The 115,343-nt window shown below is 43.5% G+C and carries 96 protein-coding genes and 1 pseudogene (2 of these 97 cut by a window edge); 64 read left to right on the top strand and 33 right to left on the bottom strand.

Going from position 1 to position 115,343, the window contains the following annotated elements:
- On the top strand, positions 1–379 hold the end of the coding sequence (locus ACFOHL_RS14065; protein WP_376920868.1) for an alpha/beta hydrolase. Its footprint begins 1,082 nt before the window's first position; 379 of the gene's 1,461 nt are visible here — the last part of the coding sequence; its start codon lies beyond the left edge, outside the window; the stop codon is at positions 377–379.
- A gap of 87 nt (positions 380–466) precedes the next feature.
- Here the strand turns inward: ACFOHL_RS14065 and ACFOHL_RS14060 are convergent, their stop codons facing one another.
- Complete coding sequence (locus ACFOHL_RS14060; RefSeq protein WP_376920867.1) at positions 467–883, bottom strand: hypothetical protein; 417 nt, start codon at positions 881–883, stop codon at positions 467–469.
- Positions 884–1,039: 156 nt separating this feature from the next.
- On the opposite strand from ACFOHL_RS14060, the gene ACFOHL_RS14055 reads away from it, so the two are divergent.
- Entirely contained in the window at positions 1,040–1,519 is a 480-nt protein-coding gene (locus ACFOHL_RS14055) for a C-type lectin domain-containing protein (protein WP_376920866.1), read from the top strand.
- 6 nt (positions 1,520–1,525) lie between these two features.
- Here the strand turns inward: ACFOHL_RS14055 and ACFOHL_RS14050 are convergent, their stop codons facing one another.
- Entirely contained in the window at positions 1,526–2,758 is a 1,233-nt protein-coding gene (locus ACFOHL_RS14050) for a substrate-binding domain-containing protein (RefSeq protein ID WP_376920865.1), read from the bottom strand.
- Positions 2,759–3,092: 334 nt separating this feature from the next.
- Between ACFOHL_RS14050 and ACFOHL_RS14045 the strand changes: the two genes are divergently transcribed.
- From ACFOHL_RS14045 to ACFOHL_RS14035, 3 genes are read left to right on the top strand one after another with little or no spacing between them, the layout of a single operon-like run.
- Positions 3,093–4,100 (top strand): Bug family tripartite tricarboxylate transporter substrate binding protein, encoded by a 1,008-nt coding sequence (locus ACFOHL_RS14045; RefSeq protein WP_376920864.1) that lies wholly within the window; start codon positions 3,093–3,095, stop codon positions 4,098–4,100.
- 28 nt (positions 4,101–4,128) lie between these two features.
- The gene (locus tag ACFOHL_RS14040; RefSeq protein ID WP_376920863.1) at positions 4,129–4,923 is read left to right on the top strand and encodes a hypothetical protein; all 795 of its coding nucleotides are present in this window, start codon (positions 4,129–4,131) and stop codon (positions 4,921–4,923) included.
- A 2-nt stretch (positions 4,924–4,925) separates the two neighbouring features.
- Positions 4,926–6,440 carry a tripartite tricarboxylate transporter permease gene (locus ACFOHL_RS14035; protein WP_376920862.1) on the top strand — a complete coding sequence of 505 codons (1,515 nt, stop codon included), beginning with the start codon at positions 4,926–4,928 and terminating at the stop codon, positions 6,438–6,440.
- A 196-nt stretch (positions 6,441–6,636) separates the two neighbouring features.
- On the opposite strand, the gene ACFOHL_RS14030 is transcribed toward ACFOHL_RS14035, so the two are convergent.
- Entirely contained in the window at positions 6,637–9,999 is a 3,363-nt protein-coding gene (locus ACFOHL_RS14030) for a TonB-dependent receptor (RefSeq protein WP_376920861.1), read from the bottom strand.
- Between the two features lie 433 nt (positions 10,000–10,432).
- On the opposite strand from ACFOHL_RS14030, the gene ACFOHL_RS14025 reads away from it, so the two are divergent.
- The 9 genes from ACFOHL_RS14025 (at position 10,433) to ACFOHL_RS13985 (ending at position 19,734) form a co-directional block, all read left to right on the top strand.
- Entirely contained in the window at positions 10,433–11,500 is a 1,068-nt protein-coding gene (locus ACFOHL_RS14025; protein WP_376920860.1) for an alkaline phosphatase D family protein, read from the top strand.
- On the top strand, positions 11,497–12,564 hold the full coding sequence (locus ACFOHL_RS14020) for an endonuclease/exonuclease/phosphatase family protein (protein WP_376920859.1): 1,068 nt from the start codon (positions 11,497–11,499) through the stop codon (positions 12,562–12,564). The genes ACFOHL_RS14025 and ACFOHL_RS14020 overlap by 4 nt, the downstream gene beginning before the upstream one ends.
- Positions 12,565–12,660: 96 nt before the next feature.
- Positions 12,661–13,113, top strand: coding sequence for an Lrp/AsnC family transcriptional regulator (locus ACFOHL_RS14015; protein WP_376920858.1), 453 nt, complete (start codon positions 12,661–12,663; stop codon positions 13,111–13,113).
- Positions 13,114–13,278: 165 nt separating this feature from the next.
- Positions 13,279–14,223 (top strand): citrulline utilization hydrolase CtlX, encoded by a 945-nt coding sequence (gene ctlX, locus ACFOHL_RS14010; protein WP_376920857.1) that lies wholly within the window; start codon positions 13,279–13,281, stop codon positions 14,221–14,223.
- A 40-nt stretch (positions 14,224–14,263) separates the two neighbouring features.
- The gene (locus tag ACFOHL_RS14005) at positions 14,264–15,289 is read left to right on the top strand and encodes an arginine N-succinyltransferase (protein WP_376920856.1); all 1,026 of its coding nucleotides are present in this window, start codon (positions 14,264–14,266) and stop codon (positions 15,287–15,289) included.
- A 90-nt stretch (positions 15,290–15,379) separates the two neighbouring features.
- Entirely contained in the window at positions 15,380–16,375 is a 996-nt protein-coding gene (locus tag ACFOHL_RS14000) for an XdhC family protein (RefSeq protein WP_376920855.1), read from the top strand.
- Positions 16,372–16,974, top strand: a complete 603-nt coding sequence (locus tag ACFOHL_RS13995; RefSeq protein WP_376920854.1) for a nucleotidyltransferase family protein — start codon at positions 16,372–16,374, stop codon at positions 16,972–16,974. Before ACFOHL_RS14000 ends, ACFOHL_RS13995 begins: the two co-directional genes overlap by 4 nt.
- Positions 16,967–17,488: a (2Fe-2S)-binding protein gene (locus tag ACFOHL_RS13990; RefSeq protein WP_376920853.1), complete on the top strand. Its 522-nt coding sequence runs from the start codon at positions 16,967–16,969 to the stop codon at positions 17,486–17,488. Before ACFOHL_RS13995 ends, ACFOHL_RS13990 begins: the two co-directional genes overlap by 8 nt.
- Positions 17,485–19,734 (top strand): xanthine dehydrogenase family protein molybdopterin-binding subunit, encoded by a 2,250-nt coding sequence (locus ACFOHL_RS13985; protein WP_376920852.1) that lies wholly within the window; start codon positions 17,485–17,487, stop codon positions 19,732–19,734. The genes ACFOHL_RS13990 and ACFOHL_RS13985 overlap by 4 nt, the downstream gene beginning before the upstream one ends.
- A gap of 103 nt (positions 19,735–19,837) precedes the next feature.
- Here ACFOHL_RS13985 and ACFOHL_RS13980 read toward each other — a convergent pair whose 3' ends face one another.
- The gene (locus tag ACFOHL_RS13980) at positions 19,838–21,025 is read right to left on the bottom strand and encodes a trypsin-like serine protease (protein ID WP_376920851.1); all 1,188 of its coding nucleotides are present in this window, start codon (positions 21,023–21,025) and stop codon (positions 19,838–19,840) included.
- A gap of 205 nt (positions 21,026–21,230) precedes the next feature.
- Positions 21,231–21,587, bottom strand: a complete 357-nt coding sequence (locus ACFOHL_RS13975; protein ID WP_376920850.1) for a hypothetical protein — start codon at positions 21,585–21,587, stop codon at positions 21,231–21,233.
- Positions 21,588–21,694: 107 nt separating this feature from the next.
- On the opposite strand from ACFOHL_RS13975, the gene ACFOHL_RS13970 reads away from it, so the two are divergent.
- The 8 genes from ACFOHL_RS13970 (at position 21,695) to ACFOHL_RS13935 (ending at position 32,743) form a co-directional block, all read left to right on the top strand.
- Positions 21,695–23,002, top strand: a complete 1,308-nt coding sequence (locus ACFOHL_RS13970; RefSeq protein WP_376920849.1) for a glycoside hydrolase family protein — start codon at positions 21,695–21,697, stop codon at positions 23,000–23,002.
- A 166-nt stretch (positions 23,003–23,168) separates the two neighbouring features.
- Positions 23,169–24,287: an efflux RND transporter periplasmic adaptor subunit gene (locus tag ACFOHL_RS13965; RefSeq protein ID WP_376920848.1), complete on the top strand. Its 1,119-nt coding sequence runs from the start codon at positions 23,169–23,171 to the stop codon at positions 24,285–24,287.
- 10 nt (positions 24,288–24,297) lie between these two features.
- Positions 24,298–27,486, top strand: a complete 3,189-nt coding sequence (locus ACFOHL_RS13960) for an efflux RND transporter permease subunit (protein ID WP_376920847.1) — start codon at positions 24,298–24,300, stop codon at positions 27,484–27,486.
- 121 nt (positions 27,487–27,607) lie between these two features.
- Complete coding sequence (locus ACFOHL_RS13955) at positions 27,608–29,827, top strand: YHYH protein (protein WP_376920846.1); 2,220 nt, start codon at positions 27,608–27,610, stop codon at positions 29,825–29,827.
- Positions 29,828–30,048: 221 nt separating this feature from the next.
- On the top strand, positions 30,049–30,621 hold the full coding sequence (locus ACFOHL_RS13950; RefSeq protein ID WP_376920845.1) for a DUF7010 family protein: 573 nt from the start codon (positions 30,049–30,051) through the stop codon (positions 30,619–30,621).
- Between the two features lie 85 nt (positions 30,622–30,706).
- Positions 30,707–31,855: a sensor histidine kinase gene (locus tag ACFOHL_RS13945; protein WP_376920844.1), complete on the top strand. Its 1,149-nt coding sequence runs from the start codon at positions 30,707–30,709 to the stop codon at positions 31,853–31,855.
- Complete coding sequence (locus ACFOHL_RS13940) at positions 31,852–32,454, top strand: response regulator transcription factor (RefSeq protein WP_376920843.1); 603 nt, start codon at positions 31,852–31,854, stop codon at positions 32,452–32,454. The genes ACFOHL_RS13945 and ACFOHL_RS13940 overlap by 4 nt, the downstream gene beginning before the upstream one ends.
- On the top strand, positions 32,429–32,743 hold the full coding sequence (locus ACFOHL_RS13935) for a hypothetical protein (RefSeq protein WP_376920842.1): 315 nt from the start codon (positions 32,429–32,431) through the stop codon (positions 32,741–32,743). Before ACFOHL_RS13940 ends, ACFOHL_RS13935 begins: the two co-directional genes overlap by 26 nt.
- Before the next feature lie 315 nt (positions 32,744–33,058).
- Here the strand turns inward: ACFOHL_RS13935 and glmS are convergent, their stop codons facing one another.
- The 5 genes from glmS to ACFOHL_RS13910 form a co-directional block, all read right to left on the bottom strand.
- Entirely contained in the window at positions 33,059–34,888 is a 1,830-nt protein-coding gene (gene glmS, locus ACFOHL_RS13930; RefSeq protein ID WP_376920841.1) for a glutamine--fructose-6-phosphate transaminase (isomerizing), read from the bottom strand.
- 10 nt (positions 34,889–34,898) lie between these two features.
- Positions 34,899–36,272 (bottom strand): bifunctional UDP-N-acetylglucosamine diphosphorylase/glucosamine-1-phosphate N-acetyltransferase GlmU, encoded by a 1,374-nt coding sequence (gene glmU, locus ACFOHL_RS13925; RefSeq protein WP_376920840.1) that lies wholly within the window; start codon positions 36,270–36,272, stop codon positions 34,899–34,901.
- Between the two features lie 121 nt (positions 36,273–36,393).
- Entirely contained in the window at positions 36,394–37,293 is a 900-nt protein-coding gene (locus ACFOHL_RS13920; protein ID WP_376920839.1) for a DMT family transporter, read from the bottom strand.
- A 45-nt stretch (positions 37,294–37,338) separates the two neighbouring features.
- A complete protein-coding gene (locus tag ACFOHL_RS13915) occupies positions 37,339–37,836 on the bottom strand; it encodes a methylated-DNA--[protein]-cysteine S-methyltransferase (protein WP_376920838.1) in 498 nt (165 codons plus the stop codon).
- Complete coding sequence (locus ACFOHL_RS13910; RefSeq protein WP_376920837.1) at positions 37,833–39,230, bottom strand: DNA-3-methyladenine glycosylase 2 family protein; 1,398 nt, start codon at positions 39,228–39,230, stop codon at positions 37,833–37,835. Before ACFOHL_RS13910 ends, ACFOHL_RS13915 begins: the two co-directional genes overlap by 4 nt.
- Before the next feature lie 116 nt (positions 39,231–39,346).
- Between ACFOHL_RS13910 and ACFOHL_RS13905 the strand changes: the two genes are divergently transcribed.
- Both ACFOHL_RS13905 and ACFOHL_RS13900 read left to right on the top strand, forming a co-directional pair.
- Positions 39,347–40,450, top strand: coding sequence for a serine hydrolase domain-containing protein (locus ACFOHL_RS13905; protein ID WP_376920836.1), 1,104 nt, complete (start codon positions 39,347–39,349; stop codon positions 40,448–40,450).
- Between the two features lie 68 nt (positions 40,451–40,518).
- Positions 40,519–41,700: a GGDEF domain-containing protein gene (locus ACFOHL_RS13900; protein WP_376920835.1), complete on the top strand. Its 1,182-nt coding sequence runs from the start codon at positions 40,519–40,521 to the stop codon at positions 41,698–41,700.
- A gap of 39 nt (positions 41,701–41,739) precedes the next feature.
- Here ACFOHL_RS13900 and speA read toward each other — a convergent pair whose 3' ends face one another.
- Positions 41,740–43,680 carry a biosynthetic arginine decarboxylase gene (gene speA / locus ACFOHL_RS13895; protein WP_376920834.1) on the bottom strand — a complete coding sequence of 647 codons (1,941 nt, stop codon included), beginning with the start codon at positions 43,678–43,680 and terminating at the stop codon, positions 41,740–41,742.
- A 243-nt stretch (positions 43,681–43,923) separates the two neighbouring features.
- Here speA and ACFOHL_RS13890 point away from each other — a divergent pair, with 243 nt between their 5' ends.
- Positions 43,924–44,940, top strand: a complete 1,017-nt coding sequence (locus tag ACFOHL_RS13890) for a GGDEF domain-containing response regulator (protein WP_376920833.1) — start codon at positions 43,924–43,926, stop codon at positions 44,938–44,940.
- Here ACFOHL_RS13890 and ACFOHL_RS13885 read toward each other — a convergent pair.
- Positions 44,937–45,926 carry a LacI family DNA-binding transcriptional regulator gene (locus ACFOHL_RS13885; RefSeq protein WP_376920832.1) on the bottom strand — a complete coding sequence of 330 codons (990 nt, stop codon included), beginning with the start codon at positions 45,924–45,926 and terminating at the stop codon, positions 44,937–44,939. The two genes, ACFOHL_RS13890 and ACFOHL_RS13885, sit on opposite strands and share 4 nt — an antisense overlap.
- A gap of 237 nt (positions 45,927–46,163) precedes the next feature.
- On the opposite strand from ACFOHL_RS13885, the gene ACFOHL_RS13880 reads away from it, so the two are divergent.
- From ACFOHL_RS13880 to ACFOHL_RS13865, 4 genes are read left to right on the top strand one after another with little or no spacing between them, the layout of a single operon-like run.
- Entirely contained in the window at positions 46,164–47,507 is a 1,344-nt protein-coding gene (locus ACFOHL_RS13880; RefSeq protein ID WP_376920831.1) for an MFS transporter, read from the top strand.
- Positions 47,476–49,875, top strand: a complete 2,400-nt coding sequence (locus tag ACFOHL_RS13875; RefSeq protein ID WP_376920830.1) for a GH36-type glycosyl hydrolase domain-containing protein — start codon at positions 47,476–47,478, stop codon at positions 49,873–49,875. The genes ACFOHL_RS13880 and ACFOHL_RS13875 overlap by 32 nt, the downstream gene beginning before the upstream one ends.
- A 26-nt stretch (positions 49,876–49,901) precedes the next feature.
- Complete coding sequence (locus tag ACFOHL_RS13870) at positions 49,902–50,432, top strand: gluconokinase (RefSeq protein ID WP_376920829.1); 531 nt, start codon at positions 49,902–49,904, stop codon at positions 50,430–50,432.
- A 60-nt stretch (positions 50,433–50,492) separates the two neighbouring features.
- Entirely contained in the window at positions 50,493–50,687 is a 195-nt protein-coding gene (locus ACFOHL_RS13865; protein WP_376920828.1) for a YqaE/Pmp3 family membrane protein, read from the top strand.
- Here the strand turns inward: ACFOHL_RS13865 and ACFOHL_RS13860 are convergent.
- The gene (locus tag ACFOHL_RS13860; RefSeq protein ID WP_376920827.1) at positions 50,684–51,748 is read right to left on the bottom strand and encodes an exosortase/archaeosortase family protein; all 1,065 of its coding nucleotides are present in this window, start codon (positions 51,746–51,748) and stop codon (positions 50,684–50,686) included. The genes ACFOHL_RS13865 and ACFOHL_RS13860 overlap by 4 nt on opposite strands.
- A gap of 106 nt (positions 51,749–51,854) precedes the next feature.
- Here ACFOHL_RS13860 and ACFOHL_RS13855 point away from each other — a divergent pair, with 106 nt between their 5' ends.
- From ACFOHL_RS13855 to ACFOHL_RS13845, 3 genes are all read left to right on the top strand, one after another.
- Positions 51,855–52,583 (top strand): hypothetical protein, encoded by a 729-nt coding sequence (locus ACFOHL_RS13855; protein WP_376920826.1) that lies wholly within the window; start codon positions 51,855–51,857, stop codon positions 52,581–52,583.
- A 167-nt stretch (positions 52,584–52,750) separates the two neighbouring features.
- Complete coding sequence (locus ACFOHL_RS13850; protein ID WP_376920825.1) at positions 52,751–53,380, top strand: gluconate 2-dehydrogenase subunit 3 family protein; 630 nt, start codon at positions 52,751–52,753, stop codon at positions 53,378–53,380.
- 14 nt (positions 53,381–53,394) lie between these two features.
- The gene (locus ACFOHL_RS13845; protein ID WP_376920824.1) at positions 53,395–55,128 is read left to right on the top strand and encodes a GMC oxidoreductase; all 1,734 of its coding nucleotides are present in this window, start codon (positions 53,395–53,397) and stop codon (positions 55,126–55,128) included.
- A gap of 160 nt (positions 55,129–55,288) precedes the next feature.
- On the opposite strand, the gene ACFOHL_RS13840 is transcribed toward ACFOHL_RS13845, so the two are convergent.
- From ACFOHL_RS13840 to ACFOHL_RS13830, 3 genes are all read right to left on the bottom strand, one after another.
- Entirely contained in the window at positions 55,289–56,155 is an 867-nt protein-coding gene (locus ACFOHL_RS13840) for a hypothetical protein (protein ID WP_376920823.1), read from the bottom strand.
- 129 nt (positions 56,156–56,284) lie between these two features.
- Positions 56,285–57,226 (bottom strand): MipA/OmpV family protein, encoded by a 942-nt coding sequence (locus tag ACFOHL_RS13835; RefSeq protein ID WP_376920822.1) that lies wholly within the window; start codon positions 57,224–57,226, stop codon positions 56,285–56,287.
- A gap of 93 nt (positions 57,227–57,319) precedes the next feature.
- Positions 57,320–59,446 (bottom strand): S9 family peptidase, encoded by a 2,127-nt coding sequence (locus ACFOHL_RS13830; RefSeq protein ID WP_376920821.1) that lies wholly within the window; start codon positions 59,444–59,446, stop codon positions 57,320–57,322.
- 127 nt (positions 59,447–59,573) lie between these two features.
- On the opposite strand from ACFOHL_RS13830, the gene ACFOHL_RS13825 reads away from it, so the two are divergent.
- On the top strand, positions 59,574–59,828 hold the full coding sequence (locus ACFOHL_RS13825; protein ID WP_376920820.1) for a type II toxin-antitoxin system Phd/YefM family antitoxin: 255 nt from the start codon (positions 59,574–59,576) through the stop codon (positions 59,826–59,828).
- Positions 59,825–60,079 (top strand): Txe/YoeB family addiction module toxin, encoded by a 255-nt coding sequence (locus tag ACFOHL_RS13820; protein ID WP_376920819.1) that lies wholly within the window; start codon positions 59,825–59,827, stop codon positions 60,077–60,079. The genes ACFOHL_RS13825 and ACFOHL_RS13820 overlap by 4 nt, the downstream gene beginning before the upstream one ends.
- Before the next feature lie 110 nt (positions 60,080–60,189).
- On the opposite strand, the gene ACFOHL_RS13815 is transcribed toward ACFOHL_RS13820, so the two are convergent.
- The 10 genes from ACFOHL_RS13815 to ACFOHL_RS13770 all read right to left on the bottom strand — a co-directional run bounded on the left by ACFOHL_RS13815 (position 60,190) and on the right by ACFOHL_RS13770 (position 72,328).
- Positions 60,190–60,489, bottom strand: a complete 300-nt coding sequence (locus ACFOHL_RS13815) for a hypothetical protein (protein WP_376920818.1) — start codon at positions 60,487–60,489, stop codon at positions 60,190–60,192.
- Positions 60,479–60,934 (bottom strand): hypothetical protein, encoded by a 456-nt coding sequence (locus ACFOHL_RS13810; RefSeq protein ID WP_376920817.1) that lies wholly within the window; start codon positions 60,932–60,934, stop codon positions 60,479–60,481. Before ACFOHL_RS13810 ends, ACFOHL_RS13815 begins: the two co-directional genes overlap by 11 nt.
- Before the next feature lie 248 nt (positions 60,935–61,182).
- Entirely contained in the window at positions 61,183–62,535 is a 1,353-nt protein-coding gene (locus tag ACFOHL_RS13805) for a DUF1552 domain-containing protein (RefSeq protein ID WP_376920816.1), read from the bottom strand.
- Positions 62,536–62,571: 36 nt separating this feature from the next.
- On the bottom strand, positions 62,572–65,931 hold the full coding sequence (locus ACFOHL_RS13800) for a DUF1592 domain-containing protein (RefSeq protein WP_376920815.1): 3,360 nt from the start codon (positions 65,929–65,931) through the stop codon (positions 62,572–62,574).
- A 230-nt stretch (positions 65,932–66,161) separates the two neighbouring features.
- On the bottom strand, positions 66,162–67,427 hold the full coding sequence (locus tag ACFOHL_RS13795; protein ID WP_376920814.1) for a DUF3526 domain-containing protein: 1,266 nt from the start codon (positions 67,425–67,427) through the stop codon (positions 66,162–66,164).
- Entirely contained in the window at positions 67,424–68,866 is a 1,443-nt protein-coding gene (locus tag ACFOHL_RS13790; protein WP_376920813.1) for a DUF3526 domain-containing protein, read from the bottom strand. The genes ACFOHL_RS13795 and ACFOHL_RS13790 overlap by 4 nt, the downstream gene beginning before the upstream one ends.
- Positions 68,867–68,868: 2 nt before the next feature.
- A complete protein-coding gene (locus tag ACFOHL_RS13785) occupies positions 68,869–69,606 on the bottom strand; it encodes an ABC transporter ATP-binding protein (protein ID WP_376920812.1) in 738 nt (245 codons plus the stop codon).
- A 123-nt stretch (positions 69,607–69,729) separates the two neighbouring features.
- Positions 69,730–70,092 (bottom strand): type II toxin-antitoxin system VapC family toxin, encoded by a 363-nt coding sequence (locus tag ACFOHL_RS13780; protein WP_376920811.1) that lies wholly within the window; start codon positions 70,090–70,092, stop codon positions 69,730–69,732.
- 3 nt (positions 70,093–70,095) lie between these two features.
- Entirely contained in the window at positions 70,096–70,287 is a 192-nt protein-coding gene (locus tag ACFOHL_RS13775) for a type II toxin-antitoxin system VapB family antitoxin (RefSeq protein ID WP_376920810.1), read from the bottom strand.
- A gap of 538 nt (positions 70,288–70,825) precedes the next feature.
- Positions 70,826–72,328 (bottom strand): hypothetical protein, encoded by a 1,503-nt coding sequence (locus ACFOHL_RS13770; RefSeq protein WP_376920809.1) that lies wholly within the window; start codon positions 72,326–72,328, stop codon positions 70,826–70,828.
- A 100-nt stretch (positions 72,329–72,428) separates the two neighbouring features.
- On the opposite strand from ACFOHL_RS13770, the gene ACFOHL_RS13765 reads away from it, so the two are divergent.
- The 9 genes from ACFOHL_RS13765 (at position 72,429) to ACFOHL_RS13725 (ending at position 84,521) form a co-directional block, all read left to right on the top strand.
- Positions 72,429–72,611 carry a helix-turn-helix transcriptional regulator gene (locus ACFOHL_RS13765; protein ID WP_376920808.1) on the top strand — a complete coding sequence of 61 codons (183 nt, stop codon included), beginning with the start codon at positions 72,429–72,431 and terminating at the stop codon, positions 72,609–72,611.
- 181 nt (positions 72,612–72,792) lie between these two features.
- Positions 72,793–73,083, top strand: a complete 291-nt coding sequence (locus ACFOHL_RS13760) for a hypothetical protein (RefSeq protein WP_376920807.1) — start codon at positions 72,793–72,795, stop codon at positions 73,081–73,083.
- Positions 73,080–74,765: a type IV secretion system DNA-binding domain-containing protein gene (locus ACFOHL_RS13755; RefSeq protein WP_376920806.1), complete on the top strand. Its 1,686-nt coding sequence runs from the start codon at positions 73,080–73,082 to the stop codon at positions 74,763–74,765. The genes ACFOHL_RS13760 and ACFOHL_RS13755 overlap by 4 nt, the downstream gene beginning before the upstream one ends.
- Positions 74,762–77,326, top strand: a complete 2,565-nt coding sequence (gene mobF / locus ACFOHL_RS13750) for a MobF family relaxase (protein WP_376920805.1) — start codon at positions 74,762–74,764, stop codon at positions 77,324–77,326. Before ACFOHL_RS13755 ends, mobF begins: the two co-directional genes overlap by 4 nt.
- A gap of 78 nt (positions 77,327–77,404) precedes the next feature.
- Entirely contained in the window at positions 77,405–77,581 is a 177-nt protein-coding gene (mads1, locus tag ACFOHL_RS13745) for a methylation-associated defense system helix-turn-helix domain-containing protein MAD1 (protein WP_376920804.1), read from the top strand.
- A 46-nt stretch (positions 77,582–77,627) separates the two neighbouring features.
- Positions 77,628–79,463, top strand: coding sequence for a site-specific DNA-methyltransferase (locus ACFOHL_RS13740; RefSeq protein WP_376920803.1), 1,836 nt, complete (start codon positions 77,628–77,630; stop codon positions 79,461–79,463).
- Between the two features lies 1 nt (position 79,464).
- The gene (locus ACFOHL_RS13735; RefSeq protein WP_376920802.1) at positions 79,465–82,116 is read left to right on the top strand and encodes a DEAD/DEAH box helicase; all 2,652 of its coding nucleotides are present in this window, start codon (positions 79,465–79,467) and stop codon (positions 82,114–82,116) included.
- Positions 82,117–82,142: 26 nt separating this feature from the next.
- Positions 82,143–83,510 carry a hypothetical protein gene (locus ACFOHL_RS13730; RefSeq protein ID WP_376920801.1) on the top strand — a complete coding sequence of 456 codons (1,368 nt, stop codon included), beginning with the start codon at positions 82,143–82,145 and terminating at the stop codon, positions 83,508–83,510.
- A gap of 15 nt (positions 83,511–83,525) precedes the next feature.
- A complete protein-coding gene (locus ACFOHL_RS13725) occupies positions 83,526–84,521 on the top strand; it encodes a hypothetical protein (RefSeq protein ID WP_376920800.1) in 996 nt (331 codons plus the stop codon).
- Between the two features lie 60 nt (positions 84,522–84,581).
- On the opposite strand, the gene ACFOHL_RS13720 is transcribed toward ACFOHL_RS13725, so the two are convergent.
- From ACFOHL_RS13720 to ACFOHL_RS13700, 5 genes are all read right to left on the bottom strand, one after another.
- Positions 84,582–85,043, bottom strand: a complete 462-nt coding sequence (locus ACFOHL_RS13720; protein ID WP_376920799.1) for a hypothetical protein — start codon at positions 85,041–85,043, stop codon at positions 84,582–84,584.
- An 88-nt stretch (positions 85,044–85,131) separates the two neighbouring features.
- On the bottom strand, positions 85,132–86,331 hold the full coding sequence (locus ACFOHL_RS13715; protein WP_376920798.1) for a tyrosine-type recombinase/integrase: 1,200 nt from the start codon (positions 86,329–86,331) through the stop codon (positions 85,132–85,134).
- A gap of 205 nt (positions 86,332–86,536) precedes the next feature.
- Positions 86,537–88,180, bottom strand: a complete 1,644-nt coding sequence (gene groL / locus ACFOHL_RS13710; RefSeq protein WP_376920797.1) for a chaperonin GroEL — start codon at positions 88,178–88,180, stop codon at positions 86,537–86,539.
- A gap of 58 nt (positions 88,181–88,238) precedes the next feature.
- Positions 88,239–88,529: a co-chaperone GroES gene (locus ACFOHL_RS13705; protein ID WP_376920796.1), complete on the bottom strand. Its 291-nt coding sequence runs from the start codon at positions 88,527–88,529 to the stop codon at positions 88,239–88,241.
- A gap of 221 nt (positions 88,530–88,750) precedes the next feature.
- On the bottom strand, positions 88,751–89,293 hold the full coding sequence (locus ACFOHL_RS13700; protein WP_376920795.1) for an FxsA family protein: 543 nt from the start codon (positions 89,291–89,293) through the stop codon (positions 88,751–88,753).
- A gap of 549 nt (positions 89,294–89,842) precedes the next feature.
- On the opposite strand from ACFOHL_RS13700, the gene ACFOHL_RS13695 reads away from it, so the two are divergent.
- From ACFOHL_RS13695 to ACFOHL_RS13640, 11 genes and pseudogenes are all read left to right on the top strand, one after another.
- Positions 89,843–91,699: a protein-disulfide reductase DsbD gene (locus ACFOHL_RS13695; RefSeq protein WP_376920794.1), complete on the top strand. Its 1,857-nt coding sequence runs from the start codon at positions 89,843–89,845 to the stop codon at positions 91,697–91,699.
- 925 nt (positions 91,700–92,624) lie between these two features.
- Positions 92,625–92,918, top strand: a pseudogene (locus ACFOHL_RS13690) (methyl-accepting chemotaxis protein); the annotation flags it as partial.
- A 311-nt stretch (positions 92,919–93,229) separates the two neighbouring features.
- On the top strand, positions 93,230–93,511 hold the full coding sequence (locus ACFOHL_RS13685; RefSeq protein WP_376920793.1) for an STAS domain-containing protein: 282 nt from the start codon (positions 93,230–93,232) through the stop codon (positions 93,509–93,511).
- Positions 93,512–93,565: 54 nt separating this feature from the next.
- Positions 93,566–95,230, top strand: coding sequence for a SpoIIE family protein phosphatase (locus ACFOHL_RS13680; protein ID WP_376920792.1), 1,665 nt, complete (start codon positions 93,566–93,568; stop codon positions 95,228–95,230).
- A 3-nt stretch (positions 95,231–95,233) separates the two neighbouring features.
- Positions 95,234–95,599 carry a response regulator gene (locus tag ACFOHL_RS13675; RefSeq protein ID WP_376920791.1) on the top strand — a complete coding sequence of 122 codons (366 nt, stop codon included), beginning with the start codon at positions 95,234–95,236 and terminating at the stop codon, positions 95,597–95,599.
- Between the two features lie 14 nt (positions 95,600–95,613).
- Entirely contained in the window at positions 95,614–97,674 is a 2,061-nt protein-coding gene (locus ACFOHL_RS13670; protein WP_376920790.1) for a chemotaxis protein CheA, read from the top strand.
- 7 nt (positions 97,675–97,681) lie between these two features.
- A complete protein-coding gene (locus ACFOHL_RS13665; protein WP_376920934.1) occupies positions 97,682–98,173 on the top strand; it encodes a chemotaxis protein CheW in 492 nt (163 codons plus the stop codon).
- 1 nt (position 98,174) lies between these two features.
- On the top strand, positions 98,175–101,282 hold the full coding sequence (locus tag ACFOHL_RS17565; protein WP_449189032.1) for a methyl-accepting chemotaxis protein: 3,108 nt from the start codon (positions 98,175–98,177) through the stop codon (positions 101,280–101,282).
- A gap of 3 nt (positions 101,283–101,285) precedes the next feature.
- Entirely contained in the window at positions 101,286–102,110 is an 825-nt protein-coding gene (locus ACFOHL_RS13650) for a CheR family methyltransferase (protein WP_376920789.1), read from the top strand.
- 3 nt (positions 102,111–102,113) lie between these two features.
- Complete coding sequence (cheD, locus tag ACFOHL_RS13645) at positions 102,114–102,719, top strand: chemoreceptor glutamine deamidase CheD (protein WP_376920788.1); 606 nt, start codon at positions 102,114–102,116, stop codon at positions 102,717–102,719.
- 14 nt (positions 102,720–102,733) lie between these two features.
- On the top strand, positions 102,734–103,783 hold the full coding sequence (locus tag ACFOHL_RS13640) for a protein-glutamate methylesterase/protein-glutamine glutaminase (RefSeq protein ID WP_376920787.1): 1,050 nt from the start codon (positions 102,734–102,736) through the stop codon (positions 103,781–103,783).
- Between the two features lie 87 nt (positions 103,784–103,870).
- On the opposite strand, the gene ACFOHL_RS13635 is transcribed toward ACFOHL_RS13640, so the two are convergent.
- Positions 103,871–105,484, bottom strand: a complete 1,614-nt coding sequence (locus ACFOHL_RS13635) for a diguanylate cyclase (protein ID WP_376920786.1) — start codon at positions 105,482–105,484, stop codon at positions 103,871–103,873.
- A gap of 279 nt (positions 105,485–105,763) precedes the next feature.
- On the opposite strand from ACFOHL_RS13635, the gene ACFOHL_RS13630 reads away from it, so the two are divergent.
- From ACFOHL_RS13630 to ACFOHL_RS13610, 5 genes are all read left to right on the top strand, one after another.
- Positions 105,764–106,618 (top strand): hypothetical protein, encoded by an 855-nt coding sequence (locus ACFOHL_RS13630; RefSeq protein WP_376920785.1) that lies wholly within the window; start codon positions 105,764–105,766, stop codon positions 106,616–106,618.
- Between the two features lie 186 nt (positions 106,619–106,804).
- Positions 106,805–107,239, top strand: coding sequence for a type II 3-dehydroquinate dehydratase (gene aroQ / locus ACFOHL_RS13625; RefSeq protein ID WP_376920784.1), 435 nt, complete (start codon positions 106,805–106,807; stop codon positions 107,237–107,239).
- A gap of 72 nt (positions 107,240–107,311) precedes the next feature.
- Complete coding sequence (gene accB / locus ACFOHL_RS13620; protein WP_376920783.1) at positions 107,312–107,770, top strand: acetyl-CoA carboxylase biotin carboxyl carrier protein; 459 nt, start codon at positions 107,312–107,314, stop codon at positions 107,768–107,770.
- A gap of 11 nt (positions 107,771–107,781) precedes the next feature.
- Complete coding sequence (gene accC, locus ACFOHL_RS13615) at positions 107,782–109,128, top strand: acetyl-CoA carboxylase biotin carboxylase subunit (RefSeq protein ID WP_376920782.1); 1,347 nt, start codon at positions 107,782–107,784, stop codon at positions 109,126–109,128.
- A gap of 208 nt (positions 109,129–109,336) precedes the next feature.
- Positions 109,337–110,476 carry a sensor histidine kinase gene (locus tag ACFOHL_RS13610; protein ID WP_376920781.1) on the top strand — a complete coding sequence of 380 codons (1,140 nt, stop codon included), beginning with the start codon at positions 109,337–109,339 and terminating at the stop codon, positions 110,474–110,476.
- A 234-nt stretch (positions 110,477–110,710) separates the two neighbouring features.
- On the opposite strand, the gene ACFOHL_RS13605 is transcribed toward ACFOHL_RS13610, so the two are convergent.
- Positions 110,711–111,145, bottom strand: coding sequence for a MerR family transcriptional regulator (locus tag ACFOHL_RS13605; protein ID WP_376920780.1), 435 nt, complete (start codon positions 111,143–111,145; stop codon positions 110,711–110,713).
- 111 nt (positions 111,146–111,256) lie between these two features.
- Here ACFOHL_RS13605 and ACFOHL_RS13600 point away from each other — a divergent pair, with 111 nt between their 5' ends.
- The 5 genes from ACFOHL_RS13600 to purH all read left to right on the top strand — a co-directional run.
- Positions 111,257–111,433, top strand: coding sequence for a DUF6435 family protein (locus ACFOHL_RS13600; RefSeq protein ID WP_376920779.1), 177 nt, complete (start codon positions 111,257–111,259; stop codon positions 111,431–111,433).
- A gap of 117 nt (positions 111,434–111,550) precedes the next feature.
- Positions 111,551–112,429, top strand: coding sequence for a 50S ribosomal protein L11 methyltransferase (gene prmA / locus ACFOHL_RS13595; protein WP_376920778.1), 879 nt, complete (start codon positions 111,551–111,553; stop codon positions 112,427–112,429).
- A gap of 138 nt (positions 112,430–112,567) precedes the next feature.
- Complete coding sequence (gene dusB / locus ACFOHL_RS13590) at positions 112,568–113,560, top strand: tRNA dihydrouridine synthase DusB (protein WP_376920777.1); 993 nt, start codon at positions 112,568–112,570, stop codon at positions 113,558–113,560.
- A 33-nt stretch (positions 113,561–113,593) separates the two neighbouring features.
- Positions 113,594–113,887 (top strand): DNA-binding transcriptional regulator Fis, encoded by a 294-nt coding sequence (gene fis, locus ACFOHL_RS13585; RefSeq protein WP_284217825.1) that lies wholly within the window; start codon positions 113,594–113,596, stop codon positions 113,885–113,887.
- A 192-nt stretch (positions 113,888–114,079) separates the two neighbouring features.
- Positions 114,080–115,343 carry the 5' portion of a bifunctional phosphoribosylaminoimidazolecarboxamide formyltransferase/IMP cyclohydrolase gene (purH, locus tag ACFOHL_RS13580; protein WP_376920776.1) on the top strand. Its footprint extends 329 nt past the window's final position, so only the first 1,264 of its 1,593 coding nucleotides appear in the window; it begins with the start codon at positions 114,080–114,082; its stop codon lies beyond the right edge, outside the window.

Genomic DNA, 115,343 nt, shown 5'->3' with positions numbered 1-115,343 from the left:
CGGTATTACCGAAAAGCGTATGAATTTGGTGGACAAACAAGCCGAAACTTCCTTGCTTGGATATATGCTTAATTTCCCGATGCCTCACCTCAATAAATCAGTGAAAGGCCTGGATTTGGGAGATGATTTCAGACAAGCACCGGTAAGCGACGTGCCGACACTGCTGTTGTCTGGCACCTTAGATGGCAGAACGTATTTGCCGTCTCAAAAAGCTGCCGTGAGAGGTTTATCAAACGTAACTCATGTAGTCATTGAAAATGGCGGGCACAATGTGTTTATGCTGTCGCCTGACATCACCGAAGCGATTAAAGCGTTTCTGGGTGACAAGCCACTGCAGAAAACACACATTCACTTTGCGTTACCACCCTTTGTAAAATGATCAAAAAGGCAAGCGCAAGATCTTGGATTAATCATAATACGGCTTAATATAAAGGTGAGGAATACAAAGGCTGAAAGTTGTCTGAATTCATTTGTCCTTCTTGGACAATGCCTGCATGTCATTGGTTAGTGCAATAATCGAACGACCAGTAAGCCGCGATTCAAGAAATAAATAAACCACACCAACAAAAAGCAAGAGTAAAGACAGCAAATTTACACCAAGAGTAATTGATTGCAAATAAGCAAACTTGTGTAACACGAAGACCTGTAACATTGCTGCACACAACAATGCCAATAGCGCTAAATTTAATAGACGTAAGCCAGCGCACAAAAAATTAGATCGATCTCTGAACAAGCGATAGCTTTCTAATAATTCAAGCTCAGGCGGGGTGCTTCTAACCAATTCAGTGAGCGCCGCTCGCACATTACCTAAGCGCATAGTAGTAGAGAGAATTAACAATGCAATGCCAGGCGTCATGATCGAGGCAAAAAATTCTGGTGCCATGTGATATCGTACCCTCTTAGCAGGTTTGAATTTTACATATCGCTAAACTAGACTGTTTTTGCTCCAAATCCAATAGGAAAAACCTTAGTGATGCAAAAGTACAATAAAAATAAAGGTGATAGGCTTAGTGCAAGATATTCGGCTAGGACTTGCCGAATGATAGTCACGAGTCTAGCCATATCGTTAATGCTATTCGTACCGGTACAGGCCGATACAAAAAAATATATACTGAGCTGGACAACCAAGCTACCCTACACCGCTGTGCCAGAATACTGTGCTGATCACGATGCTGTGCCGGTTATTATTGAGAGCGCGGAAGAAAACGAAATAATCCGCAAACTCGCGTTCTCTAAACCAAGAGCAAAGCTACGTGATATCGATCAGTTTTGGATAGGTTTAACAGACCAAAAACAAGAAGGGGTTTTCGTTTGGTCTGCGAGTCAACTTACCTTGCTAGAGCACGACTACACTAACTGGGGAAAAACAACCCTTGGCTCTCAACCCAATAATGTTATGAAAAATGGGGAAGACGAGGACTGCGTGGTATTGCGAAATGACGTCAAGAAGGCTAATGGCCCTTGGTATGATATTGGCTGTACAAAAAGGCTAGCGTTTCCCATCTGTGAGCTGCCATAAAAAGCGTTAGTTTTCGGTCGCGTGGATATGGTCAAAAATTTCAGCTTTGGCGGCTAGGCCAAACTGCCCTTTTTTCGCGCTGTCTTGCCATTGATAAAAAACTCTATCTTGCCATTTTGGCTGCTTTAAAAACCGACCAATTTCTTTTACATTGTCGCGATTAAGAGGAGAGAGCTGGGTGTGGATCATCGTGCCCAATATTGGCTCAAAATCATAGCCGGCAAGTAAGCTCAGGTAGAGTTGTATAGCCCACCCCGCTTCCATAAAATGACCGCCTAAGGATACTTGCATTTTCCCTTGCTCTATATACGCTATTGTGGGTGGTGACCAATCTATTGCTCCAATCGCTAGTCGTTCGTAATAACTGGGTTGCTCCATATCTAAACCATCGAGAATACCGTAGGCCATCACATCACTGGACGCCCAAAAGATGTCGATGTCGTCGTGGCGGTTAAGAATTGTAGGCATTAAGTCCGCCGTTATTTTGCGTTTCCAATCACCATTTACCACGTTAAGTAAATTCGCCTTTGCGTCTTTATTCACGGCTCGTACCAAACCCTCGTGGCGCTGCTTAGTTACTGCCGCATATTCGAATCCCCTCACCGCAAAGATATTGTATCGGCAGTCTTTATCATTGCAGGATTTCTTACGTCTAGCCTCTGCCAACAAATACTTTGTCAATTCATACCCCGCCTGCACATCATTGGGAGAAATATGCGCAAGCCAGTGCTTATACTTTTCTCTAGGCTTGCCAAGTTCTTCCAAAAGGCTATCGGGAATTTGATAGTTAAAGGTTAGCAAATCGATTTGACGATCTTCGATTGCTCGGATGAAATCATGCTCAGCTCGTAGCCAAAGTGGGGCAACAATAAGGTTGGGCTTTGTATCGTATTTATCAACAATGTTCGTACTGTACTCAACGATATCGAACCGCGTTCTTACCGAACGAGGGACGTAATACAGGTCTAATTTTGCCTTGAATGCCTTAGATACAGCTTTTGAATAGTCAACGACACTGTCGTAAAACGGAAAACCTTTGTCGGCATGTATGAACATTACAATCTGCAGTTTTTTAGAGCGTTCAGCATTCAAGTCAGTGTTGATAACAACGTTTGCAACACTGGCTGCGGGGGCGCAGAGAATGGTCACAATCACCAGCATGTTCAAACTAGCAATAAGTCGATGCCAAACGGCATGCAGATTTTTTGAGCGCATTTTGGGGCGCTTTAACAATGCCATAAAAGCAAACTTGTTTTTTTGCGTGATCGCACTCACAGAGAATATAGCCATAGAATTTGAAAAACTGACACTCTTAGATTCATCTTTGCACTGATTTACTTACGAATACAAGCAGCACCAGACTAAAGTATAGTTTTGATAGCACAGAGCTGCGAATGTGTTTGAAAATATCGAAATAAGTAAAGCAAAAAAAGTAAGCTATGCGCCCAAGCATAAATGTTAAATTATTCCGATTGCTTGTAAAATTTTTGTAACTTTTATGATAGAGGCTGTCCTCGCAGTTATTTCGCGGTAAAAGATCCTGCCTGTATTTAAGAACAAAGGAAGGCCTTAAATGAAGACATTCGCCTGCTTTTCACTTGCTGTATTGTTAACATTCATTGTATCGATCAACAGCTACGCAAATAGACCTTATCCCGTACGCCCAATCACCAACACGGTTGTTTGGTCTGCAGGGGGTGGCACAGATTCAATAAACCGCATGCTTATGGCAGAAATGTCCAAGGATTTGGGCGTAAGAATTAATGTTGTCAACAAAACAGGGGGGGTCGCGGGTTCTATTGGGATGAATGCCACTTTACGAAAACGCGCAGATGGTTATAACCTAGTTGGCATTAGTAGCTCAAACGTCGTCGCTTCGGTCAACGGTGGATGGAAACAAAAATTTGATGTTTGGACGCCATACATTATGGGTAGTTCACCTGATGTTGTATCAGTGCCTATAGACTCACCCTACAATAGTCTTCAAGAATTAATCGATGCCAGCAAAACAAAGAGCTTAAAAGCAGCAGCAGGGGGGACTGGCGGCATTCATCATATTTACTTATTAGAACTTGAAAAAGCCGCAGGTGTATCTTTCAAGTTCATCCCGTACCCTGGCTCAGCACCGTCTCAAACCGCCGCGATTACAAAGGAAGTAGATTTGGTTATTACCTCTATGGCAGAGCAAGCAGCCTTGCTACGAGGCAAAAAGTTACGTCCCTTAGCCATGTTACACCCTAAAGACTATGAGTTAGAGGATGTGGGTACAATAGTGTCAGCATTTAAAACCTTTCCGGCCTTATCCGAGCGTTTACCCCTAAGCCAAGCCCTAGGCTTTGCCATAAATAGTAAGGCGCCACAAAATGTCAAAGACAAGTTAGGGGAAGCGTTTAAAAAAGCCCTAGCCTCTGAAAAAGTGCAGCAGTGGGCCAAGCAAAATCACTATGAGCTTTCTGGCTTATATGGAGAAGCAGCAGAAGAGGAGTTTGCGCGCTTGGAGTCGATTTTTACTTGGGCTTTAGATGACTTAGGCGCAAACAAGATATCTCCCGCAAGCTTTGGTATTCCCAAACCTGAATAATAAATAGTAACCATTGACTCAAACGCAGATGAAGTATAAATCTACAAGCGATCCTGAACAATTTAAGCAGCGCCAATACGACTTTAAGTTTGTTGTCGTTCTCTTTGTCGTCTTACTGATATTGGTAAAACTGACCTTGTCATTTCCTATGACTGGCAGTTATGGCGGTGTTGAAAACCAATGGTATGTGTCTCCCGCATTATTCCCATTGATTCTGTTAACTGCTCTTTTCTTATGCTGTATCGCCTTATTAACAAACGCACTAAAATACCACGGATATCAACACTTTTTTGAGCCCTCCACTTGGTTTGGTAATAGACTGGAAGCAGGGGTCATCGATCGTTGGTTAATCATCTGCCTGCTAATTTCCTATGTTTATATCCTTATTCCCTCAGCAGACTTTTACTTAGCCACTTGCGTATTTGTCCTCACCTTAACGAGTACGTTTTACTTGAAATTACACTCAAGCCGAATAGTCGTCAGTGGCATTAATTTATTGCTGACTCTTGCCCTCATTGTGACCAAATTGGTTACTTCAGAGCAGACAGATCTGTCACTATTTGATATCAACACCGATGAAACACTTATTCGGTATTGCGATACAAGCACAGCAATAGCTTTGCTCGTATTAGTCGTTTGGCAGTGTGTTAACTATAAAAAAACAGGTAGTAAGTTATTGGTGTTTAGCCTAATTGCAGGATTAATCGTGCCATTGTTACTAGTGATTGCGTTTAGCTTTTTACTGTATGTACCCATGCCCGTTGAATATGGCAGTGTCAGCAGTTTTTTGAGTTGGCTAGTGTATGAAAAATTGGCGTGGTAGTAATGATTGAACAGTTTTCCCATTTTTTTAGTGCAATCATTGGCTTAGTGAGTACACCAAGCAATCTTGTTGTATTGTTCGTAGCGAGTTTTCTCGGCATCATTTTTGGTGCTATGCCGGGACTGACTGCAACTTTAGGTGTCGCTCTACTAACCGCTTTGACCTACAACTTGGGCGCAGACACTGCTTTGCTTGCTTTGCTGGGTTTATATGTTGGCGCCATTTACGGGGGCTCTTATCCAGCGATTTTGATCAACATCCCTGGGACTCCGGCGGCAGCAGCTACTGCTATGGATGGCTATCCACTTACCCAAAAGGGACAAGCGGGCAGAGCACTAGGACTCACGACCACGGCGTCGTTTATTGGTACCATCATCGGCTTACTTTTTCTCGTCACGCTATCACCTCTTATTGCGAGCCTAGCACTACAATTTACCTCTTGGGAGTTTTTCTTGCTTGCCTTGCTGGGCATAGTACTCAGCGGAAGTTTGACTTCACCCGATCTTGTTATTAAAGGTTGGATAGCGGGTCTATTAGGGTTACTACTCGCCACCGTAGGCCGTGACGCCCTGCAGTTTTACCCTCGCTATACCTTTGACATTCCGGAACTCGACAGTGGTTTAGAAATTGTTCCAGTACTCATTGGTGCCTTCGGTATACCGCAAGTCATTCGAGCCTTAACCGACAGAAACCAATCTCGGCCTCCTATCTTTGTTGGCAGTATCATGCCCGAACTTAAGGCAATCACGCGCAATATAAAGCACATATTTCGTTCTGCGAGTATAGGCGTTGGTGTGGGCGCTGTGCCAGGTGTAGGTGAAGACATTGCTGGCTGGGTGTCTTACAGTACTGCTAAGAAAACCAGTACGCCAGCCCAACAAGCAGAATTTGGCAAAGGTTCTGAAACAGCAATTGTGTCTTCCGAAACCGCAAACAATGCTTGTGTAGGGGGGGCACTCATTCCCTTATTGACACTAGGTATTCCTGGAAGCCCACCCGCCGCAATGTTACTAGGTGCACTGCTTTTGCACGGTATCACTCCTGGCCCAAGTATCGAAATTGATCATCCTAACTTTTTACTCGAAGTCACTGCTATTATGGTTCTCGCATCTTTTGCGATGTGGGCAAACGGTCTGTTACTCGCCAAACAAGTACTCAAAGTACTGCAGCTACCGACTGCGCTATTTATCCCCGTTGTTGCAGTGTTGTGTATTCTGGGTGCTTACGCGCTAAATTTAAATATATTCAGCCTCTACCTAATGATCCCTATCGGTATCATTGCTTTTATTCTTGGGGAAATGAAAGTCCCGATTTCACCCATGGTTATTGGATTAGTGCTGGGTGGGATGGCTGACGAAAGCCTTAGACGTGCATTGCTACTCAGCGAAGGTAGCTTTTTACCGATGTTTGAGCGTCCCGTTGCACTATTACTCGTTATCGTTATGACGGTGTTTGTTTTGATGCAATTTTCATGGTTTAAACGCCTGTTACCCTTTGGCAACAAGAGTAAAGATTGATAAGGATTGTGGTAGCGAGTCTGTGATGTCTGATACTGTGGGGGAGAGGGAAGTGCTGCAATGATAAAGACGCCATGAACCCATCCATGGGGGCTCCAAAAAGGCATCCATGCCTTTGAGGCTTTATCATTGCAGCACTTCCCTCTCCCCCACAGTATCAGACATCACAGACTCTTAAATACAGCCCCACTAACGATTAAAAAATGTATCGAATGCCTACATTCGCACGCCAGACCGAACCTGATGACAAACGTTCTTCTTGAACCAGAGGCGTAGAGCCGTCGTCAATATCGGTAATTACATATTGATTGGTTTCTGGATCGATAAGCGCGTCAAACAAGTTTTCTCTGATTGAATAGCGGCGAATATCACCCCAATCATCGTTCAACAAATTCAAGAAGTTTCTCACTCCTCCATCGATAATAAGTTTACCTTCTAATGGAGTGGGAATTTCAAGTTGAAAATTCACATCCAGAATATAACTATCTTCTGATCGTATCGAGTTGCGCGGTAATAAACCACCTTGGTACTTTTGCAAGCCAAATGCGCTAATGATTTCGGCAAGCTCTTCATAGCTAGTGTCATTTTCAAAGCGGACTAAGGGATCATTCGGCCCTGTTGGTAAATAGGGAATCAAGCGTCCTTGCGCTCTATCTGATAAACCGGGTTGTATAGTCTGATAGCCAAACGTTGAACGATTGACATCGTCATAGACAAAACTCGTAGCGCGCCCAGAACGATAGTTACCCACGGCACTAATGCGAAGCTTGAGGTCATTTGCAAAGGTTTTATCCCAATTAAATGAATGCACAAAATTGTGCGGGATCGCCTGAATAGAAAACGCGGGAGTCGGGTTTAAAATATCGTCATATGCGCCTGTTTCAAATACATCATCTAAGTCATCCGTATCGTTGGCGGGAGACACATCAATAGAATCAATATATGCATAGCCAACGGTCATACCAAACTCGCCGTACTGACCCCAGTTCCAACGTTTTGCAATGTCGATAGACGCGGCCGTCGATCGCCCAACAGAGGTATTGGTTACTTGAATATCTTGCGGCGCAAATCGGCCATCTGAACGATTTGTCGGTCTGGTTTGGCGAGTATCACTTGGTGTTTCTTCGACGCCATACCGAGGTATGTTGGTTCCCGGCAATGTGCCAATTTGTTGCAATCGCAAGTCTTGGAACTGAAGCGCATCGACAATATCAGAGTGTATGACTTCTACTGTAGCACGCCACCCATCGCCCAGACCCGGCACACTAAAATACTGATCAAGCGCAAGCTGATAACGCATATTTTTTGGAATTTCAAAGTTTGGATCTAGCAAGGATACACTGCTGTCCAATCCTTCTCTTAAGCGTGACTGTTCTTCGCCCAAGCCCTGAATTATTTCATCAGGTAAGGTTGTGAAGTTGTTTATGGCACCAAGTTCAGCGAGCGCGTCGCCATCCAAGCCAGAACTGAAAAGCGAGATTCCAGTGCGCGTATAACTTTCTGAGACCCAAGCCAATGGTGTACCACCTGCAAACATGCCTGCCCCGCCACGAATGGTCGTGTTTTCAGATACCTCATAATTAAAGCCAAACCGCGGCAAAAGAACGTCGAGACCATCAAGTGTCGATTGATTGGTAAAGCCGTAACGAGCCTGAAAAAACGGATTTAAATCTGGTTTGTCGTCGCTGACAAACGTTTCATACCGCAGGCCAATCAAGAGAGATAAGTCATCTCGAATATCCCATTCATTCTGCAAATACACACTGTGCTGCTCCAGTGAGAAATCTGCCGCGGCATCTAATGGATTCCCGCTCACCGCCCCTTGCACATCAATACTTTCAACTAAGCCATTGGCAAAAAGATCGATCACAGAGATGCTATCATCTTCGGGTGTATCAGGATCATCGTCGATGCCACTAAACTGAAATACACCATTACCAGAGGGTACATTCAAGTCAAAAATATCGCGGTTGTCATACTCATAGCCAAAAGAAATAGTATGCCTATCTAACTCGTACTCGCCCCTGATTTTCATTTGAAAGCGCTTTGACTCATAGCGTACATTTTGATCAAAATCATCAAGACCTAAGGATAAATCTGCACCACCTTCGCCAATATTGTTGATAGTGATTTGCCCTACATCCCCTGCACCTGCAAACAACGGCGTTAAGCCCCTTGCTTCTTCGCGGTAACTGATTCGCAGCTGTGTAGAGAGTTTGTCAGACCAATATGAAAAAACTTCACCTGACAAAGAAATAGGAATATCTGCTTCTCGTTCAACAAAGCTTGACGGACTGTCCAACCCCGGTGGATTAGTTGAGGTGATATTTTCAGAGGTAACGCGGGTCCAACTCAAGGATGCTCGGTGGTCATCATTGATATTCCAATCCAATTTAACAAAGTACTTGATTTCACCATCCTCTAGATCGCGAATGTCTTCAAAGTTACCGGGATCAAATCCATATCGATTGATGGAGATATCTCTTATTTGATTGTAAATATCGAGCGTAATGTCTTCATTAGGGTTTTCACAAGCGATCCCCGCTGGGCATGAGCCTAAGTCTTCTGACTCTGTAAATTCTTCGTAAGAGGCAAAGAAAAACAGTTTATCTTGAACAAGTGGGCCACTAAAGTTGATACCAAAAGTGTCCTCGGGCGCACGCCTGTCTATTTCTTGCGTAAAGTTAACTGAGCCATCAGCACGAAGGACGTCCTCTGTACGGTCACCTGACAAACCGCCTCCAGACCGTTTGTAGAATGCGCTGCCTCTAAACTCGTTGATCCCAGATTTGGTGGATATATTTATTTGTCCGCCCTGGAAGCCGCTGTTTTGCACATCAAAGGGCGCGGACTCAACCGAAATACTTTCGATGGCGTCAAGCGAAATAGGTGAACGTCTAGTCGACAAACTAGTAAAGTTGTCACCAAAACTGTCAACCTGACTCAAGCCATCAACCACTATATTATTGAAGCGCGTATTGAAGCCTAAAATTGACGCGCCTTGATCCCCGTCGGGCTGTCCCAAGTCAACAAAAGCTTTGGGATCTAAGCGAATGACATCTTGTAGTTTACGTTCAACACTCAAGGTTCTGGCAATAGTATCTGAGCCAAATGTGGCTGTCGAACCGAAGCGCTGTGACGCCAAACGCTCACCCGTCACACTGATTTTTTCAATATTTGAAAGAACTACATTCACATTTGCTGGATCACTAGGCGTAATATAAATCCCTGTGACTTCATGGTTAGCAATCTCTGCACCACTAAATCTTACTGTGTACGGACCACCGACTCTCAAACCGGTTAAACGAAACCTTCCTGCGTCATTAGTCAATCCACTAGATTTTGTGCCTGACTGCGTATGAATAACTTCAACGTTCACGCCAACCGCCGGTTGACCATTTGACATTTCGGCCGAGCCGCCAATCCTAGCAAAAGTCTGCTGCGCCGATACACTGGGTACTACCATAAGCGAACTCAGTACCGCACATGAAAGCCCCAAAAATGTCGTGTTTAGACCATTCGTCAACGTGAAGCGAGTTTGCCACTTTTTTATCTTCATTTTACTCACCAAATAGTTTTTAATAGAGGCTAACAGGTCATTGCAAACAAAAATAAAAGTATTACCGCCTCATCTATGAGCGAACAGATAGATTTCCTTACCACTAAAGTTTTATTTTTGGCAATTTCTCCCATTTAATTTGCATATATAAATACATTTATTTATATATGATAATAATTTTCGTCTTGTACAGCCGCAACGAAAGTGCGGGAGATTATTGGATTAAAATGAAGACTCAATGACGCTTTCATGACATTTTTGTTTATTATTTGATCGCTTTATTTTACCGTGTTGTCTCCGTTAGGTTTCAACATGAGCTTATTTAGCCGGTTCTAGTACAATAAATAATTTGTACTTTCCTGACCTTTTGTAAGAACTTTGTCACAATTTTGGTGTATGTTAAACGATGTTAACCGCAAATAAGAAGATAGTTATGCTAAGAGCAACAATCATAGTTTTTCTCGCATTTTTTTTAAATAAACCAATATGGGCAGCTGAAAACTTACAAAAGATAGTGTTTGGTTCTTGCGCAAAAGAAAGGATGGAGCAGCCTGTTTGGCAAGCGATTACGCAGGAAACCCCTGACTTATTTTTATTCATTGGTGACAACCAATATTCAGATATGCAAAACAAAAATGGCGAATTAGTAATGGCGCCCGTTACTGATATAGCTAGACTCGTCGAAGCGTATGAGATGTTGGGCAAACAACCTGGTTATCAACAATTGGTGAAAACAACACCTATCATGGCAACATGGGATGACCATGACTATGGCGCAAATGACGCAGGTAAAAATTATCCTCTAAAAGAAGCTAGCCAGCAGGCATTTTTGGATTTTTTCAAGTTCCCTAAAGATCATCCTATTCGCAAGCAGGCTGGGATCTACCATAGCAAGATATTTGGTCAAGCCGACCAACGTGTGCAAATAATCATGCTCGATACCCGATATCATCGAGATGATCTTAGTCCTTCTGCAAAAACGGGTGTCCGATATCAAGCACATACAGAAAAAGGGCTCACGATTTTGGGACAAGCACAATGGGAATGGTTGGAGCAGGAACTGCGCAAACATGCTGATATTCGTATAATAGTTTCGAGTATTCAGTTGGTTGCGTATGAACATGGTTGGGAAAGTTGGGGCTTATTTCCTCAAGAAAGACAAAAAATGTATTCACTCATCGAAAAAACGAAAGCCAAAGGCGTACTATTTTTAAGCGGTGACAGACACTTGACCGAAATTTCGCAAGACAATGGACAACTGGGAAATACAGTGCCTTATCGTATATGGGACTTCACCTCAAGTGGCATGACTGATCGGGAACGAGCGGTTAACGAGACAAACAGCTTTAGAGTCGGGCCGGTATACAGAGGCACTAATTTTGGTGTTGTTGAAATTGACTGGTCTGAAGACAAAGCGACAACACAAATACACCTTACTAGCAAAAAGCAATCAGGCGAAATCATCACTAAGCAAACCTTATTTTTGGGAGAATTACAATGATTGCCAAACTTCACTCTCAAACAAGTTTGCATCGATTTTTGTCTTCATTTGCATTAACGCTCGTCAGTGTGCTTGCGCTCGCCGCTTGCTCTGCAAAGACCGAAAATGCACATGTACAGGATGATCTTTCAGCTGAAAGCATCAATGCGGCCACTACACCCATATATCGCCAGTCTTTGGTGACACCTGCAAATTACATCTATCCAAAGCAAAATACATTTAAGGTTTTGTCATGGAATGTAGAACATTTTCTGGACGAATATGACGATCCATATATTGAAAACGATAGAGAAAATAACCCGTCTTCATCGATGCAAGGCAAACGAGAAAACCTAGCTATCGCATTAAAAGAAGAGAACGCTGACATTGTCGTTCTGCAAGAATTTGAAAGCGCCAAATTGCTGAGAGATATCGCCAATAATGAACTCACTGGTATGGGATATCAATTTTTTGCCGATGCTCCCTCTCATTCATGGTATATGAATGTTGTTATTATGAGCAAGTTTCCATTGGGCGTCATGTATAGCTACGGCAATGCCAATACACCTGTCCTAAACTATCTAAATGCTAAGGGCGAGAAAGAAACCCAAAGAAACCTTAACACAAGAGCTTGGTCGATTGATGTGTTTCCCTCTGAAAACTATTCATTTGTACTCACTGCCCTGCATTTAAAAGCTGGACGAGGTGAAAGAAACATTGGTATGCGTTTAGGGCAAATACACTTTTTAAAAACTCAATTTGAGCGCTTTCTTTTGGAAGACCCGCAACGCAATATCTTGGTAGTCGGTGATTTTAACTCATTACCTGACAGCGCCGAATTAGAAGCCTTACTCAACGGCAAAACAAAAGGAAATCGCTTTGTTGATGTGCTGGAGCCCTCGGTATTCACCCATACAGCCATAGATCCACGTCGCCGTCTTGACTATGCGATTTTTAACGAAAACATGGCCTCGGAATGGGTGCCAGACTCGGTGCAAACTAAGTATTATTTTTCACCCGAAAAACAAGATGCCACAGCCGATCATTTGCCAATCATTGCTGAGTTTTATTTGCAGGACAAATAAAACTCAGCAAAAACTTTCACGAAGATGACTTGTTGCATAGTTTATCAATGCTGTTTATGCTGCGAATAATTTCTAAGTACGGTTTTTGTATCAAACATGCCGAAAAAAAGTAATGCGTCATCTCGCACTATACTCGACAATACCGATAGAGAACTAATCGCTTTGCTCAAGCGTGATGCTCGCGCCCCCGTATCAGTGTTAGCAGAGGTACTTCAAGTCTCGCGTGCAACTGTACAAAATAGGATCAATAAACTAATTGATTCAGGCGCTTTGTTGGGCTTCACTATTAGAGTGAAAGAAGAGCTTTCGCCAAACACTATTCGGGCAATCATGCTGGTAGAAGTCGCCGGTAAATCAACATCTCAAGTCATACAGCGTCTTCGCCGTATTCCCGAATTAGATAAAATACATACCACAAACGGAAATTGGGATTTGGTAATCGAATTAAGCGCCACCGATCTACAAGCTTTTGATCGCGTATTGCGGGATGTGCGAGAAACGGATGCCATCTTAAATAGCGAAACGAGTATTTTACTAAGCAGTGTGTAAACTTATTCAACGCCGATCATTGTCACCCAAATTGACATAATGTCACTCACGCTTCGCATTCTGCTCAGTCACTGACAATTTTGTAAGCAGCTTGCACATAGCGTCTAAATAACAAAATTCTTATTCTATGCGCCTCTTTTTAACGGCAAATAGGTAAGAGTCAGTATGAGCGAGTCAGTCTTAAATGCTCAAGCACCGTCTTCTGTCATTATGGTTAGACCGCATCGTTTTAGCCCGAATACACAGACTTCCGCAGACAATAGCTTTCAACGTTTACCCAAAGCAAGTGAACGCAAAAATTTGGCAGTCGACGCTTACCGAGAATCCTCCTTAGCGGAAAAAGCACTCCGTGCTCACGGTATTCAGGTTCATATGTTTGAGGACACGACTACAGAAACGCCCGACTCCGTGTTTCCAAACAACTGGTTTTCAACACATCACAATGGGCAAGTAGCCATTTATCCAATGTATGCTGAAAATCGCCGAAAAGAAAGGCGTACAGACATTATCGACCTTCTCAAACAGCAGTACCACGTATGCCAAATCGTTGACTACTCGGCTTGCGAAAATGATGGTTTGTTTTTAGAAGGCACTGGTGCAATGGTGATTGACCATATCACCCAAACAGTCTTTGTTATTGAGTCTAAGCGAGCCAATAAAGCCCTTGTCGATATGTTTTGCAATCAGTTTAATTACCAATCAGTGATGTTTGAAGCGCTCGATCAACGAGGAAAACCGATCTATCACACCAATGTATTTATGGGTATCGCGACAGAGTTTGCTGTTTTGGCACCTGACATGATTGTAGACAGATACCAGCGAGATAGCGTGATTGAACGCTTGAGTGCTTCGGGTCGCAAAATAGTCGCCCTCTCACCTCAACAAGTGAATGCCTTTGCTGGAAACTGTATCGAACTCAATGGAACAAAGGGGCGCTTACTCGCATTGTCGCAAACAGCTTTCGAAACACTCACGCCTAGTCAAGTATCGACTATCGAAGAAAGTGCCACGCTACTACCTATTGATGTGTCAACGTTAGAACTAGCCGGCGGCTCCATTCGATGCATGATTGCAGGTATCCATTTAAGACCCAGAGCCATTCACAACTAGCCCGTGACTTTTGCTTACGAACCGTATAGGACAAATTAATATGATTATTGTAAGACCTGTTAAACAAAAAGACTTAGATGCCCTTATGGATTTAGCACGCGCAGCCTACCCCGGTATGACAACACTGCCACCAGATGAGAGCAAACTAGCAAAAAAGATTGAGCATTCTTTGCAAAGCGTCGCATGCAAAACCGAGGAAGCCGGCAACCAAACCTATTTGTTAGTCATGGAAGATACTTCAACCAACACGCTAGTGGGTACAGCGGGCATCATCGCTAAGCTAGGAGAAGACGATCAATTCTACTCCTACAAATTAAACAAAATTACGCAACACAATAGACAAACCAATAAGAAGATTTCAGTCGAAACCTTGCACTTAACCAATCATTTTGAGGGTTTTTCTGAAGTTGCCACCCTATACCTTGCTGATAAATATAGAAAAAATGGCAACGGAAAGTTGTTGGCACGTAGCCGTTATTTGTTTATGGCTGAATTCCGCGAACGCTTCCCTAAACAGGTCATGGCGGATCTGAGAGGTTATTTTGATGAAAATGGACGTTCTCCATTTTGGGAAGCATTGGGGCGACACTTTTTTGATATGGACTATACCGAAGCCGACCTGCATGGCGCTCTCAATGGCAACCAATTTATCGCGGATCTCATGCCTAAACACCCCATCTATGTGAACTTGCTAACAGAAGAAGCAAGAGCCGTCATTGGTCGCCCAAATGATCAGGGTAAAGCAGCCTTAGCAATGCTAGAAAAAGAAGGGTTTCGCTGGAATGGCCAAATCGACATATTTGATGGAGCGCCTAGTGTAGATACATATATCGATGACTTAGCCAGCGTGCAGAATAGCCAAACAGCGAAACTATCAGGTGAGTTAAACAATGCGACAGAACAAAGTTACATTATCTGCACAGGTGATGTTCAAAACTTTAGGGTATGCATATCGCCACTATCAGCGAATGATGCAAACAATGCTAGTGAGGTGTCATTACCTCAGGAAACCATCGACGCTTTGGCATTAAACCCCGGCCAAAAGATCCGCTACGTAGCACTGTAAGCTCATCAGTCGCCTCGCCTCGAGCAATTGACTCTTGCTAAGCCTAAGCGATAAGCTTAGTGCCTTGGCTCAGGGTGAAGTAAACAATTCATGTCGAATAGACTCGAAAAGCTCTTGTTAGAGTGGCAACAAAATAAGGACGATCTACATTGGGTGCTGGCAACCATCATCCAAACAGAAGGATCATCATATAGAAAGAGCGGTGCGATGATGATGATCAATAGCCTAGGCCGTTATATTGGCATGCTAAGTGGCGGCTGCTTAGAATCAGATATCATGCGTCAATCACGACGGTGTTGGGATACCGGTGAAAACCGCATTGTCGAATATGACATGCGCGAGGAAGAAGACTTGGCATGGAAGCTTGGGATTGGTTGTGGTGGCATGGTAAAAATACTTCTTCAACCGGTGTCACTCGCCAATGACTACTTAATGCTTCCGGAATTGCTCAAGCTTATTTCACAACAAAAAACCTGTATTTATCGACAACACTTAGACAGCCAAATTCCCGCGAATAAAATTGTCGAACAGACAAACGATAAAGTGCATGACATCGCTAAAACAGCATCACCGCGCTATATCGATCATATTATCAGCCCCCCTCCACATTTATTAGTTATGGGGGCGGGTTTAGATGTCATCCCATTAATTTCATTTGCAAACATACTTGGTTGGCGTATCACGCTTAGTGATCCTCGTCAGCATTATGGTCGAGAACATGGTTTTAAGACCGTCAGTAGTCGAATGCACGACACATACTCATCAGAGCACTACAAACTGATCCTAAGCAATGTTGATGCAATTATAATAATGCATCACAGTTTAAAGCTCGATGCACAAGCGCTAAAACTTGCGCAAACAAGCTCAGCAAAATATGTCGGCTTATTAGGCCCACAACATAGGACTGATCGCGTGCTACAACAAGTTGACATGACAACTAAAGATTTGTCTCTACCCTTGGCAAACCCAGCTGGAATAAGGCTTGGAGGGGAGTTGCCTGAGTCTATCGCACTGTCTATCATTAGCCAAATCCATAAAGTACTCGAAGGGGCTGATGGAAAAGACATCAGTTTCTATCAACAATGAAATTGCACGTCATTATACTTGCAGCCGGACGAGCCAGTCGATTCGGTAGCCCTAAACAGCTAGCAAGTATTGGCAATAAAAGCCTCATAAACCACTGTATCGATGCTTATCTGGCGATTCAACCGCAAACACTCACCGTGGTAACCGGTTGCAATAGTGACGAGATAACACACCAATTACCCCCACAAGCCAGAGCCTTGTACTGCCCGTCATGGGAAGAAGGCATGGGAACGAGCCTCTCGTTTGCGATTAATAATTTGCCAAAACCCCCTGGCCATGTATTAATTGGTTTAGGCGATCAAATTGCTATCACGCAAGACGACTTGTCTGGGTTGATAAATTTGTCAATGCAGCACCCAGAACATATTATTTCTGCTAGATACAAGGGAACACTGGGTGTGCCTGCTCTATTTCCTGAAAAATGCATAGAACAACTCAGTGAATTATCAGGCGACACAGGGGCAAAACACCTAATAAATAGCAATCAATATCCAGTAATAGGGCTAAGCATGCCGAATGGAGCTTTTGATATCGATAGTCAAGATGACTTAGCAAACTGGCACCGTCGGTGTACACAGGAGACGACAGTAGATGATTAAGTTTGAGTTAAACAATAAACCAGTAGAAATAGACGCCCAAGGTGATATGCCATTGTTGTGGGCACTCAGAGACTTATTGAACATGACCGGCACCAAATTTGGCTGCGGCATAGCTCAATGTGGTGCCTGTACCGTCCACATGGATGGGCAACCCATTCGCTCATGTGTTATGCCATTGTCAGCCATCGCCGGAAAAAAAATCACCACTATAGAAGGGCTATCTGCTGCCGCAGATCACCCTATACAAAAAGCGTGGTATGAACACGGTGTGCCTCAATGCGGCTATTGCCAATCAGGACAGATGATGAGCGCAGCGGCCTTACTGGCTAACAACACAAATCCTACTGACGAAGATATTGACGTAGCCATGCAAGGCAATATTTGTCGATGCGGCACATACCCAAGAATTAAAGCTGCCATAAAAACCGCCGCAAAACAGTACTCACATCAGTCTGATTCGGCTACATCAGAACCAGATTGGTCACTCGTAAAAAATGTGGGAGAAAAGGCATGAGTCAAGCAACAGTAAAAGTATCCAGACGCGCATTTCTTAAGTATTCAGGTATAACTACTGCGGGTTTAATTTTAGGTGCAGCGGTGCCGGTTTCCGCTCGTATTATGGCGGGTGCAAACCCTGCCACTACGGAACATGAGCTTAATCTATTTGTCAGTATAAGTCCGGACAATACCGTCCATATCATTTGTCATCGCAGCGAGATGGGACAAGGCATCCGAACCGGTATTCCGCAAATAGTGGCCGACGAATTGGGAGCCGACTGGAAGCAAGTTAAGGTTGTACAGGGTTTAGCCAACAAAGCATATGGCAGCCAAAACACCGATGGCTCTCGATCTATTCGAAACTTTTTCACCACCATGCGAGAAATGGGTGCGACGGCGCGTATGATGCTCGAACAGGCCGCAGCAGACGTATGGACTGTCGACACCAAGCAAGTCTATACAAAAGAAAACTACGTATATTTAAAAGGACAAGATAAAAAACTAAGTTTTGGAGAACTAGCCGAGCTCGCGGCTAAAGTCACGCCACCAGCTAAAGACACTCTCGTATTCAAATCTCGCAAAGATTTTACACTTATCGGTAAATCAGTCCCCAATGTCGATCTGCCGGATGTACTAGCAGGTAGTACTGTTTTTGGTCAAGATATCAAACTCGATGGTATGTTGTACGCCAGCATAGAGCGTTCACCTGTGGTAGGTGCAAAAGTTAAGCAATTTAACAAAACTGCGGCCTTGAACACTCCCGGCGTCAAACAGGTGGTGACAATGCCTGAGCAGCCTCTGCCGGTGGTGTTTCATCCCCTAAATGGGGTAGCCGTATTAGCTGACAACACTTGGTCAGCATTGCAAGGCAGAAAACAGCTAAATATTGAATGGGAGCTGGGAGACAACCAGTCTCACAACTCGGTTAAGTACCTCAAATCTTTAGTAGATAAAAATCAAAACAAGGGTAACGTTATTCGTCAAACCGGCGATGCTTATGCGAAGCTTGCTGATGCATCTACAACCATAAAGGCAGATTACACTATGCCCTATTTGGTGCATGCGCCGATGGAACCTCCAGCGGCAACTGCGGTGGTCTCAGAAGGTCAGTGTGAAATCTGGGCATGTACACAAACACCACAAAGTACGCAAGCCAATGTGGCGAACGCACTAGGCATTGAACCTGACAAGGTTAAAGTAAACGTGACCCTGCTTGGGGGCGCTTTTGGGAGAAAATCAAAACCTGACTTTTCTGTCGAAGCCGCCTTATTGGCGAAAGAATCGGGTAAGCCTGTCAAAGTAGTATGGAGCAGAGAAGACGACATCCAAAATGGCTATTACCATGCTATCAGTGCGCAACACTTTGAAGCCGGCCTCGACAAGGACGGTTCGGTGATGGCGTGGACGCAACGCACGGCTTTCCCAAGTATCGGTTGGACTTTTGACCACAAGGTCGATGCGCCGGCTGGTTTTGAGACCGACTTGGGTTTTGCCGACATGCCGCTCGACATACCACATTTAAGCTGTGAAACCCACAAAGCCACGGCGCATGTGCGTATTGGTTGGGTTCGTTCCGTGAGTAATATTCAACATGGTTTTGCATTAGGCTCCTTTGTTGACGAACTCGCGCATGCGACAAGTACACCTACTCATAAAATGTGGCATCAATTGCTTGGCAAAGACAGACTCATCGACACCGCCGAACAAGGCTACAAGTACGGTAACTATGGCAGCGCTTTAGAGGAGTACCCGATTGATACAAAAAGAATCAAAGCAGTACTTGATTTAGTGGTTGAGAAAGCTGGTGCAAACGACTCACTTCCGGCAGGTCAAGGGTGGGGGATCAGTGTGCACCGCAGTTTTGTCAGTTATGTCGCAGTAGCCACCAAAGTGTCCGTAAAGGATGGTCAAGTTAAGGTACTGGAAATGCATACGGCAATAGATGCAGGTACAGTCGTGAACCCCGACAGAGTGCACGCGCAAATGGAAGGCTCGATGATTTTCGGTCTGTCGCTCGCGCTTATGGGTGATATCAGTGTGAAAGATGGCGCAGTACAGCAATCCAACTTCCACAATCATCCCATGTTGCGAATAAATCAGTGCCCAGTTATCAAAACCTATATAGTACCCTCAACCGCGCCCGCTGGAGGAGTGGGAGAACCGGGAGTACCACCAGTAGCGGCTTCTCTGGCGAACGCCATATTCAAAGCCAGCAACAAAAGAATTCGCGATCTACCCGTATCAAAACATTTTAAAGTGTAGTTGACACATAAAAATAAAGGCGCCTATCGGGCGCCTTTATGACAGCTAATCATTAAATATTATTGTCTAAAAGAATGTCTTAAGTAGGCAACGACAACACGTGCTAAATAGACTTCCTTCGAAATAACCACAAACCACTGAGTAAAAACATGGCACTAGCTGGCGCTGACACAGGTGCTATAAAACTGTCAATCCAAGGTAGGTAAGATCTGTAAAGGTTACCCCCAAAAGTAGATCCAAATGACGAATCTGTTATCGGGCCGAAAGTGTTGTTAGCAATCAGTACCCAACGGTCGGCCAGCAAATCAAATACGAACGATGGACCACCTGAATCACCACCCCCGATAGCACCTTCAAACAGTTGCGTAAAATCTTGACCAAAAAACCTGCCACACCCAAGACCAAATGAATCACAGAAATTGTCTTGCAATATGCCAGTTTCATCAACCCCGTCAAAATCAGCACGCCATACTTCAGCTTCGTTTCCGTAGAAAAAAGAGCATCCTTCTGGCGCAGCAAACGCAGCACGCTCAGGAGTTGTGCCATCATCACAATCGAATATCTCAGGAATATTAAACCCGAAACGCTTTACAAAGAAGTTTGGAGGAACAGCAGTGCCATCTATACCGTTACCACCAGTTCCATGACCGACCATGGTAAAAAATGTACCACCATCATCTAATCGAAGTATGCTGTCATCCCCTAATGGCTCAGCACCTCGATAAAAGTCATAAATCTCTGCTTCTTCAGGAATATCTGCGGATAACTCAATAACTGCAACGTCGTCGTTGAGGCATTGAGTTCCAAAGCCTGAATTGTCATTTGCTCCACAAATTCCAAATCCTTCATAATCGGGGTGTATGGTGACACTAGAGGCATTGATTAAACTGTCATTGATATCACCAGTTAGCCAGTCACCGCCATCAGTAAACAGCACCCTGACATCATTCAGGGGATCATTGAGGTCGATAACAACGCCATTACCACTTGGATCAACACAATGTGCCGCTGTCACAATTTGCCGCTTTCCAATCGCAGAGCCTGTACAAATAAAGCCTTCCCGTTGACCATCCCCATCACTATCGTAACGGATATTAATGCTGACAACCCCCGTAAAATCACCAGGCGCTACTGGAGGAGCTTGGTCACCAGAATTCCCTCCCGCCAATATTGTTGGTTGCTGAATACTTGAATCACTGATAAGCAAACTAGCATGTGTGCCTGTGATTGCACTTGCGCACAGCACTATCCCTACTGCAGTTCTAACTGTTTTATTTATTATATTTTTCATGAGAATTATCTTATTGGTTTTTATTATGATTTTGGATATTCATCTACAATGGTGTAGTCAGTGTCTTCGCACATTTTTGTATTTCATCAAGAATGTCTGTTTTATACTCAAACACAATACCGCCCAAAACTTGCAGACATTAGAAAAATAATATAAATATCATGCAATTACTAGTTATTATTTATACTTTAATACCTGAATGACTTCATCTTTGTTGTAGGGGCAATTTTGCCAATATTTTTGATTTAGAGGCTTTTTGGTACCAGTCATTTAAAACAAGCTCCACGCTGTCAAAGGTATCTTCGCCAAAACTCACTTGGCTCAAGATATCCATTTGCTCCAACAAAGGGGAAAAATCAAGTGCAGCAGAAGTAAATCGAAATGTAGTGATGTGCGCTGTACTCAAGGCATAGCGAGCTTCTATGCTGGATTTCAGTGCAGATTTTGCAAAGGCCAAGCGTATATGCTCTCGCATTCTATCCAATGAGTCGTCTTCGGGATGTCCGCAAACCAGCAAGCCTGATGGAGCCGCAGCTATAGACTCAAAACGAATCGTAAACACACAAGAAAAATTCGTAATTACAAAGCGATAATTTGTTGTTAATAATTCGTTAATACAACTTCGTAAAGTAGCAGTACTTTGTGACGATTTTCCCTTTTAGGCCTAATATGCAAAAAAACACAACATCTCACACTCCTTCATTTAGGCTTAACTATTTGGTTTTGCTGTCTTTGTGCAGCATATGCTTTACCTCTTTTGCAGAGCAAACCGATACGAAACAAAGGTATCAATTGAACGAGCATGGTGATTTGATAAGAACCCCCGAACAAATCGCCACCCGCAAAGCAAATATGGCGGCAGCAAAGCTCTTGCCGGTAGCGCCTGTCGCCTTTCCGTCTGACAAACAGTTGATTGATTTTTTCTTACCCATCCCCCGACAAAGCAAGAATCAGCCTGGACGCTTATGGGGAAGTGATGCAGTACAGATGCGAGATCCTGCCAATGGCCTAGAGTCAAGCGCGCCAGATTATTGTTATTGGGACGGGCAAATAGTCAAAGCCGATGATGGTAAGTACCACATGTACGCTAGCCGATGGGATCAATCCTATCCGCATGGAAAAGGATGGAAAGTAGGCTCTAAAGCTATCCATGCAGTATCCGACAAAGCAATCGGACCATACAAAGACACCGGCTTGGCTTGGCCGTATTGGCAAGATGGCAAAGGCCACAATGTTATTGGACTGCGCTTAAAAGATGGTCGCTATGCCATTGTCAGTTCTGAAATAACGCCGGGAAACGTATTTGTTTCTGACAAACCGGACGGACCTTGGGACTACTTAGGTGAAATCCAAACTGCAGCGACCAAGTTAAACGACACTGAAGCAGCAACAGGTCTAGCGCGTTACCCTTGGAATGGTTTTATGTCCAACGTGATGATTAGAATTAGGCACGATGGCCGCTACATGATCACGCCTCGTTCGACGGCACCCTTGATCAGTGAATCAGGTGTCCTTGGGCCTTACACTATTGCTGGTACTCGCGCTTATGCAGAGATTGAAGGCTTTCCGCAACATTTTGTTGAAGATCCAACGCTCTGGTATTCTGGCGGGATGTACCACATGGTGGTTAATCACCACCCAACCAATCGCTCTTATCACCTTACTTCAGAAAATGGTATCGATGGCTGGAAAAACCGAGGTATCGCCTTTACTAAAGATCAAGACATATTTAAATACGATGATGGCACAGTGGTGAAATGGCGAGTTATTCAACGCCCCACCGCTTATCTCGAAAACGGTACTGTCAGCCACTTCCTGTTTTCAGTTATTGATGTAGGCAAAGGCCAAGACAGAGGCAACGATAAACATTGCAGTAAAATCGTCGTTGTGCCCTTTGATGGCAAGGCGTTTGACAAATACATGCAGTCTTTAATTGAGAAAGAAAAACAGCAAAACACCAAATCCACACTTGATTAAAATTCGTAAGTTACTATATAAAGATATATAGGGCACACACATATTTCTACTGTAGGGCAATAGAACACAGCGAATACAATCTTGCCGCTGATGTTACATATCCTCTGCATCTTACTTTGTTCCCATCTACCTCACTCAATTGCTAAAAAGGAGTACTCACGTGCTTATGCGTCAAATCGTTCGACTATCTGTTGTCAGTGTTTTTTTATTTTCCTTAGTAGGATGTGACAAACAAGAGACTAGCACGCCTCAAGCTCCTCCTGCACCGCCCGTTGATGTAAGCAAACCTATTACGCGTGTGATTACCGAGTGGGATGAGTATACAGGTAGATTTGGTGCGGTTGAAGAAGTCGAAGTCAGAGCAAGAGTAAGTGGTTACTTAGATAAAGTAAATTTCAAAGACGGCCAGCTTGTAAACAAAGGTGATGTCCTGTTTATCATTGACCAGCGGCCTTTTGAAATTGCCTTGCAGGCTGCAGATTCACGCTTTGAGTTAGCCGAAAAGGAACTAGAACGAGGCCGTGACCTACGCAAAAAAAACTCGATCTCACAAGAAGAATTAGATAACCGTGTAAGCCGATTTGAACTGGCACAAGCTGAGCTAGACAGAGCTAAACTGGATTTAGAGTTCACACAAATTAAAGCGCCAATCAGTGGTTTGGCAAGTCGTGATTTAGTAAACGTCGGCAACTTGGTGAACGGTACCGCTAGTAACGCGACTTTACTTACGACTATTGTTTCTGTTGACCCTATTCATTTTTATTTTGACGCAGGGCAACGCGAATATTTGCGCTATGTAAGGTTAAATCAAAGTAAACAACGCGAATCATCTCGCACCAGTCCCACACCGGTAGCAGTAAAACTCCAAGACGAAAACGATTATGTACACGAAGGTGTGATGGACTTTGTAGACAATCGAGTAGACACTAGCACAGGTACCATTCAAGGGCGGGCGATACTAGACAATGCTGAAGGATATTTACTTCCAGGGCTATTTGGACGCCTACGCGTGCAAGCACGAACAGATGTTGAAGCGACATTGATTCCTGACGATGTCATTGGCACCAATCAATCTTTAAAATATGTCATGGTTTTGGATGGTGACAACCGCGTCAACCCCAAACCCATCACGCTCGGAAAGCTCTACAACAAAAACCTTCGCATAGTACAAGGTTTATCACCTAACGATGTGATTGTGGTGAATGGTTTGTTACGCGCCAGACCTGGCATGATTGTGACACCGAACGAAGTAGATATTGCTGCTCAGTATCCGCATAACGAGTAGCGAGGTAAGCATGAATTTTTCTCACTTTTTTATCGATCGACCCAAGTTTGCTACCGTCTTATCGCTGATTACTCTAATTATTGGCTCTATCGCCTATTTCACCTTACCCGTGCAACAATACCCAGAAATTGCACCACCAACCGTGCAAGTCACAGCCGTTTACCCAGGTGCCAATGCTGAGATCGCCGCTAAAACCGTCGCCACGCCATTAGAGCAAGAAATAAATGGCGTCGAAAATATGTTGTATATATCATCGCAATCGACAAACGATGGCAGAGTGACTGTCACTGTCACCTTCAAATTAGGCACAGACTTGGATACCGCACAAGTACTTGTGCAAAACCGCGTCGCGGTTGCCCAGCCTCGTCTTCCTGAAGCCGTAAGAAGACTGGGCGTCACCACTAAGAAAAACTCGCCTGACATGATGTTGGTCATTAACTTATTTTCACCAAACGACACCTATGATCAGACTTTCATCGCCAATTACGCAACCTTGCAGATAAAAGACGAACTCTCCCGTATTGATGGTGTGGGTGATGTTCTGTTGTTTGGTGCAAGTCAATATTCGATGCGGATATGGTTAGATCCCAACCTTATTGCTTCGCTTGATATGACCGCGCAAGAAGTACTCACTGCACTAAGAGGACAAAATGTCCAAGTCGCCAGTGGTGTGCTCAATCAAGCACCTGTACCCAGTGGGCAAACCGCATTTGAAATTAATGTACAAACCCAAGGACGCCTCACAGAACCCGAGCAATTTGAGGATATCGTTATTAAAAATGAGGGCGGTCGCATCGTAAGGCTCCGTGATGTCGGACGGGTAGAATTAGGCGCAGAGTCATACGTCACACAAGGTTACTTGGGTAAAAGCAAAGCGGTAGCGTTACCTGTGTTCCAACGTCCAGGCTCAAATGCACTTGAAACCGCAGACCAAATACTACAAACAATGGAAAAACTAGCTCAAGACTTTCCTGAAGACTTGGAATGGACAAGCGTTTACAATCCAACCGAGTTTATCAGTCAGTCTATCGATGCGGTTGAGGTCACAATATACGAAGCCGTTGCCTTAGTGGTACTTGTTATTATTTTATTCCTACAAAACTGGCGGGCTGCACTCATTCCCATTGTCGCGATCCCCGTGTCTCTCATCGGCACATTCATGGTAATGAGTGCACTAGGTTTCTCACTAAATAACTTGAGCCTCTTTGGCTTGGTACTGGCTATTGGAATAGTAGTAGATGATGCGATTGTAGTTGTCGAAAACATGGAGCGTTTGATGTCGAAAGGCATGTCAGCACTACAAGCCGCTAGAGAAACAATGACGGAAGTCGGCGGTGCCCTTGTTGCAATGGGGCTAGTACTGGTAGCCGTATTTTTGCCCTCAGCATTTATGGGCGGCATTACCGGACAGTTTTTCAAGCAATTTGGCGTGACGATAGCCGTGGCGACAATGATCTCGGTAGCCGTATCCTTGATACTCAGTCCCGCAATGTCAGCTATTTTGTTCAAAGGCCATGCTCGAAAACACAGTAGCGAGAAAAGCCGCAACCCTATTACTATTTTCTTTGCCGGATTTAACAAAGTAATGGATGCTACATCTGCTGGATTTGGGCGCCTAATTTGTCGTTTAGTTCGGATGGTCAGCCTAGCCGTGGTGGTGTATTTGGGTTTGATGGTGCTTACTGTTAATCAATTTGTAAAAGTCCCCACTGGGTTTATTCCCGCTCAAGACCAAGGCTACTTTATAGTCGCGTTTCAGCTACCTCCTGGCGCTTCGTTGACGCGCACAGATAAGGTCACGCAAGATATTATTGATGCCGTCATACCGATTGAAGGTGTCAAAAATGCGGTCGGTTTTACCGGATTTTCAGGCGCCACATTCACTAACGCAACAAATGCAGGTGTCGTGTTCACACCATTAGACAGTTTTGCCGATAGGCAAGCCGCTGGCGTCGAATACGAAGCCTTGTTCCAACAACTACAGGGAGCCGTTTCGCAAATAAAAGAAGCCTTTATTGTTGTCATCAAACCACCGTCTGTACGTGGTATCGGCAACGGGGGCGGTTTTAAAATGATGCTTCAAGATAAAGCTGGGATAGGTTTGCCAGCACTCGAAGGCGCGATGTGGCAATTAGCCGCGGCCGCCAATCAAGCGCCAGAAACGACGCAGGTTTTCAGCTTTTTCGAAACCAGTACACCGAGCTTATTTGCTGACATTGATCGTGAACGCGTAGAGCGTTTAGGTGTCTCCGTATCGGATGTATTTAGTGCCTTAGAAATATATTTGGGCTCAGCATTTGTGAACGACTTCAATTATTTGGGTAGAACATTTAGGGTGACAGTGCAAGCTGATGCCCCCTACCGAATGACGCCAGAAGATATCGGTCGCATACGCGTAAGAAACAAAAATGGCGATATGGTGCCACTTAGCTCTGTGGCGACCTTTGAATATCAGTCAGGCCCGACACGCGTACCACGCTACAATTTGTTTCAATCTGCTGACCTAATTGGAGAAGCTGCACCGGGATATAGCTCCGGTGAAGCCCTTGGCGCAATGGAGCGTTTAGCCGAACAAATCCTCCCTGTGGGTGTCGATTACGAATGGACTGAACTTGCCTATCAACAAAAAGAAGCAGGAAACACCGGTATTATTGCCTTTGGTTTAGCTGTTATGTTTGTGTTCTTACTGCTTGTTGCGCAATATGAAAGTTGGACCCTTCCCTTGTCCGTTATCTTAATCGTACCCATGTGCTTGTTGTCAGCGATTACTGGGATCATGATTGCGGGTTTAGATAACAATATTCTCACTCAAGTTGGCTTAGTTGTGCTCGTCGGCTTAGCAAGCAAAAACGCCATACTCATAGTTGAATTTGCCAAGCAAAAAGAAGATGAAGGTATGAACATTTTCAAAGCAGCATCAGAAGCCGCCATGTTACGTTTGCGACCCATTCTTATGACGTCTTTTGCGTTTATACTTGGTGTTGTACCTCTTGTGTTGGCAACGGGAGCGGGTGCGGAAATGCGCCAATCACTCGGGGTAGCTGTATTTAGTGGCATGTTGGGTGTACTCATATTTGGTCTTATATTTACCCCTATTTTTTACGTGCTTTGCCGCCGTATGTCATTGCTGTTTGCTTCAAAAGAAGCGAGAGAAAAAGCGTTAGGCAGGCAAACACAAACTGCGGCAAGCGAGCACTAACAACTACTATATGTAAAGGGACAGCCCTGAATGTCAGGGCTTTGTAAATAAAGCGTAAAGCCGCAAAAATCAACTTTTTAATAGCGTAGTATCCTCTCTGTAGTACAAGAGAGGATAAGCTATGAAGAGATTGTATTTTGCGTTTTTAACCTTTATCTCACTAGGCATAGTCGCTTGTGGTGGCAGTGGCGGCGGCGAAAACACACCCACGAGCACCGGCTCACCAGCAGTCGAAACACCCGATACACCCGATACTGAAACACCGACAGAAAATAAGCAACCGAATATTCTACTCATCATATCTGACGATCAAGGGCTAGACGCCTCAGCTCAGTATAGTTTTAGCGACGATCTTCCACATACTCCCACTTTGAATGTACTAGCTAACAACGGACTTGTGTTTGATAACGCTTGGGCAACACCTTCATGCACAACAACAAGAGCCACAATAATCACTGGAAAATATGGGATTAATAGCGGCGTCACATACACACCGGCTGTGCTTTCTGACGAACACCAAAGTATCCAATCATATCTAGCTGAAAATCCGAATACAGAAAACTACAGCTCGGCGGTTTTTGGCAAATGGCATCTCGGTGGAGGTGGAAACAACAGTGAGCTTGCTGAACACCCTGCTACTATGGGTATCCATCACTTTGCTGGCAACCTAGGCAACATTGATGACTACTATAACTGGGAATTAACTGTAAACGGCGAGACTCAAACCAGTGACGAATATCACACCAGCAAAATTACGGACTTAGCGATAGAGTGGATAGCCGAACAAAACTCACCATGGTTCGCATGGCTTGCCTATTCCGCCCCTCATTCCCCTTTTCATTTACCACCGAGTGACTTGCATGAGCGAACTCTCAGCGGAGACAGCACGGATATAAACGACAATAGACGCGCTTATTACTTAGCCGCTATTGAAGCGATGGATACCGAGATTGGGCGGCTGCTCGATACGCTTGATGAACAAGCGAGAGAAAATACCTTAATTATTTATATCGGAGACAACGGCACACCCTCTCGCATTATCGATACCAGCAGTTTTGCCAGTGATCACGGCAAAGGCAGTCTGTACCAAGGTGGTATTGCTGTTCCATTAATCGTATCTGGCGCTGGTGTAGACAGGATAAATGAACGCGAGGATGCCTTAGTTACTGCCACTGATTTATTTGCCACGCTTGCACAAGCAGCGGGAGCAGACCGAAGTACTATTCATGACAGTCTGAGTTTTTATAATTTGCTCTCTGACAACACATCGACGACAGCCAATCAGATTTTCACAGAATTTGAGTCTGCTTCTGTAACGGGTATAGCCGTGCGAAACAGTACCCATAAGCTGATCCAGTTGAATGACGGCAGTGAAGCGTTTTATGCGCTGACTGAAAACTTTTCTGAGCAAGACAACCTTATCAACAATGCGCAATATAGCGCGCAAATTGAACAACTTAGAGAGTATGCTAGTAGCATAAACGGTAACACGCTTAACAAAGCAATAGATATCACTAACGCCATATTGACCAATGGCAGTGGAAATTGTGCCGACTACATTGCCCAATATACCTCAACGGTAAACGATGTCGGAAGAGATGCCGTATTCATGGGAGATCTAGAAATAACCCTTGATAACAACAAATGTATTTTTACGACTAATGCCATTCCTAATCACGACTTTAATGACGGCGGGAATGCCTTCCCCAATAATGTATCTGAGCAAAATGACCGCTTTGAAATCACCATTTCACCTCAAAAATCAACTACCCCGACAGCACTCAGTTTAAGCATAGACAACGCGATATTATTGAACGGTGTAAAAGTCGACTTGTTAGCCGCGGGTTGCTTTGGCGTTGGTGACGGTAAAATAGGTTGCAATGATATGAGTACACCTTGGCGATACGACCCAATGCACCCTGAAAGTGGATTTAGAGTCGACAGCCATAATGCCCATGCGCAACCAGACGGCACCTATCATTACCATGGCTCGCCTTTTGCTCTATTTGCTGATAATAGCAACGAAGTTTCCCCTGTGATTGGTTTTGCTGCTGATGGCTTTCCTATTTATGGCTCCTATATTGAAGACAATGGTCAGATCCGCAAAGTACAATCTAGCTATCGCTTAAAATCCGGCACACGACCCAACGGCGAAGGTGAACCTGGGGGAAACTACAATGGCCTGTTCAGAGACGACTACGAATACCTTGAAGGCGCAGGTGACTTGGACGCTTGTAATGGTATGACCGTAGATGGCGTATATGCTTACTACATCACCGATGATTACCCTTATGTATTAGCTTGCTTTACTGGCGAGCCTGATCTTAGTTTTTATAAGTAGCCGTTGATTGAGCTAAATAACCTGAACTAGAGTGCACATATTATGTGCACTAAGGGTTTCACAACGTTCATAGCGCCTGACAAAAGCACCAGATCCACAGAACCAAACAACAAATGACAAATGTCATGTTCAATTCATGACATTCGGCAATTACCATTCATGCAGTCTACTGGCACACTATTTCCATCTTAGAGTGAATATATTTAAAGGTGGATTCCGGTATGACAACGCAAACTCTAGAGCAACAAAGAGAAGCATTTAAGCAACGTAGATTTTTGGCGATGCCCTTAGCAGGCATGATTGTATGGGCAGCAATGGGCTCAATTGCCCCCTTTGTGGACGAATACACTAAGACAATGATGTTATATATTGGTACGGGAGGGATATTTTACATTGGTGGGGCGCTTTCCTACTTAACCGGCGAACGCCTGTTCAGCCGAAAAAAAGAAAAGAATGTATTCGACGGCTTATTTTTTAGTGGCGTGATCATGGCTCTATTGGTTTTTGCTATCAGTATTCCCGCTGCACAAGCAGATTATCAAACCCTATCACTCAGTATCGGCGTGCTATCGGGCCTAATGTGGATACCCTTCTCGTGGATTGTTCAACATTGGCTTGGCTATTTTCACGCCATTAGTAGAACCTTATCTGTCGTAACCGTATGGTATTTGTTCCCAGATCATAGAGTCGAAGCCATTTCATTCGTCATCGTTAGTATGTATGTGGTATCCATTAGTATTTTGGAATACCTGCATCATCAGAAACAATCCGTAAAAACAGCGAGTGTTTGCTGATCTATATTCTACTTGATGTGCCCGTGGTAGCATGACTCCTTGTTTTTCAATAAAAAAGCAAAATGATAACGATAAGGATCTCACAATGAATTCAGAGCTACGACTCCCACTTTTGGCAGAGGGCCGCAAAAAAAAGTGGGCGTATAGTTCCTTACTGTTTTCTTTGTTCTATTTCACACCTTTATTTTTTGGTGACACATATAGCCATAGTCAATACATTGTTGTTGCATCATGCTATGTGGCGTTTGTTGGGGTTTACTTAGCAACGGTCAACGCACCTAAAAAACGGATACCTTGGTTGTTGGGGTGCTTGTTTTTGATTAACAGCATTGCCAACCTAATTAACATAGGCGGCGGCGTTCTTTTTGGTTATATGAGTTTTATCCTCGGCTATTATTATCGCCCTCGAATAAGCGCACTAGTCACCGTATGCATTGTGCTCAGTATTATTGTATTACAACAGGTGTTGTATGTTGGTCTGTGGATGTTTGCTCTAGCCTGCGCGGTCAACTGCTTAGCACTGCTGTGTTTTGGTGTTATGGAACGACGTGAAACAACCCATCTAATCAAAGACAAGCAAGCAAAAGAAGCCTTAGGTACTCTCAGTGCGATTGCAGAGCGCGAACGCATTGGCAGGGATTTACACGATGTTGCTGGGCACGCCTTAAGCGGCATCTCACTCAAGGCACAAGTCGCAGATAAATTAATGGAAAAAGGTCAGTACGAAAAAGCGAGTGCCGAAGTAAAAGAGTTGGCCAGATTGTCACAGAGCTTGTTAAGCGAAATTCGCAAAACCGTGACGGGCATTAAACATCTATCAATGCTAGATGAAATGGAAAAGGCTTTCGCACAACTGAGAGACAAACAATTTAGTGTCGAAAAACAAATCGACACAACAATTATCCCACGTTTAACAGCATTGCAAGAGACCAACATTACACTCATTATTAAAGAGTGTGTCACCAATGTACTGAGGCACAGCAAGGGTAACAAGGTTATTGTTGCACTTTTAGATGAAGGAGAAAACGGCTCGATGATTGTTCAAGACAATGGACAAAACGTGGCGAACACGTCGACGACCAACATAGTAAAAGGTAACGGCTTAACTGGGATTGAAGAGCGCGCAGCCCTTATTAATGCAACAGTATCGATACAGAGCAATGACGGCTTGCGAATCGCATTGCGTTTCCCCCTTTCCAAAAGCGCACATATCCTTGATAAGGAAATACGATGACAGATGTGATGGTCGTAGAAGACCAAAGTTTGGTGCGCGATGCCATCGCTACCCTATTAAGTTTGGAAGACAAGATAGAGATCGTTGCTAAATGCGCAGACGGACAAGCTGCGCTTGATTGGCTAGCAAACAACCCCGCACCTGATCTGATATTAAGCGATATTGAAATGCCAAAAGTATCTGGCTTGCACTTAGCAGAAAAGCTACGCGATAACTGCAAAAGCAAGTTTGTCATTATGACAACATTTGCCAAACCAGGTTACATAAAACGCGCACTACAAGCAGGCGTAGCCGGTTTTATATTAAAAGAAGCAGACAGCGAGTACTTACTTAACAGTATTCAAAGTATTATCAATGGCAACAAAGTTATCGAACCTGAACTGGCCATGATGGCGCTAGAAGACAACAATCCATTGAGCTCAAAAGAAGCAAAAGCCCTTACCTTAGCCAGTGAAGGGCTGACTACAAAAGAGGTGGCAGCACGTCTATTTTTATCCGAAGGTACAATTCGGAACTATTTATCAGAAGCCATCACCAAACTACATGCAACAAACCGCGTTGACGCCGCGCGCATTGCCAAACAAAAAGGGTGGTTGTGATTTGTCGGGACTGGTGAATGAACTTAATGTCCGGATTCCTATTCTTCGTGACATAACGAGTGAGCAAGATCACCAGCAAGCGTTATCGCTCATGGAAGAATTAATTGAGGACTACGATACCAACCTAGTTGTCATCGAGGCGTTGAGCAACGCTATTACGCGCTACGAAGCTGAAGCAGCTTCTTTTAGCGAGTTTAATCAGCGAAGCGAAGCTGAAGATCCTGCTGTAGCCACGCTCAGAGTATTGATGGATCAATATGACTTGAACACAACCGACTTTAAAAATTGAATCGGCGGCAAAAGTATGGTGTCTCAAGTATTAAATGGCGGTAAACGCCTAACACGCGATCATATTGAACGCTTGGCAACACGCTTTGGGATAAGTCCTGCGCTGTTTTTCAAGTAAGGAACCTAAACTCTGGATAAGGAATTGATGATGAAAGTATTGATAGCGATTATTTCGTAAAATACCGTAAAGCGTTCAATTCAAAATAGAGTCTATGCTGCCAACTTTCTTTTAGATTCACCGAGTGAAGCGAAGCGCATATTAAACTCTATTTCGGTCATTATTTAACTTACAACACAAAAACTCATCAACCCCCAATCACTCAACCGTCACACTCTTTGCCAAGTTTCTGGGCTGATCGACATCCGTTCCTTTGATCAAGGCCACGTAATATGACAACAACTGCAAAGGAATGGTGTAAATAATCGGCGCAATTGACTCCATGCAATGCGGTATATTTACCACGCGCATGGTTTCGTCACTAGCGAATTCTGCTTCTTTGTCTGCAAAAACGTACATTATCCCGCCTCGGGCGCGTACTTCTTCTACGTTGGAGTGTAGCTTTTCCAATAGCTCGTTGTTGGGCGCTACCACGATCACAGGCATTTCTGCATCGATCAAGGCTAATGGGCCGTGTTTTAGTTCTCCCGATGCGTAGGCTTCTGCATGAATATAAGAGATTTCTTTGAGTTTGAGTGCGCCTTCCATTGCTATTGGATACTGATCACCACGCCCCAAAAACAAACTGTGGTACTTGTCAGAAAACTCTTCTGCCAAGTCTTCTATTTCTTTTGCAAGTTGCAGGGTTTCTTCCAGCTTAGTGGGCAAGCTCAATAGCGCGTCAATGATGTTTTGCTGGGTATCTTTTGGCATGGCTTTATGTTTGCCAATGGCGATGGCTAACATCAGCAAACAAGCTAGTTGGGTGGTAAAGGCTTTGGTCGAGGCCACACCAATTTCGGTGCCTGCTCGAGTCATAAACGACAACTCGGATTCACGCACCAGTGATGAGCCATCAACATTGCAAATCGCTAGGCTGGAGTTATAACCGATTTCTTTTGCTAACTTCAGCGCAGCTAGTGTATCAGCGGTTTCGCCCGATTGAGAAATCGTCACCAATAGGCTATTTGCGGGCACCACTGACTTGCGATATCTAAACTCAGAGGCGATTTCGACATCACAGCTCACCCCAGCATATTGTTCTAACCAATACTTGGCCGTTACGCCCGCATGGTATGATGTCCCACAAGCAATGATTTTCACATATTGCGTTTTTTCAAAAATGCTCTCAGAACCCTTACCAAATATATTTTCAGCCAGCCCGTCAGCACTAACACGATCTTTTAGGGTATTGCGGATCACGCTTGGCTGTTCGTAAATTTCTTTTAACATGTAATGGCGATAACCTGCTTTATCACCCGCATCGTGCTCAATGAGAGATTCAACTATTTCCCGCTCTACCTGATTACCTTGAGCATCAATAATTTTAACGGTGGTGCGCGTAATTTCTGCCACATCACCTTCTTCTAAAAAGATGAAACGGCGAGTGACTGGTAATAAAGCCATTTGGTCTGACGCGATAAAGTTCTCGCCGAAGCCTAGGCCGATCACAAGTGGGCTGCCTGAGCGCGCGACAACCATGGTATTTGGGTCTTCTCGATCAATAACCACGGTACCGTATGCACCGTGAAAACCTTCGACAGATTTTAGTACTGAGCTTAGTAAATCGCCTGTTTGTGCCATATGCTCGGCAATAGAATGAGCGATGGTTTCAGTGTCAGTATCAGAGGCAAAGCGATAACCTTTTTCGGCTAAGCTTTCACGTAATTTTTTGTGGTTTTCGATGATGCCATTGTGCACCACGGCAAATCGGTCTGTACTGATATGTGGATGTGCGTTAGTTTCTGTCACGCTACCGTGCGTTGCCCAGCGCGTATGAGCAATACCTGTTGAACCCAAGCCGTTCTCGTTTGTTATGGCATCACTTAGGCTTTGAACTTTGCCGACGCGTTTTATGCTATTAAGTTGTCCTTGGTGTATAAGCGCCACACCTGCTGAGTCGTAACCTCTATACTCTAGGCGTCTCAATCCTTCTAGTAATATTTGAACTACGTTGCGTTCGGCAACTGCACCTACAATTCCACACATAAAATCTTCTCTATTTTTCTAGCTTGCTTGGGCGTACCCAATCTTGAATGTTCCGTTGTTTGCTTCGCGCAACCGCTAGCTCTTTATCGGCAATGTCTTTGGTCACTGTACTGCCCGCACCCACAGTGGCATGAGCACCAATGGTGACAGGCGCGACTAAGGCCGAATTCGACCCCACAAACACACCATCTGCAATGGTCGTTTTAAACTTATTCACGCCGTCATAGTTGCAGGTAATAGTACCAGCACCAATGTTTACATTAGTGCCCACTTCGGCATCACCAACATAACTCAAATGATTGACTTTACTACCTTTGCCAATCTTGGCTTTTTTAACTTCAACAAAATTGCCAATTTTCACCCCCTCAGCAAGCTCTGCTTTAGGCCGGAGCCTTGCGTAAGGGCCAATTTGGCAATTACTCTCAAGGCTTGCATCTTCGATATGCGAGAAAGCCTCTACTTTAGTATCTGCACCAATCACGCAGTTTTTTAACACACAGCTAGGGCCGATACTGACGCGATCGCCTAAGCTAACCTCACCTTCGAATACTGCGTTTACATCAATACTGACATCTTTACCTACCTGAATGTTTCCGCGGATATCAATACGCTCAGGATCAAAGATATGTACGCCGGCCAATAACAGATCTTCGGCTTGTTTGCGTTGGTAGGCGCGTTCTAAGCTTGCCAATTGTGCGCGGTTGTTGATGCCTTCTACTTCTTTTTGCCAAGCCGGTTGTGCTGCACCAATTTTTTTACCCTCATTTGCTGCCATGGCAATAACATCAGTCAGGTAATATTCACCTTGGGCGTTATCGTTAGACAGTGCGGCTAGCCATCGTTTTAAATCTTTACCCGACATAATCATCATACCGGTATTGATTTCGGTAATCTTAAGTTGCGCCTCTGTCGCATCTTTATGCTCAACTATCGCGGTAATGTTACCTTGTTGCTGTGGATCGCGAATAATACGCCCCATACCACTGGGATCTTTCATATTTACCGTTAGTAAAGCCAAATCGTGTTGTTGTTTGGCAAGTACCAAGGCTTGCAGGGTTTGCGTACTTATAAGTGGCGCATCGCCAACGAGTATTAACGCATCGTCATCGTCACTCACGTGTGCCTGCGCTTGCATAACGGCATGCCCTGTACCCAATTGTTCCGCCTGTAAACACCAATTCAGCTCATGATGTGAAAGCCGATCTTTGAGCATCTCACCACCATGCCCATATACAAGATTGATGGCACGGTAGTCCAAGGGCTTCACTGCGTCGATGATATGTTCTACGATGGGTTTGTTTGCGAGTGGGTGCAATACTTTGGGTAAGTCAGACTTCATTCTGGTACCCTTCCCTGCCGCCAAAATGATAACGGATAACGCCATTTTCGTTCCTCAAAAACTAGTTGCGCAAGAGTGTACTTAAGCTCTTAGCTATTGTCAGCATTTTTTACAATTTATTGCAAATCGTTTGTCTTAATCGACGACATACTAGTTTGTATTAGGGTTATTCGGCTCTAGCTTCTAACTTTCGACGTTTCAACAGTTTTATGGCATTGGTAGCAAGGACTACGCCGACTAAAATTAGCGCCGTTCCGACTACTTGCTTAAATGAAAGGCTTTCATCCAAAATAACAAGGCCCCAAAAAATGCCAAACATGGGGATCAAATACCCCACTGATATTGCGCTACTCGTACCTACTTTTGCAATCAAATCAAAATACATGACGTAAGCGATGCCTGTACATACTATCGACAAAATGGCCGCAGCAAGCCACGCATTTTGAGAAGGCATTTCACTTGGTAAAAACCAAAGCGTAAAAGGCAATAACATGGCTGCCGCCATTATTTGGCTACCTGCGGCGACAGCAAATGGCTTAGCTTTTGACAAGTGCTTTTTCATATAACTTGCCGCAATGGCGTAACACAAAGCAGCTCCTAGGCCAGCGAAAACAGGTAGTAAAGATGCTGAACTTGATGTTTTTTGATCAAAGCTAATCACCACTACACCAGTAAACCCTAATATCATTCCCAATAAACCCGAGCGGCTGATGTGATCTTTGAGATACAGCCACGATACCACTACACCAAACATAGGCGCAGTGGCATTAAGAATCGCCCCCAAAGACGAATCAATGTAGCTCAAGGCGTAGTTGTATAGTGAAAAAGGAATGGCAGTATTAAGCAACCCCACAACAAAAAGGTGAGGCCAATTGCGCCGTAAATCGCGGCTTTGTTTTCTCATCCAAACGATAGGCAGTAAACACAAAGCAGCACCCACCGCGCGCACTTCAACCAGCGCAAACACACCAAATTCTGGCGCGGCAATGCGCATCAACATAAATGATGCACCCCATATTGCCCCTAGCAGTATGAGTTCTGCAAAATCAATGGCTTTCAAAATCATTCTACCCTTTTGTGACTGATGTGATAAACATACCGATGTAATAACTCAGGGCGCTTGCAGCGCAAATTCCGCGCCCTCTAACCCCAATAAGAATGATTTTCTATGCAGACCACCTGCATACCCAGTTAGTTTACCGCTGCTACCGATCACTCGATGGCAGGGGATGATAATTGAAATTGGATTTTTACCATTTGCTGCACCCACAGCTCGACAGGCACTTGGCTTATCCAATTGCGTCGCAATATCCAAATAAGATACCACTTTACCAAAAGGTACTGTCAATAGTTGTCGCCAAACATTTTGCTGAAAAACGGTGCCTTGCGGCGCCAAAGGCAGATCAAAACGCTGCAGTTTGCCAGAAAAATACGCCCCAATTTGTTCTTTTGCCATTCGGCTAATAGCATTTTCATTGACTGAGGTTTGTTCAGAATAAAAACGCACTGAATGAACAGCGTGCTCAGTGGCCAATATGCGGACAAAGCCAATATCTGTTGTTAATTCAGATACAAAATGTGTGTCATGTGTTGTCACTGCCTTGCTCATGCTCGATTCCAAATAGTAAAGGTTAAATAACTTTGCCAAGGTGCAGATCTAGGGGCGTCAAGTTGAATACCTTGAGTGCGTAAACTCTCGACTTGCTGCTTTATCACTAAGTCTGTAGCTAAATAAACGTCTGTAGAAGCATGTGTGCGCATTTTGACGTACTCGCAAGTCCATGATCCGATTCCCTTTATTTCAAGCCATTCGTCAATACTAGCGTCAGGGTTGTTATGCAACAAGCTAGCTACATCGCGCAAAGCCTGCTTTCGTCTTTCGGGCATTTTTAAAAATGGCAATGATGATTGTGAAACGTCAAGGGCAGTCGGAAAAGCGCCATCTTTTGACAAGTGTTCATGCAATCGGTTCAAGTGAGTAATGGCTGCTTTGATGCTGACTTGCTGACCCAATACCGCTCTGCAAGCCGCTTCAAAACGATTGGCAACACCGGGTATCCGCACCCCAGGCATAATGTCATTGCTCGGCAAGCCACTGTTTTTTAGTGCCTGCTCAATGACTAAAGGTGCGGCATGTAAATCAAGCATAATATGCACGGCTTGATAGATAGAAGACAAAAGGCTCAGGTGCTCTGTCGAAAACTTCAGTGTAAAACCACTGTTATCTGGTTTATGTATCAGCATGATAGGCACTGCTCGGTCATTTATACTAAGTATTTTTGCAACGCTATTGCTTGTGATTTTTTCGTTGCCTGCTATTGCCCGTAATTCTAAAAAATCCCTTAAGGCTTCCCATTCGTAAGGCGGGCGATAAGGCAAAAACATCTCGATTTGTTTACTCGCACTGTCACTAATAGATTGGCGATTAGACTGACGAATTTGCTTGGGTGTTAAATTAAATTTGCTCTTGGTATGTACCTGTAGTTGCCGTGCCCCCGAAAAGCCCACACTCTGTGCTATCTCCTCTATAGTAAATTGAGTTTGATGTAAAAGGCGTTTTGCCGACAGTAATTGGTGGTAAAGCCGGTACTGTTTTGGCGACACTTGTAAATACTCGGCAAACAACTTTGTCAGATACCTAGCTGAAATACCTAGGCGTTGAGAAATCTCCTCAATGCTTTGACATGGGTACTCAACGAGCAGACTGCAGGCTCTTTTGACCGACGTTTCTACACCCAACCAGGCAAAAGACATAGGCGCACTATCTGGGCGACACCGCAAACAAGGGCGATACCCGCGCTGAATAGCATCAACTGCCGAAAAACTATATTCTACATTTTTTTCTTGCGGCAATCGCACTCTACAAATTGGACGACAAAACACACCTGTGGATTTCACAAGTATAAAGAACAAACCATCGAATCTGGGATCTCTTGCCAGCCTTGCCCTACTGCACTGTTCGACCGTTAAATACGCGTTGTTCACTGCTTGATTGGATGACATGTCTCTTCAAAAAAATGATAATATTGCTAAACTTTATGTAGTAGTCTACGTCAAAATAAATCCGAAAAGCGTGTTTTTCGGAACTCGTTGTTGTCAAATAAGAAAAGAGTTAGCTGTTGATTCGAATATTCATCATAATCCTTAGTCTTTTGTTCCCAATTTACGCTTTTGCCGAAGCTTGGATGGATAGCTATGCAGTCAAGGTAAGGAATCAAGCCAAGAAAAATGGTATCCCCGGCTTTATCTTTGTCATCGTTGAAAAAGATAAACCCAACCGCTACTACACATTTGGCCATAGCGAGCGTGGTGGTCAACGTATTGGTAAAGATACGATGTTTAGACTCGCCTCAGTATCCAAAACCTTTACTGCGGCTTTAGTCGCTAAGCAACAACCCTCAGCGCTTGGCTGGCAAACGCCGCTTAAAAACCTCACCCCCGAATACAGCTTTGACAAACACAAAGACTCCCCTATTTTACTCCGTCATGTGATTGGGCAATCTACAGGTTTTATCCCAAATGCTTATGACAATTTAATCGAAGCCAATTACAAGCGCCCTCGTGTACTGAAAGAATTATCGGGCTTAAAACCTATCTGTAAACCTGGTCATTGCTACACCTATCAAAATGCTTTTTTTGGTGTGCTTGAAGAGCATTTTATTTCTCAAGATTCGTCTTTTGAAGCTCAGCTAGAACAACACATTTTTACGCCATTAGGCATGCAAGCAAGTGTTGGCAAGAAAAACTTGGAAGCGGCACCCAAATGGGCTAAACCTCATGCCGCAGTGGCAAAAAACAAATGGGTGAAAGTGAGAGTAAAAGATGATTATTACCGTTTTTCTCCCGCCGCGGGTATAAATGCTAGCGCTGAAGATCTAGCCACTTGGCTAAGAGCCATGTTGTTAGAAACGCCAGAGGTCGTTAGCGCAGATATGGTGCGCGACATGACGCAAGCGCGGGTAGAGACAAAGAATGAGCTTCGCCGTCGTGGTTGGCGAGGAAAGCTCAAAAGCGCACACTATGGTTTAGGCTGGCGTGTATACAATTTTAACGGCATAAAACTTAACTATCATGGGGGCTGGGTACAAGGATATCGCGCTGATGTCTCTTTTGCGCCTGAATTAGGTGTTGGTTTCGGTTTTCTAATGAACGCCGAAAGCAATTTAATAAATACCGCTACGCCTGAGTTTTGGACGAAGGTCACCGAGCGGAATAAGAGCTAAACCCTTTAAAGTTAATGCCGATAACGGAGAACAGCAGTTAAATAAGTCACTTGAGTATCGCCCCTTATATGAAGGAAAGTATTGCCCGATTAACACAAATTGAAGTGATCGATTTGCTGTACAAGCAATCATGGCGCGTGGCTATTGCTCATCCTATTTCGGGTTTAATATTGGCAACATGGCTAATGCCTGTGGCTGATAGCCATACCCTGTTCACATGGCTTAGTACCGTAGTTCTACTCTCCGTATTACGTCTGACATTGTTTTTCATCTATACAAAAAAACGCGACGCAATTCAGTCTGAACAGTTCAAGTACTGGAAGTATACTTGGATGGCTTTTTCAGTAGTAGTTGGCCTTTTGTACGCCCTCGCGTTTATTTATTTTGTCCCCATGGACAAGCCAGAATATGTCATGTCTATTGGACTGTTTGTTGTCATTTTAAGTGCAGTAGCCTGTATTGGGTTTGGTGCCAGTTATTTAAGCACCTTAAGTTTTTATGTGCCGATCACGGTTCCGAGTTCTGTTCACCTGCTTGTGAGTGGCGGGCAAGCTGGCTTGATAGCGTTCTTAAGCATTCTTTTCTTTTCGGGAATCGTGTTGAGCTTACTAAGAAATGTTAACGCCGCATTTAAAAAGTCCATTTCTTTAAATTTCCAATATGGTCACGAAATTGAAAAACGAAAAATCGTCGAACATCAATTACAAGAAATATCGCGAAGAGATGGCTTAACCGGTTTATTTAATCGGCGCTATTTTGACGAAATACTGACGACAGAAATAGGCCGCGCTTTTCGAAATCATTCGAACTTGTCGCTAATACTGCTCGATGTTGATCATTTTAAAGAGTACAACGACCATTATGGGCATGTCGCGGGTGACAATTGTCTAATTGAAATCGCGCAACACCTTTCGCATTTAGCACAAAGAAAAGGTGATTTGATTGCGCGATATGGCGGCGAAGAATTTGCGATTATTTTACCCAATATTGATGCACAAGGCGCGTTTAGCTTTGCGGAAAAATTACAGCTCTATATTCAAGAAAAGCGCATTCCGCACGTCACATCTAAACTCACTTATTTGCGTTCAATTACTATCAGCCTTGGTGTCACTACCTTGCCACCACTGAGCAAGCTTTCAGCAGAAAAGCTTATTACGCGTGCCGACAAAGCTTTGTATGAAGCCAAGCGCCAAGGCAGAAATCGCGTGAAATATTACGAATCCCTTAACTTCGACCAAGATACTGCCTGAGTTCTGCGCGCTTAGACCCAAAAGGCGCGCCTACAATCTTCATTTATTCGTACTCAGATAGGTATAACCAGACAAGCACTGCTCGTAAAAATCTGTCCATTTTACACCTTCTCTAGGTTTGATATTGCCTTCCGCAACTTGTCTATCAATGAGCTTTTTCACATCTCTTGCCATGGCATCTGGGTGATATTGCATCACAGATAGCACTTTATCTACGTTAGAGCCTTTTACCACTTCTTCAATATAAAAGTCTTCAGGATCATCATCATAACTGAATATATGCACTTCGTTTAAACGACCAAATAGGTTGTGCATGTCCCCCATCACGTCCTGATAAGCGCCGGTCAAAAACATGCCTAAATATAGTGGCTCATCTTTGGGGATATCGTACATTGGTAATACATCACTCATCTCATGATCAACGATGAACTTATCTATTTTACCGTCGCTGTCACAGGTAATATCAACCAGTGAACAGTCTTTTGTGGGGGGCTTATCCATGCCTGTCAAAGGAACAACGGGTAAGATTTGATCGATTGCCCAACTATCGACAGCCGATTGAAAAATCGAAAAATTACACAGATATTGTGAACTCAGTGAAAAGTCCAATGACTGTAATTCTGCTGGCACAAAGTCAACCAATCGATAATAAGCTTGCACTTTACGCATGATTTGCCAGTACAAGGTTTCGATTTTGCCTAATTCTTCTAAACTGATCACTCGCAACTTGAAGGCTTCAGACGCCTGTTCTTTCCATTGCGTCGCATCATTGTATACTTCTTGGTAATTTTGTTGTTGTTCAATACACTGATGTAACTCATACAAATTTTTTAGTAAAGTGTGATCGTCGTCTTTAGGTGTGGTGTCTATTTCTGCACCATCGGGCGCAATCTCGCCTACTACCTCTGTAATAACACAACTGTGGTGCGCTGTGATCGCGCGACCACTCTCGGTAACAATATTGGGGTGAGGCACGTTTTCTAAATCACACACTTCACGCAGGCCGTAAACGACATCGGCAACGTATTCATCTAGTGTGTAATTTCTTGAAGAATCATTAGTAGATTTACTACCATCGTAATCAATGCCTAGCCCGCCCCCAACATCAACATATTCCAGTGCAAACCCCATATGAATCAGTTCGGCATAAATCATGGCACTTTCGTTGACCGCATCTTTTATTGCCCGAATATCAGGAAGTTGTGAGCCGATATGAAAATGCAGTAATTTGAGTGCGTCATGCATATCGTGGCTTTCAAGATAGCGTGCGGCTTTGATTATTTCTGCGATGGTTAATCCAAACTTTGCTCGAGAACCGCTCGAACCTTGCCAGCGCCCCATACTCTTGACTTGCATTTTTGCGCGTAAACCAACGATAGGCTCAATCCCTAAGCGCTTACTCAAATCTACTAGGGAGACCAACTCACTGAATTTTTCTATGACCACCACAACTTTACGACCTAAACGACGACCTAACAGCGCCAAGCGCATAAATTCTTCGTCTTTGTAGCCATTTAAAATAGTCAAAGCTTCGGGATTGGTATTGTAAGCAAGCACTGCAAGTAATTCGGGCTTTGACCCCGCTTCAAGACCAAAATCATAGGGCGCACCTGCATCCACGATTTCTTCAACCACTTCTCGCATTTGATTGACTTTTATGGGGTAAACGCCTCGGTACACACCTTGGTAATTGGCTGAATCAATTACCTTTCGGAATGTTTCGTTAATATTAACCACCTGCGCCCGTAAGACGTCATGGAAACGAATGACAACTGGGAATTCGATCCCTTCTTGGCGAATTTCGTCAATTACAGCTTTAAAATCAATTTTCACATCTGGTGTGGATGGCTCAGGAATAACATGTATATGGCCGTTATCACCTATTTTAAAATACCCGCCCCCCCAACTCGAGACGCCATATACCCGCTCAGCTTCGCTGATTGACCATGTTTGTCCTTGTTGATTTTTGTTTTGCCCCATAACTATTCTCTGACGCTACTACCGCATATTAATTGCCGCGTATTATAGCCCGTGCTAACGTAGTTACCAGCGCAAAAAATACAATGGAAACGATGCTTGCGCATTGCGAACAATCAGCAATGAAACATTCTCTTTATAGTAGTGTGGTAATTTGAAACAAATTGCACATAATTAAGTTTGCGCGTTTTATTAACGTAGTGTAACGTTAATGTTAACAAATGATGTTTATGTAAAGTAGGTCGAATGGATAAGTACTCGCTAGATGCTAAACAGCACCCCAGCAAATTAATGGACATGGATATATTTGCCAGCAAGCATGACGATGCTGAGAAGTACCGAGTGCTCGTCATAGACGATAATGAAATGGAGTTAAAACTCTATGCCAATGGCCTAGCAAGACACTTTACTATGTCCTTCGCTCGCACAACCGAAAAAGCATGGGAACTGCTCAATCGCGCGCCCATCCCCGATGCTATTATTTTGGATATACTAATGCCTGACGAAGATGGCTTGCAATTTTGTGAGCGACTTCGCGAAAACCCATATACAAACAATATCCCCATTATTTTTATGTCGAGTTTAAGTGGTGCAAATATTAAAGCACAAGCTTTTGAGTTGGGTGGCGCCGACTTTGTCGTCAAACCACCTGTTATTGATGAACTCGTCGCGAGGATTAACCGCCATGCAGCGCAATATCGAAAGACTAAACGCCTTGAGGCCTTGATTTTTATCGACCCGCTTACGCATTTGCCCAATGCCGCTAAGTTTGAAGAAGTACTAAAGCAAGAATGGTCGAGATGCGCTCGCTATTGGCATCACCTATCTCTATTGCTAATTCATTTGGAAGACATGCAATGGCTAAAAAAAGAATACGGTAAAGACGAATATTACGCCATGACAGCGAGTATCGCTGATGCGCTTTCCGGCATTGGTGCCAGACCGGGAGATCTATTTGCCTCGTTAGACGATGACTGCTTTGGCCTGCTCTTATCAGACTGCTCAACCAGTGGGGCGCAAATCAAAGCGCAGCAAATTATCGATACCTTTAGTCAGCCAAACTTTGTGGTAAACCAAGAATTTGGCGACCACAAAATTGAATGTACTATTGCCGTCGCGGTTGCTGCACCAGCCGGTGGTGGCGTGTCGGCGCAACTTTATCAAGCTGCGGATAACGTTCTATTTAAAGCAAGAAAAGAGCGCCGTAGTGGTATTGTTCAGCTGGGTTATATCATGGGTGTCGACGACGCCAACGACAGTTAAACAGAGTCACGCTCAACCAGAGACGGTTCATATCGTTGACGAATATCATCCACGACAATGTTATACACCTCTTTTAAGATCAGTTTTGCCGCTTGATTCCCCATTTCTTTTATAGGGTACTTAATCGTGGTAAGTGTTGGGAAAGTGCACGCCGCAAAAGACACGTCATCAAAACCAATTACAGCGACGTCTTCCGAGGGATTTTTTTGATACACACGAAGCCTAGCCATGGCACCGATTGCCATTTGATCATTTCCGCACACCACTGCCGTAAACGCAATGCCAGCTGAAATAAAATGATCAATGGCTGCCGCACCGCTTTCTTGTAAATAATTACCTTCGTATATTTGGTGCTCTTCGCATACCAAGCCTTGTTCTCTTAGGGCTTGTTTAAACCCTAATAAGCGATCATTTGCGTCATTCTTAGATTTTGGCCCAGAGATGTTGACGAGTTTAGTATGCCCTTTGTTTAAGATAAATTGAGTGGCTAAATACCCCCCCTTAAGGTTGTCTAAAGATATGCATTTATCTTTAATGGCCGCGATAAATCGATTCACCACGACAATCGGCGTTTTCCCTTTACTCAATTCAATCAAATAGTCATCACTCAACTGCTCCGCGTGAATTATCAAGGCATCGCAATTCCTAGATTTAAGGAACTCGATACCTTCACGTTCATCAAAATCATTGCTGTGTCCCGCAGTAATTACGACGTGCTTGTGGTGATTTCTTAGGGTTTTCTCAATACCCGTCATCATACTGCCAAAGAAAACACCATCAAGTTCAGCTACCAGTATGCCAATACAATTTGACCGTTTTGACGCCAACGAAATAGCCACCGAATTAGGCCGATACCCCAAGGCATCCATTGCGTCGCGCACCTTTTTTTTGTTCTTATCACTGACTTTTGCAGAGCCATTCATAACGCGAGATACAGTGGCAAGTGACACTCCGGCAAGTTTCGATACTTCGTATATTGTTGGCATTTGTTAATTTGTATTTAAATTAAATTTATATTTATGTTGCATATTATCTAGAGTTTAGATAGTTTGGAAGCGCTTTCACTTTGTTTTGAGACAAAATGACGCGTAGTTAGCGATCAAACGTATGCTATGCGAACACTAAGAATTATTCAAAAATGAAAGCGCTTACAATTTTGCATTTAGTAAATTATTGACCACAACTTACTGCCTCTTACGTGGCGAGTTGGCTATGGAAATACAATGAAGTTATCCCTCAAAGAAAAAGCAGGTTATGCCTGTGGCGATATTGCCTCAAATTTTTATTGGCGCGTTTTTGACGTTTTCCTTTTTATTTTTTACACAGACGTTTTTGGTATTCCAGCAGCGGCAGTCGGCACGATGATGCTTGTTACCCGCATCATCGATGCATTTACCGATCCGATGATGGGTGCACTATCAGATAGAACAAACACTAAGTGGGGGAAATACCGGCCATACCTAATTTGGGGAATTATCCCCATTGCAGCAGCGGGGGTGCTCACTTTTACCGTTCCCGACTTGAATGATGGGGGCAAACTGATATGGGCATACTGTACTTACATATTCATGATGCTGGCCTACACCTTTATTAATGTGCCATACGGCGCTTTACTTGGTGTTATTACGCAAGATACACAGCAACGAACAACCTTGAGTAGTTTCCGATTTGTCGGTGCATTCTCAGGTGGGACGATTGTCGCTTTTATGACGCCATTTTGGGTAGAGTCTTTCGGCGGCGACAATGAAGTCTTGGGCTGGCAATTAACCATGGGGCTTTATGGCCTCATCGCCGGTGGCTTATTTTTTGTCACTTTCTTAACGTGCAAAGAACGCGTGCAAGCGCCAAAAAAACAGGCCAAACCGCAACAGGACATCCTTGACCTGTTTTCAAACAAGCCTTGGTTAATCTTGTTTTGTATAGCACTTATCATCATGTTGACTATTTCGATTCGCGGGAGTGTCGGCACTTTTTACTTTAAATATGTGCTGGAAAGAGAAGATCTTATCGGTATGTTCAGCGGTGCTTATTTGATATCTCTCGGCATCGGTGCCGCCGCCACGCCCTTGCTCACGTCATTCATAGATAAACGTCGCCTACTGATTACGCTGATGTTAGGTGTTACCTTGCTTTCAGTACTGTTCTACTTTATTCCAAGCGACAGTGTCATCTTGGCGTTCGCCATCCAAATAGGCATCGGACTTTGCTTAGGACCTAAGTCACCATTAGTTTTTTCCATGTACGCTGATACGGCTGATTATAGCGAATGGAAAAACGGGAGACGCTCTACGGCAATGGTGTTTGCAGCGGCCGCTTTTTCACAAAAACTTGGGGGCGCAATAGCGGGCGCCACGATTGGCTATGTGTTGGGCTATCTTGGCTACACCGCCAATGCTGAACAAAACGCAGGCTCAATCCACGGTATTGTATTGTTGATGACGTTAATTCCTGGCTTCTTTGCCTTTCTTTCTATAGCGTTTTTGTATTTTTACAACTTAGACGACGCAGCCCTAGCAAAGTATCAACAAGAACTTGATGAGCGTAGACGTGACCCAGAATATCAATAAAGCCGTGTTTTCCTATATTTCAAGTGACGGGGTAAATCGCAGCCAAGACGAAATACATTTACACAGCCCCTTGTCGATGCCCAATGCCACGGGTTACTTGTGGAACAAAAAAATGATGTTCCAAATGACTTGTCGCGGCTTCGCCAATGCTTTGCATATGCAACCAGAACCCGCGAAATACGCCTACGGGCAGAGTTTTGAAGCAAAGACATTTTTGCAACCTGAGCACCACTATTACGCTGGTCACCCTGGACGTTTTTTTTATATTAAACTAAACAACGGTAGTTTGTTTTCATTGCCGTACGAACCCACAAGGCAGAAACTCGATAAATTCACGTTTATACAAAAACAAGATGCCTTGCGATGGGAGGTAGAAAAAGACAACTTACGATTTCTTCTTGAGGTAAAACTCGCTGAAGATATCGCGCTAGAGGATTGGCGTCTGGAGCTTATTAACCTCGGTGACCAAGACACATACATCGATATCTACCCCTGCTTTAGCATAGGCTACGCCTCTTGGATGAATCAGTCGGCTCGCTTCATACCTCAACTAAACGGCGTAATGGCCGAATACATCACGCCCTATCAAAAGGCAGAAGACTACCCAAAAATAAAAGCCTCGATGGACAAAACGGTGCTTATTGCTGATGCACCTATTGAAAGTTACGATACTTCGACGCCGCAATTTTTGGGTGAAGGGCACATGCATTGTCCGGATGCCATCATGCAAAGTACGCTGTTTAACTCCAGCGCTCTTTATGAAACGCCGATAGCGGTTTTGCAACACAAAATCAGTGTACCAGCTTCACAAAAAGTAAAGTTATCTTGGTTGTTTGGCCCTTGTAAAAATGAGGCTCATGCAATGCAACTTAAAAACCGGCTAAGCAAACACAACACGGCTCGACCCGCTCATATCAACAGTGGCATCAGTATCGAAACGCCCGACAACACGCTCAACCAAATGGTCAACACATGGTTGCCGCGACAACTTTCATACCATATAGAAAGTGATCGCCTGACAACAGACCCGCAAACACGTAACTTTTTACAAGATCACTTGTCGAGTATTTGGCTTCACCCCAAGTTAGCAAAGAAAAATCTACTACTTGCCTTAAGCCAACAGAATAAAAATGGCGCAATGCCTGATGGTATCTTGTTGCACAAAGATGCCGAACTAAAATACATCAACCAAGTGCCCCACAGTGATCATAACGTATGGTTGTTTCCTTTTGTCGAGCTCTACTTAAATGAAACCAATGACTACTCGATTTTGGCTGAAACACTGGCTTTCTCGGATGATAAAAAACCATATAGTGTTGAGGAACATTTGGAGCGTGCCTGCGAGTACTTATGGTCACAAAGAGATCATCGAAACTTAAGCCTTATCAAGCAAGGGGATTGGTGTGATCCTATGAACATGGTGGGTATCCGTGGAAAAGGCGTCAGTTTTTGGTTAAGCCTTGCCAGTGCTTATGCGATGGGTATTTGGGCAAAGATATTAGGCACAATCCAACAGCACGAAAAAGCGCAAAAATGGCAAGATGCTCAACAAACATTGAACGACGCATGCAATGACTTAGGCTGGGATGGAAATTGGTATGCCCGAGGCATCACAGACGGCGACGAAAAATTTGGCATTGCAAAAGATAAAGAAGGGCAAATATTCTTAAATCCACAGTCTTGGGCCATACTCAGTGGTGCTGCTTCACAAGACAAAACCGAAAAAATATTGACTGCAGTCGAGGCAAAACTAAAAACACCCTATGGCTACTGTATGCTAGCCCCTGCCTATACGCAAATGGACGAGCGCATTGGACGTGTCACTCAAAAATTTCCCGGTACTGCTGAAAACGGCTCAATATACAACCATGCTGCAAGCTTTTATGCCTATGCGCTGTATACACAAGAACCCGCTAGGACATTAACAAAAAGTAAGGACATCGCCTATGAAGTACTTGCCAGCATGTTGGTCAGCGCACACGATTGCTTAAAACGCGGTCAGTTACCCAACTTCATTCCAAATTATTTTCGCGGCGCTTATCATCAACTACCCGAAGCGGCTGGACGTTCAAGTCACTTGTTCAACACTGGTACCTGTGCATGGTTTTATCGAAGTATCATTGAGGGCTTATTTGGTTTGCAACAGCATTCAGGTAAGCTGACGCTACAACCAAACTTACCTAGCACTTGGGAATCAGCCTCAATAAGCAAAAAAATCTACAATGCAAATGTACGTATTAATATTAAGCGGGGGAAACAATTTACGCTGTCCACTGATGCGAATAACTTAAATGTCAAAGGAAATGAGGTATCGGGGTTTGTTGAAAATCAAACCTACCTTATCACCTTAGTCGTGCCTCATGATTAGCTTATATACCTTATGAGAACCATATTGTGACTACATTGACCACAGTTAAAGACTCATTGATCGTCATTATGGGCGTCAGTGGCACCGGTAAGTCGTCTTTAGCGCAGCAAATCGCGACTGATTTAGAGGCAGAGTACGTGGATGCGGACGATCATCACTCTGATGAAGCCAAAGAAATGATGTCTGCCGGCATCCCCTTGAATGACGGTATTCGCGATGCTTGGATCACGCGCTTAAAAAGACATATTCTAGCTACTCTGGGCAATCACCAGTCATGTGTGCTCGCCTACTCGGGTTTAAAGACGCGTCAACGTAAACGCATTATCGATTGCAGTAAAAACACGCAGTGTTTTTTGTTAGATGTGCCCTATGCAATACTTGAGCAAAGACTCGCTTCAAGAACGCAATTTGAGGGGCATTTTTTCAACCCAGATTTGCTGCAAAGTCAATTTGATAGCTTTGAAGCCATTACGCCAGACGAAAACGTGCATAAGCTCGATGGCACACTTAAGCTTGAAACGCTTTCCCAGATTGTATTGAACAAACTGCTTAGCTAAATGTTGACTTAATAGTTAATTTTCGTGAGTATGAGCGCATAACTAAAAAGGAACATTAACATGCGTTATTTGTTAGCAATTATTCCACCTATTGCTGTGTTGTTTTGTGGTAAACCAATCCAAGCACTACTAAACCTTATTCTTACCTTGTTGTTTTACATTCCCGGTGTGATTCATGCCTTAATCGTTGTGCATGGCTATTACGCCGATCGTCGCACACAAAAAGTGGTCGATGCGATAAACAAAAATAATTAGATACAATATGTCATAGGCTTGCGGCTTGGTGCACCAACCGCAATCTGTTTTGCCGCTAATATAGCAGGTAGATACAAAGTAGAACCCAGTATCAACAAACTAATCAGCATTTGATTTAATTCGGGTGAATGAAAACTGTTTTTACTCATTGGAGCAACATGCGTTGCCGATAGCTGTACCGCTGGATATTGAACACTTTGATCAAATACCATAACAATGTTTATATAGCTCAAAATCACAACAAGCGTGGTAACAAGCAATGGTAAGCTCAGTATTAATAAGGCTTTCATTAACCTTACTCGGGCGCTAATTACTACAGCGAGCAACATTGGCATCGACATGAGTACGTTATACAAATAGACCGCATGAACCGTCTCATTTTTTAATACCACACGCCGATAAAGTTCGGTACTCACTTCACTACTGGCAGCGTAAAGCCCAGAGCGCAAAAAAAGCATATATTGACTGACTTCTTCTTTTATGCTCGTTTGCCAATTCTCATCCAACAAAGAAATGCCGAGTTGGGCTAACGAGGGTACGATTTTTACTACCCAGTCAATCAAGTAAACATGCCACAAAAACATCACCAACGAACACACCAACACAAATTTTACGAGTTGATGTAGCACAAAACGTCCATCACTGCGCTTCGTAGTTTCTTTGTAAAAAATTAGTAGTCCAATCGCTATACATACTAAAAATAATGACATGATGACGGGAAAAGCATAGACATGAAAGTCATTGAATGTAGTCGGTAGCGCATGAATCCTTATCATCAACAATACAAACAATCTGCATTGGTTAAAAATAAAAATTGCTAGTACCCCTGCTAGTATTGCGATAAACCAGCGTTTAATGCTAAAGGGCGTCAATACGACCAAACCAATATACACAGCAATAAAACTGAGCGCTAAACAGCTCGGCACGATGTTTAAACCGTACTCTACCGAATACTGGTAAACAGTAGTTTGATGTAAGCTTAGGTCTTTTGTTACAAGCTGAGCATTTTTCCACAACAACCAAGCGACAAATCGACAAAAGCTTGCAATGAAGTCCGCCATGAACGCTTGCTTAAATGTATGTAATAGTAAGGCTATAACAAGTAAAGATCGCATGTATCTGCATGCTGGAACAAAACTACCTACCGCAGTCATATTGAATTGTTGATTGACTAACAATTTTGTCGAACTATTGAACAAAACTCGCGCCTCTCAATCTTGCGAAGATCCCGTCAAATCGCTACACTTAATCAATGAATACAAGGTAAATCAATATTTTAGACGACACATAATGATTCGTTCGGAAGTCTACGTCAATACAGTGAAGTTCTTTGCGTGCATATTCGCAGTACTGAGTTTCGAGTCAATTGCTGATGTCCGCCTTTGGGTGAGTGACGCGACGACTAATGGAGCAATAGGCGCACGAGCGGGGGCAGATGCATTTTGCCAAAGCGACATAAACAGACCAAGCGTTGCAAGCTCGACAACTCGAGCATTTATTTCTATTAATTTGAGCGATCGTGTATTGGATATGCCTACATTATACTCGATCCCACAAAACGAAGTCATAAGAAGCGCCGATGGAATAACGCTGATTGCAGCTAATTTTGCCGCGTTGCTAAACACAGATACTACTCCCCTCTTAGCGCCTGTTGATACTACTGTTACAGAAGTATTTACTGGTTCGAGTTTTTTTGGTGGGCTGTTAAATTCTTGTGCTTTCTTTTCTGATGCCAGTGGCATGTTTCCCGGTACCATCGGTAACCCATCACTGACATCTCAGACCTACCTTACAATTGGCCCGAGCGATTGTATTACCCCTCGACCACTCTATTGCATCACTTACACGGCACCGTCCGCGGTGAATAGTTCGATTGATTTAATCGATTTGTATTAGAGGCTATTTATCTTTGATTATTATTCCATTCTAAGAATGGTTTGTAGTGTAGTGCCGACATGTTCAATGTAAACATAATGTTGCAATAATGTTTTAGTATTAATACCTTTGTGAGATACTCTAGTTCGACATTAGATCATGATTATCAGTAAAACGAGCAAACAAGCATGCAAGACAAATATTCTGACGATGACTCATATATCGGCCATATCGAACGGCGCGACTTTCTAAAATTACTCACCCAAATTGCAGGCACTTCAGCAGCTACTGCCGTGCTCTCTGGCTGTGCTATATCAACGGGTCTGAAATATGTTCATCAGCGGCCGACACCGCCAACAGACGGCTCCTTGCTATCCGATTACGAAGTCACGATACTAAAAGACATCTGCGATACCGTCTTACCAAAAACAGACACACCGAGTGCGTCTGAGTTAAATTGTCATGGTTTTATTGAGCATCAATTAACCCACTGTCACACCAACAAGCAACAAACTGACTGCATGGAAATCATCAATAAGATTGACTGGTACAGTCAACACATGTACGAACAAACCTTTTCCGAACTCAAGCCTCAAGAAAAAGAAGATACGCTCTTAAAAATTGAAGCAGAGCATGATTTTGTAGCAAGTGATCACAAGCAATTTAGCTTTTTAAAAGCCTTGATTGTATTTGCTTATTTTACGTCTCAAGTCGGTGCCACAAAAGCACTAAACTACCAAGGTGTGCCCGGCGGATTCAAAGGTTCCATTGCCAACACTCAAGATACGAAATCTTGGGGCTCTTTAGACTTCTACTAGCAGTGAATACAGCGATGAATAAAGATATTTATATTGATAAAAGCAGTACAAATTTTGATGCTATAGTCGTTGGCTCTGGCATAACCGGTGGTTGGGCTGCCAAGGAGTTCACTGAACGCGGTTTACGCACCCTTATTATCGAACGAGGCCCAGTGGTTACACACCGCAAAGACTATATAGGTGAGTACAAAGGCCCTTGGCAATTTGAACACAGAACCAAAGTAAATAACTTTCTGGTCGAACAACAATACCAAGTACAGGAAAAATGCTACGCTTTTAACGATGCGACCAAGCACTTTTTTGGCAATGACCGTGATTTGCCTTACTCCACACCAGAATCATCCCCCTTTTTGTGGATACGAGGCAATCAATTGGGCGGCAAGTCAATTTTGTGGCACAGACAATCATACAGGCTCAGTGATTTCGATTTTGAAGCCAATAAAAACGACGGCATAGGTATCGACTGGCCAATTCGCTACAAAGATCTCGAACAGTGGTATAGCTATGTAGAAAAGTATGTTGGTATTAGCGGAAACAAAGATAATATCGAGCAGCTTCCAGATAGTGAGTACCTACCTCCATTTGAGATGACCTCACCAGAGGAATTGATTAAACGCAAAATTGAAAGCGCTTACAACGATAGATTTTTGGTGATGGGAAGAACCGCACATTTAACCAAGCCAACGGAGTTGCACTTGCAACAAGGTCGAGTAACTTGTCAAGCTCGAAACGAATGTCAAAAAGGCTGCTCTTTTGGTGCCTACTTTTCGACCTTAAGCTCAACACTGCCGGCAGCGGCAAAAACCGGACGTCTGTCAATTGCGCCAAATAGTGTTGTGCATAGCATCATCTATGATCCCACTTCCAAAAAAGCGAGGGGCGTCAGGGTAATAGACAACAATACACTGGAAACAAGGGAATATTTTGGCAAAGTAGTGTTTATGTGTGCCTCTACGCTCGGCACGACACAAATCATGTTAAATTCAACATCGTCACACTTTCCCAATGGCATAGCCAATAGCTCTGGTGTGCTAGGGCACTATCTCATGGATCACAACTATGGAGCGGGAGCAAGAGGTTATATTGAAGGCTTTGACGATGAGTATTACTCGGGTAGGCGACCCACCGGTATGTATATGCCAAACTTTCAGTACAAACCCTCGTTGTACAAAAAACACTACTTGAGAGGTTATGCGCTGGGCACATATGTGGGTAGAGAAAACTGGCAGAATATGCGCTTTGAAGCAGGTATCGGTGCAGACTTTAAAGAAAAACTAACCAAACCCGGTAAATGGTTTTTTGGTATGTACGCTCAAGGAGAAATGCTTCCGCGCTTTGAAAACCATGTTCGACTAAATGAAAACAAGGCAGACAAATGGGGTATGCCCACACTACATATTGATTGTAAATGGTCGAAAAACGAAACTGACATGATGCATGATGCAGTCGAAACGATTGTAGAAATGATGGAAACCGCGGGTATTAAAGATATTACCAAATACGTCAATTACGATGAAAAACCACCGGGGCTCGCAATACATGAAGTCGGCACAGCACGGATGGGTGACGATCCCAAAGAATCCGTACTTAATCGCTACAATCAATGTCACGATGTATCGAACTTGTTTGTGACTGATGGTGCGAGCTATTGCTCTACAGGCACACAAAACCCGTCTTTGACCTTTATGGCGCTCACCGTCAGAGCCGTTGATTACTGCATCAAACAAATGAATTTGGGTCGGATATAACGCTTTTTTGAGTGTCGAACAAAGTGGCTATGGTAGATATAAGTAAAGATTGGGGGAGCAAAATTTGTTTTTCATGGATGAAAAACCAAAGCGTATATGGATATACTTGCAGCGTTCTTGCTCTCCCAATCTCTACTTATATCTACCATAGCCACTTTGTTTAAGCAGATTTTGCCAATATTGACTGTAGTGGACTGAGTTTAAGCGACGCAAAAAATAGCGGGCTTGCTTGCTTTACCCAAGCACAACAGTGCAAGTGCACAATGTTACTCCCCTCATCGCTTATTTCCTTTACCAACATTTGCAAACAATCATTGCTTCTTAAATTTTGTACTTGTTGATTGTCAATGCACAAATGTTGAGAAACATAAATCAAAGGGTTACCAATTAAGTCGTAGTGTTTTGCTTGAGCGCGTTCGAGCAGAGCCGAGGAGATCAAAGACATCGGATACATGTTCGGAAAACTGACTTTGTCAGCAAATTCGTCAATAAACAATGTTTGATCGGCAAAGGCACTCAACAAAAAATTCTTGGCGTTGCCTACAATCATCCATTTACGCTTTAAAAACAAATCGCCTTCAATAAAGCTTTTGTCAGTATATTGCATTAATTGACTGGGAGTTTGTTCACTTATCTCAGGAACAATAGTGGCAAAGTTACTCAGTCGATAAAAACCAATCAAGCCCGGCTTGCCATTTACTTTTAAACAGATCCGCTGCGAAACTAACTCCCCCTCTGGCTTCTCTGAAATACGTGGCGGTTTGATATCTAGACTAAGTTTATCATCAACTCTTGCAGGATTGGCAAAGTTGAACTCATAAGTGCTAAAACGAAAACTCTGCGCTGGCTTTTCATTTGATCGCTTAAGCTCGCTTTCGATGTACATACCAAGCTGAAAGCCAAGTGCTATTGGGCCATGAAAAGGATTGTTTTTTACCCAATTCCAACGATGCCGGTCGTGAAATAGATTAAAATCGTCAGTGGCATTTCTCGCCATATCAATGTGTAGCTGAGTTAAGTTTTGCATATGATCGACCGAGTTTGCTCTTTGTTTATTTGTAACGGCAACAACTGCGGTTTGTTGATACTTCTCGCAATACCTTCAGCGTAAAAATCTTAGCTTTATTCCCTTTACATGCATCTAGCCCAAATATTGCTAATAACTCGCTTTCGTTTTACTCGTATATAGACGCCAAACGAAGCCAGCGGCAAGTTGTAGGGTGTTCGTCTCTTCGAACAATGGACTATCTTCGTTGGCGGCACCATGGTGCAAGCGCAGAGAGCCACCAATAAAACCGCGCGCGTTTTTACTTATCGCAAAGGAAAGTGATACACCCAGCTCTGTACCTAGGTAGCCAGCCGTGGCATTAAATTCGGGACGCATGTCCGTAGCAAAGGCTTGATCGACTTGGTAAAAATAGTCATGCAGCTTTTCTGTCGCAAAAGTGCTCGATAAGCGCACACTCAACGCAGTATGTTCGCGCCAATAGCCTCTTTGCTGCCACTGTAACTCGGGTTCAAATACGTAGCCTTGATGCTGTATCGACGACAAATCGGTACTAAATACAGAGCGTGCCTGCAACCTAAGATTTAAACGCCCTTGTCCTCCACCTTCAAATCTGTACTTGTTAACCTGATAAACAAGTTGCGGTCCCACCTCAAATAAGAAATCAAGTTCTGGCATGCCTTCCCTTGCCGTGTTGTCTTCACTATCCGCAGAAAAAGCGCCACCGAAGGAAAAATCCAGCTCCCATTTGTCATCTTCAGCGACGACAGCTCTTACGCCATTGCCATCTCCGACTCTGAATATTTCTCCGCGATAGACAAAATAGGGAGCAGCAAGGGCGATAAAATTTCGCTCAGATGACGCCGGATAGTTTGGCACTTCCCCCACACCACCACCCAAGCCTAATTCCCATAAAGGCTGTGCTTGGTCTATGCCTTCAAACCCGGTGATGGAGCGTTCAGGTGTGGCGCGAGTCCCCGGTTCTTTAGCGTCTTGGCTTGCCGCAACTTTACCAACAACACTGTATCCTAAGCTACACCACAATGCCGCCACGAAGAGATAGGCACGATAAAAACCCATAAATTTATGCATTCACTGTCAAACCCAGTTCTATTTTAATTACGCCTATTGTTACGGCAAGCTTATCAATTTAGCTTAATCATCAAAAAAACATAAAGGACGAGACTATTCGCCCTCTTGCTCTTTAGTCTCTTTGTACTTGTCAAACCAAGCAAGAATATTCCCAATTTTTCGTGCCAAATTAGATGGTTTTGCGGCAATACCATGATAAGCACCTTGAATTCTTACCAATGCACTATCAACGCCTTCTAACCGCAAGGCACCGTAGTATTGTTCACTTTCTGACATAGGTGTTCTAACATCAAGCTCGCCGGTTAATACCATGGTTGGCGTCTTTACCTGACCAACCAAACTCAATGGTGAACGACGCCAGTACTGATCGATATCATTCCAAGGTAAGTCGGTAAACCAATACCGCGTCATAAATGTGTAGATATCCGATGTACCTATCATGCTAATCCAATTAATCACGGGTTTGGCGACAACCGCCGCTTTAAAACGATCGGTTTTTGCGATGATCCATGCTGTCAATACGCCACCGCCAGAGCCACCCGTAACAAACAACTGATTTTCATCGACATACCCCTTAGCAATTGCACCGTCTACCATATCCATTAAATCGTTGTAGTCTTGTGAGGGGTAGTTTTTGTCAATGAGGTTGGCAAACTCTTCTCCCTGCGAAGTGGAGCCACGCGGATTGCCATACAAAACAACATACCCTGCTGCGGCAAACATTTGTACTTCTGCTGAGAACTCGGGTCCGTATGCGGTATGCGGCCCACCATGAATTTCCAAAATCATGGGGTACTTTTTAGCAGGATCGAACTGAGGTGGTTTCACAATCCAAGCCATCAGCTCACGCTCATCAACACTACTTTTCAGCGTCATTAGCTCGGGTTTATAGAGGGTTTTATGGTCAAAGACGTCACTATTTAAATCGGTTAAGGGAATGGTTTTTCCGCGTTTAGTTACCCGTGCCAAATCAGCAGGACGGTCGCCCGTTGACCGGGTAATCACCACTTCGCCTTTTTTCGTAAAGGTATAGTCACCAGAGGTATACGGGCGACCGATACTTTGTCCACCTAGTGCATCACTGAGTATTGATAATTTGCCGCCAAGCGTGACGTAAGCAACGTGCTTCTTTCCCTTGTTGTCGTAACTAAAATAGAGTCCCTTACCATTTTCTGACCAATTGATGTTTGCAACCGAGCGATCCAAATCCGAAGTAAGAGACACAAGATCACTGCCATCCTTATTCATAACATAAAGTTGCGTGATCTGATTTGACTTACCATTATCGTCAAAGCCTGTAAACGCGATTTTGCTGCCATCAGGACTAAAAATAGGTGAATTTTCTGGGCCACTAAATTGCGTCAGGGGCGTAATTTCAGTGCTGTTTACATCAACGAGGTGTAAATCTGTGTTGAACACATCAAAATCGCTGTCCTTACGTAAGTTAGCAGAGACGAGCAGTTGAGAACCGTCTTTACTCCAAGTCACGGCACTGGCAAAGTCGTATTTTCCAAACGTAAGCTGACGTGGTGTGCCACCAATTGCAGGCACAATATATACATGCATGTTGCCAGGGCGTTTCATACCACTGCCGTCACGCTGAAATAGAGTTTGATCTATGTAGTGTGCTTCTTCAGCCCATTTTGCTTCTTTTGGTTTAAAGTCTAGACTGAATAAAGGCTTAACTTTGTCAGGCGTAAACATCACAAAGGCTAAATGTTGTCCATCTGGCGAAAAGCGCAAACCAGATGGACTCATACTGACATCCGTGACACGCGCAGTATTGCCCGTTGCCATATCTCTCACGTATATTTGCACTTTTCCTTCTTTACTCGACAAGTAAGCAAGCTTTCTTCCATCGTCGGAAAAGACGGGGCTGTAATGGTTTTTTGTGTCCGAAAGAACGGGAAGGTGGTTTTTACCCTCCAAGTCTACTTTCCACAAATTGATCCGCTGCGAATCTGTCATGATGTCCATCGAGCGGCGCTCATAGAGAACGTGTTTTCCATCGGGCATCATCGTGGGGTTAGCCGCATATTCAATATTAAACAAGTCTCGATACTCAAGTGCTGAGTGAGCTTGTGAGTCTGGTTCTCGCGCCTGTAAAACCGACGCAGTGGAAGTCGCTATCAGTAACACACTGACTAGCTTGTTTACCAAACTAGCCTTGCCTTTTAAAGGCCTTTGCCAGCTTTGCTGATGCTTTAAATAGTTCTTCATTTCTTGATCCTGTCGTTTATTTATTATGTCCTAGATACTTAAGCTTACGGTATCTGCCGTATAAAATTCAAGTTGCGTACGTATATTTGTACAAGTATTATAGTGAGTACTTAAATAGGAGGATGTTATGGAAACCATGAGTTATTCTGCGTTTAGAACAAACTTGGCGGCTACGTTAGATAAAGTGAACGATGATCATAAGCCGACTATCATCACTCGTCAAAATGGCCGCCCCGCTGTGGTAATGAGCTTAGAAGATTTTCATGCGTATGAGGAAACTGCTTACTTGATGGCCAGCCCTAAAAATGCTGAGAGGTTAAATCAAGCAATCAAAGAGTTAGAGGCAGGGCAAGTCATTGAGAAGAGCCTAATTGAAGAATGATCATTTCATGGGCAGAAACGGCTTGGGAAGACTATCTATATTGGCAAAAAGTGGACAGAAGGCAGCTAAAACGAATCAACATGCTAATTAAAGAAATATCTCGATTACCCTTTGAAGGTATTGGTGATCCGGAACCGTTGAAGCATCACTGGTCGGGATATTGGTCTCGTCGAATCGATAGAGAACATAGAATCGTTTATAAAGTCACTGATACTGCCATCGTCATTGCCCAATGCCGTTATCATTATTGACCTAACTGATGTTTAAACCTCAGAGAAAACAGAACCTTTTGGAATATAAGACAAGTTAACACTATACACTACCCATGCGTACATCGGCCTTCGGGGATAGGTTTGAGTTTCTAGCGGGGAAGATTAAGAACGCGTCGTTTTAGTCGCATAAACAACTCAACGAACGCGGTTACAATCACAAATTGGCCAATTAAAATCATGCCTAATTTAGGATACAAATTGACTTCTTCTGTAAATATCGGGTGCCAAAATACAGCCAACGACAGATTCCCCGGCGCCAAAAAAAACTGATAACCGGGCAATGGGCCTTGCCAATAGTCGTACAGTTGCCAACTCAGGGTGAAAACGTACAGACCTACCAGTGTGGCTGCGATACCGACTTTGACGGAAACAGGTAACTTAACGACCATGATGCCAATGCTGTAATATGCCTTGTAAATAGAAATATCCATAAACACAACAAATGGCAGAACTCACTATCCAAAAAGTCATGGAATTGTGATGAATAGCGGGATGATCGGTAAAGAAAGGAACTGTCAAACCTGCTATTCCTCGGATTAAATAGACCGCGGTGATTAGTATTAGGCACGTGCGCAACAGCGGTAGCTTGATAATAACGCCTGCACCCGACCACGCGTACAGGGCCCAACCGAACAGAATCGACGCAATAATAAGTGTTGCAATCGTCGGATAAGGGTCACCTGCAGCAGCCATTTGCGCCATTTTTTCACCGGCACCGAAAAACAAATACCATTCTGGGCCACCAAAAATACAGGCGATATGCAGTAGCGCTGCCACACTACTTAGCCAACCACCAATTATCAGTGGTGTATTCCTTGAGTCGCTTTTATCCATACTAATGCGTCCTTTCACCTGACGTTATTCATCGTTTAAACACAGTTGCCAATAGCCCACATCGAGCCACTGTCCGAACTTAAGCCCCACCTTGGAGAAATGCGCTGATTTACTCTGATACAGGATTGGTTTTGTCCAAGTGCGCCTGTATTTTTTGAATCAAAATCGTGTCTGTGATGTAGGCTATGATTCTCACGTTGTTACATTGTGGTTAATACTCTTAGCTAACCTTGTCTTTGTTCAATAACTTACACTAAAATATTTTTTATCGTGCCTGTACTATCCGCAAAATTTGAGATAGGCGCACCAAGCTGTTGAAGCATGGTATTCAGTAAGTTAGACATCGGAATAGACTCATCATACTTTCGGTGCTCTCCGTGTTTAAATCCGAAATTTTCTCCCCCCGCGAGTACCAGAGGGAAATTACGTGTATTGTGCACGGTACTGGTGCCAGAGCCATAGAGGACAAGGGTATTATCCAACAATGAACCTTCGGCAAAGGGATCATCGGTGCTTTTCATCATGTTTAAAAACTTAGCAAAACGCTCACTTAAATAGGCATCATATTGTCCCCATCGCTCATATCCTCCTTCTTCATTAAACCCATGAGACAAAGCATGATGACCCGGTAAGCCTATTGCTTTTGAGAATTTTACTGAATATCCACCTGGGCTTTCCCTTACTTTTTGATAGGAGATGACCCGTGTACTGTCCGTTAAAAACGCTGTATACATAAGCTGGTACATAGCATCGATAAATTCTGTCGGACCATCTTTGATGGGATCAGTATCGAGATTAAATGCACTCTCGTCGATTCGAGGCTTTTCTACATCTAACCAAGCTTCTGCTCGCTCAATGCGATGCTCCAATTCTCGTACTGAGCTCAAGTATTGCTCCAGGCGGTTTTTATCATCACCTGCTAGTTTATTTTCCAATACTTTTAGGTCTTGCGTCATTTTATCTAATATTGATTTATTGCGACCAAAATCCCTAAGCTGTGTGTTTTTATCTCCTTTACCGACACCAAATAACTCGTTAAACACGCCCCTAGGCTTACCTATTGAGGGGATAGGTTGGCCTGAGCGATTATACGATAACGTGGTCGGTTCTCTAAAGTCACCTATCCCTCCCTCAGAATCCATCGTAATAAAAGGATAACGAGTGTGTTGACCGACATGTTCAGCATAGACTTGATCGGCGGTAATGGCATTGCCAGCAGGTGTTTTAGGGTCGGCACCACTCAAAAAATATGCGCCAGTAGAATGCGAGTACATCGTCCGCGTGCGCGGGTGAGATAAGCCTGACATGATTGTTAAGCGTTTACGGTGAGGTTCGAGCGCAAGTGTGGATTTTGTTAAGGTATAATTGGCACCCGTCTCATGGGGAAACCAGTGCCAATCGCGATAGGCAATATGATCATCGGGTGGCAAGGATACCCCCATTCCAAAAAACACCGTGCACATGCGTCTAGGTGCTGTTTTTTGCGTTGCAACATTTGCGCTGGCGGTTCGTGGAAAAAAAGAGGGCAAGGCAGGTAACAGTAGAGACGAGCCAGCGGCTTTTAAAAATGTACGTCTATTGATATTAACTATATTTTTCATCTCACTCTCTCCGCTAAGGTACTATTCATTAGTGACTTACCCTTGCTCTCGATTAGTAAAAGCATCGCTTTGTACAATGGCTTTGGTCAGTGCGCTTAAACGATACCCCGATGCACGAAAGCTCGAGTAGATGGCTTCTGCTTCTTTTTCATCGAGTATGTCTAGCTCTCTCCCCAAGGCATAAAGCATCATATGATGAACAATGGCTTTCATTAGTTTTTCCTCTCGCTCGTCACGCAAGTACACACGAAATTCAAGTAAGCTATTGACTTCAGTACCGTCTGGTAATATTGAACTTGCATCTACAGGCACGGATTGCGCTTGTTCGGTTTCAGTGGTGTCACGCCAACGCCCCAGTGCGTCATAGTTTTCTAGCAAGACGCCCCAAGGATCGATTTTTTCATGACAGCCAGAACAAGCACTAAGCGCTCGATGTTGCTCAATTTTTTGTTTTAAACTCAAACCCGCCAACAAGGGGTTATTCGGGTCTAAATCCGGTACAGAGGGTGGTGGTGGAGGGGGTGGCTCATTAAAAACACGCTCCAATAGCCAAACGCCTCGCTTAATGGGATGAGAATCTTCACCATCAGAATTAATGGTCAACACACTGGCATGGGTCATCAAGCCAAGATTAGGTGGTATCCAATCACTATCATCTGTGTTTGGCAGTGTTACTCTATCAAATTCACCACTTTCAAAATTTTCAATACCATAGTGTCGGGCGAGCACTTTATTGAGGATCATATGGTCTGAAAAATACAATTTTCGAGCATCTTGGTTTTGATGAAAATTGTCCTGAAATCGCAATATCGATTGCTGAATCATGGATTGTCCCAATTCGTCACCGTATTCTGGAAATTTGTCTCCCGCAACGGTGATATTATCGAACTTATCCAGCTGTAACCATTGTTTGACAAAATCAGCACTCATGCGTCGAGATTTCGGATCATCTAACATTCTGTCTACTTCTGTTGACAGCACATAGGGATCATTTAATCTGCCCTCGTGCGCCAACTGTCGCAATCGTTTATCAGGCATCGAGGACCATAAAAAGTAAGAAAGCTTTGAGGCAAGCACTTGGTGACTGTAATTGTTCTTTTCTTCACTTGAAGCGCTATTCGCATGATTTTCATGATCAAGGGGATAGCTGACGTTCTGCATAGCAGGTTGCTCGTTGCCTTGTATGCTTGTTGGAAAACCGATGTACAAAAATTCGGGTGAGATAAGTGAGGCAGCAAGTGTTTCCCTTAAGGCCGTTTTAAAACTATCGCCTTGTCGACGCAGGTCTTTGTACAAGCCAAAATAATCCGCCAACTCTGTAGTGCTGACCAATCTTCTGAATGCGCGTTCTAAAAACTTTTTCAAGGATTGTTCAACTAATTTACGCTCTTCTTGTTCACTCATGCCCGCAATTGCGGGAATAACAAAAGGAGAACTCTGGTCTTCTTGCACAGGTGTAATACTGATTTCGACAGCATCCAATTTAAGAACGGGCAGTTGCGCCTCGCGCCACGCTTTTTCAGCTTGGGCTTGTGACGCTTTTGCGTTCGCAGCTTGGGTGATAAATGTTGGCACAACGTGTTGTGCCGACGCCAAATTCATATCAATCTGCCCGTAAATGGAGCCGCCTAACGCGCCTTTTTCATGCCTAGCATAGTTGGAAAACACCAATAACAACCAATTGTACTCACTGTTTTCGTCATAGAATGTAGCGCTGGCGGGTGCAACAACATCTTCCAGCCTAAATCTGAACTCACTTTGTTGCGGTGAAGACAATGGCGCCGTGATATCGTCTTCCCCGACGACTTTGACCCGTAAACTTTGCTCCTTACGCCAACCGGCTTCAACGCGTAATTTTGGTCGGCTGCCCTTACCACTGCTGTCACCTGTTGTCGCAGAGTGAACATTGACTACAACTTCTCCCACACGATGGCGAGTTTTGATTAACATAAACTGTTCATGTGCTCGTGCAAACCCTCTCCCTTCACCCAATCCTCTGACATCACCAACAGGTATTTGACCAAATGGTAAGGGTCCATAGTCACGGTATCGATACTCCGCTACCTTGTTTTGTCTTGCCATTTTAGCTTGCTCAAATGCATAAAAAGGCATGGGCGCTGGTGCGCGCTCGTAAGATAATTTGTCTCCTTCTAAGCGGCAATAGTGGTATATGTCTTCCATCTCCACCAAATAGTAATCAGTCTGCTTTGTATCGCGTTTGTCATTTGAGGCAAATTCGACATATCGAGAAACTGCCTGGCGCGCCATTTCCTGGTAAGCCTTCAAATCAGACATCGATACAAGCAAGGTATTTGCGTCGGTGTCATATCCGTGCAAAGACTTAGCGTCACTAGGCAAATGCGTCGCAAAGTCAGCATCGACGCCAAACAAATCTTGATAGGTGTAGTTTAGTTCTCGACGGCTTAATCGCCGTATTGAAGATGCTTTTCGCTCGGCGCGTTTAGCGTAAGCATGCTCGTGCAGCGCATCCCTGATCCATGTGATAGCTTGCGCACGTTTAGCATCGCTAGGTTGTTTTGCGTCGTCTGGTGGCATTCTGTGGGCACCGAGCACATCCAGTACTTTTTGCCATTCATACTGACTAGAAAACTGCATAAATGCAGGGTCAAGTGTATCCAAGCGAACATTGGCTTCTTGTTTTCCGGCACCGTGACATCGCGCACAGTATGCTTTTATAAAAGGACTAAGCTCTTGTTCGTAGCGATCCAATACAGCCGAAGAGATGGCGCTCACTTTGTCGGAATTTTGCGGATTTTGGTGTGATTCTGTCTCGTATTTGTCGGCCTTATTCGACTGTAAAACTTTTTTCAAAAACTCGGGGGCGTGTTCAGCTAAATACCCTTCTCCATGCACTAGACTGCCTCCATCATGCGCAGTCAACATCATCGCAACTACAGAGCAAGTCAATGTGAAACGGTATGCGTGTTTATAGTAACGAAACTTAGTCATGTGTTTAGCGCTGCAATAAAGCAGAAGTGTGAGGCAAGACAATACCGCGACTACTATGCCCCCTGCGCGATGGCGGCTAATCAACTCGCCCTGATGACCTTCCGTACTGGCTAACATTAGCCCGAGCATAACAGTAATCACCGCACTGAACGCACCGACAAGCAACATGGGAAAGCGTACTTTTGCAAAAAAGCGTGTTTTTATATGCAAACCAGCTATTTCACTAATCGCTGCCAGTAACAAACAAACTACAGGAAAATGTAAAGCTAAAGGATGAAAACGACCCAAAAACCGTGGCAGGCCGCCACTTGACATCCCATCAACGGGAAACAACATCGCCCATATCAAGACCAAAGCGATACCACAAAGAGAGAGGCCTCCTAAGACAAACAGTTTACGCTTTGGACTGTAGATAAGTTCGGGCAATACTTCGCTCCAACATTACTGAAAATCTGAACGAAGATAATACCGAGATTAATTGAAAACTTAAAGTAAAGCGAATGTTAATTTCACATATAAAATACGGAGACTATACTTGGACATACCCTTCTTTTATCGCAGCGGTTTTGCGACAAAAGGGGGGATGTCCAAGTATTACCGCTTTTATTGGTAAAACAACATTCACCCACTTACCGGAACGATGTACGATATTTATGTCACTTTATCACTGACTCAAATTGCGGTAATGACTCAAGCTTTGACTTGTCAAAATCCTTGGAAGAAAACAGATTAGGGTAATAAAATAGTCTAAGCGCTTGATGAAACTCACGTATTTGCGCTTCGTAAGCGAAAGCTGCAGCAGCGTCGGTATTTGCCAAACGAGTCATACCGCGTTGCAAGAGCATGGGGGGTGAAACGAATGCCGCATAGGTCGCAAAGCTTTGTTTTTTCATCGCGGCTTCTCGGTACTCTTTAGAAAGTGGGGTGGCTGTTTGATCGCCTACTTGTTGAAAGGCGTAATACCACCACCATTTAAAGCCCTTAGTTTGAATGTTTTTGTAATCTGCATATTCAGGGTGCTTTTCCAAAAAGGCTTGCATGGTGGTATCGACAGGAAGATCCCAGGCATCATTCACCGCTTCGCGTTGCACAAGCAAAATGTCTCCGCCTTCTGGTGACTTCACGCCTTTGTTGATGACTAAATCACCCAACACAGGTAAGACAAAAGCCAACAACACCCAAATGCCAATCAATCGAGAAGCGATCCTCGGTGCACTACTGGAATGCCTACCCAAGAAAACACTTAGTGCCAGCCAAAATAGTAAATACAACAGGCACATAAGACTTACCATGACTATGTCAGCTATTGCAGTGCCACTGTAAATTGCGCCTAGCAAAAAGGGCAAGAGTAAACTCACAAAGACAGAAACAAATCGCACGACAGAACGAGCACCCCATAGTGCCATCGGTGATTTTGCCGTACTCAAGACAAAGTCATAGCGTCCACTGCTGCGCTCACTGGCAAGTAAATCGTGAAACAATAAGATAATGATTAAGGGAGACAGCGCACTAATAACAAAGACAAAATCTATTTTGCCAATTTGTGCTAACTCTGGATTTTGTGCATCACTTTCATAAATTTGCCCTTCAAGCGCCAACATCCTGATACGGTGCTTCCAAGGGTAAACATCTCGTTCACCCAATGCAGCAAAAGCCAAATTGGAAGGGGTAGAATAGGTTAAATGAAAGGTGTAATAGGCCAGTGAGCCAGCATCATCATGCTTATCTTGCGCTTCTTTGCGATCGATGGCATCCGCTTGTTTTAACCGCTCTATCGTCTGACGTTGTTGATTCACTTCGGTTATGCCGGTAATCACAGAAAAAGACGAAACAAGTAGGGCGCATCCTAATAGCACAATTACATAACGCTGAGAGAGCATAAAACGCCATTCGCGTGCAAGTTGTTCAGCCACATAAGTCATGATGTACGCTCCCCGAGTACGCGAATACTTACTACTAAAACCCCCGCCCAAAGTAATAATTGCAAAAAGCCTGATGTGCTTCTTTCCAAGCGCGTAGAGGCCGTATCTGTTTCGAAAGTAAAATCACGAATGACTTGCCAGTTTTCTGCACTGACCTTGGCTTTTTCCCACGCATCTTCGCCCTTGTTACGGTTAATGTCGTCCTTGTAGCTTAGTTGTTCGACATGCACTTGATTCAACGATTGCACAAAATTAAACCGTAGGGTTTCTGCTTCTCTCATAAATCGGTGATGCGTTTCAATACTGGTGCCTGCATTTATCATCGAGAGTGCGCGAATCGCCACCATTGGTGATAACCAACCAAAATTGCGTGCGATATGGGTTTGTGACAATTCTTCTTGCATGCTTTGCTCTGCAAATCGATTGAGCACCTCTGTTAATTCAGCTTCAGAGGTGCTGGCAACAATACCTCTAAAGTTAACGGGAAGTTCCTCTACACTATCTACCTCGTATTTTTCAAGCAAAGAGGCTTTTAACTTAGCAAAAGCAGGATCGTTTGCATTGTGTCCATCACCCAATTTGCGCAGCTCTGCCAATACAGCAAAATCAGTTTCAAGCTTGCCTTGCGAGGGTGATACTGTCGATGCCGTGCTACTGGCTATCCTAGGCATTGCAATGCATAACAAAATCCAGATAAACGCCAAGGCTGTAAAGCTTTCGCTGTTCTTAGAAAACACAGCTGACACAAACAACACAATCAAGGCCCAAACTGACAAATACATAAAATACGCCAGTAAAAAACTAGCAACAATGATCGCGCTTTCTCCCTGCACCATGGCAAAAATGCCAGCTAGTGCGAGCGGTAGTAGAATTAACGCGACAACTGAAAGGAGAGCCAGTCTTTTCCCCAATAAGAGGGTGTATATCGACGTACCCTGCGAGAGAATAAACGACAATGTTTGTGACTCTTTTTCTCTACTCATCGAGCTGTACGCTATCAGTATCAGCAACAATGGCGCTAAAACTTGCACAACAAAAGCAGGAGATAAACTACCTAAACTTGTTAGCCCCGTGCCTTGTTTTTGCTCTGCAAACATCGCGCTGTTCTGGCGATGCCCTTCAAGAAAGACCGAGTTGCCAGTATATGCATCAACCCCCGGATCTAAAATACTCAGTGGCGCAGGCACTCTAAATGCGTAGTGACCATAGTGCACCATGCGGTGAGGGTGTCTATCCGGCTGATCAACAAAGGTCTCTTCTGCTGTGTTTTGTAAAGACGACCGTTCATGGCTGAGCGCATGCATATTCACTAGCGTCACAATGACTGACGAGACGGTGAGTAATAATCCAATGATGAGTACAGAAACAGCCAATTTTGAACGTTGCCAATATCGCCATTCATCCTTTGCTACCGCTGAAATCGCAGAAAGACTCACCATGCCTACCCCATTTCTCTTGCAGCAAACGCCGTATGAACTTGCTCAGTATCAATGCGTCCGCCAGCAGGCGCTTCGTATTCCCCAACAAGTTCACCGCTACGCAACAGACCAATTCGATTCGCTACCTGACAAGCACCATAGACATCGTGGGTAACCATAAGTATGGTTGCGCCGTTTGAGGCTAGCTCACTGACTAATTGATTAAATTCATCAATCGCAACGGGATCAAGGCCTGAAGTCGGCTCATCCAAAAAGAAAATAGGCGCTTCACGTAACAGGGCCAAAGCAATAGCTGTTTTTTGACGCATGCCCTTTGAATAAGTTTGCAAGGGGCGCTCCCAAGCATCATTCTGCAACGCCACCTTGTTAAACGCCTGGTCGATATCGTCGTGAGTAAACTTAATATCAGCTAAAGACAAAAAATACGCAACGTTTTCTCGCGCCGATAAGTGTGGATAAAGCGTTGCCGACTCAGGTAAATAAGCTGTTTTACCGCGCACATAATCAAGTGCAGTGCTCACTTCCCGACCGTCGATAATTGCATTACCGCTGCTTGGCTTGTTAAAACCCAAAAAGGTTTTTAGGGTCGTCGATTTACCCGCTCCATTACCGCCCAACAAGGCATAGATTTCACCAGCGGCAACACTGAAGTTAAGCTGTTTTAAAATGGTGGTATTTTTTATCTGGACACTGAGAGATTTTGCTTCAATTAAAGCTTGTTTACTATCGTTATTACTCACGCTTACTCTTGTTGTTATAACATAACATTTATCTACTTATATTATCGGATACCGAGAGAGAATACTAGGGAGTGTTTGGTTAGCTTGGTTCAGATAAAGAGCAATTATTCAAGGTAGGTGCTATCAATAGTTGATATTGCACTCTTCAGCAAGTTTTGAAAGGCGTTTATCTAGGGTCCACAGTTTTGTTTCCTTTGACAACAATGCTGATGCAAGTATAGCAATATCGACGTACCCGCATCCCTTACCGTAGAGTGTTCGCTGTTCTATGAAGGTCAAAATTTCTTGCATGGTTGCAATAGTTGCAGTCCTTAACAGAGATAAGTCTCTCAATGTCTTATCTCGTGGTTGTGGGGGAGTTCCGCAGGCCAGCTCTGCAATTATCAATGGGTGACAGCAAACATCATCTGATTTTAATAAATCTATCAAAGCATCATTGGCATATTTGAAATGAGCTACCCAAACTGAAGTATCTACCAAAACCACGATTTAACCTAAGCGTCTCGGTATATCTTCCATTTCTGGATTTTCTCCACCCAATGTCGCAAGGCGTTTTGCAGCCTGTAATCTCACAAAAGTTTGCATGGCTTCTCGAATCACACTTGCCTTATCACTGTTTGGCGGGCAAAACTGTGCAGCCTGTTCAAAAAGCTCATCTTCTATACTGATAGTCGTTCTCATATAAAACCTTCTTAAATCATCATTAATGATGATTTAATGTATCATATTTGGTGTTGAGTTTCTAAGCGCAATTAATCTTTAATCGACTCCTGAAGACAAGGTACTGACAATCAACAGTTTGTCGAAAATAGAAAGAAAATAACCCCGCCAAAAACACGTCAAATTATGACATCGGCAGAAAAGGGCTACCAAATACGTATTATCTTCCGTTTTCGTGTAATTTTTTGTTTAGTAAAATTAGTGAGGCGGTCGGCCATACGCACAAAAGAGACGTTTAGAGACTATTCCGCTTTTATACTGAAAACGTTAGAAAAAACGCAAACCATCCCAGTTTATCAATATTGCTTGGGTATAAATAAAAGAGAGCCCAAGCAAATGCTTGGGCTTTCCAGTGTTTTGGCTTTTAGCTAACTGGGCTAAAACGCAGGGGAAAAACCCTTACATCATGCCGCCCAAACTACTAAATAACCATATAAAACAGCATTTTAATTTTTTATAATTAAATTATACTCCTTATTGTACCCTTCTGGGGTTATCTTTAACTAGGATCTGCTCTTTTTACATTCAAACCTAGCTCCTTCTTCACAGCAGCTACAGATTTACGACTTGTTTCAAGTTTAGAAACTATCACCCCTGTTTTCACCTTCCCATATTTGTTCAGGTGTAATTTGATTTCTTTTTCAATTTGTTTTTTAAGGGGTGTAGGCCGAGGACCGCTTTTTTGGGGTCCCCTGGGACGCGCTCGATTCATAATATAATGGTTGGCCTCATATCGACGAAATATTTGCAAAAGCACCTTCCAACCTTCAACTGATGGCCCATCGAACGTCGTCCACTCTTTCACCCCATAAGTTTGCCAGTAAATTCTTTCTTTCTTATCTTTAGATTCATCTAGTCTATCGAGTACTTTGAAAAACCATTCGGGGAAATTAGATGAGTTAAGTGGAGGAATATCTTTGATCTTCTCATATACAGTTGGGTACAAATCAGAACACTCGACATATATTCGTTCAGATAACTCTAACCAATTCTCTTTGGGTATTGAGTGTAAAGTTAATAGTTGGGATTTGGGCGAAAAAGACTTGAGCCACTTGGTTAAATGATTGTGTCTGGAACTATCGCTCATTTCACCAGCTTCAAAACGTACCAGCTCATCGGCATATTCATGCTTTTCAGCTTTTACAGCAGCAATTAATGCATCAAGAGTTTGTTTTGAGAAGTTCTTCTCCCTATTTGGGTGATGTAGCCAGCAGTAAAAATTGGAATCTCGGCGCTCTTTAGTCAAGGAGTTAACTCGTTCCTGTTTATGTCTAACTCTGCGCCAGCAAAGCACACAAAAGTCCAAAGGGGTTTTAGTTTTTCTTTCTGAGTGCTTCTGTTTTATGAATGAATTGATGATATTCAAACAAACATCTAAATCCTGAACAAAAAGAATATCTTGTTCCTCTACAGGAATACTTCCTTGATAACGCTTAAAATGTAGTGTTCGTTCTAGAGATCTACTTAATCCACCACTTCTTTCAATGAAGCTGTTTACGCCGGCTCCGTTAGACAAAGGCTTAAACCTCTTGATTGATTCTTCGTATTCACTTTTTCCTGCACTCCCCAAGTTTTCCATAAGCCCATTTATCCAGTACTTCAGATGTAATGGTAACGTCTCTTCATTTTTGACTAATTCTCCTAACCCAACTTTAAGACATTTCCGTTTACTTTTTGTGCTTAAAGTCTGACCCTTTAACCAATAATCAACGAGTTTCTGCGGACTATTAATCGAGCGCAAAGCTAGAGCGGTTGTCAATTGTTTGATTTCGTCTAGTGATGGAAGCTCCTCACTATTAACACAAAAGTAATTCAACCATTCGATAACCTGGCTGGGTATCTTTAACTCGGAAAACTCTTCGACGATATAAACAAACCCTTTCCTTTTTCTCGCGCTAATTCGAACACCCTCAGTTCGGATTTTACTGTTTAAGCCTTCTAAAATTTTCGTGACCTCAGCAACCAGCGCTCCTTCTCTATAAGTATTTCCACTGCACATCATAATGTTACCTAAGTAATAGTGACTATCGTCAATATAAAAAATATTAGAGTTATTACATCCTTAATACAAGCGTTTAATTTGTTAGTGAGGTTACGCAAATATGAAGTATGTAAGAGCGAAAGAACTCGCCAAGTGGTTGGGCGTTAATCAATCCACAATTTGGCGATGGAGAAAACAAAAGGATTTTCCAACCCCGTTAAGCCTAGGCCCAAACACTGTAGTTTGGTCGAAAACATCTATTGAAAAATGGATTAACTCAAGAAGCAAGGATGCTAACTCATGAATAATAAAACTACTTACACCCCATGCACCTGCGGTGCGTTTGCTGAACAACTTGAATTCGAGTTCGGTCCCGAATTTTCAAGCCCTGAGAACGAATTGCGCGATGACACCAATTCGACATCGCGTCAACCTTCCCCGCCTTGTTGCGGCGATGGTTTCATTGGTATCAAGGAGGTCTCACAATGAAAAAACGTACCCCAACTCAACAAATCAGCGTTCGTTTAGCTGCACTTGACCATGAACGCTTGGTTCTAGAAGCCGAACGAAAAGGTAGCACTGTTGCAGAAGTTGCTCGGCAACGCATCCAACTTGCGGAAAAGCAGATCGAGCTAAGAGATATGCTAGCGAGCCTACTTAATCACCTAACCAAGCATTCGTTTGTTATCACGTCCACCGTTGCAGGTCTGGATCCCGATGAAGCTGAAGCTGCCCGCCTTTCAATTGAGAAGCAAATTAGAAGGAGGATCAAATGAGCCATTTCAAAACCAAGGGTAAACGCATTGCCGAACATACAATGGTAATCGCAACACTTTCAGTGGTGTTATTCGTATTGATGGAAGTAGCCTTTCTTAGCTACTTCAATCAATGGGAGGAATTAGCATCTATCAAAGAATGGTTCATTGAGATCCTGCTTACTGTAGTAGGCTTCGCAAACAACCAATACATAAATGTACCTGAAGTTTCAGATACGTTTATGTACGGTTCTACTGCCATATCGCTAACGTCAATCGCGTTAAGCATATTGATTGTCTGGTACTTTCGCATAAGAGACTTTGATTGGTCTCACTACAAGCATCTAGAAGGCCCCCGCCTGTTAAAAGGAAGTGCTGCCACCAAACACTTTCGTAAAAGAGCTCGTAGAGAAGGCCTACAAGGTCTTTCACTCCATCCCAATATACTATTACCAATCATTCGCGAAGCCGGGAATATTCTAGTTTGGGGTATGCAAGGGGCTGGTAAGTCTAACTTTATTAAAAGGTTAGTAAAGCAGCTATTGACCAAGAGAGAGCGAGTACTCTTGTACGATATTAAAGGCGAGTATACGCAAGCATTCTTGAATGAAGATTGCGTGTTATTGAGTCCCCAAGATTCTCGCAGCGTAAATTGGGACATAGGTAAAGACTTATCGACTGATGGACTTGCAGAGGCTTTTGCAGAAGCCCTTATTCCGACAGGCTCTACCTCAGAATCTTTCTGGGTCGACTCTGCGAGAACGGTTCTAGTTGGTGTCATTGTAGGGTTAAGCAATGAAGATAAACCTTGGTCTTGGTGTGCTCTTGAACAACGCCTATTTTGTGGTGATGAAGAGTTATCAAACTGGTTGAATTTACATCACAAGCAAGCCGCAAAACTTATTGAGCCAGAAAATAAAACGACTGCATCAATACGTTCAATGTTGGCGACGAAGTTAGGTTGGTTGAAAAACATGACCAACTACGTTTCGAATACGCCCCCCAACTTTTCGGTTTCTGACTGGTTGTCACGAAGCGACAAAACAACGCTTATAGTTCAAGGCGATCTCGCGTCTCCTATGATGAGCTCTGCACTAATCACTGCTTTGATGAGTGTATTAAGTAGTTACGTATTGTCTTCTGAAGATAGTGAAGAGCAAAAAACTTGGTTGGTTTTAGATGAGCTAGCAACGCTTAATAAATCCAAAAGCATTGAGCAGTGGCTTGCGCTTGGTCGAAGTAAGGGGTGCAGAACAATCGCAGGCACACAGCTATTATCGCAGTTGCACTCTATTTATGGTCAGGACGATGCAAATACCATTCTGGGCCTTTTCAGTAATGTAGTCGCATTCAAACTAGGCCCCAATGGAGAGTCGGCATCGAAAGCCTCTTCTTCGTTCGGAGAAAGGCGCGTTGAATACCCTGTTGTTTCGACAAATGAGAAAGGTGAAAAGTCACATTCTTATCACCAAGAGTCGATAGCTCTTGTGACGCCTGAAGACCTTGTTCATTTGCCTCAACCAACACTAAAACGAGGTATCTCTGGGTACCTATTGATCGGTGGTTCCAATGCCGTATATGAACTTACCTGGCCAATCGGTAAATACGAGAAAGTGGCTGAAGCTGTCATCAAAAAAACAACTCGTGAGCCCACTCACCCTAAAAAAAGTAAAAACCGGCTGAATCGGAGGGCCTCGTTATGATGTCATTCGCAAAAATCCGCGACGGTAAATATTACTTAGATTTGGCCGCGGAAGATTACTATCTGCAAGGCGGTGAACCTGACGGAGTATGGTGTGGAGCGGGAGCATCATTGCTAAAGCTGAAAGGCTCTGTTGCGGCAGATGCTTTAAGCAACTTGTTGAAAGGCTGCTCTCCTTGTGGAAAAGCAGCATTGTGTCAAAATGCCGGGTTACGTCATACGCCTGGTTGGGATCTAACTTTCAACGCCCCAAAATCAGTCTCGGTTTTATGGGCTGCTGCTAGACCTGAATTGCGTCAGAAAATTCAGTTAGCGCAATTAAAAGCAGTAAAAGACGCTATAGCTCTTATAGAGGAGTATGCTGCTGTTACTCGACGTGGAGAAGCCGGTGGAGAAAGAGAGAAAGTAGCGGGATTGATAACAGCGGTGTTCGAACACTCAACAAGCCGTTCATTAGACCCTCACCTGCACTCGCACGCTATAGTCGCCAACATAGCTCCAAGGCTAGATGGCAGTTGGGGAACACTAGACTCGCGTACGATTATGCTATGGCAAAAAGCAGCTGGCATGGTTTACAAGGTAAGCCTTGCTGATTCAATTCGAAGCTTAGGATTTGAAACAGAGTTAGATGGTGATGCATTTAGTGTCATTGGTATATCAAAATCAGTATGCGAGCACTTTTCAAAACGCTCTTCACAGATTCTAAGCGCACTTAAAGAACGGGGTGTAAAAAGCCGGGCCTCAGCATCGGGAGATTTAGCCTCATTGAGTACCCGAGACGCCAAAGGTGAGATTAACCGAGCTGAGCTGTTTGAGAAATGGCGAACAGAGCTATCATCTCTAGAGTTAACGCAGCAAAATGTTGAGAAATTGCAAGGAAAAGCACGGTGTAATACTGACTTACTACCTGGTGGTACTGTTGATCATAAAACATTAGCAGGCACTCTTACTGAGAAGTCCTCGTCTTACACTAAGCAACAAGCTTTTTTCACTGGAGGCTTAGAAGCCTTAGAGCATGGTCAATCAGTACAGTCACTTCGTGCTATGGTCAAAGAGCTAACAGAATGTGATGCAACAGTTGAGCTTGGCAAAGACTGGAAACACAACGAACTCTTCACAACTCAAAGTGTTTTGAATATCGAACGGTCCTTGATAAAAAATGCCAAGCAGCTGGGAAACACTGAATGGGCTGAAATCCCATTAAATACAATAGAATATTATATTGCCAACCAATCAATTCAATTGAGTGATGAGCAAAAATTTGCAGTCCATAATGTTTGTACAGAATCACAACTTGCGATACTGCAAGGTTCGGCAGGCTCGGGAAAGTCAGCTTCAATGAGATGTGTAAGAGACATCTACGAATCGATGGGCAAACAGGTTGTAGGCGCATCTGTGGCCAGAGCAGCCGCTAATAACCTTGAGAATGAAGCACACATTAAGTCATTCACTATTGCACGACTTCTAGCATGGTTAGATACAGATAAGCCACCTATTTCAGAAGGTGGTGTTCTGATCATCGATGAAGCAGGACAAGTTGGCACCTTCCAGCTTGAGCAATTAATGAAGTTTGCGAAAGAGTTGAATTTTAAGATCATTCTTGTTGGTGAAGATAAGCAATTAGATGCGGTCGAACATGGCGGCGTCTTGCGCTATCTATCGAGCCCTGATGTGATAGGAACCACAAGAGTTGAAACTATTCGTCGACAGAATAACAGCTGGGACAGACAAGCTGTTGCTGATTTCCGTGATGGCTATGCTAATCAAGCATTAGCCCAATACCATAAGCGCGGGCAGCTTTACTTTGAAACAAGCGATGAAGAAGCAAAAGAAAAGATCATCAGTGAGTGGACTTCATTCCGTCACAAGCAACCATCAAAGCGTTCAATGGTTATCGCACAAAGCTGGGCAGATGTTGTTGAGCTAAACAATGAAATGAGAACACGGCTTCAGTCAGAGGGCGTTGTGGGAACTGAAAACGTTCTTGTAAAGGGAGTTGTGAGCGAGCGGAATATCGATGTACAAATTTCTTTAGGTGAACGGGTTAGGTTCACAAAAAATTGCTACGAAAAAAATTACACTAATGGCGATCTAGGAACAGTGACCAAAGTTCAAGTGATGGATGATGGAGACATCTGGATTCGCGTAAAGCTCGATACAGGCCGTGAGACGCAATTCATGGCATCGTCATATGCTAATGAAGATGGTCGCACATACATCACCCAAGCTTATGCTCAGACCGTATATAGTTCACAAGGTTTAACAATTGACGGAGATGTTTTTGTCTATTACTCCACCAATATGGATAGAGCACACAGCTATGTTGCTTGTTCTCGACATAAAGATAAGGCTCACATCTTTATAAACTCCCAAGAGTTGGAAGATGAAATTCCTGAAAATTTTCAGCATGCACCCCGTGAGCGTGGTTTAAGAGAAGCATTGGCTAAAAATATGTCGCGTAACAATCGCCCGAAACTTGCCATTGAGTATTTATCAAACGAAGAGTTAGACGCTGTTCTTGATCAAGAGATGAAAATTTCTGAACACCAACTAACCATGTAGCAAGCTCAATCCTCACAATTCTTGTTTGTTCCCTAATTTTCCCATATGCTCTCTTTAGTCTTAAAGAGAGCATCGATCATGAGTGATGAAATTCTTACGCTGCGGGAAGTGGCGGATTACCTCAAATTGACGGAAAAAACAGCATATAGGCTTGCCGCAGAGGGTAAGTTACCAGGGTTCAAAGTCGGTGGTTCATGGCGGTTTAAACGTACAGACCTTGAAGACTGGATTGAATCAAAAAAGAACAATATTTAGAGCATTCGAATTGCGCTAATAATGAATATAAGAACGAGGAAATAGCATGCCAACGTTGGACTTTAAAGGGAAGCAGTTTGTCTACTCTCATCATCTGAGTGTCCCATTTCGCGAGCTAAAAGTTGAAACTGAAAAATCATTACCTTTGGATGGGGAATCGCCGTCACTTGATGACAACCTAATTATTCATGGCGATAACCTCGAAGCCTTAAAAGCATTACTGCCTACTCATGCCGGTAAAGTAGATTGTATTTTTATCGACCCGCCTTACAACACAGGTAATGAAGGCTGGTGCTATAACGACAATGTTCGCTCACCATTGATGCAAGAGTGGTTGAAAAAATCAGCTAATCCAGTCGATAAAGAAGATTTGGAACGCCATGACAAGTGGCTTTGCATGATGTGGCCTAGATTAACTCTTTTGAGGGAGTTATTGGCAGATGAAGGAAGTATTTGGATGACTCTTGATGATAACGAGATACATCGAGCAAGAATGCTTTTTGACGAAATATTTGGCGAAGAAAACTTTGTCGCGTGTTGTGCTTGGGAAAAAACCTATACACCTAAAAGTAATGGGAGAGTCATAAGTACCGATCATGATTATGTCCTGATCTATTCAAAGACTTCATCTTTTACCGAGCACGGTTGGAATTACCTTGCCAAAAATGAAGAGCAGGTTGGGCGCTACAAAAATCCTGATAATGATCCCAATGGCGCTTGGAGAACATACCCATTAGATGTTCGAACTGAGGATAGCGAACGTCGGGAAAAGTATCGCTATGAAGTTGTTCTCCCATCAGGAAGAGTTGTAAAGCCGGCTAAAGGAAGGCACTGGGCATTACCTGAAGCTGAGTTTATAAAGCAAAGAGAAGCTGGCGAAATTTACTTTGGTAAAAAAGGGGATGCAATGCCAACCAAAAAGGCATATTACAACCCGGATGAAGATAAGGGAGTTATAGCACGCAGTTGGTGGACTTATAAGGATGTTAAAGGTAACCAAGACGCAAAAAAAACATTACTTGATATTTTTGGTGATGTTGAGACCGATTTTCTTACCCCTAAACCATATCAACTAATCCAACGAGTATTAGATATCGCGACAGATAAGGATTCTATAATTTTAGATTCATTTGCTGGTTCAGGAACTACAGCGCATGCTGTGCTTGAAGCCAATAAAAATGACTTAGGAAATAGGAAATTTATTTTAATTGAGTGTGAAGATTATTGTGATCGCACTACGGCTAGTCGGGTTCGAGGAGTAATAAAAGGTTATCGATTCAAAGGCAAACAAAAACAGGAGCTTCTTTCAGAGAAAATTACTTGGTCGGTTTTTGAGAAGAAACAGGCCAAGCTATTAGAAAAAATTGCTGAAATAGAAGTAAAACATGACGGCGAGTTCGACAAAATCAAAAAAGAGCTGAAAGACGGTGTGCTCACTGTAACTGGTGAGCGCAAAATAGATGATTTAGCCCCAGGGATTGGAGGCAGTTTCACCTATTGTACCTTAGGTGAGCCTATTCAAATTGAAAGCTTACTTACCGGCGAAGCGATGCCATCGTTCGATGCACTGGCACGTTATGTGTTTTATACCGCTACGGGACAGTCGTTAGAAACTGTTGCTAGAGCCTCTGCCGATGGTTTTATCGGTGAAACAGACTTATTCCGTATTCATCTGTTCTACCGTCCTGATAGTGAATGGCTGCGCTCGAATGAAGCTGCATTAAACGCAGATAAAGTAGCGGTGATTTCTAAAAATAATGCTACGAAAAAGCGCACCATTGTCTTTGCTGTCGCGAAGTTTATGAGCCAGAAGGACTTAACTGAAAAGCGCATTGAGTTTTGCCAGTTGCCTTACGCTATCCATCGTATTATGGGGGCGTAACATGGAGTTAAAAGACTACCAGATTGGTGTTCTGGATAAGCTTGATTATTACTTAAAAAAGCTGGCAGACAGTAAGGAAGAAGCGGAAGACTTTGTTACTTTTCAGAAAATGAAAGGTAAAGAAGCTCGCTTAACCGATTACGCCAAAGACACGTGGGAAGCTCTGGTACAGGAGCGCCGTATTGACTTACTGAAAGACAAAAGCGGCCACTTGGTGCCTGCGCCTTATGTAACAAGATTTGATGGCTTAGAGCGGCCAATTCCTAACGTGTGCCTGAAAGTGCCGACAGGTGGTGGTAAGACCTTACTTGGTGTTGCTGCGGTTGAGCGCCTGCAAACTGATTTGTTTACGCAACAAACTGGTATGGTGCTCTGGGTGGTGCCGTCGGATGCCATTTACAAACAAACCTGGAAACAGTTAGCCAATCGTGAGCATCCGTATCGACAAATGCTAGAGCGTGCTTCGGGTGGGCGCGTAAAAATGCTCGAAAAGAACGATGCATTTACCAAGCGAGATACCGACGAGAACTTGTGCGTTATGCTGTTGATGCTGCAATCCAGTGCGCGTCAATCTAAAGAAACTCTTCGCATGTTCCGTGATAGCGGGCGATTTACCACCTTCTTCCCAATTGAAGATGACACCACAGCCAATGAAGCGCTTTTGAGCAGTATTCGCAATTTAGATTGCAACGATCTTTCAGATTACGGTTGGCAAGAAGGCATAGCTCCAGGCTCAGTGTCAGTCAAGCAAAGCTTAGGTAATGTGTTACGCATGGTTCGCCCAGTGATCATTGTGGATGAGGGGCATAAAGCCTATAGCGAAACTGCTAGAGAAACCCTGTGTGGCTTTAACCCTAGGTTTATTCTTGAGCTCTCTGCCACGCCTAATGCGAACGGTAAGCACCACTCAAATGTATTGGTGAATGTGTCTGGGCAAGCACTGAAAGATGAGCAGATGATTAAGTTACCCATCAACTTAATCAACGAAGACAAAAGTGAGTGGAAGCATACCTTGTCGTTAGCACACGCTAAACTGACTGAGCTTGAACAGGAGGCTGGACAGCTACAAAACGAAACCGGTCGCTACATTCGCCCCATCATGCTTATTCGTGTTGAGCGTACAGGCAAAGACCAGCGTGATTCGGCCTTTGTGCATGCGGAAGACGCCCGTGAGTATTTGATGGAAAAACTGGGCGTGAATGAAAATGAAATTCGCCTGAAAACGTCCGATAAAGACGAGTTGGGTGATGATGACTTGCTCAGCGAAACGTGCTCCGTTAAATACATCATCACAAAAGATGCACTTCGTGAAGGTTGGGATTGTCCTTTCGCTTATGTGTTAACAGTATTATCTAAAATGACCGCAAAAACGGCGATCACCCAAATGATTGGCCGGGTATTACGTCAACCACATGCGCGATTAACGCAAAAACCAAGCTTAGATGAGTGTTATGTCTATACCTTTGATCAGGATGTGATGGAAGCCGTCGCCGGTGTTAAACAAGGTCTAGAAGAAGAAGGGATGGGTGACGTGGCGAGTCAGGTTAAAGCCTCTGAAGCTAATAAACCTGCCAATGTGATAAGCAAAGAAACGTTATTGAGAAGAGAGCGTTTTCGTAGCTTACCGAAAATATTCTTGCCCAGGGTTTTACATCGTGATGCTGGGTACAAAGACGGCTTCCGCTTGTTTGACTATGAACGGGATGTGCTGGGTGACCTAGATTGGGAATCGTTGTCTTATTTGAATGCGGAAAATTTCAAGCTAGTGGATGATAAGTTACAGCGCACAATTGCCCGTATCGACTACAAAATGTCAAAGGATAACCAAGGTGAATTGGACTTGACCGATCCGGTTCACGAAAACATCGAATTTGATCCCAGTGTAGGCCTAGATATCTCGTTTATGGTAAGGCAGCTGACCGATGTCATTCCAAACCCATGGCAAGCCATGCGGGTGTTAACTCAGACGTTAGATATATTGCGTGGTAATGGCGTTTCTGAGGAGGCTTTGTTTACGAACCGCCTTGAGCTACTTAAAGAGATGAAGCGCGATATTAAACAACAGGTTGCTCAATTGTCGGAGCAAATTTTCAGGTCTAAGTTGGACAAGGGGGATATTTCCCTGCGCCTACTCGCCTCAGATAACGAAAAGCTAAATTGGGAACTGGCGCAAACCTTAGAGATAAACGTCAGTGAGCATGAGCAAGTACTTCGCCGAAAAGATGGTTCTGAGCTTGAAAGAAGCTTATTCGAAAAAGTATATCAAAATGGCCTGAACAATCTGGAGCGAGAGACAGCCTGGTATTTAGATAAACAAGAGTCTGTGTATTGGTGGCATCGTATTGCAGTGAATCAACGCGAGTACAGCCTGCAAGGCTGGCAAAAGCAAAAGGTTTACCCTGACTTGTTGGTGTGCGTCGAACAGCCTAGCACAGATAGCTATCGCTTCTCTGTATTGGAAACAAAGGGCGAATATTTAAAAGGGAACGACGATACGGAGTATAAACGACGTTTGTTTGAGCTATTAACTGAGCACGTCCAAACGGCAGTTGATGCGGGAGAGCTATCGTTAGACGCTGCATCGAGCGGTATGTCGTTCAGAATGCTGATGGAAGATAGTTGGTCACAAGAGATCGTGCCTGAACTGTCATAGAATATTTACTAAGAAACAGGGAAGTTATGAGAGAAATATCCCAAAAACAATTTAATGCATACTGCTATGCAAGACAGCCACTACTTAGGGTAATGAGCAATGAGATAAAGTGGTATGAAGCTGGCAATAGAAAAGTTTTAGCCACTTTAATTTTAGATAAAGCTGACCAAGATTATAACTTTGTAATCTTGGTTCGTGACGCTAGGCGTTTATTTCGTGCTTGGAATGTGTCATGCAGTCACCCAACTATAGAAGATGCAGAAAAAGAGCTTGCTGAGAAAATAGACGTATTGGTCAATGATGGCCAAGATGTTTATGTTCAGGGTGATGAAGTTAAGCCTCCACATGACATATTGTCACCTGTTGTAGATGAAGCTAACCAGCATGAATATTTTAGAGTATTGGCAAATGAAAAGCGGATGGAAGCTGCAAGAAACTTAATTGTAGAGGCTGTTTATAGTTATATTGATGTAGATGGGAATTATATTAAGGAATTCCAAACCCACGGCTTTGATGCTCGATTATGGGAACTTTTTTTATATATTTTTCTTTATGACGCAGGCTTCGAATTTAATCAAGACTATCATGCGCCGGATTATATGGTTTCTTACTACGGCAATCCGTTTTGTATTGAAGCAGTAACTGTTAACCCTAGCCAAAACCCTGACAGACCTGATCCTGAACCTCCTCAGTCTGATGAAGAAATGCAAAGACTTTGTGATGATTATATGCCAATAAAGTTTGGGAGTAGCCTTTTTTCTAAGCTTCAGAAAAGGTACTGGGAGAAGCCCCACGTACAGGGCAAGCCTCTTATCATTGCAATTCATGATTATCATATGCCTGGCTCAATGAGCTGGTCACGAAATGCACTTGTTGAATACCTATATGGTACTAGGGCAAGAGTTAGAGAAGTGGATGGACAGAAAACTACCTATGAAGAGGTAATTTCAGAGCACACATGGCAAGGCAAAACTATACCTTCAAATTTCTTCAATACAGAGAACGCTGAAAATATAAGTGCCATTTTGTTTACGAATACAGCCACTATTACGAAATTTAATCGAATGGGAAAATTGGCAGGTCTTGGTGGTGAAAATATAAAGATGATTAGAATGGGAGTAAGGCTTCACCCTGATCCTAATTCACTAGAGCCTTTAAGATTCGCTGCCGATGTAGACGACCCCGATTATGAAGAAGACTGGTCTGAAAGTATCATCATGTACCACAACCCAAATGCATTGATCCCCGTCGATCTTGACTGTTTTAACACAATCAATCATATGTGGGTGGATCCTGATACTGGAGAATTAGTGGGTATTCAACGTGAAGGGGATATCTTAAGCTCTCTCACCAATGTCATTGTGCCAGTGCAAGATTTACAGGATGAAGTATAGGAAGTTCTAGGCAATATGAATGTATATATAGCGAACTTTGGTGAGCAGAATTACGAATGGCCAGCATGTAAAGAAAAGGCCACTGTAGCAACAATGAATGACATTGAAGGGCAACGACTTTGGGAACAAGGTAAGCGCGAAGAATATATTGCTTCAGCAATGAATTACGACAAAACCGCTGCCGGGTTAACACCAACTAAAGCTGTTGCTGCAAGATGGTACAACCTTATGACAATTGTGTCTGAGACTTGCAGCGATATATGGATTCACAGAGATGGAGAAAAAGTTTTCTGGACAATGTCGAAGATTGCCCCTCCATTCTTCGAGAAGAAAAAAGAGCCCATTGGTGAAGAAAAAGAGGTTATCGTTTGCCATAAACCCTGTGAAACTTGGTCAGATAGAGATAAAAAAGGGAATCAGCTTCTGTGGCGCAGCCTTCATCCTAAGGCAAAGGACTTTCTATCAACTGAAGCTACATTACAAAAACTGACTGAGGACAATTCAGCTTATGCCATTGCTCTGATCAATGGGGATGACTTATCGCCATGGCACGATAGAGAGATATGGCAAAAGAAAAACAAAAAAGCTGCTATAGAGTATAGCCCGGTTACTAACGCCTCGAATATTCAAAAAATAGCGTGTCGAGTTACTGTTGAACAACGAATGACCAAAACTGCATTAAAAACAACTAAACAGTCAAATGGGCAATTGGAAGAAAGGAAAGTTAAAAACAAAGAGTTTCGATTTCGAAATGAGATTGAACTTGAAAAGCATATTGTTGGTTTGATTGAAATGCAGGAAGGAATTTGCGCGCTAACCGGTATGCCCTTGGAAATGGATGAGATTAATGGTGACAGTGAGTTTTTTTGCTCACTAGACCGTATTGATAGCGACGGCCATTATGAAGCAGGGAATTTACAAGTGGTATGCCGATTCGCAAACCGCTGGAAAGGCGATTCAGACGATGAGGAGTTTCGAAATATCATAAAGCAGATTAGGTCATATAGTTAATTAGAAATTTGTAACTAGGGCGGAGAAATGCATTGTGAGTACATTTCTCCACCAAAAACACTATAGTTTTGGCTCATTATTAATTTGAGCCAATGCCCAGATACTGTAATCTCTCACTTCATCGAAAGTAGATAATACAGCTTTATCAAATGAGTGCATTTGAAGAGCATAGTAAAGGTTATGCAGTATATCTTCTGCTTGGCTCGCCACGAGCGTATCTTGTGAATCAAGCCACCCAGTTGTTGCAACAGCTTTCTGCTTCAAAGACTCTTTGGCATTCAGGTCTGTATTTCCAGAAACAAGACGACGTCGAAATTCATACTCGTCCCGCAACGGACCTGTGTGCTCAATGATCTCGCTGAATAGCCTATGCGCTCTACAAACCACTTCGGTATCTGCTGGTGATTTCCACGGCAGGGATTTGTAGTAGAAATAGATACGCCCAACATCTTCGACCAAACAAGCTGGTACCGATACTTTTCGACGTAACAAAGTTGATAAAAATTCATGTAAGCTTTTCATTTAAACCTCCGCTAGTTATGCAATTTACTTACAAGAAAGAGGTTAAATAAAAGCCTGAATATTTTAAATACAGAATAATCACTATTACCTAGGAAACTTTAATAGAGTCTAAATAATCAGACCACCACTGCATCATCTTCTTTCTCTGTTTTAGATACTTGGCGCGGTTATATGGACGAGAGGAGCTTGTTCCAATAAGATGGGAAAGTTGAATTTCAATATACTTATCATCCCACTCATTCTCATTGAGTATCGTTGATGCAGTGCTTCTGAAACCGTGAGCAGATACAATATCCGCTGAATACCCTAGCTCTCGTAATCTGTTCGTTAAAACGTTCTTGCTTAACGGTTTGGAAGCGTCCCTTTGGTTAGGAAATAGGTGAGTTGAGTAACCGGTATATTCTCTGAGCTGCAACAATTGTTCTTGCACCTGGCGAGACATTGGAACTAAATGATCTCTACTTCGCTTCATATCTTCTGCAGGCAGTATGATCAATTCTTCTTCAAAAGAAATGTACGCCCATTTTAATGATCTTACTTCAACAGGTCGTAAGAAAACTCGAGGTAACAGTTTAAGGGCTTCAATTGTACAAAAATCACCGGAATTATTGTTGTCGATATCTGACATTAGTTTCCCTAATGCTTTAGGCTCAGTGATGGCTGCCATGTGCTTAACAGCAGGCAGCTTGCCGATGACGTCTTTTAACGGGAAATTTTGGGCTGGGTTAGTTTCGGTTAGTTCCTTGCCTAAGGCAAAACCAAATACTCTATTTAGTGTTGATAGGATTGGTGGTGCCTTTTTAGGGGTGCCCATTTCTTTTTGCGCAAGCATAATTTGAGCTATATCCACTACCTTAATACTGTCAATGGAACGGTCTCTTATTGATGAACAATCTTCAAGAAGCCACTTCTTTACCTTTTTAGCATAGTCCTCGCTCCATTCACTTTTTTGAATGCCCCACCATTCAATCGCGACGACCTCAAATAGTTTGTTCTTAGCTATATGATTAGCTTGTTTATTTGCTTTGCGTTCGGCCATGGGGTTAATACCCTGATCCAACAATTTGCGAGCATTTTTAGCTAGGTCTCTAGCTTCAGTAAGAGTTGTTTGAGGGTATTTACCAAGCGCTAGCTCTTGATGTTTATTGGAAAACTTATAGCGCATCCGCCACAGCTTCGACCCAGTTCTATTTACCAGTAAATAGAGGCCATTGCCGTCAAAAAGCTTTTTGCTTTTCTTATCGTCGGGACACTTGGCCGCTTTTATAGTTTTATCAACTAGTGACATATCATCCCTTTAGATGTGGGGTATATTTATAATATATACCACCTAAAATAATAAAATTGAAATCATAACCCCCTTATTTATACCCTTACCAACCAGCAATTTGATGCAACTCGATGCAATACAATCAAACACCTCTGATAAAGAAAAACCCCGTCAGACATGGTCTTGACGGGGTTTGCAATTTACAGCAATAAGCTTGGGCAGATTACATCATGCCGCCCATACCACCCATGCCGCCCATATCAGGCATTGCAGGGGCTGCTGCTTCATCTTGAGGTAAATCAGCTACCATTGCTTCAGTCGTGATCATTAAGCTGGCAATAGACGCCGCAAACTGTAGCGCTGAACGCGTGACTTTAGTTGGGTCAAGTATACCCATTTCCAACATATCACCGTAGGTATCGTTACCTGCATTGAAGCCATAGTTACCTTCGCCGTTTTTAACAGCGTTAGTGACAACAGAGGCTTCCGCACCGGCATTGGTAGAAATTTGACGCAATGGTGCTTCCATTGCACGAAGTAATAAGTTTACACCGTGAGTTTGGTCTTCGTTGTCACCCGCTAGGCCTGCGATTTTTGCAGCAGTGCGAACAAGTGCTACACCACCACCAGGTACAACACCTTCTTCTACCGCAGCGCGTGTAGCGTGAAGCGCATCTTCAACACGTGCTTTTTTCTCTTTCATTTCAACTTCAGTTGCAGCACCTACTTTGATAACCGCTACACCGCCAGCTAATTTAGCTAGGCGTTCTTGAAGTTTTTCTTTGTCATAATCAGAGCTAGACTCTTCGATTTGACCGCGGATCTGTGAACAACGACCTTCAATCGCGTCTTGATCACCCGCACCATCTACAACCGTGGTGTTGTCTTTGTTGATAACAACGCGCTTAGCAGTACCTAGATCTTCTAGTTGTACTTTTTCAAGCTCCAGGCCGATTTCTTCAGAAATAACAGTACCGCCAGTAAGAATAGCGATGTCTTGTAGCATAGCTTTACGACGATCACCAAAGCCAGGAGCTTTAACTGCTGCAACTTTCACGATACCGCGCATGTTGTTCACTACTAGGGTAGCAAGAGCTTCACCTTCAACATCTTCAGCGATGATAAGTAGTGGCTTAGATGCTTTGGCTACTGCTTCAAGCGTAGGCAGCAATTCACGGATGTTAGATACTTTTTTGTCTACTAACAAAATGAATGGGCTGTCTAGCTCTACTGAACCATTTTCTTGGTTAGTCATGAAGTAAGGCGACAAGTAACCGCGGTCAAACTGCATACCTTCAACCACTTCTAGTTCGTTTTGAAGTGCTTGACCTTCTTCGACAGTGATAACACCTTCTTTACCTACTTTGTCCATTGCGTCAGCAATGATTTGACCGACTTCAGCGTCAGAGTTTGCTGAAATAGTACCAACTTGTGCAATTGCCTTGCTGTCAGAACATTCAGTAGAAAGGCTCTTAAGCTCTTCAACTGCCGCAACAACCGCTTTGTCGATACCGCGCTTAAGATCCATTGGATTCATACCGGCTGCAACTGACTTAAGACCTTCAGTTACAATAGCTTGTGCCAATACCGTCGCTGTAGTCGTTCCGTCACCCGCTTCGTCGTTTGCTTTAGATGCAACTTCTTTTACCATTTGCGCGCCCATATTCTCGAACTTGTCTTCTAGTTCGATTTCTTTTGCTACCGATACACCATCTTTAGTGATGGTAGGTGCGCCAAATGATTTGTCCAATACAACGTTACGGCCTTTAGGACCAAGGGTAACTTTTACTGCGTTAGCTAATACGTTAACGCCTTTTAGCATTTTTGTGCGAGCGTCGTCGCCAAAACGTACTTCTTTAGCTGCCATGTGTTCTTTCCTCTAATTTGATAAATTTCTCAAACTTGATGAGTTAATTTTTTGTTTATTACTCTACGATTGCCAGAATGTCGCTTTCGCTAAGGATAAGCACTTCTTCGCCATCTAACTTCTCAGTTTTCACGCCGTAACCGTCGTTGAAAATTACCGTGTCACCCACTTTTACATCAAGTGCTTGAACAGTACCATTTTCTAGTACACGGCCATTCCCTACTGCGATAACGCTACCGCGTGTAGATTTTTCTGCTGCAGATCCAGTAAGCACGATGCCACCTGCAGACTTGCTTTCAACTTCTTCGCGCTTAATGATAACGCGATCGTGTAAAGGACGAATTGCCATTTTCAAATCTCCTGAAAATTCCAATTTACATTTTGGTTTTAGTAGTCACTTGTTTTTAAATGTCCTTCTTGAACATCAAAAACAAGCACGAATTTAATGAGTTGCAAGCTAAGTGGGGTTGGTCGAAATAAACTCAAGGTTTTTTTGAAATTTTTTTCAAAAACTTTAGGTCGTGCTGCATTCTTTGCCCAAGCATGCAAAGAATGAAGCAAAAACTAGCGCTATTGTATCCGATTGCGATCTTGAGACCGAGTTTTATCCGTGTATTCGCCATCTATAATGTCGCCATTTTCATCGCTTGATGCATAACCACGGTGCGACTTGTGTTGGTAATCGTTTGTCTCACTCCCTTGATGAAACTGAGACCCACGATGCATATTAAAGTAAAAATGATTCTTCCCGCTTTGCTGTTGCTTCAGTAAATGCTTAACAAGTGACGAGGCAATATAAGCGCGGGAAAACGGTAAGGTAAATAGTAAGCCAATACCATCAGTGATAAAGCCAGGCGTTACCAGTAACACACCAGCAATGAGTAACAACACCCCCTCGCTCAATGCTTTTCCCGGTAGCTCACCCGCCGCAGACTTTTGCTGAACAGTTTGCAAGGTTGCCAAGCCTTCTCGCTTAACAAAATAAGCCCCAAAAAAAGCGGTGAGTAATACGAGAAAAAACGTATTCCATCCACCAATCCCATCTGATACCGAAATCAATAGCATGATTTCTGATATAGGTAATACTGCAAATAACAAAAATAGAATCAGCACACTCAGCGGCCCAAAATAATTGATGGAAATGGTAAGTTATCTCAAAATAGATATTGGGATTGAAAAGACACTTTCAATATTTAGCAATAAAAAGTTACTATCTGTGACACGGTTAGATTAAGCTTGGGTATTCCCCCTCTGTTGTCGCAAAACCGCTGCGAGTATATCCATATACGCTTTAATTTTTCGTCCATGAAAAATAAATTTTGCGACAACAGAGGGGGAATGCACAAGCTTAATTCGAGGTGCTACCTATGGCAGTGCTATGTACTTAATGAGTAGGTAAGATACTTAGGCGAAGGAGAGGGACTCCCAATAACAATAAAGCCTCAAAGGCAAGGATGCCTTTGCGGAGCGCCCATGGATGGGTTTATCGCGACTTTATTGTTATTGGGAGTCCCTCTCCTTCGCCTAAGTATATGTATCCTAGTCTTGATATTTAAGTTATGAAATTTTTATGGCTTTTAGGTGGTCAGGTGTATATCTAAATTTTGGTGTGTAAATGAGTAAAATCTGCACCCAATCACTATTGGAAAACAAAGGTAAGCAATGCGTCAACAACAAGTCGTCAAGCAACTAGAGCCACTATCTTTCAGTAAACTGTTATTTGTCTTTATATTGTTTTTCGGGCTCATGAATGCTGCAAAGACGCAAGCGCAAATAGCCCCCGAATCCTTATTTTCTGATGCACCAACGTTTTTAAAAGTAGAAGAAGCGTTTGTATTCGATTTTGAGCAACGCGACGATGAACTAGTCATTAAATGGCAGATTGCCGATGGTTATTATTTATATAAAAAGCAGTTTAAAACAAAAGTAGAAAGTGCAGAGCTTGGTGAACCAATATTTCAGGAAGGCATCGAAATTGAAGACGAATTTTTTGGTATTTCCGAGGTGTTTTACCATGCAACCGAAATCGTATACCCCATCAAATATGCCGAGGCTGACAGTGTAGTTAAGTTGCGCTTTCAGGGGTGTGCAGAGGCTGGTTTGTGCTATCCGCCCACGACACAAGTGATATATTTAAACTCAGTCAATACCGCGAATGATAGTGTGACTGATGCTAATAAGCCCGTGCAATCAGCAACTAATGATAGCAATGAAGCAGTAAAATCCACTCAATTTACACTAGCCGAACAATTACTCTCCGATCAAAGCCTATTTATTAGCTTGGGCGTGTTGCTCTTGCTCGGCATTGGCTTGGCATTTACACCCTGTGTCTATCCAATGTACCCCATCATTTCTAGCATCGTCATTGGTAAAGGTCGAGAGCAAATATCGTTGTCCAATGCCTTTATTTTGGCCTTTGTATATGTGCAAGGTATGGCAATTACTTATAGCATTATTGGGCTTGTGGTAGCGTCGGCTGGCGTGCAGTTTCAGGCCATGCTTCAACATCCTGTATTGCTCAGCATCTTTATTTTACTTTTTATCTTGCTCTCCTTAGCGATGTTTGGCTTGTATGAAATTCAATTACCGGCTAAGTGGCAAGAGAAGCTCAACAACCTCAGCAACAATCAAAAACGTGGCAACCTCATTGGCGTGTTTGTCATGGGGGTGATATCTGGCTTAGTCGCCTCCCCCTGTACGACTGCTCCCCTCACTGCAATATTGCTCGTGGTTGCCCAATCTGAATCTTTGATTTTTGGTTTTACTGCGCTCTATGCCTTGTCATTGGGAATGGGTATTCCATTGATCCTGTTTGCGATGACTGGCGGTAAGCTCCTACCCAAAGCCGGTCAATGGATGAATGTCGTTAAAGTCGTGTTTGGCTTTATGATGTTAACGGTTGCCATTCTATTTGTGGAACGTATTTTTGTTAGCGATCTTACTACCTTGCTTTGGTCAGCGCTTGGTTTGGGTTTATTCGGCTATTTGTATACGGTCAATCAAAATACTACCAGCTCTTTTGCTAAAGGGGTGAGGAGCACAATCGTCATATTTGGATTAGTGTATGCAAGCATTTACTCACTTCAAAGCATAGAAAAAACAATAGGTATTCAAGTCGGCCTAAATACACACACTATCGACTCAGCCGCGCACCCAGAATTCATAATTGTTAAAAACCTCAGTGATTTTGAAGAAAAGTTAGCAGCGGCAAATGCAGAGGGTAAATCAGTCATGCTCGACTTATACGCGGATTGGTGCGTTGCCTGTAAGGAATTCGAAAAATATACGTTTCCTTCACCTAAAGTTGTCGATGCCTTGCAAGATACGGTATGGATGCAAATAGATTTAACGGACAACACCGAGGCCAATATCGCCTTTCAGACGCATTTTCGGATTCTTGGTTTACCCACCATTTTGTTCTTTGATAACACTGGATCGGAGCTCAGTGAAGCACGCGTAACTGGGTTTATGAAAGCCGAACCTTTTGCTCAACATGTAAAGGCTGCACTAAAAAAATAGTACACAACTTTTACCACAACTACCACAACTCACCCTCCCACTTAGCCTGTATCGATGCAGGCTAAGACTGGCTGAGCAACATTCACATCACAAAACTCAGCATGCCGTAATAAAAATAGCGAAGCACAAGTTTTTATCCCAAAGCTCTCAGTAAAAGAAAAATTAAACTTTTGACTGATACTCACGATAACTTTTTATACCTTAGCTTGCAAAATTGAATCACTGAACATTTAACACAGATTGCTCATAACATCGTCAATAATAAGGCGCTGCTTGTCAATTCTTTGTCGTTGAAATGCAAAGTGTAAAGGTATATTTTGCTATTTCATTGAGTTAATCATTTATGCTTTCAATGTCTCCAAAATTGCTGTTGCTTGCCTGCTTTTTTATAGTTGTATCAGCAGTCATTTTGTATATCGGTCACGCCAATATCGCCATAGTCTGGTTGTCGATAGGTCTATTGGTGTGCTTGTTGGTACAAGGACAAGTCGCAAAAAAAGCTCCACAAGCACCTGAGCAATCAGAAGTTGATGCGCAAAGCCCGCAATCAACTCATGCGTTCTCAGAAATGCAAACGCTGTTTGATGAGTTTGTGCCAACACTTGGCGAATGTGAGAGGAACATCGCAGACATCAAAAGCACACAAGACGACGCTGTTAAAACATTAAGCGAGAGCTTTTCCGAACTGCAAGAGCTTGTCCATGTTCAATCCGAAACAATTCAAAAACTCATTAAAATTGGTAGTAATGACGGCGATGAAGACATGCTTTACAGCGAACAAATGCGTAAATTTGCTGATAGTACTGCCATTACCTTAGATAAATTTATTCAATCTACTGTCGATATGTCAGCGTCCTCAATGGCCTTGTTAGACCAAGTGACGGCTATTTACGATTCCGTTCCAGAAGTGTTAAAAGCCGTGAAAGACATCGACAGTATTGCTGATCAAACCAACCTCTTAGCACTCAACGCTGCCATTGAAGCCGCGCGCGCAGGAGAGCACGGTCGAGGATTTGCCGTAGTCGCCGACGAAGTGCGCTCTTTGTCCAACCGTTCGTCTGAATTTAGCGACCAAATACAAGCAAAGCTCACGACTATGTCGGAGCAAATTGAAGGTTTAACCGGCGAGGTCGGTGAGCTTGCCAGCTATGATGTGAGTTATGTGATTGACGCCAAAAAAGACATTAACGCGGCGTTGAACAGCATTATCGAGAAGGCTGAATCTGATTCTGACGTGACCAAAGGACTGAAACAAGTCTCTATGGACTTAGAGGCCTCGTTATCCAAAGCCATTCGTGGTTTGCAGTTTGGTGATATAAACGGACAAAATCTAAGTTACACCAAAGACTCCCTTACGTTTATTGGTCAGAGTATGGCGAATACAACCATGACCAACATTGAAGAAATAAAACAACAAGTACATACGCACTTAGACGAAATTAATCAACGTAAAACCAATCAACATAACCCGGTGTCTGCCAGCAGCATGGACGCAGGTGATGTCGATTTGTTTTAAATGAGGAACAAGATATGAGTGATCGATCCATAAGTATTCCTGAGCGATTCGATTTTAGCTATCACAAAGATTTTACTGAACAATATCAACGTGTATTAGCAGAAGGCGGCACGAGCAAAATTGCCTTGGACTTTTCCAAAGTCAGTTACTTGGATAGCTCGGCGCTTGGCATGATGGTGTTATTTCAGAAGAAAGCAAAAAATCAAAACATTTCAGTATGTATCAGAGGCGCAAAAGAGAGTGCCAAAGAAATACTATTGATAGCAAACTTCGACCGCCTATTCGATATCTCGTAGCGATAGCTGTGAATCTTGTTTCTTTCCGTACATATCTGAACAATGAGTGAGTCGATGCGAATACTGATTATTGAAGACGATGCACTGTTTGCCGAAATACTGCAACGCTTCCTCGAAGACAAGCAGTGCAATGCGATTGTGTGTGATTCTATTGCTTCTGCAAAACAGCACCTAAACGCGTCTCGTTTTCAGTTTATTTTGCTTGATAACCATTTACCCGATGGCGATGGCATTAACGCGATCCAAGAATTCAAACAGACGCTTGCCGTCGGTGTGCCCATTGTAATGGTTACCGCTGAAGACAATCAAATCACGATGTCCGATGCATTTGAACGTGGTGCAGACGATTTTTTAATGAAGCCCGTGTCACTCGACTTGCTCTGGCAAAAAATTCAACGTGTCAGCTCGTTGTATAAAAAAGATCAAAAAATTGCCGAGCAAACAAATCGCCTAAAAACACTGCTGGATAAAAATGAACAAGAGGAGCAGTTAGCCCGCTACGTGTATGAACATATTGCCTCTACACTGATTAAAGACACCAATGGCATAAATCCCTACTTGCAATCTTCTAGCTCATTCAATGGCGATATTTTTATCTCTGAAGTTGCCCCCAACGGCAACCATTTGGTTTTTTTGGCTGACGCGACTGGGCATGGCCTTGCCGCTGCAATCAGCATATTGCCCTTAGTCACCACCATTAAAGCAATGATCCGAAAAGGTCTCGCACTGGCGCATATACTCCACGAAGCAAACGCCAAGCTATGTAATGACTTACCTGATGATAAGTTTGTCGCACTCATTGGGATTGAAATTAATTTCAATCTAAAAACGCTCTCTATTTTCAACGGCGGTATGCCAGATTTACTGGCGATACGGCATGACAAAACCATTGATCACTTCAGTGCCAAAAGTATGGCACTCGGTATCTTAGCGGCAGATGAATTTGATCCCGCGCTCGCGTGTTGTGAATTGCACCCGTACAAAAACCTCCTCTTCTTTAGCGACGGTATCATCGAACAGCGCAATGCGGATGGCGAAGAATATGGTATGGCTAGACTGATCGAAACCGTGAACGGCTACGATGAGAAAGAGCCACTGTATAGCCGCGTCATTAATTACTTCACAGTATTTAACGAAATGCGCGAGCTAGAGGACGACGTTTCCGTATGCGATGTCGCCATCGATACGCTGCTCGACAACTACCAATATAGTAAAAAAAGAGATGAGCTCAGCAAGTCTGGCAAGATTCGTGCATCCCTTACGATTAACGGTGGATTAATTGGCACAACAGACCTTGTGGGTTGCTTCGACAATTTGATGCGATGCACTGACACAATCGGTGACTTACGTCAGCGAGCGTTTACAGTGTTTGCTGAACTCATCAGCAACGCTCTTGATCATGGCATATTAGGTTTAGATTCAAAGCTGAAAGATGACTATTCAGGCTTTGCAGAGTACATCGAGTTAAAAGAAGAGCGCCTGACAACACTCGGCGATACTGATGTACTCGATATCAGCTATACATTCGACCCCAGTAAGAATGAAATTTCGTTCTCAATCAAGGATTCTGGAACTGGTTACGACACGGAAGCCACGTTGGAAGTGGAAGACGGCTCCCTATCCGGTCGCGGTCTTTCATTAATTCAGAAACTTTGTACCTCTGTTGAAATAATACCACCGGGTAACCAAACAACAGTACAAATCAAAAGAGAGTTTTAATTGATGAGCAAGCACATTTTAGTCGTTGACGATTCGCCCTCGATTCGTCAGATGGTTCAAGTAACACTTAAATCCGCTAGCTATGATGTGACCACCGCTGAAGATGGTCAAGCTGCATTAGACATGTGTAAGCGGATGCAGTTTGACTTCGTACTCACCGACCAAAACATGCCACGAATGGACGGCTTAACGCTAATTAAGTCCCTTAGAAGTATTGGCGCTTACCGTTCAACGCCTATCGTAGTACTGACTACCGAGGCAAGTGACGGCATGAAAGCACAAGGCCGAGCGGCAGGCGCAACGGGCTGGATGGTAAAACCATTTGACCCTCAAAAATTACTCGCAGTCGCATCAAAAGTACTTAACTAGTAGAGGCGAATCTTATGTCCGTAGACATGAGCCAATTCTTCGAAGTTTTCTTTGAAGAAAGTCACGAGCACCTGGACGATATGGAACATCTTCTGATGGAATTATCTCTAGAGGCACCTGACAAAGAAGATCTCAATAGTATATTCAGGGCAGCGCATTCTATCAAAGGCGGTAGTGGCGTATTCGGGTTTGATGCATTAACAGGCTTAACCCATGTGATGGAAAACATTCTTGATCTCGCGCGCAATGATAAAATAACCATTACCAAAGAAATCGTCGATCAATTACTCATTACTGTCGATACCCTGAAAGTCATTTTGGCTTGCTATCAAAACGAAGAGGAAATTGATTGGTCCGCCATCGAAAAAGGCACAGCAGCACTTGAAGCGCTTTTGAAGAACGACACTGATGAAGCACCGCAAGTATCTTCAGATGAGGAGCAAGGATTCGGGCTATTTGAAAATCCTGTGCTCGCGGATGATGAAGACGAAGCGTTTGGCTTTTTTGATTCCCAAGAAATTGAAGAAGAGGAGACGGCTTATGGCTTCTTCGAGGACGAAAACCAAGCAAAAGATGCACAAACAGATGAAAAAGATCAAACACCTACCGCAGCAAGCACTGATGATGATCAGCTTGAAGGATTTGGTTTCTTTGATGAAAACACAAGTGATGATCAAGTAAAAAAAGACGAAGAGGCTGGACAAGGCTTTGGCTTCTTTGAAGCATCAGAAGATAAAGCGAGCACGCCTGAAGAGACAAAAACTCAAGCTGCTCCTGAAAAAACAACGCCCCCCGCAGCAGACAAAAAAGTCGTACCTATTGAGAAAAAACCAAGCACAGCTTCACGCGCCAAACCAGCGAAGAAAGCCCGAACTGAAAGCAAAGAATCATCTTCCATTCGCGTAGATACAGGCAAAATCGACTCGATTGTCAACCTTGTCGGCGAGCTAGTGATCACACAATCGATGATACAAATTCTGGGTAAAGAAGTGCACGGCGAAACAGAAGAAAAATTAGACGGAGCAATCGGTGAGCTGTCCAGAAATATAAGAGAAATTCAGGAAGCCGTTATGTCCATGCGTATGCTTCCGATCTCCTTCGCTTTTAACCGTTTTCCGCGCGTGGTCAGAGATTTAGCGGATAAGCTTGGCAAAGACATCAACCTTATTATCGAAGGTGGCGAAACCGAAATTGACAAGGGCTTAATAGAAAAGCTAGTCGATCCGCTCACACATCTTATCAGAAATAGTATCGATCACGGTATCGAAATGCCGGACGCACGCAGTGCGATGGGTAAATCCCCGCAAGGCACCGTGATCCTCAACGCCGAGCAACGCGGTGGCAGTATCATCATCACCATCACAGATGACGGTGCGGGCTTAAATCGAGAAAAAATACTCAACAAAGCCATGAGCAACGGCCTAGTGCAATCAGACGACATTCCCGATAGCGAAGTTTGGCCACTCATATTTGAACCCGGCTTTTCTACCGCCGAAGCCGTCACTGATGTGTCAGGACGTGGGGTGGGTATGGATGTCGTACGCCGAAATATCGAATCAATTGGTGGCGCGGTAGAAATAGAAAGCCATGCCGGTGAAGGCTCTGTCTTTAGCATCCGCTTGCCGCTCACCCTCGCCATCGTTGATGGCATGTGCGTATCGGTAGGCGGACAAACGTTTGTTATTCCATTAACAAACATTGTGGAATCCATGCAACCACAAGCCGAACAACTAAAAACCATTGGCAATGACCACTTGTTGTGGGTCAGAGGTGAGTATTGGCCCTTAATAGCCTTGCATAAAAACATGAATATCGACAATGCCAAAGCCGATCCGACAAACGCAATTATCGTGCTGGTAGAAACCAGCAGAAAGCGTTTTGGCATATTGGTGGATGATTTAGAAGGGCAACAACAAGTCGTCATAAAAAGCTTAGAGCAACATTACAAACGCGTAGCTGGTGTGGCCGGCGCGACGATTATGGGTGATGGCTGTGTAGCCATGATTTTGGATGTTGAATCCCTATCAAGTGAAATAAAAACCCCTACTATTCAGGAGGTATCAGGTGGCAACTAATACGACAATGCCTGAGCAAGAAACCGAGACCGAACAAAAGAATGAATTTTTGACATTTGTACTCGGTGAAGAAAATTACGCGCTAGACATCATGACGGTAAAAGAAATTCGCGGTTATGAACAGGTCACCAAAATCGCGAATGCCCCTGACTATATAAAGGGCGTGTTAAACCTGCGAGGCGATATCGTGCCAATTATCGATTTGCGTATTAAGTTTGGCGTAGGTGAAGCAACGTACAACGAATTTACGATCGTCATCATGCTCATGATTGACGAGCGCATTGTCGGCATTGTGGTGGACGAAGTGAGTGATGTCATAAAAGTTGGCTCCTCGCAAGTCAAACCGCCACCCGAGTTTGGGGTAGCGTTTGACAGCGCGTATCTGCACGGACTCACAAGCATTAACGAACAAATGATTATCCTAGTAAATATTCAAAAATTAATATCAAGCGATGAACTGGGGCTTTACGACCCAGTGGCAACTGTGGAGCAAGACTAATATGAAATTCCTCAAGTGGTTCGACAACATTAAGTTACCCGTAAAAATGGGTATCATTGCGATGCTCGCCTTGTTGGGTTTGGGACTACCCACTTATTACTACACGGAATTGTCGTTCGAAAACCAAGCCTCGGCTCAACAGGAGCTACTTGGGATTCAACCTGCCTCTGCAGTCGTCAAGCTAAAAAAGGTGATGGCTGAACACAGAGGTATGTCTGCCCAGCTATTCAATGGCAACGCTGCCGTCGCACCGGCTTTAACGGCAAAAAGCAGTGAAGTGGATAGTCAGTTTGCCAAAGTAAGAGAGCTAATAACAGAAGCAGACAGAGAGAATGCCAGAGATCTCTTGTCTAACTTGGGTGAACTCAAAAATCATTGGAACACGATCAAGTCAAACGTCAATAGCCGCAGTTATACGCCTGTTGCCTCGTTTAGCGAACACTCCAATCTAATTATTGCAGCCGACTTGTTTGTTGGCGAGATCATGAACCATTTTTTACTCAGTTATGACCCAGCTGCTTCAAGCTACCATTTGATCATTGCAAACTTGCAAAACATGCCTCGCCTAGCTGATGCCTTGGGTAAAATACGTGGTGCAGGCGCGGGCGCACTCTCTGCCTCTACCATTTCGGGCGCAACCAAAAGCGCAGTAAGAGCAAACTTGACAAATATTGCCGCCCCCCTACAAGACTTTAAAATGAATATGTCAGCTGCGGCCCAAGCTGACTCGCGATTTAATGATAGCTTTAATGCTGCTAGTGATTTTAAAAATATCGTGGATGCTGCCTTGAACAAAGCTGAGACCGAAATCTTAAATAAAGACATTCCAGAATATAGTCCGACACAGTTTTTTGAAGAATACACCCGCGTGTTGGGAACCTTATACGAGCAACACGACAAAAACATTGTTGATTTAACTAAGGTAATTTCGGAACGTTCGGATGCCATCGCGTCAGCGCGTACCACGACTTTGTCTACTATTTTTGTTTTGCTCTTAGTCAGTAGCGTGATTGGCTTTATTATTATTCGTTCAATCAAAAATTCAACAAACAACTTAATCGGGCACTTTGCCAATATATCCAAAGGCCAATACGACATTGCTTTTGATACTTCACGCAAGGACGAGATGGGAATTTTAGAGAAAGCCTTGGCGCAATTAAATGTACAATTACAAGAAGCCTCAGCCACAGCACTCGAAGCCGCAAAAGTTAAACAGGCACTGGACAATAGCTCAACCTGTTTTATGATGTCTGATGCTGACAGAAAAATCGTGTATATGAATGACTCAGTGTACAAACTGCTGAAAAAAGCAGAAAGCTCTATTCGCAAAGATTTGCCACAATTTAATGTCGAATCTTTGATTGGTACCCGCATCGACAGCTTTCACCACAATCCCACTCATCAACATGCTGTACTCGACGCCCTAACCGGTGTACATGAAGCACGCTTAAACTTGGGTGGCTACTCTTTCCGTCTTATGATCAATCCAATCCGCGATGAAAACGGCAACGATCTTGGTAACAGCGTGGAATGGCATGACATGACAGAAATTTACAAAGAAGAGCGTCGCGTAACCCGCATACTCGAAGCCTTGGATTGCACCAGTACCAATGTCATGTTAGCTGATGCAGACCGTAACATCATTTATATGAACCGCGCGGTTAAAACGCTGATGAAGCAAGCCGAGTCTGATTTGAAAAAGGTCTTGCCTCACTTTGATGCGGACAACCTGATCGGCGTAAATATGGATACATTCCACAAAGACCCTAGTCATCAAAAAGGCCTGCTCGACAGGCTAAAAGAAGCATACACCAGCCAAATTAAAGTTGGGCCAAGACACTTTAGACTAATAGCGAACCCAATATTTAACTCCAGCGGTGAGCGCATTGGCTCTGTAGTTGAATGGCTTGAGCGCACTAAAGAGGTCAATGCTGAACAAGAAATCGCAGAGATTGTACAAGCCAGCCTTGAAGGTAACTTTGAAAAGCGTGTGGATGAAAGCGACAAAGAAGGCTTTATGCTTACCATGGCGCAAGGTCTCAACCAATTGATGAAAACCACAGAAACCGGCTTGAACGAAGTCAGTAATGTGCTGCTGGCGATTTCTGAAGGTGACTTGACTAAACGTGTCGACACCGAATTCCAAGGCACATTTAACGACCTTAAAAATTACTGTAACACCACCAATGAAAACTTGGTGTCTGTTATCAGCAAAATTCGCGAAGCGAGTGACACGATCAACAATGCCTCATCTGAAATCGCCCAAGGCAACGCTGATTTGTCAGCGAGAACAGAGCAACAAGCATCCAGTCTTGAAGAAACAGCCTCAAGCATGGAAGAGCTCACCAGTACTGTCCGCTTAAACGCAGAAAACGCCAATCAGGCCAACGGCCTTGCTTCGCAAGCCGCGGAGGTAGCAGGCAATGGCGGCGATTTGATCAAACAAGTTGTGACAACCATGGCATCTATCAACGAAAGTGCGCAGAAAATTTCTGACATTATCGGTGTGATTGATGGCATTGCCTTCCAAACCAATATCCTTGCGCTCAACGCAGCGGTTGAAGCCGCAAGAGCAGGTGAGCAAGGACGAGGTTTTGCAGTTGTTGCATCGGAAGTACGCACCCTTGCGCAACGCTCGGCAAATGCAGCAAAAGACATCAAAGATTTGATTTCTGACTCAGTTGCCAAAGTAGAAAGCGGCAACGAATTGGTCAATCAATCTGGTGATACTATGCAAGAAATTGTTGTCGCCATTCAGCGCGTTAACGACATCATGAGCGAAATTGCCGCGGCCTCTGCAGAGCAAGCAAGCGGTATCGACGAAGTCAGTAAAGCCGTATCGCAAATGGATGAAATGACACAACAAAATGCCGCCTTAGTTGAAGAAGCAGCTGCCGCCGCAGAAAGCATGCGAGGCCAAGCAGGAGAGCTTAACAACCGCGTGGGGGCATTTAAACTCAGTAGCAGTGACGTGACCACAACACTTAGCCAAAGTGCACCAGACCTACTGACTCAGCAGTTTGATGAGCTACCCTCTGTCGGTCATGCCAAAACGAGTCCTAAGGCAGTGCCTGCGGTGTCTCAAGAAGACGAGTGGGAAAGCTTTTAGCGCATGATGCTAAATGCTGAACAAAGTCAGGAATTTGAGTTTCGTTCTGCTGATTTTCATGCAGTCAGAACGCGACTCAAGACTATCGCGGGTATCAACCTTTCTGAAAGCAAAGACTCTATGGTGTACAGCCGATTGTCTCGGCGAATCAGACACTTAAAACTTCAGTCGTTTTCAGAATACTTGCGTTATGTAGATACTCACAGCGAAGAACACGAAGAGTTTGTCAATGCGCTAACGACTAACTTAACTTCGTTTTTTCGTGAAAATCATCACTTTGACTATTTAAAAGACTACCTTCGCTCACACAGGCGCCCATTAAAAATTTGGTGTGCCGCAGCCTCAACGGGTGAAGAGCCGTATTCCATTGCCATGACGGTAGTGGAAGCCTTTGGAAAATTTGATATTCCGGTAGAAATTACCGCCTCAGATATTGATAGCAAAGTACTCGCTAAAGCCAGAGCCGGTATTTACGATATCAAACTGGTCGAAAGCTTAGCTAAGGACATCAAAAAGCGCTATTTTCATCGAGGTAAAGGCAAGAACACCAACTTGGCGAGGGTGGTACCAGAACTCCGTCAGTTGATAAATTTCAGAAAAATCAATCTTATAAACAACACTTGGGATCTGCACAAGGATTTTGACATTGTTTTCTGTCGGAACGTAATGATTTACTTCGATAAACCCACACAGCTGCAAATTTTAAAAAAGATTGTGGGGCATATGAAGCCTAATGGTATTTATTTCGCCGGGCATTCAGAGAACTTCTCTCATGTGAGTACTTTACTTACGCCACTTGGCAAAACTATTTACCAGCCTAAGGCCTAAACAATGAGCGAATTGCTGACCGAACACCTCGCACCCAATCGTTATTTTGACCCCAACTTTAAAATGAATGCGGTCAAAATACTGCCTGGTGAATACTTTGCCACGCAAGAAAACACTTTAATAGTGACCGTATTGGGTTCGTGCATTTCGGTTTGTTTACGCGATCCTGTCTTACGGGTAGCCGGTATGAACCACTTCTTACTTCCCGAAAGCCATGATGAAAATGATCTAGAGGGTGATTCTGCGCGATACGGCGTATATGCAATGGAAGTACTCATTAACCATATGCTTAAGCTCGGCGCGCCAAAACGTCGTCTCGAAGCTAAGATATTTGGCGGCGGCAATGTGATGCAGCAATTTCGAGCCCACAGCGTGGGAGAAAAGAACACGGCCTTTATTCAGGAATATATGCAAACGGAGAACATTAAAGTCACTGCTACTGATGTGCTGGGAGAGTTTCCACGAAAAGTGTATTTTTTCCCCGAGTCAGGCGAAGTAAAAGTGCGTAAGTTGAAATCCATGCATAACACGACCATTCTTGATAGAGAATCTGCCTACCGTTCTAAACTTGATAAGCGCCTCACCTTTGGCGATGTTGATCTATTTTAAGGAGAAAATAAACGATGCCAATTAGAGTACTTGTTATTGACGATTCAGCATTAATCCGAAGCCTGTTAAGTGAAATTATTAGTCACGATCCTGAGCTTGAGCTAGTCGGTGCTGCCCCCGACGCATACGTAGCAAAAGACATGGTCGTGCAACTCAAACCTGATGTTATTACCCTTGACATTGAAATGCCTAAGGTTGACGGTCTCACTTTTTTAGATCGCTTGATGAAGGCAAAACCCACGCCTGTACTGATGATTTCTACCCTTACCGAAAAAGGCGCAGAGGCGACGATCCGTTCTTTAGAATTAGGGGCGATAGACTTTATACCCAAACCCAAAATTGATGTCGCTAAGGGCATGGGAGAATATCAGGCAGAAATCGTCAGTAAAATCAAACTTGCTGCTCGGTCTAAACCAAGACGCTTTAATCCGGAAAAATGCAGTAGCAAAGTTACCCCTATTCAGTACAAAGGCACAGAAATTATCGTTGGGATTGGTGCATCTACCGGCGGTACTGAAGCCATAAAAGAAGTGCTTATGGGTTTGTCTCCCGCCTTTCCTGCCACGGTTATTACCCAACATATGCCGCCCAATTTCACTAAATCATTTGCCAAGCGTTTGGATGGTATGTGCAAAGTGAAGGTGAAAGAGGCTGAAGATAATGAGCGCTTACTGCCAGGAAATGTCTACATTGCCCCAGGTGACAAACACCTCGAAGTAATGCGTCACGGTGCAGATTACCGGACTAAACTCAATGATGGACCACTTGTGAGCGGCCACAAACCTGCTGTCGATGTCATGTTTGCCTCACTTGCAAAAACAGTAGGTAAAAATACGGTAGCGACGATCTTAACGGGTATGGGAAGAGATGGTGCCCAAGGCTTACTCGCGCTCAAACAAGCTGGTGCCACAACCATGGCACAAGATGAGGCAAGCTCTGTAGTATTTGGGATGCCCAAAGTCGCTATTGAACTTGGCGCAACCGCCAATATTATACCCTTAGAGAAAATGAGCGCAGCTCTAACAAAGGCAATTGAAAGTGTCGGCGCAGGTTCACGCCTGTAGTGTCTGACACGTCGCTGACCTTAATTTACATATCATAAATTAGCTATACGCTTTTAACAAATCAAGAACAGCCAAATGTGACTCTTGTTAGCACATCGCCGTATCACGGTCGTACTTTATTTGATTTCTTCCTTGGTTTTTTGCCGCGTACAGTAGTACATCCGCATCATTGATAGCATCCCTTAGCTGCTCGTATTCCCCCAAACAAACAAGCCCAGCACTAAAGGTGACATTAAAATATCCTTGATCATGCTTAAATTGAATTTTTGAGAAAGCTTGCCGTAATTCATCTAGTTTTTTCACGCCATTCGATAAGTCGCAATCTTGTAAAACCAGCAAGAACTCTTCACCACCATAGCGGCCAATATAGTCAGATTCCCGAAATGCTCGACGCATTTGTTGCCCAAGTGTTCTCAGCACTTGATCGCCATTCGAATGCCCATAGCTGTCGTTTACCACCTTAAAATGATCCACATCAATCAATGCGATAGCTGTTTTTGTCTTGTTCAACTTACTCAGTCGCAGTGCATCGTTGGCAGATTCGACGATTTGGCCATGATTGTACACACCAGTTAAAGCATCTTTTGACACAAATGACCGTATGACTGAAGAGCGATTTAATCTCGCCAATACCTGTTTGACCACCAGAGGAGTTGGGGTTGACTTGGTAATAACATCATCCGCGCCGGAATCTAATACTTTTAGCTTAGTCTCAAGCGTGTCATCAGCTGTTAAAAATACGATGGGGGCAAAATCAAACTTTTCAGATTGGCGTAGCATGGAGGCTATTTCTAAACCATTCACGTCTGGCATAAACATATCCAGTAAAAATAAATCTGGTTTTAAGCGTTCCAATGACTCAAACAAAGCTTGGGCACTTTGAATGTATTCCACGCGACAATTGGCTTGTTCAAATACTGACTTATAAAAAACGCCCATTGACTCTTGATCATCGACCAAGACAATGGTGTAACTGTATTCGCGCTGCAATTGTAACACTCGGCTGATTTTTTCAAATAGCGAGTACGAATGTAGGGGTTTCACTATAAAATCGGAGACACCTGCTCGCACTGCAGACAACCTTGTCTCTAAATTAAACACAGTTGAACATGCGATCACTTCGACACCATATTTATTTAAGGCCTCTACAAAAACAGTTATTTCTTCGACCGAGTATCCACAATTAACAATATCGAGGATTACCAACGAGTATTTGTCGTCAGAAAATTGCTGTTTGAAAGCCTCGATACTTTCAAAACTATCAGCCGTATAATTAAACTGTTGAAGTATTTGTAAGGTGGCACAAGCGGCACTTGGGTCTGCATCAATAACCGCCATCCTTGCTCCCCCCGAGATGACTTTTTTTGACGTAATCGCTTGCTTGCACAAGGTTTCGATAATCGCGGTATGCTCGCCTTTGTCAATTTCACTGAGTACGGGATCGGGGGTGGTCTTGCTCCCTTGGATCAATACATTTAGCGCAATATCGATGTTTTTCACCGCATCTTTTAGGGATATATTTTCATCCAATGCGCCTTTCAGTAAACGCTTGATATCGTTAAGTTGATGATGCAGCACAAAAACTGCATAGGGCGTCATGAGGTTTGCTATTTCGGTAATAGATTTGTCGAATTCAATAAACGGCATTTTTTGACGGCTTTTGCGGGCGTTACCCCACAGCGAGATTACGACTTTAAGCAAGTCGTAATCTCGCTTAGCGTGTGCGGGTGAAACAGAAATGACAACTCTCCTAGATCTAGCCTACGCTACCAATATATGCCCAACTGCGTGTTTACACAATCGAATATTAACAGCGCATAATACGTGCTTATTTGATATCGGCGGTTCAAAAATAAACTAAAGTTCTAGATTAATTTTCCGATTATTTGTCTATAACAAGTAGTATTCGCAACCACTGTTTACCATGATTTCACTAACTATCAGAAGTTCGGTAAACCCTCACTTTGTTTAGACCCAATAATGAGCGAAGACACTAAGCTACAAAACAAAATAGACATGTTAGAGCGCCAACTGCTGCGTGAACGCAATGGCCGCAAACAAGCCGAAGAGGTACTTCGTCAAAAATCGCTAGAGCTGCACGAATCAGAAAAACGCTTAGCCCGCAACACCCAACGCTTAAATCAAGCGCTGTATGCCAGTGGCGAGTCGGTATGGGAATGGCAAGCAAAAGAAGATATCGTTCGCGTTTATCTGTCGATAGACAAGTCCGAAGTAGTGGTAAAAACCTTAGGCAGTTTTTCTACCGGCCTTGACTTGCTAGAAGCACGCAGCCGACGTAAGTTTGTGCAAAACTGGGAAGCGCATAAAGCCGGTGAAATCAGCAAAATCGACATGCATGTTCAATACTACAACGAAGACAATGATAGCCTGCGTTGGGCAAGAGTATGCGGGCAATTTGTGACGCGCGATAATTGTGGTGTTGGCACCCACTTTACTGGGATTTTAAAAGACATTACGCGTAAGTACGAAAAACAACTTACCTTAGACACGATTGCCATGTCCTTTTTATTGTCTGCAGAATTGATGTTTATTTTAAAACTCGATTCCCTGCATCTCGAAGTAACGGCTGCTGCCTCCGCAAGCCTGGGCGTGCCCAATGATCTGAGCCTCAAGGAAAAACAGGATAGGCTTACCCAATCCCTCCCTGTATCCAATATTAAACGCCATCAAACCAATAAAGTGTATGCCTTCGAAGATACCATTACACTGGCAAGCGGCGAACAAAAAAAAGCAAAATTTCGACTATTTCCTGGATATACACCCAATACCAAAGATAGCGCATATGAATACGCGGTAGGTGCCTTTAAGTTTTAAGGCCACTCTCGACAGCTAACTTCGCTGATTAGACCAGTAAAGACATAAAAAATGCAGACATCTACGTAAAATTTGCTATATTGAATAGTTAATTGATGTTTGACTCTCTAACTTGCAGAAAATGAACAAAAAATGCACGATAAACGCATGATATCTGCAAGATAAGAAAATATAAGCGCTAAATTGATGAAAATACTCTTGTTAAACGGTCCTAATTTAAATTTACTTGGAAAGCGTGAACCTGATATTTATGGCAGCGAAACCTTAGCCGATGTAGAAAAGTATTTAAGGGAATATGCAAGCCAGTGCGATTGTGAACTCTCTTGTTTGCAATCGAACGCCGAGCACGTGCTACTCGACGCTATTCATCAAGCGATGGGCAGTATCGATGGTGTTATCATCAACCCCGGTGCATTGACTCACACCAGTGTTGCGTTACGAGACGCTTTCTTAGGCACAAAACTTCCATTCATCGAAGTGCATTTGTCTAATGTGCACGCGCGCGAGTCATTTCGACATAAGTCGTTTTTGTCTGATGTCGCCGAAGGCATCATCGTGGGGTGTGGCACCCTCGGCTATAAACTCGCATTAGACGCATTAATTCAAAAACTCAAACACTAACAAATACAGGCTGTTGTTATTTACAGCGAGCCTTGCTTAATACATACAACAAAGATTTATAAGGGTTATCACATGGACATACGCAAAGTAAAAAAACTAATTGAACTGGTTGAAGAATCAGGCATTGCAGAACTTGAAATCACCGAAGGTGAAGAGTCTGTGCGTATCAATCGCGGCAATACCGGTGCACAACAAGTACAATATGTGCCTCAAGTAGCGGCACCCGTAGCGCCCGCTGCCGCACCAGCCCCTGCGGCAAGTGCAGAAGCCGCAGCACCGGCTCCCAGTGTTAGCTCAGGCCATGTTGTGAAATCGCCTATGGTAGGTACGTTTTATCGTGCATCTTCACCCGAAGCTGCTGCTTTTGTAGAAGTAGGACACACAGTCAAGAAGGGCGACACCCTTTGCATTATCGAAGCAATGAAAATGATGAACCAAATAGAATCAGATGCCGACGGCGTGGTCAAAGAGATACTGGTAGACAATCAAGAACCAGTAGAATTTGATCAACCATTATTCATTATCGAATAAGGGCGGGCATCATGCTTGATAAAGTACTTATTGCCAATCGCGGCGAAATAGCGCTGCGCATTTTAAGGGCGTGCAAAGAGTTAGGAATAAAAACGGTTGCAGCCCATTCATCCGCCGATCGCGATTTAAAACACGTGCTGTTAGCTGACGAAACAATCTGTATCGGCAATGCGGCCGCTACTGAGAGCTACCTCAATATTCCGCGCATTATCGCTGCCGCAGAAGTGACCAATTCTATCGCTATTCATCCAGGCTATGGCTTTTTATCTGAAAATGCAGATTTTGCCGAAGCCGTCGAAAAAAGCGGGTTTGTGTTTATTGGCCCAAAAGCAGAAACCATCAATTTAATGGGAGACAAAGTATCTGCAATCGCATCCATGCGCAAAGCAGGTGTGCCTTGTGTGCCAGGCTCAGATGGTCCGCTTGGCGAAGATATGGAAAAAAACAAAGCCATTGCCAAGCGTATCGGCTACCCAATCATTATTAAGGCCGCAGGCGGTGGTGGTGGTCGTGGCATGCGTGTTGTGCGCAGCGAAGAAGAACTAGAGTCGTCGATTCGAACCACCAAAACAGAAGCAGGTGCTGCGTTTAACAACGACATCGTCTACATGGAAAAATTTTTGGAAAACCCGCGCCACGTGGAAATTCAAGTCTTAGCTGATGGACAAGGCAACGCTGTGCATTTGGGTGAACGTGACTGCTCAATGCAACGTCGCCACCAAAAAGTAGTGGAAGAAGCACCTGCCCCTGGTATTACCCAAAGTATGCGGGAAAAAATTGGGGAGCGTTGCCGACGAGCCTGTATTGAAATTGGTTATCGCGGCGCTGGCACCTTTGAGTTTTTATATGAAAACGGTGAGTTTTACTTCATAGAAATGAATACGCGTATTCAAGTAGAACACCCCGTTACAGAGATGATTACTGGCGTTGATTTAATTAAAGAACAGCTCCGTATTGCCGCAGGTCAACCATTGTCAATTGAGCAATCGCAAGTGAATGTCCATGGTCATGCTATTGAATGCCGTATCAATGCTGAAGATCCCAAGACTTTTATCCCCAGCCCAGGACAAATAAAGATGTTCCATTCTCCGGGTGGCTTGGGCGTAAGGTGGGAGTCGCACATTTATTCTGGTTATAAAGTACCGCCTTATTATGATTCGATGATTGGCAAACTTATCACCTATGGCGAAAGTAGAGACGAGGCTATTGCTCGTATGCGCCATGCCTTGAATGAGTTGGTCATAGACGGCATAAAAACTAACGTGCCACTACAACAGAAAATTATGGCTGACGAAAACTTCTTTAACGGCGGCACCAATATCCATTATTTGGAGAAAAAACTCGACGCTGAAGACTAAACGCCACTAATTGCAATTAGTCATAAAAATAACCCCATTTCTGGGGTTATTTTTTATCAGGTCGCCAGAGTGCGACTCAACACAATCAAGAACAACTAACACTTTGTCGCAATAATTCGCAATTCGTCGCAATTTTATGTACAAATTGCAATGGCTGTGTTTTTATTAAGTGTTGGTAAGTCACAAAATAGCATCTTTAGCCCTATACATGAACAAATCTGCCATTGAAGCGTCGGAAGAACTGTATATCCCCCCTACTCGACAAAAACCCTCGTTTTGGTTATTGCACTGTGCAGGTTGGCTTATATACTGGTTTCTCTTCTTAATAGAAAACACCGTCTTATCTTTTGGTAGTTCTAACTATTTGATTGGCGTACCTTTGTTTGTGAGTGCCTCACTGGCAGCTTTGCTCACCCTGCCTTTACGATACATATATCGGCGTTTTTGGCGCTTTTCTCCGCAAAATATTCTGCTGCTCGTAATACTGTCTTGCATTGTAGTGGCATTACTTTGGACGCCAGCCAAAAACATTGCGATGTGGACCATTCACCCGCTTATAAATCCCGAAATTGATCACAGTAAAAAAGCAGAAATGATGGATATATTCAATTATTTTTCTGGCTTAACCTATAGTCTCGCGATGATATTGGCATGGAGTACTCTGTATTTTAGCGTCAACTTTTATTTCAGGCTCGTAGCTGAAAAAGAAATGCACCTTGCTGCCGCACGCCTGTCACATAGCGCACAGATTAAAATGCTGCGCTATCAAATAAATCCGCATTTTTTGTTCAACACACTCAATGCGATTTCTACTTTGGTGATAATGGGCAACAAAGAAAAAGCCAACGATATGTTGGTAAAACTGTCTACATTTTTGCGTTTCAGTTTAGACAATGATCCAGAAAAAAAAGTCGTGCTTTACGAAGAACTTAAAGCCCTAATGCTGTATCTAGATATCGAAAAAACGCGCTTCGATGAGCGCTTGAACATTCACTTTGAGCTTAGCGAAACGACTGAAAACTATTTAGTGCCAAGCTTGCTATTGCAGCCACTTGTCGAAAACAGTATTAAGTATTCAATTGCTAAAATGCCTTCAGGCGGCGAAATATCAATAAGCGCAAAAGAAGAGGATGGCTATTTACAGCTCGAAATTTCAGACAACGGCCCAGACGGGCATGCCTCTGTCAGTAAAATTGATTGCCTTAACCATCAGACAGATAAGGGAGTGGGGCTCCGAAATATCAAAGAGCGCTTGGCAGTACTCTATCCCAACAATTACCAGTTTATGGTGAAGAAAAACCTACCCTCTGGCCTGAGCGTTTGTATACGATTGCCGATAGAGAAGTGAAAAAGCGTTTCATCCTTGGGATACATTGTATCCCAAGGCAAAATATTGCTTATCGCGCGTTCAGCTTTTGTGACTAACAACAATCTGAATTGGCGCAACAATCACCGCAGTTGCATTGCTCATTACATACACAATTTTCAGTATTGCAACAGCATTGTTCTACTGCATTCTCTTCACAACATACGCATTTTTCGTTCATTTCAACACTCCAAAGGATATTTTACCTAATGTTACTTATTTGGAACCACCACAGCATTCCCACTCATTTTCAAAACAATCTAAAAGATCACACTTGCTCAAGGCGTTTTTATTTGAACCGCAACTATTTGAAAATTTTTCGAGTGCATTTACCGTTGCCTGCAACTCAAAAATTTTTCGCCGGATCTCCTCAATTTTGTTTAAAGACTTTTGCTTTATAATGTCCGCAGACTCAATACAGCAACTATCAAATTGAAGAAAATCTTTGACTTCATCTAATGAAAAACCCACACCTTGCAATTGTTTAACTAAACAAACAATCCTCACATCCTCGTCAGAATAATAACGAAATCCGCCAATTTTAGGTGGCTGTTGAAGAATGCCTTTTCGCTCGTAGAATCGAATAGTTTCGATACCAACATTCGCGGACTTTGCTACAACACCAATCGTTTTTTGCTTGTGATCTTTCATATGACACTAGTAGTTTACACCCCGTACTTGTGTACGGAGTCAAGGAAAATTAAACCCAAATTTCAAAAAGCGCGTAATCAATCGTTAATAAATTACTTTCTGTGTAAAATAATGTTCAACTTTTTAAAGTCCAACCCAAGTAAAAAACTGCGCAAACAATACGATATAAAGCTCGAACAAGCCATGCTTGCACAACGAAAAGGTGATATCAAATCATACTCTATGCTTACCGCTGAGGCTGAACAGATATGGAAAGAGATCGAAACGTTAGAAGAAAACTCATCGTAGATTAAAGCATCGTTATCTTACTCCAGCATAAAATTGTGCTGCAACAGCGATTGCCCTCTTACCCAAAATTAGAACTTCCTGTATATTCACCGCCATAAAACATAGAGGAAAGTCTGAATGGCGTGGCAACAACTAAAAATTAGCGTTAAGGCCGAGCATGCTGAAGCGGTAGGCGATATGCTAAGTGCCAATCAAGCACAAGCGGTAACTTTTGTCGATGCTAAAGATACGCCAATGTATGAGCCCAAACCAGGCGAAGTCTTACTCTGGCCTGATACTCAGGTGATTGGTCTGTACGATGCCAGTATCAATCTTGTACCCGTTGTCGAGCGTCTGAGTCATGCTGCTGTGTTTAGGCAAGAATTTTTGTACAGTATTGATCAATTAGAAGACAAAGACTGGGAAAGAGAATGGATGGAAAATTTCCATCCGATGCAATTTGGTCAACGCCTCTGGATATGCCCAAGCTGGAGAGACATTCCCAACCCACAAGCAGTGAACGTGCTGTTAGACCCAGGCCTTGCTTTTGGCACCGGTACCCATCCAACGACATCCATGTGCCTGCGTTGGCTAGACAGCCAAGATATACAAGACAAAAGCGTATTTGATTTTGGGTGCGGGAGCGGTATCCTCGCAATCGCGGCTTTAAAACTTGGCGCCGCAAGTGCTATAGGCATTGATATCGATCCTCAAGCTCTAATAGCAAGTACCAGCAATGCAGAAAAAAATAGTGTCCTCGACAGGTTAGATTTGTACATTGCCGACCAGCAACCTGCTGTACAGGTTGATATTGTTGTCGCGAATATCCTCTCAGGTCCCTTAAAAGCACTCAAGCCTAACATTTCCGCACACTGTAAATCCGGCGGTAAATTAGTCATGTCGGGTATATTAGTCGAACAAGCGCAAACAGTCATTGACGCATATTCTGATGAGTTTATCTTCGAACCCATGCAACAAGAAGGCGAGTGGGCTTGTATTTCTGCTAAGAAAGTGTGACGACACTCACAAAGCCTACTTAAGTCAAGTATTTTTTCTTTAAATTGTTTAAAAATTATACTTTTCAAAGTGCAAAAAAACACGTATATTACGCCGCCGATTTAGTCAGAAGCGTTATGTATTGGAGTAGGCGATATTGTGCAAATTGGTCCTTACAAATTAGCGAACAATTTGATACTCGCCCCCATGGCAGGTATAACCGACCGCCCTTTTCGGGAGTTGTGTCGCCGTATGGGTGCGGGACTTGTCGTATCTGAAATGCTCTCAAGCAATCCGCGCGTATGGAAAACCGCAAAATCCATGGCAAGGATGAACCATGATGGCGAATCGGGTGTACGTAGCGTACAAATTGCAGGCAGTGAACCTGAATTGATGGCTCAAGCGGCACAATTTAATGTCGAACACGGTGCACAAATCATCGACATAAATATGGGTTGCCCTGCAAAAAAGGTAAACAAAAAATTAGCTGGTTCAGCGCTATTGAAAGAGCCAAAGTTAGTAAAAGAGATACTATCCGAGGTCGTTAGTGCCGTAGACGTGCCTGTCACCCTAAAAATCCGCACGGGTTGGGATGAAGCACATCGAAACGGTATTGAAATAGCTCAAATAGCTGAAGCAGCAGGCATACAGGCCTTGGCGATTCACGGCAGAACCCGCACCTGTATGTTTAATGGCCAGGCTGAATACGACACAATACGTCAAATCAAGCAAGCGATTTCAATTCCAGTTATTGCCAATGGTGATATAGGTGACGAAATACAGGCCAAGCATGTCCTTGACTATACGGGTGCAGACGCACTCATGATAGGCCGAGCGGCACAAGGTAATCCTTGGATTTTTAAACAGATCCATCACTACCTGACAAAAGGCTCTATTCTTGATAAGCCCAGTGCACAAGAACAAGCCAATGTGTTAATCGAGCATGTTAAGGGTGTTCACAACTTATACGGTGAATACTCCGGTGTTCGAATAGCACGCAAACACGTTGGCTGGTACCTCAGTCAATTGGATCAAGGCAAGTCATTTAGACGCACGTTCAACGGCCTCGAAGATGCAAGTAGCCAACTCAGTTCGTTGAACGAGTTTTTTTCATCGTTACAGGACAGGCAAAACCTGTCGTCTGTAGCATAGCTTTATTATTGTACATTACAGAGAGCAGCATTTATGTTCGATCAGAATTTAACATCACCTTTCACTACAACGGTAACGACACCGACGCAAGCACAAGCACAAAAGCCCTTGCGTTCTTCAGTAAAGCAAGCCGTAAACAAATATCTTAAAGAGCTAAACAACCAAGATATTGACAACTTATATGAGCTTGTACTGGCTGAAATAGAAGCGCCTTTGTTAGAGGAAGTGATGACTTATACACGTGGCAATCAGACCCGTGCTGCTAACCTGATGGGAATCAACCGTGGTACTTTACGCAAAAAACTTAAAATGTACGGTTTAGGTTAATTGACAACACAATAATGAGAGCGCTTTTTGCGCTCTTTTTATATGTACTATTTATCGTACCAAATGCAAAAATTATACAGATTCAACTAGTCAATTTTGTTACAACATTCTGAGCATAACTAAAAAGTATACGACAGAACTTCAGGGTAAGATTGCAAACAAACAGTATCAAACTAATAGGCCATATTAGCTATGCAACAAAACACATCTATCAAGCGCGCGCTACTCAGCGTTTCTGATAAAACAAACATCACAGACCTAGCGAAGTTCTTAGACAGCATGGGTGTCGAACTACTATCTACTGGCGGCACTGCCAGTCTTCTGAGAAAGGAAGGGATCCAAGTAAAAGACGTAAGTGAATATACCGGACATCCCGAAATCATGGACGGACGCGTAAAAACACTTCACCCTAAAGTGCATGGGGGCATTTTGGGTCGCAGGGATATCGACGCAAATGTGATGGAAAGACATGAAATACTGGCTATTGATATGGTCGTGGTTAATTTATATCCCTTTGCACTGACTGTTGCAAAAGAAGACTGTAGCCTTGAAGATGCCATTGAAAACATCGATATCGGCGGTCCCACTATGGTGCGAGCTGCAGCTAAAAACCACAAAGACGTCACCATTATTGTTAACCCAGACGACTACAGCAAAGTCATCGCTGAGATGCAAGCAAACCAAGGCCAAGTATCCCATGCATCGCGTTTTGATCTGGCGATTAAGGCCTTTGAACACACCGCACAATACGATGGCATGATCGCAAACCACTTCGGTACTATGGTAAACCAAGCGTCTGACGATGAACAAAGTGAAACATCGCAATTTCCACGTACAATCAACGTTCAAATGCAGAAAAAACAAGACCTTCGTTATGGTGAGAACAGTCATCAAAGCGCTGCGTTTTATGTTGAAAACGACATTCAAGAAGCTTCTGTTTCAACCGCGGTTCAGTTGCAAGGTAAAGCGCTATCTTTTAACAACATAGCCGATACTGATGCCGCGCTTGAGTGCGTAAAAGAATTCACACAACCCGCTTGTGTCATTGTCAAACACGCTAACCCTTGTGGTGTTGCCGTCGCTGACAATATTTTAGACGCCTACGATCACGCGTTTAAAACAGATCCAACATCGGCGTTTGGCGGCATTATTGCGTTCAACCAAGCACTTGATGCAAAAACTGCAAGTGAAATCATTGCTCGTCAGTTTGTAGAAGTCATTATTGCCCCTACTGTCGATGCAGAAGCAGCACAAGTGCTCAGTGCTAAACAAAACGTACGTGTACTTAGCTGTGGTGACTGGCAAGGTCAACTGACAGAGGGTTTTGATTTTAAACGTGTGAACGGCGGTATGTTAGTGCAAGACCGAGATTTTGGCATGGTTGAAATGGAAGACCTAAGCGTTGTTTCAGAGCTTGCTCCAACGGACGCGCAACTAAAAGACTTATTGTTCACTT

Origin of the sequence: Agaribacter flavus, from assembly GCF_042646125.1 — a bacterium.
Lineage (GTDB): Bacteria > Pseudomonadota > Gammaproteobacteria > Enterobacterales > Alteromonadaceae > Glaciecola > Glaciecola flavus.
The sequence above is the reverse complement of the archived record's forward strand: the minus strand, read 5'-3'. Positions and strand labels throughout refer to the sequence as shown.

Coding starts and splice junctions, on each gene's coding strand:
- ACFOHL_RS14060 (WP_376920867.1), bottom strand. CDS start 883: ATGGCACCAGAATTTTTTGCCTCGATCATGACGCCTGGCATTGCATTG.
- ACFOHL_RS14055 (WP_376920866.1), top strand. CDS start 1,040: ATGATAGTCACGAGTCTAGCCATATCGTTAATGCTATTCGTACCGGTA.
- ACFOHL_RS14050 (WP_376920865.1), bottom strand. CDS start 2,758: ATGGCATTGTTAAAGCGCCCCAAAATGCGCTCAAAAAATCTGCATGCC.
- ACFOHL_RS14045 (WP_376920864.1), top strand. CDS start 3,093: ATGAAGACATTCGCCTGCTTTTCACTTGCTGTATTGTTAACATTCATT.
- ACFOHL_RS14040 (WP_376920863.1), top strand. CDS start 4,129: ATGAAGTATAAATCTACAAGCGATCCTGAACAATTTAAGCAGCGCCAA.
- ACFOHL_RS14035 (WP_376920862.1), top strand. CDS start 4,926: ATGATTGAACAGTTTTCCCATTTTTTTAGTGCAATCATTGGCTTAGTG.
- ACFOHL_RS14030 (WP_376920861.1), bottom strand. CDS start 9,999: ATGAAGATAAAAAAGTGGCAAACTCGCTTCACGTTGACGAATGGTCTA.
- ACFOHL_RS14025 (WP_376920860.1), top strand. CDS start 10,433: ATGCTAAGAGCAACAATCATAGTTTTTCTCGCATTTTTTTTAAATAAA.
- ACFOHL_RS14020 (WP_376920859.1), top strand. CDS start 11,497: ATGATTGCCAAACTTCACTCTCAAACAAGTTTGCATCGATTTTTGTCT.
- ACFOHL_RS14015 (WP_376920858.1), top strand. CDS start 12,661: ATGCCGAAAAAAAGTAATGCGTCATCTCGCACTATACTCGACAATACC.
- ctlX (WP_376920857.1), top strand. CDS start 13,279: ATGAGCGAGTCAGTCTTAAATGCTCAAGCACCGTCTTCTGTCATTATG.
- ACFOHL_RS14005 (WP_376920856.1), top strand. CDS start 14,264: ATGATTATTGTAAGACCTGTTAAACAAAAAGACTTAGATGCCCTTATG.
- ACFOHL_RS14000 (WP_376920855.1), top strand. CDS start 15,380: ATGTCGAATAGACTCGAAAAGCTCTTGTTAGAGTGGCAACAAAATAAG.
- ACFOHL_RS13995 (WP_376920854.1), top strand. CDS start 16,372: ATGAAATTGCACGTCATTATACTTGCAGCCGGACGAGCCAGTCGATTC.
- ACFOHL_RS13990 (WP_376920853.1), top strand. CDS start 16,967: ATGATTAAGTTTGAGTTAAACAATAAACCAGTAGAAATAGACGCCCAA.
- ACFOHL_RS13985 (WP_376920852.1), top strand. CDS start 17,485: ATGAGTCAAGCAACAGTAAAAGTATCCAGACGCGCATTTCTTAAGTAT.
- ACFOHL_RS13980 (WP_376920851.1), bottom strand. CDS start 21,025: ATGAAAAATATAATAAATAAAACAGTTAGAACTGCAGTAGGGATAGTG.
- ACFOHL_RS13970 (WP_376920849.1), top strand. CDS start 21,695: ATGCAAAAAAACACAACATCTCACACTCCTTCATTTAGGCTTAACTAT.
- ACFOHL_RS13965 (WP_376920848.1), top strand. CDS start 23,169: ATGCGTCAAATCGTTCGACTATCTGTTGTCAGTGTTTTTTTATTTTCC.
- ACFOHL_RS13960 (WP_376920847.1), top strand. CDS start 24,298: ATGAATTTTTCTCACTTTTTTATCGATCGACCCAAGTTTGCTACCGTC.
- ACFOHL_RS13955 (WP_376920846.1), top strand. CDS start 27,608: ATGAAGAGATTGTATTTTGCGTTTTTAACCTTTATCTCACTAGGCATA.
- ACFOHL_RS13950 (WP_376920845.1), top strand. CDS start 30,049: ATGACAACGCAAACTCTAGAGCAACAAAGAGAAGCATTTAAGCAACGT.
- ACFOHL_RS13945 (WP_376920844.1), top strand. CDS start 30,707: ATGAATTCAGAGCTACGACTCCCACTTTTGGCAGAGGGCCGCAAAAAA.
- ACFOHL_RS13940 (WP_376920843.1), top strand. CDS start 31,852: ATGACAGATGTGATGGTCGTAGAAGACCAAAGTTTGGTGCGCGATGCC.
- glmS (WP_376920841.1), bottom strand. CDS start 34,888: ATGTGTGGAATTGTAGGTGCAGTTGCCGAACGCAACGTAGTTCAAATA.
- glmU (WP_376920840.1), bottom strand. CDS start 36,272: ATGGCGTTATCCGTTATCATTTTGGCGGCAGGGAAGGGTACCAGAATG.
- ACFOHL_RS13920 (WP_376920839.1), bottom strand. CDS start 37,293: ATGATTTTGAAAGCCATTGATTTTGCAGAACTCATACTGCTAGGGGCA.
- ACFOHL_RS13915 (WP_376920838.1), bottom strand. CDS start 37,836: ATGAGCAAGGCAGTGACAACACATGACACACATTTTGTATCTGAATTA.
- ACFOHL_RS13910 (WP_376920837.1), bottom strand. CDS start 39,230: ATGTCATCCAATCAAGCAGTGAACAACGCGTATTTAACGGTCGAACAG.
- ACFOHL_RS13900 (WP_376920835.1), top strand. CDS start 40,519: ATGAAGGAAAGTATTGCCCGATTAACACAAATTGAAGTGATCGATTTG.
- speA (WP_376920834.1), bottom strand. CDS start 43,680: ATGGGGCAAAACAAAAATCAACAAGGACAAACATGGTCAATCAGCGAA.
- ACFOHL_RS13890 (WP_376920833.1), top strand. CDS start 43,924: ATGGATAAGTACTCGCTAGATGCTAAACAGCACCCCAGCAAATTAATG.
- ACFOHL_RS13885 (WP_376920832.1), bottom strand. CDS start 45,926: ATGCCAACAATATACGAAGTATCGAAACTTGCCGGAGTGTCACTTGCC.
- ACFOHL_RS13880 (WP_376920831.1), top strand. CDS start 46,164: ATGAAGTTATCCCTCAAAGAAAAAGCAGGTTATGCCTGTGGCGATATT.
- ACFOHL_RS13875 (WP_376920830.1), top strand. CDS start 47,476: ATGAGCGTAGACGTGACCCAGAATATCAATAAAGCCGTGTTTTCCTAT.
- ACFOHL_RS13865 (WP_376920828.1), top strand. CDS start 50,493: ATGCGTTATTTGTTAGCAATTATTCCACCTATTGCTGTGTTGTTTTGT.
- ACFOHL_RS13860 (WP_376920827.1), bottom strand. CDS start 51,748: ATGGCGGACTTCATTGCAAGCTTTTGTCGATTTGTCGCTTGGTTGTTG.
- ACFOHL_RS13850 (WP_376920825.1), top strand. CDS start 52,751: ATGCAAGACAAATATTCTGACGATGACTCATATATCGGCCATATCGAA.
- ACFOHL_RS13845 (WP_376920824.1), top strand. CDS start 53,395: ATGAATAAAGATATTTATATTGATAAAAGCAGTACAAATTTTGATGCT.
- ACFOHL_RS13840 (WP_376920823.1), bottom strand. CDS start 56,155: ATGCAAAACTTAACTCAGCTACACATTGATATGGCGAGAAATGCCACT.
- ACFOHL_RS13835 (WP_376920822.1), bottom strand. CDS start 57,226: ATGCATAAATTTATGGGTTTTTATCGTGCCTATCTCTTCGTGGCGGCA.
- ACFOHL_RS13830 (WP_376920821.1), bottom strand. CDS start 59,446: ATGAAGAACTATTTAAAGCATCAGCAAAGCTGGCAAAGGCCTTTAAAA.
- ACFOHL_RS13825 (WP_376920820.1), top strand. CDS start 59,574: ATGGAAACCATGAGTTATTCTGCGTTTAGAACAAACTTGGCGGCTACG.
- ACFOHL_RS13820 (WP_376920819.1), top strand. CDS start 59,825: ATGATCATTTCATGGGCAGAAACGGCTTGGGAAGACTATCTATATTGG.
- ACFOHL_RS13815 (WP_376920818.1), bottom strand. CDS start 60,489: ATGGTCGTTAAGTTACCTGTTTCCGTCAAAGTCGGTATCGCAGCCACA.
- ACFOHL_RS13810 (WP_376920817.1), bottom strand. CDS start 60,934: ATGGATAAAAGCGACTCAAGGAATACACCACTGATAATTGGTGGTTGG.
- ACFOHL_RS13805 (WP_376920816.1), bottom strand. CDS start 62,535: ATGAAAAATATAGTTAATATCAATAGACGTACATTTTTAAAAGCCGCT.
- ACFOHL_RS13795 (WP_376920814.1), bottom strand. CDS start 67,427: ATGACTTATGTGGCTGAACAACTTGCACGCGAATGGCGTTTTATGCTC.
- ACFOHL_RS13790 (WP_376920813.1), bottom strand. CDS start 68,866: ATGGTGAGTCTTTCTGCGATTTCAGCGGTAGCAAAGGATGAATGGCGA.
- ACFOHL_RS13775 (WP_376920810.1), bottom strand. CDS start 70,287: ATGAGAACGACTATCAGTATAGAAGATGAGCTTTTTGAACAGGCTGCA.
- ACFOHL_RS13770 (WP_376920809.1), bottom strand. CDS start 72,328: ATGATGTGCAGTGGAAATACTTATAGAGAAGGAGCGCTGGTTGCTGAG.
- ACFOHL_RS13765 (WP_376920808.1), top strand. CDS start 72,429: ATGAAGTATGTAAGAGCGAAAGAACTCGCCAAGTGGTTGGGCGTTAAT.
- ACFOHL_RS13760 (WP_376920807.1), top strand. CDS start 72,793: ATGAAAAAACGTACCCCAACTCAACAAATCAGCGTTCGTTTAGCTGCA.
- ACFOHL_RS13755 (WP_376920806.1), top strand. CDS start 73,080: ATGAGCCATTTCAAAACCAAGGGTAAACGCATTGCCGAACATACAATG.
- mobF (WP_376920805.1), top strand. CDS start 74,762: ATGATGTCATTCGCAAAAATCCGCGACGGTAAATATTACTTAGATTTG.
- mads1 (WP_376920804.1), top strand. CDS start 77,405: ATGAGTGATGAAATTCTTACGCTGCGGGAAGTGGCGGATTACCTCAAA.
- ACFOHL_RS13740 (WP_376920803.1), top strand. CDS start 77,628: ATGCCAACGTTGGACTTTAAAGGGAAGCAGTTTGTCTACTCTCATCAT.
- ACFOHL_RS13735 (WP_376920802.1), top strand. CDS start 79,465: ATGGAGTTAAAAGACTACCAGATTGGTGTTCTGGATAAGCTTGATTAT.
- ACFOHL_RS13730 (WP_376920801.1), top strand. CDS start 82,143: ATGAGAGAAATATCCCAAAAACAATTTAATGCATACTGCTATGCAAGA.
- ACFOHL_RS13725 (WP_376920800.1), top strand. CDS start 83,526: ATGAATGTATATATAGCGAACTTTGGTGAGCAGAATTACGAATGGCCA.
- ACFOHL_RS13720 (WP_376920799.1), bottom strand. CDS start 85,043: ATGAAAAGCTTACATGAATTTTTATCAACTTTGTTACGTCGAAAAGTA.
- ACFOHL_RS13715 (WP_376920798.1), bottom strand. CDS start 86,331: ATGTCACTAGTTGATAAAACTATAAAAGCGGCCAAGTGTCCCGACGAT.
- groL (WP_376920797.1), bottom strand. CDS start 88,180: ATGGCAGCTAAAGAAGTACGTTTTGGCGACGACGCTCGCACAAAAATG.
- ACFOHL_RS13705 (WP_376920796.1), bottom strand. CDS start 88,529: ATGGCAATTCGTCCTTTACACGATCGCGTTATCATTAAGCGCGAAGAA.
- ACFOHL_RS13695 (WP_376920794.1), top strand. CDS start 89,843: ATGCGTCAACAACAAGTCGTCAAGCAACTAGAGCCACTATCTTTCAGT.
- ACFOHL_RS13685 (WP_376920793.1), top strand. CDS start 93,230: ATGAGTGATCGATCCATAAGTATTCCTGAGCGATTCGATTTTAGCTAT.
- ACFOHL_RS13680 (WP_376920792.1), top strand. CDS start 93,566: ATGCGAATACTGATTATTGAAGACGATGCACTGTTTGCCGAAATACTG.
- ACFOHL_RS13675 (WP_376920791.1), top strand. CDS start 95,234: ATGAGCAAGCACATTTTAGTCGTTGACGATTCGCCCTCGATTCGTCAG.
- ACFOHL_RS13670 (WP_376920790.1), top strand. CDS start 95,614: ATGTCCGTAGACATGAGCCAATTCTTCGAAGTTTTCTTTGAAGAAAGT.
- ACFOHL_RS13665 (WP_376920934.1), top strand. CDS start 97,682: ATGCCTGAGCAAGAAACCGAGACCGAACAAAAGAATGAATTTTTGACA.
- ACFOHL_RS17565 (WP_449189032.1), top strand. CDS start 98,175: ATGAAATTCCTCAAGTGGTTCGACAACATTAAGTTACCCGTAAAAATG.
- ACFOHL_RS13650 (WP_376920789.1), top strand. CDS start 101,286: ATGATGCTAAATGCTGAACAAAGTCAGGAATTTGAGTTTCGTTCTGCT.
- cheD (WP_376920788.1), top strand. CDS start 102,114: ATGAGCGAATTGCTGACCGAACACCTCGCACCCAATCGTTATTTTGAC.
- ACFOHL_RS13640 (WP_376920787.1), top strand. CDS start 102,734: ATGCCAATTAGAGTACTTGTTATTGACGATTCAGCATTAATCCGAAGC.
- ACFOHL_RS13630 (WP_376920785.1), top strand. CDS start 105,764: ATGAGCGAAGACACTAAGCTACAAAACAAAATAGACATGTTAGAGCGC.
- aroQ (WP_376920784.1), top strand. CDS start 106,805: ATGAAAATACTCTTGTTAAACGGTCCTAATTTAAATTTACTTGGAAAG.
- accB (WP_376920783.1), top strand. CDS start 107,312: ATGGACATACGCAAAGTAAAAAAACTAATTGAACTGGTTGAAGAATCA.
- accC (WP_376920782.1), top strand. CDS start 107,782: ATGCTTGATAAAGTACTTATTGCCAATCGCGGCGAAATAGCGCTGCGC.
- ACFOHL_RS13610 (WP_376920781.1), top strand. CDS start 109,337: ATGAACAAATCTGCCATTGAAGCGTCGGAAGAACTGTATATCCCCCCT.
- ACFOHL_RS13605 (WP_376920780.1), bottom strand. CDS start 111,145: ATGAAAGATCACAAGCAAAAAACGATTGGTGTTGTAGCAAAGTCCGCG.
- ACFOHL_RS13600 (WP_376920779.1), top strand. CDS start 111,257: ATGTTCAACTTTTTAAAGTCCAACCCAAGTAAAAAACTGCGCAAACAA.
- prmA (WP_376920778.1), top strand. CDS start 111,551: ATGGCGTGGCAACAACTAAAAATTAGCGTTAAGGCCGAGCATGCTGAA.
- fis (WP_284217825.1), top strand. CDS start 113,594: ATGTTCGATCAGAATTTAACATCACCTTTCACTACAACGGTAACGACA.